Consider the following 109,758-nt stretch of genomic DNA (forward strand, 5'->3'; position numbering starts at 1 on the left):
CAGATCGCAACATAAACTCAACAACGAAAACAACAAAACTACGGAAAAGCAATGAGTTACAAGGGTAGAAAATTCGCGGTCGCCCCGATGATCGATGGGGCATACTTTCGAAATTATCACATATATTTCAGATATTTAATCGCAGTAAGTCGTTGCATGTTACAAATTTGTTATAAGGCCCTTGCCTGAATGCCGGCAAAGAAAAAGGCCCGAAGCGTTTCCGCTCGGGCCTTTAGTGTTGGCAGTGTCGGGCTATTCCTGGCGCTTCTCAACCGCTGCCGCGATTTCAGCGAAGTCCGGCGGCGGCGGATCATTGCCGCCGATGGTCAGCCACAGCGCCATGTAGTCGGCGGCCTCTGCCGGCCATCCTGCATCCTGGAAGCGCTTTTCCCAGACGGCTTTTGAGAAACCGCGAAACAGTTTCAGGGCCCGCTGTTCTTTGCTCATGGTGCACTCTCCCGCCGCCGGCTTGATTACCGTCGTCATAATGTAAGCGCCGGCCTCGTCTCGTGTCCATTCACTGTGTGCCGTCACCTGGGCGCCTATCTCGGCTTCCGCCTGGGCAACAGCTTCTCGAAAACGGCGGCCGGCTTCAAGATATGCGCTGTTGTCGCGCCTCGGCATGCGGAGAAATTCGGAATAATCAGCCGCCATGGGAAAATCCCTTCTCCCACACAGGGAGCCCCACCGCGGTATCGATTACGTGAGCCCATCGGGATTCTCCCCGGGCGGTGGCGGGCATGCAACCTCCTGCTCGGCCCGCTTGATGGCTTCCTGTGCGTCGTCTGAAGCCATAACGAAATCATTCCATCCGCCGGCAGCGTAATAGCTATCTCCTGCGAAGACGAGATATTGTTTGCCTTTGACATTGGTCACTGCGGCCCCTTATCTCCTGCCGTGAAGTTGGTCGCATTCCTTGCGGGCGGCCTCCCGGCGCACGTCAATCCACGCGGCGAGGTCGTTGATATGTATGCCGCGCGCGCCCTTCTGGCTACTCTCGATGCGGAGAAGAGGAATATCAAGACTGCCGTCATCCGCCTTCCGCGTGAACTGGAGCGGGGTTAGATGCTGGAAATAGTCGCGGCAAACCGTCTCCAGGGGGATGACGGCTGCGCCGTTGTACTGCGCCATGAGAAGGAAAGTCGTATTCATCGGGCGGCCTCCTTAAGGTATGTGCCGATATAGTTTCCTGCCAGCCAATTGCCGGCGCGTGCCTTGGCGTCGATGCCGCCAAGCGTGTTCGGTTTCATGGCGAACATCTTGGTTGCGATCTCCTCGCCGGCCTTCAAAATCGCTTCGATCGCGGCCGCCTCTTCTTCGATCGTGGAATAATCCGGCATCGCCTTAAGCGCCGCGTCGGCGACCTTTGCCGCCGCGTGCAGATCCTGCCGAAGCGCCACTAGCTCGAAATCGTCTGGGTCGAGCGGCTTGCCCTCCTCCAGGATCTCGGGGTGGCTCATGCCAAATGTTGCGGTAGTTAGAAGCTCCCGCATCGTTTCGTTCACTGCCCTTTCCATGGTGCGCCGCCAGCGCTCCAGGTTCTCCCAATCCCCGCCGTGGGGAAGCCCGTTCGGATTAAGGGTAAGTTCGAACATTTACGCGCCGGTCCTTATCTGGGCTACCAAGAGCCCTATGCTGCGGTTGAGATATTCACTGCCTCTCAGGCCCGCCCGCCAGTTGTCGACAAGATCGGCGCAACGCACCCGCTCTGCCTCAACTGCCGGGTCTATCGCGGCCTCTACGGCGCTCTGCCATTCCTCGCGCTCTGTCAGGATTGCTTTGGCAATGGCCTTCTCTGTGTCGAAGCCGGCGGAAAGCTGCGCGGCCCTGACGAGAGGTAAAAGCTCCTCGGGGATTTCGTTCACTGAATCCATCCCTTGCGCATGGCGTGGGCGACAAGCGAGGCAGTCGTATCGCCTGCGCCGATCCGTTCGCGGACGCGCTGCATGGAGCTGTGAATGGTGCTGATCGGCGCTCCGGTTTCCCTGGCGATCTGCTTGAGCTGCCGGCCGTTGGCGAGCGCCTGGATGATTTCAACTTCGCTCTTCTTGAGCGGGCAAGCACGCATTTACAAATCCCTTCGGTAGGTAACGCCGTTAATAATGAGTATGTCAGGGGGGGTGATCAAGCTGGAATGGGATTTTATTCCCAATTCTTTGATACATGCGCTGATATGAGGCTCGGAATCCTCATTCTCGACATCCCGGCAGAAGCGAACCCATGGGTTTTCTTTCCTACCGTTCCGCGGCCGCTCGGAGATTTCGAGGCGGCCGTTGTATTCGCGAACGAGAATGACCTTTTCGAGAACATCGCCGGCTGCGAGAGATCCGGCCCAGAAGCGTTGTGCCGCCTTGCGGGCCTGGGTGCCGTCCGTGGGGCGCTCTTTGCGTGGCGGCTTAAAGACGATCGCGCCATTCCTTCGAATGAGCGCGACCGATGCGTAAATGCTTGCCATGGATTATGCGGCCTCTTTCGCGGTCATCTTCTCGACGGCGTCGGCCCATTCGAGGGCGGCATGCTGGCCGTCCGTCGTCTTGTCGTCGTAGAGAACTTCCCGGATTGCGCGGAAGATCTTTGCCGAGAACGAGCCACCGCAATCGTGGGGCGGACGGTCAAGCCACGCGTCCCCAAGCTTGATGTCATCGACCTGAAAAGTCTCGATTTCGTCGCCATTGGGAGCGAGGTCGGCGAAGCCGTAGAAAAGCGCGCCCTCGCCGAATTCGGGGAGCTTCAATTCTTCGAAGTGGTAGCGAACGGAAACATTGGTCATCGGCGTGCGATCTCCTGATTGATTTTGTCTTCGCGAATGACCTGGGCGTTGTACTGGATCGCCGAAAAGGTCATGAGGCCGGCGGCGACAATGGCGCCGACGATGTTGATGAGGGCGCGGCTCATTCGCTGCGCGCCTTGATTTCGGCGATGAAGGTGCGGCCGAACGCCTGGATGGCCTCATTGGAGAGGTTGCCGACGCCCTGGGCGAGATGCAGGGAGAAATGCCCTTCGTCCGCCGTGCCTGCCTGCCCAAGGGCGAGCGCCGCCGCAATGAATGCCTCGCGATAGTTCCGGATCTCGCGCGCTTCACGCTCAACCTGCCGCATATAGTCCGCCGCCTGCTTGTCCAGGCGGGCGCGCTCGATCAAGCCGCGATCGGCGATGCGCTTCTTGACCTCGGCGATGATCGGCGAATTGGTCTTATTGTGGGCGTCAAGGTAGCGGGTTTCAAACCAGCCCTCGGCTTCAAACGGGATGCTGATCGGCGGGTTCTTGTAGAGTGTGCCGTTGACCAGTTCGCCGTTCACGTCCAGCCACACATGAAAGCGGAAATCGCCCTCTTCCCAGGTGGCGAAAAACAGCTCGTTGGTATGCATCTCGACTTTGAAATTATTCAGTTTCATTGCGCTGCCTCCTTGTCGGTTTCGATATCCGGCGATGCGCGACCGTTGCGATCTCAACAGAAATCGCAACACTACAGACGCGCGAAAGCGCCGGATGCCGAAGCCGGCTAGGCTGAAGTCACGTCGTTGACGCTCGATACGACATCTTCCAGGCTGCTTATCACCTCGTCCAGCCCATCAATCGCGACCTGCGCCACGTCGCCCTTGTCGCCGTTCTGGAAGCTCTCGGGCATGTTGTCGTAGTAGTAGTCCTGCTCTTCGTCGCGGCAGGTTTCCAGGATCGATTTTGCTTCTTCGATCATGGCGGCGGCTCTTGCGATTTCCTTGCGGCGTTCTTTGTTCATGGCCTGCGTCTCCTTTGATGCGGTTGGCAGAAGGCCCGAAGGCCCTCGCCCAACCGCGTCAAGACAGCAGGCGGCTGAATGAGTTGTCGGGATACCAGCGATAGCGATCAATGAGCGCATCCTTGTATCCACGAACATTCAGGGTATCGCCGCGGCCGGCCGTGACAGCGATGCGGTTCCGATCGCTAAGAGGCGCATCAGGAGTGGGGCTCAATTCGCCCTTGGATGCGAGATGCTGGCCGAGATGCCAAGCAATGGCGGCCGGGCTTGTTGCGATATACGGGCAATCATTCTTGCCGGAAATGAAGCCTTGATATGCTTCCAAGGTGAGTACTGTTGCCACTTGCAAAACTCCGTTGCGTTGTTGTGATAAAAACAACATAGACCGGCTTATATAAGCCGGTCAACAACAAAGTGTTGCGATACGCAACAATTCTCAATAAGGATCGCAATAGGTCGGAGGATCGAAAAGCGAACCTTCAACGAAGGCTTGCGCGAAAGCGTCAACGCTCTGGAAGCGCTGAAGCTTCCGCTTGTCGCCTGGGCGAAGGTAGACCGTATATATCCGACCGTCCGCGCCCCGAAGTGAACCGCATATGGCGGCGGCGACTGTTGCGTTGCTCTGGATAAGGTGCTTGGCGTTGATGTTGCGATGCAGGCTCAAGAGCGTGCCTCCCAGGCTGCGCAGTCGAGCATGCTATAGCTCTCCATCTGCGAAATACGCATGTCGGCCGTCATCGCGTCAACCCATGCCGGGTCGCCCGGCTCAGGCTTCGGCGTCTTCGCCATAGTGACCGGGTGACCGCAACTCACAAAGTCGCAGCCGGCGATGTTCTGATAGGTGTTGTGCTTGCAAGAGCGGCAATCAGACATTGGCTCGCTCCTCCCTGTTGGTGCCGGCGGAAACCGCCACGCGCATCATGCGCTCACCGTCCCAGACATGCGGCGGCATGCCTGGGTGGCAGATAATGACCTTGCCGCCCCAGCGCACGGCGTCCACGTCGGGCGAGGATCTGACCGGCAAGGTGCCGTGAGCATTCCAGGCCAGCCAAGCGCCGTGCACGCAAGAATCAAGATACCCGCCGTCCTGGTCGCGCTCTAGAATGTCGTCTTCGTCGGCGCGGTGGGCATAGAAGGGCTGAGCGAAAATGAACTGTTCGAAAGTTTCTCTGTTGTGGTCGGTCATAGCTCTTCCCCCTGATTGCCGTCTTCTAAGCGCGGTGCCGCCGAAAGCAGCGTGTTGTAAATGTCCGTGGCGTTGTCGCGGAGAGTGGAGCCGTACTCGACGGGGATTTGCGTCAAGGCGTCCCGCATATCTTCGGTGATGTACTCGGGCACGAGCTGCCAGCCCTGCGGCGGATCCGTCCGGCCGTCCTGCAGGCCGCGTTCATATCCAAGGTTCTCGGCCGCCTCGGCCTGTTGGCTGGCGCGGGTGACGATATTGTAATAGGCGTTCCATCCCTCAGTGCTCTCGTTGTGCATCGCCGATATCGCCGTTTGCGCTTCCGCCTCGGCCCGGCGCAGTGCCTCAAGCATGCTGCCCTCGGCGCCGGCCTTGATCTTGCATGCCGGCTCGCTCGTTTCATCGCAGCCGAAGTGCAGCGCGGCTTGGCGCTTGTCGGTGAATACATCGTCGCAGTGGAAGCAGCGCCATTCCTTCGGGGTTGGCTTGGGCGCAGAATAATAGGCGGTGCAGGCGTACCCGCGATCCCGCCAAATCTGCACCATGTCGTCGTTGGTTTCTATGCGGCCGCTCGACCACTCGCCGGGAGGAGCGGCGCAAAGCCAGACTCGGCCTTCAGTTGGCTTCGCCGCCGGCTTCTCTACTTTCGTGAATCTGCCGGTCATCGCCGATGCCATCTCGGCAATTATCACGCCAGATCCGCCCTCCGTCTGCATGGCAGCAACGGCGGCTTCAGATATTATGATGATCTCTGCTGATGTCAGCGGCCGGACGGCGCCGGTCGCATGCAGAAGAGTGATGACGGTTTCAACCGCCTGTTGGGGATTGTCGGTCAAGGCTTTACTCCTTCACTGAGATGGGCGGCAGGCCAATGGCAGCGCGGCCCGCGTTGGTGATGTTCCCGCTGAAATCCGTCCATCCGTTGCGACGGCAGACGAGATTGGCGCCGCTCCAGCCGCCGGACTCCGATCGGTTTTTCGGGTAGTGGGTGCGGATGCCGGCGGCGTTTTCGAGGATCTTCTTTTGCGTGGGGGTTGGCTTCTTAGTCATGGTTTCTCCTCGCAGAAGATTCCGCACTCAGGAGACACAAGACTTTTCATGGGCCGGCCCTTGGCGTCCGGCGCAAGCTCGTCCAGGAAGATGCGCTTGCGCTTAACGCGAACCAGCTTCACACCCAGCGCCCGCGATAGTGCCGCCCGCTCGGCGAAGGTATCCGGGTACACATTACGCGTGAGGTTCCAATAGGTCGGGCTTTCGGCCTTCACGCAACCTCTGCAATTGGCGTTGTTGAAGCCATCAAGATACGCCTGGGGCAATCGGATGGAGGCATCAACAAGGATCTGAATGCATTTCTCTTTGGTTATGCCGGCGTCGATCAGGATAGGCAGCACATTCGATCTCTCAGTGAGAACGAACCGATCAAACCGCTTCTTTTCATCGGCGGTGAACCCAAGCACATGCCATTCGGCGTGGTGCTGCTTCTCCCAGTGTTGCCGGGCCTGCTTCTTCAGACCACGCGTGCAGGCGGCGCCGTGTATGCCGGACATAAAGCGCTCGGCCTCCCAAACGTCGTGTGCGCTGGAAGTCGGCCACTCCGGGTTTACGACGCTTTCAATTGGATGCTCCAGCCAGTTCGACACGTCGGCGAGAAACCGGCGATTGTCGGGACCTTCCTCTTTCACTGGATTATTGAGAATGCGCACATCGTGGCTGCTTTTGTACTGTTCGAGCGTTAGCTTTGCGGCCACGGCGCTGGCTGCTCCGCACGAAAACCATACGGCGATTATCGGTTTCCTTTCGCTTGCCGTCATACCGCCGCCCTCCTCATGAATAGATCGCCCTGGGCCGGAAGCTCGCCCCACTGGTCGGCCATCGCTTCCGCGATACCAGCAAAGAAGCGGGATCGTTCGTGGCCGGATTTGCCTTGGTGGAAGTAGTATCGGTACGGCTCGCCCGCCCGCGGCCCCGAACGGCGGATGCAGTATTCAGGCTCGGGAAGCGGGACTATCTTTGTGGGCTCAAGGGCCGGAAGGTTCTTCAGCCACAAGCAAATCTTCTTCTGCAGCGGTTCTCCGAACTGCCATGGCGCCACTGTTTGCGCCGGCGGGGCATAGCCATCAATCCGCGCCTTGGCGTGCCGATGCATCACCGGGTTCTCAATGCAGATGCGATCGATAGGCGCATTCCAGAATGCCGAAAACAGGTCGGCCGCGGCATCAAGCTCGCGCCACATCTGTTCGATCGTCTTGCCCTTCGGCGGCGTGCTGAGCCACGATATCCCGCTATTGCAAAGCCGCGTGCACGGTGGATGCGCCACGATCAGCAAATCCCACCCATCATGAAGGATGTCGCGGGCGTCGCCGATAATATGCTTATTGCTCCGATCTTCGGCCGGGATAAGATCGCAAGACCATGCGTCATGCCCCCGTGCCGTGAATGCTCTGCGAACGGTTCCTGAGAACTCGCACGCAACCAAAACTCGCATCTCCATGTTGATCCTCGTTGCTATAATCGCAACAATCACAATACACCACGCAACAACTATTTCCAGCGGAATTTTCACTGATTAGTGAGGGCTAGTGTAGGAATATGCTCCTATTCTATAGGCTAAGTCTTTGATTGTGTTTAAGTGATGCACTTTCCCTATAAAAACCTGTAACAAATTAAAAATGGTCGGTATCCTGGCATTTATATGCCTCTCAATGATGCTTTCTATATATGAGAGTTTTTTAGGCCTCAGTGCGTCACTTAAACACTTTCAAAGGCTTAGGTATGAAATAGCAGCATTTGTGCGTCACCAAGCCCTCACCAATTGGCGCATCAATAGCAACGTTCATCGCAACAACCATCGGGCCGGTATTTATCGCCGAAATAGAGGCGTTAGGGCTATGGACGATTTCACCGCTAATTTGACCGCTAAACAGGCTCGGTTTGTTGAGCAGTATCTTATTGATTTGAATGGAACTCAGGCCGCAATTCGCGCGGGATTTAGGAAGCATACGGCGCATCAAGCAGCTTATGAATTGCTGAGAAAACCTGAGATTATAGCTGCAATTGAAGCCGCCAAGCTCGCCCGCTCAGAACGCACTCAGGTTGACGCGGATTGGGTGCTTAAGCGCCTCGCTGATGAAGCCGACGCCGATATGGCCGATCTGTATGACGATGACGGCGATTTGCTGCCCGTTGAGGATTGGCCGTTGATCTGGCGGCAAGGGCTGGTTGCCGGCGTAGACATTGAAGCGCTCTACGCTGATGGCGAGGAAGGCGAAGGCCGGAAGATTATCGGCCACGTCAAGAAGCTCAAGCTCGTAGACCGAACGCGGCGCCTGGAACTGATCGGCAAGCATGTGAAGGTGAACGCCTTCCAAGAGACTGTCGAGCTGAAGGGATTGAACGCCCTCGCCGATCGCCTGGAACGTGCGCAAAAGCGTCTCGATAGCGAGGAAGCTTAGGCGCCATGGCCGCAACGCCAAACTTTAATGAAAACGCGCTGATCGACCTTGCAGCCTCCTGCCGGTATTCGCCTAAGCGGTGGTCGCGCGTCGCCTGGGATTGGGGCGTGGGCGAGCTGTCCGAATACGACGGGCCGCGCCCCTGGCAGGACGATATCAACGATATCATCGGCGCCCATCTCGCAAATCCCGAGACGCGCTATCAGCCGCTCCGCGTCTCCGTCGCCTCGGGCCATGGTATCGGCAAGTCGGCAGAGATGGGCATGCTGTCCAATTGGGCCATGTCCTGCTTTGCGGATTGCAAGATCGTCACCACGGCGAACACTGAAGGCCAGCTTAGGACGAAGACGGCGCCGGAAATCGGCAAGTGGTTCCGCATGTCGATCACGTCGCATTGGTTCGACGTGCAAACCATGTCGATCAAGTCGCGAGATCCGGAGCGCGGCGAAAGCTGGCGGCAGGACTTCATTCCCTGGAGCGAGCACAATACCGAAGCCTTCGCCGGCCTTCACAACAAGGGCAAGATCATCCTCTTGCTCTTCGATGAAGCGTCGAAGATCCATGACAAAGTCTGGGAAGTGGCCGAAGGCGCGCTTACCGACGAAAACACGGTGATCATCTGGGTTGTCTTCGGCAACCCGACGCGCAACAGCGGCCGCTTTCGCGAGTGCTTCCGCAAGTTCCGCCATCGTTGGGCCGGCCGGCAGATAGACAGCCGAACCGTGCCCGGCACCAACAAGACCTTCCTGCAACAGCTCGTAGACGACAACGGCGAAGATAGCGATATCGTCAAGGTTCGTGTCCGCGGCCAATTCCCGAGTCAATCAGCCATGCAGTTTATCAGCGCCGACGACGTGGACGCGTCTCAGAAAGTCCACCTTCGCAAAGAGCAATACAGCTTCGCGCCCGTCATCATCTCGGTTGATCCGGCATGGACTGGCGACGACAGCCTTGAAATCATGCTGCGGCAAGGCCTCTATTCGAAGTCGCTCGCCACGATGGCGAAGAACGATAACGACGTGCACGTTGCAAACATTATCGCCCGGCTTGAAGACGAGTATCAGGCGGATGCAGTCTTCATCGACGCGGGCTATGGAACGGGCATCTATTCGGCCGGCCAAGTCATGGGCCGATCGTGGCGCCTCATCTGGTTTAGCGGCAAGGCCATCAACCCAGGCTATGTGAACAAGCGCGCCGAAATGTGGGGCACGATGAAGGCATGGCTCAAGGCCGGCGGCGCCATCGATCCGAAGGATGAAGTCCTTTATCAAGACCTGATCGGGCCGGAAACCGTGCCGAAGCTTGACGGCAAGATCCAACTCGAAAGCAAAGAGGACATGAAAGAGCGCGGCATTCCATCGCCGAACCGTGGCGACGCGCTCGCCCTGACGTTCGCCGAACCGGTCGCCAAGAAGGTCCGCGCTATCGGTGCGCTCGGCACGATCTCGCCGCACCATGTTGAAGTCGAGTACGACCCGCTCACCGGCTGACGCGATTTCACAGCAACAACCATTCGTCCGCAACGGTGCTCGCAAGCACTCAACCGGACGAATGGAGCGCCGCCAAATGTACGACGACAGACAGCCGACCTGCAGGCTTTCGACTGACTCGCAGTCGGTCAAGATCGCCCTTCATCAGAACATCGCGACCAACGGCCGCTGGTTCTGCCTCATGCTCTTCCTGATGTGCATCAGGCTCGGGCTTATGCGGCTTGCGCTGCTTTCCGCCCTGCCTGTCGGACTCTCCGTCATCGTTGACCAGCTTCCGGCCGGCGCCCTTCGCAGCTTTCTGAGCGCCGTTGTTTATGGCGTGACCGTTGCCGCCGCGCTCCTCCTCCTGATCGTCCTCATCATCCTGGGATAACCCGCCAATGTGCATGTTCTCTTCTCCGAAAACGTCAACCGCTGAAGTCACGCCGCCCGTCGAGTATGCGCAGCAGAAGACGCCCGACTATGCCGCCGCCGAAGGTACGGCCGCCCGTCGCGCGACCGACAAGGCCAAGGGCGCCACGAATACCGTTCTCACGTCGCCGACCGGAACAGGTGCGCTTGCCCCGACCTCGTCGCCCACGCTGACCGGGGACAAGAAGACGCTGCTTGGAGCCTAAGCCATGTGCACCTTGCAGCGTCAAAACGGCTTCTACTCTGCGATGGCGGGGATGGGTGACAAGAATGGAAACCCGGAATTTGCCAGCGCAGTCCGTAGCAAGATGGTCAATGAGCCCGCGGCTTCATCCGCGGCCGCCGCTCCGGCTCTGGCGCCGGCCGGCCGTCAAGCCAGCAGACAGACAGGAACGTCCAGGCAGAACGCCGGAACTGCGCTCGGCGGCTCGACAATCCTCACATCTGGCGGCGGCCCGGCACTGACCGCCGCCGCCGCTGACAAGAAAACGCTCCTGGGGCAATAGTTCATGGATAATCTTCGGCTCTTAAACGAGACGCAAATCACCTATCACCGTCGCCGGCTGGAAGAGCTGAAGAAGATCCGCCAGCCATGGGAGGCGGAATGGTGCACGCTGGCCGAATATATCGAGCCGACGCGCCTTCGCCTTTCGTCCACGCCGGAAGGTCCGCGCTCTCGGGCGAAGATCATCGACGGCACGGGCACGCATGCTTACGACACGCTGAAATCAGGGATGCATTCGGGCCTCACGTCGCCCGCCCGCCCCTGGTTTCGGCTGACGACGTTCGACGCCGGTCTTAAGAAGGTCGATGCGGTCAAGGTCTATCTCGCTGCCGTGCAAGACAAGATGCGCGAAGTCTTCGCGGCTTCGAACATCTATCGCGCCTTCCATATCGGCTATGGAGATCTCGGGCAGTTCGGCCAATCGTGCGCTATCCTGGTCGAAGACAGAGATACCGTGATCCGGGTGCAGCAGCTCGTTCACGGCCGGTTCTGGATCGCTCGCGACTATAAGGGCCGGGCGACGACGCTTTACCGCGTATTCCGTTGGAGCGTGCAGCGCATAGTTGAGCGCTTCGGATACAACAAGGTTCCGAACCGCGTCCGCCAGCTTTACGACACTTCGAAGTATGGCGAATGCTTCGATATCTATCACGCTATCGAGCCGCGTTACGATCGCGACCCCGACAAGATCGACAAGCGCAATAAGCCGTTTCTCTCGAACTACTGGATGGATGAAGAAAACAGCCAGTTGCTTGAGGAAAGCGGCTTCGACGGCAACCCGATCATTGCGCCGTCCTGGGAGCTTTCCGACGACAATCACTATGCGTTGTCGCCCGGTCAAAAGGCGCTTGGGGATATCAAGATGCTGCAGCTTGAGCAGAAGCGGAAGCTTGAAGCGCTCGATAAGCAGTTGCGCCCACCGATGACCGGGCCAACGTCGATGAAAAATCATCCGGCTTCCCTCCTGCCGGGCAGCATCACCTATGTCGATGATCCGAACCGGATGGGCTATCGGCCGGCAATGGAAGTGCGCTTGAACCTATCCGATCTCCGCGAGGACATCGGCGAAGTGCAGGAGCGCGTCCAGCGGTTTTTCTTCGCGGATCTGTTCTTCGCTATCACCAACATGGAAGGCGTGCAGCCGCGCAACCAGCTTGAGCTTACCAAGCGCGATGAAGAAAAGCTCTTGCAGCTCGGCCCGGTCCTGGAAAACGTCTTCGGCGATCAGCTCGGCCCGACCATCGATCGCACCTTTGACATTCTCGCGGCCCGCGACGAACTGCCGCCACCGCCGCGTGAGCTTCGCGGGCAAGAGCTGAAGGTCGAATATATCTCGACGCTCGCCCAGGCGCAGCAAGCTGTATCCACCGGCACGATTGAGCGCGGCGTTGCCTTCATTGGTCAGTTGGCCGGCGCTGATCCTGAAGCACTCGACAAGCTCGACCGCGACGAAGCGATTGACTTGTACATGGATGCGATCGGCGCCCCGCCGTCCCTCATTCGCGCTGACGACAAGGTCAAGGAACTCCGCGCGTCTCGGGCGCAGCAGATGCAGCAGGCGCAAAGCGCTGAGATGGCAGCCACGATGGCGCCGGCTCTCAACCAAGGCGCCCAGGCGGCCGAACTGCTCGCCAGCGCCAATCAGAACCCCAGCGGTAGCGCCCTCCTTCAGCAACTCGGGATTGGATGATGATGGACGATTTTAACGGACAACTATCCGCCCTGCATACCGTCGAACGTGAAGAAATCACGAAGGCGTTTCGCGAAGTCTTCGCCCTCTCGGCAGGCAAGCGCGTGCTGTTCTGGATGCTGGAACAAGCCGCGATTTACCAAGACGCCTTTTCGGGGGATGCGACGAACGCAACGAACTACGTGCTCGGCCGGCAATCGGCGGGGCGACGGCTCATCGAAATGCTCGATACCGTCGATCCTCGTTTCTACCCGGCCCTGCTCATCGCCATCGCCGATTTGAAATCAACCGATTTGGCAATGGCCGCGAGCCTAGCCAAACGCCAAGAAGGTGAAGAGCATGATGTTGAGGCATAGGCATAGCTGGCTGGTATCGACCGCCGCTTTTCTACTGGCCGCGGATGGCCTCGGTTCCGGTGGTGGCGCCGGCTCCGAAGTTCCGACCACTCCCGAATCCGTTCTGTTTCCGACCGAAACCCAGCAGCCTGCCGGGACCGATGCCGGCGCCGGCAAAGGCGATGAAGTCACGGCGCAGCCCGGTGCCGACTGGAAGGAATACGAAGCCGACCCCTCCAAGAGCGCGGAAGAAAACGCGACTCTCAAGGCCGCGCATGACGCCACGAAGCCGAAGGAAGGCGACGGCAAGAAGGAAGCCGATCCGCTCGATACCGTGCCCGATGACGGCAAGTACGCGCTGACGATGCCCGAAGGCGTCGAGCTGGATAAGGAATTGGTCGATGCGCTCGGCTCCAATTTCAAGGATCTGGGCTTGACCACACGGCAGGCGCAGCAGCTCGCAGACAAGTTCATTGAGGTTCAGACCGCTCGCGGCAAGGCATCGGCCGAAGGCTGGGCAAACCGCGTCCAGGGCTGGGCCGACGACGCAAAGAAAGATTCGGAGATCGGCGGCACGAAATGGGATGGCAGCGTGAGCGCCGCCCATCTTGCCCTCTCCAAGCTCGGGACGCCCGCGTTGAAGGAATATCTCAACGCCAGCGGCGGCGGCAATCACCCCGAACTCATTCGCATTTTCGCAAAAGTCGGATCGATGATCCAGGAGGATAACCCCCCGGCAGGCGGTGCAGGCGGCGACGGCAGGAAGGCCGATCCCGCGCACGTCCTGTTCCCCAACGACACCCCGAAGGGCAAATAAACTATGGCTATCATTGGTAGTAGCGTGCCTACCCTCATCGACGCCCATAAGGCGTCTGCCGAGGGCATTGTTCTCGAACTGCTCGCGCAGAACAACCCCGTCCTCAAGGATGCGATTGCAACACAGTGCAATCTGAAGGGCATTCATCGTCACTCGATCCGCACCGGCCTGCCTACCGCAAGCTGGGGCCGCCTCTACAAGGGCGTGCAGAAGTCGAAGAGCACGATGCAGCAGGTGGACGATACGACGGGCTTCCTGGAAGCGCGTTCGGAAATCGACACCCGCCTGCTGAAACTCGCGCCCGATCCGGCCAAGCAGCGCCTGGTAGACAGCGCGCCGTTCCTGGAAGCGATGAATCAGGAAATGGCGACCGGCATTTTCTACCACAACACCGACACGTCGCCCGAAAAGTTCAAGGGCCTGTCTCCGCGTTTCAGCGCCTACAACACCAACGTTCCCGACCCGACCCGGCCGAACGCGGCCAATCAGGTCATTCACGGCGGCGGCAGCGGCAGCGACAATACGTCGATCTGGTTCGTCACCTGGGCCGATCACGCGACTTCGCTTCTCTATCCCGAAGGCACCAAGGCCGGCGTCGAGGTCATGGACAAGGGCGAAGAGCCGGTCAAGGATGACAACGGTGATACCTTCTACGCGAAGGTGACGGCGTTCGAATGGCATACCGGCGCATTCGTCAAGGACTACCGGTACAATGCCCGTATCGCCAACATCGACGTGTCCGACATGCTCGCCGGCAACGTGGATCTCTGGAAGCTGATGCGGCAGGCCTACTACCGCCTGTTTACCACCTACGGCGTGAACGCCAAGGGCGGCCGCACGGTCTGCTACATGAACCGTCAGGTTATGGAGATTCTGGAAGAGCAGTCCACCGACCGCGGCCTTACCGCGGCTCGCGCGAACACTGTCAGCCTGAAGACGGCGAATGTTGAGGGCGAGGAAGTCACCACCTACCGCAACATGCCGATCCGCATCGCCGACTCGCTTCTGAACACGGAAGCGGCGGTTCCGTCCATCGCCATCTAATCGCCATCCAAAACACCCCGTCGCCATTCACGGCGGCGGGAAGGCTCTTTCAGCAAAGGAAAACCTCGTGATTTTCGACAATCAAAGCATGCTCTCCAATGCCCAGGCGATCACGGCAACGGCGGCATCCAGCAACACGCTCGACCTCGGCCCGATCGCGTCTGGCGTCGTTCGCGACATCGGCAAGGGAAAGCCGATCCCGTTCCGGCTCCAGGTCGTTGAAAGCTTCAACAACCTCACATCGCTCACCATCGAACTCCAGACCGACGACAATTCGGGATTCACCTCGGCGAAAACCGTCTGGACGCAAACGGTGCTCCTGGCAAACCTCACGGCCGGCAAGGTCTTGCTGCCCGAATGGGTGCCGCGAGGCACGGACGAAAAGTACGTTCGCCTCAACTATACCGTCACGGGCACAGCGCCCACGACCGGCAAGATCACTGCCGGCGTAACCATGGGGAACCAGTCGAATGGCTGAAGTTATCGCCAACACCAAAGGCTATTTCGGCGGCACCATTCGCGAAGCCGGAGAACCCTTCTCGGTTCCCGACGATATCTGGGATGACAAAAAGAAGCGCCCGAAGTGGGTTCGTGTCGATCCCGCGTCCGTCTTCGGCGGCAAGGGCGACCATGACGGCGACGGCTCGGTTGGCGGCTCCAAGCCCTCCATTCCTGCCGGTTCCGTCGAAATCCCCGAAGCGTGGGAAGAACTGGCGGCCGCCGACCGAAAGGCGCTCGCCAAGGCACTTTCCGGGCAGGCCGTCGCCAACGCCAAGGGCGCGGACGCGATCATTTCCGCGGAAGTCGAGAAGCGCACCCCGGCGCCCAAGCTGGCCGGCAACGGCGTCCAGGAAGCGCTTGGCGGTCCCGCCCCGGACTGGCTCTTGCCCGGCGCCCAGGCGCCGCAGCCCGTCACCGACTGATAGGCCAGACACAGACAATAGGGCGGCCATCGTGCCGCCCTTCTCTTTTCTCCCTTTCCGAATAGGCAACCATGGCAGAGATCTACAACCAACAGCGCGTGCTTGGCGTCCACATCGTGCCGGACGGAACCACGATGCACAATGGCCAGCGCGTGATAGGCATTCGCGAAGCCGCGGCCGGAGTGATGTTCACCGATATGCGCCGCGTGCTCGGCGTCGAGGTGCTGACGGGCGGTGAAGTCATTTATAACGAGCAAGTCGTTCTCGGCGCCGTGATTATCACGGATAACCGGACGATGTACAACGGGGCGCAAGTTGCGCCTGTCAGCGGCAGCAGCTCACGCCCCGCATGGACACCGGACCCGGATAGGTACATGCCGGCCGCCACTGGCACGCGTTGGCCATCGGGAAGCACAGCAACGCCGTGGACCTACCAGACCGGGCTGAACTATCAGTGCTCCAAACTTTACTTTGGTTCACCTGATTATCCGACCAATGATTTTCTTGTCCCGTTCGTTGGTTTCCAGCTAACGGAAGGCGGCAACGCGCCCCAAGAAACTCAGTCTCCCGCTACCGACATGCTGATTGATGAAGCTTTTTTCATCCATCCGGACGGAACGGAATCCCCGATCTTGTTTGGCGGCAACGCGGCGGCGACTGTCACGGCGGCGACTGGCATTGTTTACGGCCAAGTTACGCTTCCCGCGGCCTTGCCGGCGTGGTCGATATTCGGCATTCGCACGGTTTACCACGGCGCCGTTGGCAATGCCTTTTGCGCTGCCTATCGTTGTCAGCGCCACCGCGGGGAGAAATATTGGGGGGCGGCCGACCTTGCGTCCATTCGTGCCCTGGCGGCAGCAAACGGGCCATCAACGGCGGCGCTCGACAGTGACGCGCTTTACAACACGACCGGCAACGCCACCAATTCGCAACAAATGGCCTACGGTCCGTGCATGGTTCTTGCCAAGGGCTGGGACGGCCGGCCGGTTCCCCTCGTCTTGGCCGACAGCTTGCTTGAGCGTCAAGAGATTGCAGCATCTGCGGATGCGCGACGCAATATGGGTATCGGCCGGCGCTGGCTCGATCAACGCGACCCGGTGCAAGGCAGCCTTATCCCTATCGTCATGGGCGTTCCGGGCTCCAAGTCGGCGCAAGAGTTGGCGACCAATGCCCTCAAGCGCTGGGTGATGATCGACGCCATCGCCACCACCTACAACAGCGGCAAGAATATCTGGACGTTCGTTCTTGACTGGTCGGGCCGCAACGATGTGAACGCGACGGCAGCGACATGGGCCGCGGCCAAAACGGCTCTTCCCGGTACGCGTGTGCGCGGTCGTTATGGAGCCGGCACGCATATTGTCGGCGTGACCATCTGGCCTACCGTAGGCTCTACAGATAGCGGTCGCACCGTGGCTGCTTATACCGTGGCGACGCAATGGGGGGCAACGCTGGCGTCTGCAAATGCCATCGTCCTGGCGAGCGCTGTCTACAATAAAACCATTGATGCGTTTCCGGCTTTCATGTCGGACACAGATCCGACCAAACCGCCGGGTGCCGAAACCTTCCCTCTTGGAAACGTGGTCGGTCATCCCGGCAATCAGGACGGCGTGACGACATGGGACACTATGCGACTGCCGACGACGGTGTTGCAAGGCGCGCGCGTCATGTTTGAGTATTCGCCCGGTCTGTTTACAAACCGCACGCTTGTCGAGAAGAAAACCGACTACGGGGACGGCACGGCAGATTTCAGGGTTGCTGAAGTCCTGGCGACAAACGTACAGGATAACGCCATGCTGATGGGTCATGCTTACACGGCGGCCGACTTCATTCACCCCGCGCTCTACCACGTCTTGCGAACCGTGAGCCGCATCCCTCAATCCGAAAAGTCTAAATTCTATCCGGCCGCTTAGGCCAGCGTAGTTCATGCCGACAACCGTTCGCCTCGTACCCATGGAACAACTCAGGAGGTTGTTCCATGGCTTCGGTTGTCTCGATCTGCAACCTTGCTCTCTCCAATGTAGGCAAGCAGAATATCAGCGATTTGACTGAGGCAAGCGCGGAAGCCCGCGCTTGCAATCAGTTCTATGTGATTTCCCGCGATAGGCTTCTGCAGTCGTTCCATTGGTCGGCAGCAGGAAAATCGGCGTCGCTCGCTGAAGTCACGAACGACAAGCCGGGCGCCTGGAAATACGCTTACACCCGGCCGACTGATTGCCTTCAGATCCGGTGGATCAGGCGGCAGTATGTCGCCGACCCCGCTGACGATTGTGTGCGCTTCGATCTCAGGAGCGAATTTCAATCCCCCTACGAGATCGAGGGCGACAAGCTCTATTGCAACCTGTCGCCCTGCCTTCTTCGGTACACCTTCCGGCTCACCGACCCCACGAAGTTCTCCCCGCTCTTCATTGATGCGCTTTCCTGGCACTTGGCCGCGCGCATCGCCATGCCGCTGACGCGCGATCCTAAGGTTCGCGCTGACGCTCTGGCCGTCGCGAAATCAACCCAGGTTGAGGCCGAGGCCGCCGACGCGGGACAGGTTGCTGCGCGTTACGACGACGTTGAAAGCGAGTTTGTGGCGGTGCGCGATCATGGCTGATTACCGCGCTTATCAGCCCTCGTTCACTGCCGGGGAACTATCGCCGGCCCTTTGGGCTCGCGTCGATCTGACGAAATATGGCAGCGGCTTGCGAGACGCTGTTAACGTATTTGTGCACCCGCATGGCGGCGTGTCCAATCGGGCCGGTACTGAGTTTGTCCATGAGGTAAAGAGTAGCGACAAACTCACCCGGCTCGTCAAATTCCAGTTCAACACCGAACAGACCTATATTTTGGAGTTCGGCAATCACTATATCCGCGTGTTTCGTGACGGTGGCTTGGTACTATCCGGCGGCAGTCCATATGAAGTCGTCACGACTTATTCGGATGCAGAGGCGCAAGATATCGTCTTTGTCCAAGAGGCTGACGTGCTGTATCTCTGCCACGTCAACCACCCGGTGAGGAAGCTGGGGCGCCTCGCCGACAACAATTGGACGCTGACGGCCGTCACTTTCTTGCCCCTGATCAATCCGCCGGCCGGCACGCCGACCGTCACGAAGCCCGGCGATACCAACGGGCAACCTGGATATGTGGCGACGACATACCGATACAAGGTTTCGTCGGTCGCTGACAGCGGAGAAGAAAGCCTCCCGTCCAACTCCGGCAGCGTCGTCAACGATCTGGCAATTCAGGGCGGCAAAAACCGCGTTGCTTTCGCTGCGGTAACTGGCGCCGTCCGGTATATTATCTACCGTGAGGATAACGGCATATACGGTTACATCGGCGGGACAACGGGCCTCACGTTCGATGATGAGAACATTACGCCCGATCTGTCGGATACGCCTCAAACTGGCCGAAACCCTTTCAATGCCGCCGGGAATTACCCGCGGTGCGTGACGTTCATCGAGCAGCGCCTTGCCTTCGCTTCGACCCTCAACGATCCGCAGGCGGTATGGCTAAGCCAAAGTGCGAACTACGAGAATTTCGGCGTGTCGTCGCCGGCAAAGGCAAGCGACGCGGTGACCTTCCGCATTCGTGCCAGACAGGTCAACGAAATTCGCTCGATGATCTCGGTTCGCGGCCTGCTGCTGCTAACCTCTGGATCCGAATGGATCGTTACGGGCGGCTCAACGTCGGACTCAATTTCGCCGTCCGCAATCAAGCTCGACAATCAAGGCTACCGCGGCGCCGCCAAGGTGCAGCCGATCGTTGTTGGGAATACGGTCCTGTTTGCCCAGCGCCAAGGCGGCGTCGTTCGTGACTTCTCGTACGACTACACGCAAGATAGCTATGTCGGCAAAGACCTGACAATCCTTGCCCGTCATCTTTTTGTTGGCAAGGAAATCAAAGCCTGGGATTTTGCCCAGGCTCCCGACTCCGTGGTTTGGGTTGTTCTCGATGACGGGTCGCTTGCCTCCCTCACCTACATGAAAGAGCAGGACGTGTGGGCCTGGACGCGCCACGAAAGCGGGCCGGACAATGACGCCTATTTTGAAGACGTGACGTGCATTGAAGAGAACGGTGAAGACGTTCCCTATTTCGTCGTGCGGCGCACGATCGGCGGACAGGTCAAGCGCTATATCGAGCGCCTGCATAGCCGCGCATTCGATACCGTCGCCGATGCGTTCTTTGTGGATTGCGGCCTGACATACAGCGGTGCGCCGGCAGCGACCATCAGCGGTCTTTCCCATCTGGAGGGACAGCAGGTTGCCGCCCTCTCTGACGGCAACGTGGTTCGGAATATGACCGTGTCCGGCGGTTCCGTGACCTTGCCCAATGCCGGTTCTATCGTTCATGTCGGTTTGCCGATGACAGCGGGAATTCAGACTCTCGCTTTGGATCTCGGGACCGTCCAGGGTCTCGGCACAGTCCAGGGGCGAACGAAGTCAGTCAGCGAAGTGACCTTGCGCATGGAGGATACGCGAGGGATTTTCATCGGCGCAAAGGATGGCGACCGCGATAGCCCAAATCTGGTCGAGTACAAGCAGCGTAGCGGCGAAGATTGGAACGAAGCCATCGGCCTGCATACCGGCGATGTCTCGATTACTCCTATGTGGGATTGGAATACCACCGGCAGCATGTGGGTGAAGCAATTCGACCCGTTGCCCATGACCATCCTCGCGATTATGCCGGACGTGTCCCTTGGCCGTTGATATCAAAATCGTTCCGGCTAAGGCCTCGCATATTCGCCCGATCGCCGACCGCATGCGCAAGGCAGACCGTGAAGAAGTGTTTGCGGCGTCGGGCCGATCGCCGGCCGCCGCCATGACCTATTCCTATCGCAAGTCCTCGCATTGTTGGACGGCGTTTTTCGACGGCCGACCTGAGGTCATGTGGGGCATTGGCGATATCAACATTCTAGCCGGCGTCGGCGCTCCCTGGCTCCTCGGGACGGATGCCGTTGAGGAGAACTTCCGGGCGTTCCTCCGCATCTCCAGCAGTTGGCCCGCTCAACTTTTGCAGCGCTATTCAGTGCTTCGAAACTTTGTCGATGTCCGCAATGAGGTTTCTGTTCGTTGGCTTGAGTGGCTGGGTTTTCGGCTGCTCGATCCGGTCGAATTCCGCGGGTATCAGTTCCGGCTTTTCGAAATGGGGGCGGCCGATGTGTGATCTAGGAATTGCTTTGACGCTCGGCTCTACGCTACTCGGCGCGGTCGGGACCGTGCAGCAAGCCCAAGCGACGAAGAAGGCGAGCGACTATAACGCCCAGGTCGCCGAAATGAATGCGAAGATTTCCGATCGGCAGGCGCGTGATTCAATCGAGCGCGGCAAGCAGGAAGAGCAGCAGAAGCGTTTCCAGACGGCGCAGCTTGAGGGCCGTCAGCGCGCCGCCATGGCTGCAAACGGCGTGGATCTGTCGTTCGGTTCGCCGCTCGACACCATCGTTGACACGGCCGAAATGGGCGAAATTGATGCCCTGAATATCCGCACCAACTCGTACCGCGAAGCCTATGCCAACAAGGTACAGGGCGCAAACCAGCGCGCCAACGCTACGCTTGACCGGATGCGCGGCGACGCTGCGCTAAAGGGCGGATATCTAGACGCGGTCGGCACGGTCTTGGGCGGCGCCAGCAAGGCTTACTCTTCTGCATCCGGCATGGGTTATATTAGGTGAGGGTTTAATGCCTACGGTTCCGCTTTATCAAGACACTCAGCAGCGCGTTGCGCTTCGCCCCGAATATACGGAAGGGTATAACGTCCGCGCCGACGCCGACGCTTTCGGCGCTTCCATCGGTCGCGGCATGCAGTCGGCAGCGAACGGCCTGGGCGCTGCCGCCGACGCCGCTTTGCGCGTTCAGGAGCTTGACGACGTGAACGCGGCCAAGGATGCCGACAACCGCTATGCTGAGTGGTCGCGCAACGCCATGTATGGCGAGAACGGATTTATGAACCTTGAGGGCCGCGCCGCTATCGACGGCCGCGCCGATTTCGAAAAGCAAGCCGACCAAAAGCGAACCGAGTTCGGCAACGGCCTCGCTCCAGGAGCAGCAAAGCATTACAATGACGCCTCGCAAGCGAGAATGAGCAGCTTGCTTGAAAGCTCGATTCAGCACAGTGCGCGCGAGCGAAAGTCATGGTTCAACAACACGTCCAATGCTCGTGTCGAGACATTCGCCAACGATGCGCTGGCCGGCTTTGGCGACCCCTCCAAGGTCAATCAAAGTATCGCTTCAGGCGTCGCGGAACTCCAGCAGCAAGCACATATGCTTGGATGGGATAGCGCCTCTTTCGAGCTGAAAAAGCAGCAGTTCATTTCCGGCGTCACGAAGAATATCGTGTTGCGAATGGCCCAGGATGATCCTCTTGCGGCCGATAAGTATATGAAGGCCAACTCCGAACGGCTGTCCGGATCTGACCAATACGAACTGAAAAACTCGCTGCAAACCGAACTGGAGAACGCCGAGTCTCAGAAGTACGCGGACGATGTGCTGGCGGGTTCCCGCAAGGTTTCCGACTTGCCCGGCGACATCGTCGGCGAGGTCGCTGCCGCTGGCGGCCCCGCAATCGACCGCCCAGGCCCGACGCGGGCGAGATCGTTTTTGTTGAGCAAGTTGGCGGCGGGCCACGGTCCCGAGCACATCGCCGGCTTGAACGAAAGCTTTGCAACCAATCTCGCCGCGATGATTCAAGACGCGCCGCCTGAGGTCCGCAAAGGCTTAGGCATTGTGTCCGGCACGCGGACGCACGAGCGGCAAGTTGAACTATTCGAGGACTCGGACAAGACCGGGCGAACGGTTGCGTTCCCGGCCGGGTACACGAAACCGGACGGCTCCATTGCGAAGGGATCGAAGCATGAGGATGGCGAGGCTGTTGATTTTGGGTGGAACGGTCAACTCCTGAAACCTGGCAATGCGCCGCAAGAAGTCATTGATTGGGTGCACCAAAACGCCAGCAAATACGGCATCTATTTCCCGATGGACTATGAGCCGTGGCATACACAACCGGTATCAGTTCGCGGCTCAACTGCTGTCCAGCGCTCTGCCGGGGTTTCGGTTCGGGCCTCTATGCCATCCTACGATGACATTGAAACCACGCTGTCCGGAATCAGCAACCCGCGCATTCGCGAACTCACCCGCAAGCGTCTTTATGCCGCGATCGAAATGCGGTCGAAGGCCGAAGAAGCAAACACAAATTCGGCAAGGGCGCAGCTTTGGAACTATGTGGATCAGGGGAAAACGCCGGATGAAGTCCCGATGGAGATCCGCCAGCAGGCCGGCATGTCTGCCGTGTCATCGGCCTGGAGCTATCTTGAGACGGCCGCCAAGGGTCGCGATGTCGATAGCGACGAAACGTTACTTTACCAGATGCGCCGTCAAGCTGCGACAAGCCCGACTGAGTTTTCGGGCGTCGATCTGAACGAATACCGCGACCGCCTTAGCAAGGAGGCAATCAAGGAGCTAACCGGCCTGCAAACGAATGCCTTGACCGATGAGCGCAAGGCAAAAGAGGACGGCATGAACGTCAATACGGCGTTCTCCCAGGCTTCGCAGCAGCTTGAAGCCGTGGGGCTGACCACAACCGGAAAGAAAGGATCGGATCGCGAAGACGCGGCCCGCCGCATTGCGATCTTCCAGAATTCCCTTGTCGAGGAAATGCAGTCGTTCAAGCGCCTCAATAAGGATAAGCCCCCAACGCAGCCCGAGATCCAGCAGATGATTAATCGTCTGCTCTTGCCGATCGTGATCAAGACGCCCGGCTCCGTTTTCGGCAACGCCTGGAGCAGCACGAAAGATGGCTTCATGTTTGAGGCGGGGAATCGGCCGGACAATTCTACGGCTGAGCCCGTCGTGAAATATGAAGATGTGCCGATCGATATCCGCCTTAAGCTGTCGACTTACCTTGAATCCAAGTTGGGTCGAAAGCCAAGCCAACAAGAGGTATCGACGGCGTATGTGGATTTCATCCTGTCGCGAAAGTAGTCTTTGGGTGGAATTTCCGGCGGTATCGCCAAACGAAAAAAAGCGCCACGGCGACACCGCCCGGCGCTTGCTTGGCGGCCGCGGTGATGTAGGCGCCCGCGTCCGCGCCAGATCCGTAGGGATTGACATTCCAGATCACGAGCGCCCCGCCGGCAGTCGCCGCGCAAACGACCGCGACAGATATCAGGCACGCCAAAAGGGAGTAGCCGAACCCTTTCGGCAGGGCGGCGCTTGCGGAATATGCCGACAAGAAGGCGAATCCGACAATTATGAGCATCAGCATCGCATAAACCCCCATTCACCTAGACAACTATTGCGGCCGTAAACCTGCCTTCAAATTCTTGATGGAGACAGGCATTGGACATCACTTCTGACTTTGACACTTGGCTTAAGTCCAAGCACGATCAAGACGCCGCTTCCGCCTCTGTTGTTATTGGATCTTCGGCCGAAAATCCAGACGAGGTTGCAGGAAACCTTAATCTCGCCAACGAGTTTGCAAAAACAACGGGCAGCCCGGTTCCTCCTCTCGATCTCGTCAAGGACAATCGAAGCTCGTTTCAGCAGGCCATTGACGACAAGCGGAACGCGACGGTTCTCCAGTCGTCGCCGCGCCTCACGTCCTGGCTGACTGCCAATCCAACGAAAGCCGCCATCGCCAAGGATGATCTGTCTGGCCTGTCGTGGTGGGAATTGCTCGGCAAGAATGCCGCTGAAGTTCCGAAGGGAATTCCCGGCGGCGTTGTCTCGTCTGCCGGTACAGCACTTGAGGGAACTGGGCAGATCCTCACGCCGGTTGATCCTGCCGTCCGTACGCCGCTCACCAATCGCATTGTCCAGGCGCAATCGCTCGCCCCCGACCAGTTGGCGACGCTTCGGCAGGACATTTTCAAGCAGGGCGATATCAATCCGCAGATCGCGCAGACGGTGCTTTCCGGCGTCCTGGCCGGCGATATCCCGCCTGCCGAAGCAATCGAACAACTCGGGCCTATGCTCGGGCCGGCCCTTAAGATCGCCTCGGACGCGCTGCAGAGTGGCGGCGAGGCAACGCAGGATTTCGGCGCCGGCCTGATCCCGGCCGCTCCCGGCATGGAAGAAAGCTTGGGCCGGCAAGTCGGCTCGGGTCTCGGCTCGCTGCTCACCATTATCGGCGCGGCGATGGTCGGCGGCCCATTTGCCGCTGGCGGCGTGGGCGGCGCCATGGGTGCCGGCGAAGCTTCCGGCAACGCTCGGCGGGCTGGGCAGGATGAAGACACGCAGACCATTGCCGCGTTCTGGGGCCTTATTCCTGGCCTTACTGACGCCATCCCTGTTGAGCGCCTTCTCAACAACCATGTCGTCAAGTCGGGCTTTGCCGCCCTGCTGCGCACGGTCGCCAAACAGTTCGCCACGGAAGGCGGGCAAGAGGCCGTCCAGCAGCTTATGCAGAACGCGATTGCCTCCAACCTCTACGCCCCTGACAAGAGCTTGCTTGACGGCGTATTGAACAGCTTCGCGACCGGCGGCTTTGTCGGCGCCATGGTCGAGGCCGGAAAGATCGGCATTGACGCGATGATACCCGGCCGGCTTCGCGGTTCAATGCATCAGGCGCAGCGGGCCGAACAAACTCGCCAGACGGTTCAAGACCTGTCTGCCCAGGCCCAGGCGTCCACGACGCGCGGGCGATCGGCCGATACCTTCCGCGATTTTGCGGCCAAGGCGACGAACGGAACGCCAGTTGAAAATATCTATGTGCCGGCCGATAAGTTCGTTGAGTATTTCCAGGGCGCCGGCTTCGATCCTCACGAGCTTGCCGACACGCTCGACGGCGTGACCTCGGCCGACCTCGACGCCGCCCTTGCCAGCGGTGGCGATCTGAGAATCCCGACCGCGACTTATGCCGCGCGCATGGCCGGCTCTGAGCATGATGCATTCCTTATGGACAACATGCGCTTTGATCCCGAGTCCTTCACCTTCGCGGAAGCCCAGGCATTCAATGAACGCGCCGAAGATCTGCGCGATGAAGCCTATCAGGCGGCCGAAGACGCTCGCCAATCCGCCGAAGCAAACCGATCGGCAGAAGAGCGAATCTATGATGAAATGGTTTCTCGTCTTCGCGTTGCCGGCCGCTCTACCGACGTGGCGACGACTGAGGCTATGCTCTACCCGGCCTTCTATTCGGCCATGGCCCAGCGCAACGGCATGACCACGGAAGAATTCATGCAGCGCTACCCGCTCCCCCAGGTGGCCGGCGATCTTCCCCAGGGCATGCAGTTCAAGAATGTCGATGAACTGAACCGGACGCTCGCAGCCGCGCGCAACCGGAAAGATGTCCGCGACACGCGGCCGACTCTTCTCGATTTCATCGATCAGCACGGCGGTATCAACGATGCCGGCGGCGAACTGAAATCCCGCAATGCTGAAACCGTGAAGCGCGGCAAGGGCAAGAAGACGTTGCGGCTCGCCCGCAAGCAGGGCAAGGCTCAAGGCGACATGCTCGGCGGCAGCAACCTTGATGGCCGTAAGCACGGCGCCGATGCGGTCGCTCAGGCCGCGATTGAAGCCGGGTTCCTGCGCGACGATCCGGCCGCGGTTGAGTATATCGCCGCGGTGAACGAAGGGCGCGAAGTCCCTGATATTACGCGGGCTCTCTACGATTCGATTGACCGCGAGCTGCGCGGTGAACCTCAGTATGCGGAAGCGCCCAGCGCCGAAGCTGAAGAAGCCGCGCGCCTGGATGAAGTCGAGAAATATCTTGCCTCGCTCGGCGTATCGCTGACGGACAGCGACGACAATATCAGGCAGGCAATTGAAGGCGGCCGCCAGTATGGACAGGCGTCAGTCCTGCGCGGCGCAATCCAGTCGCTACTTGATTTCGTTCGCGGCGCTCCAGCCAACGAAACGAAGACGGTAGAGCTTGGACAGGTTTCCCCTGAAGTGGCGGCCGCCGTCAAGGATTCGTCGGGGCTTGATGTTTCCGGTTATACCCATACCGTTGACGCCTTCGCCGTGCGCCACATCTTCAAACGCCACGGCGACGAAAAGGCCGAAACATCGCGCGGGCAGCTCCCGATTACTGAGGCCGATATCCTGGCTATCCCTGACGTGATCACAAACGCGACGCATGTCGTCACTGGCATCGTGGGGCGTCGTGGTCAGCAAATTGTTGGATATCTCGCCCCCGGCCCTGATGGCTCTACGCTCTATGTCGAAGAGGCCCGCGAAGGGAAAAAGCGCCTTGCGGCTGTGTCGATGCGTAAATTCCCCCCGGCGACCAAATCCGAAAGTGTTATTTCCGGCCTCGTCTCTACGTCTGAAACGCCTCCGGGGGGCGAGATAAAAGTAACTGCATTGCCGCAAAATCGCAAGGGCGGTTTTCTTTTTCAGAAGATGGAAGGTGGCGCGCGCGGCTCGATCCAGCTTCCTGCCGGGGGCATCAGGTCGGGCGATACGATCATCCGGCTTTTCGAGAATGCCGACCTCTCAACCCTGGTTCACGAAACCGGGCACTACTTCCTGACGGTTATGCAGGATGCGACCGCCAGCGGCGAAAGCAGTTCAGCCGCCGATTTTGCGACCCTTCAGGATTGGTGGAAGGAAAACGCGAAGGCTGTTGCCGCTGATGGCAAGCGCGTCATGGCAGACGTTGAAATCACCGAAGCCGACGTAATCGCGGCGCTCGAAAACGGCACTACCGGCGACCTGATGAAAGACGCCGCCGTTGATGTCGGCATGCAGGAGCAATTCGCGCGCGCCTTTGAAAGCTATCTGATGGAGGGCAAAGCGCCGTCTATCGAGCTGCGCGGCGCGTTCGAAAAGTTCCGCTCCTGGCTGATCTCGATTTATCGGACGATCGCCGGCCTTCACGTCAAGACCAGCCCGGCAGTGACGGAAGTCTTCAACCGCATGCTCGCCAGTGACAGCCAGATTGAAGCCGCCCAGGCATCGACCGGCGAAACCGGCCCGGTATTTGCGACGGCCGAAGCGATGGGCCTCAAGCAAGAGGAATTCGACCGCTTCATGACTCTGCGCCGGCAGGCCGAAGATGAGGCGAAAGCGACCCTATTGCGCGAGGCAATGGCGCCGATCAAGCGCGAGCAACAGAAGGCTTACAAGGAAGAGAAGGCGGCCGTTCGCGCCGAAGTCGAGAAGGAAGTAAACGCCTTCCGGTATTATCGCGCCATGGAATGGATGGGCAACCGCCGCTGGATTGACGAAGACGGCGTCAAGGAAATGCCGGATATTCGGATGTCCAAAGATATCCTTGTTGAACGCTACGGCGCCGGCATCCTCGAAACCCTACCGCGTGGAAAGCAGACCATGTATGCCGTAGAGGGCGGCCATGATCCCGACGATATCGCCAATTCGTTCGGCTTCGAAAGCGGCGACGAAATGGTTAGGGCGCTGGAGCAAGCCCCGAAGCGCAAAGACGCCATTGCCGCCGAAGTCGAGCGCGTCATGCGTGAACGGCATGGCGACATGTTGAATGATGGCTCTGCGGAAGCAGAAGCCCTTTCGGCCGTCCACAATGACAAGAAGGCCCAATGGATCGCGGCCGAACTGAAGGCGATCGTTGAGGTTGCCGGCGCCGGCCAAGCGCTCACGGCGAAAGAGGCCCGCGCCTCGGCTCGATCGGCAACGGCTCGGATGCGCGTCCGCGACGCTATGGCGAGCGAACGCTTCCTTGCGGCCGAACGCAAGGCGGCCGATGAAGCCGCCCGCCTCGGCGCCCAACTGGCGCGGGAAAAGATTTGGCTCGACGCTGCCCGCCGCAAGATCTCCAGCACCGCTAAAGCCGCAATCCGTGGCGAGGGTTCTCAGGAGGCTGTCGCGGGCGCGATCGACGCGCATAACGGCAAATTCGAAACCACAACATCGACATTTCAAGTTGCCGATCAGCAGCGCGTTTCGAGCAATGGCAAGGCTTTCACCATCCCCGGCGGCGAACGCACGGTGACGAACCACGGCTATAACGATCTGGTTGCCAAGCTCATTGAGGCAAAGCGCCGGCAACTGCTCAACCATGCGCTCTATCAGGAAAGCCGCAAGGTTGCCGACGAAGTCGAGAAGGCGGAAAACTACGTCAAGAAGCTCGGCAAGGCGTCCACGCGAAACAGGATCGCGGGCGCCGGCCGCCGCGAAAACGCCAAGGTCGATTACCTCGGCGCTATTGATGAGCTTCTTGACCGTTACGACTTCACGCGCATGAGTGGCACGGCGGAAGCTCGTAGAGGCTCGCTGAATGCGTTCGTTGAAGCGATGCGGGCGGCAGGCCGTGAAAACGAGCTTGTCATTCCTGACGCCGTTTTAGCCCAGGCTGGCCGCGCTCCTTACAAGACCATTCCCGTTGAAGAGCTTCGCGGCGTGATCGACAGCATCAAGAACCTTGAGCACGTCGCGTTGCGCTGGAATAAGCTGATCGATGCCAAGCATGAGCGGGAGCTTGAGGAAACGGTTTCCGATATCCTCGACGCCTTCAAAAAGAACATGCCGAAGCGCCCGCCCGCTCGTGTCGGCTCTGCCGGTGAAGATCGCCGGAACTCGGTTCGGCAATATCTCGATCTGGTGTTGAACGCCAACACGCTGCTACGCGAAATCGACGGCTTTGAGGATGCCGGCGCGACCCATGCCGCCATCAAGGCGCCGATCGATGATGCCGCCAACCGGCTTGCCGTTCGGAAGGAAAAGGCCGCCGCGGATCTCGAAACGCTTTACGACGTTTATTCGAAGAAGGAACGCCGCGACATGGCGCGGCGCATGCATGTGCCGGAACTCGGCTATGCCCTGTCGAAGTGGGAAAAGATCGCTATCGCGCTCAATACCGGCAATGAGGGAAACCGCCAGCGCCTCACCGATCGCCGCGTTGAAGGCTCATTGACCGACGCCCAGGTTGACGCCGTCCTTGCCTCGCTGGATGCGCGCGACGCGAAGTTTGTTCAATCCGTCTGGGATTTCGTCGGATCGTTCAAGGGCGATATTGCAGCTCGAGAAAAACGGGTGACCGGCGTTGAACCGGATTGGGTCCAATCCTCTCCTGTCACGATCGGCGGCAAGGAACTGGCCGGCGGCTATTATCCGCTGAAGTATGACGCCCGCTTGTCGTCTCTCGCCCGCGACGATGCGGCCCAGGATATCGCGCAATCCCTGATGGCCGGCCGATTCGGAAAGGCGCAGACGCGCAACGGACATACCAAGGAACGCGCCCAGGCGTCGGGCCGGCCCGTTGAGCTGGATATGTCCGTTCTCCATCGGCATATCAACCAAGTGATTTATGACTTGGAATTCAGCGAAGCCGTGTCCAACTCCTGGCGCGTGCTCCAGGATGGCCGTGTTCGCTCGGCCTTCACCAACTCCGGCCGTAGCGCGGATTTCGACGCGCTGGAAACGTGGCTGCTCGATGTCGGCTCTGGCGAACTGCGTTCCGCGGATCTCGTCAGCCGCACGGCGCGGTTTGCGAAAAACAACTTCACCGTTGCCAAGCTCGCGCTCAATCTGGTGACGGCCGCCTCTCAGGTCGCCGGCCTGGCGCAGTCGGTCGTTGTGGTCGGTAAGCGAGACTTTGCGGTTGGCGTGAAGAACTCGTTCCGTCCTGGCGTGCTCGGCGATATTGCCAGCAAGTCGCCTTACATGTCCAAACGGCAAGGCACCTTCAGCAAGGACATCAACGACTTTTATGAAAGCAGCAAATCGAGCGCGGCCGGCTCCAGGTGGAAGGATTTCAAAACCGTCTGGGGCAAGCTGGCGTTCTGGCTGATGGAGAAGCTGCAATATCATCTGGTTGACGTTCCGACGTGGCTCGGCGGCTATAATCAGGGCCTGCGCAAATTCGGCAACGATGAAGCAAAAGCAGTCGCCCACGCTGACGATATCGTCAAGCGCGCTCAATCGTCCGGCCTCTTCCATGATCGCTCGTCATTCGAGCGCGGCACGCTCTCGCGCAACACCCGTCAGAATGACGTGGTGCGGCTCTTCACGGCGCTGGGCTCCTACATGTTCGCCAAGTTCAATATCGCCTACGAGCGGGGCGCCAAGGCCCGCCGCAACGTGATTGACCAGGGCTCGACGCCGGCAGCGTTCGCGAAACAAGGCGTCTCCCTGGCTGTGGACATGGCGATGCTGTTCATGGTTGACGCCGTGTTTGTCGCCGCGATCAAAGGTCAGCTTCCGACCGGCGACGATGATGACGACGGCTGGCCGCTGTTCCTGGCAAAGCAGACCGGGTTTTCCGTCCTGGGCGCCCTGCCATTCATCCGTGATGCTGGCAGCGTGTTCCAAGGGTTCGACGGCGGCGGCGCTTACGGCAGCGTTGTGGGCGATGCGGCCGGCGGCATCAAGTCGCTCGCGGGCGTCGTGGAATCGCTCTTCAAGGGCGAGGAAGTCAAGAATTCGGATATCAAGGCGATCGTCAACGCGACCGGCCTGGGAACCGGGCTTCCGGCGGCGCAAGTCAACCGCATAGTCGATGCGGGAATGAGGCAGGTAGACGGGCAAGAGGTTTCGCCGTTTGAATACCTCCTCGGCAAGTCGAGCAAGTAACCTTCTCGCGCCTATGGTTCAGCGATTTCCATAGGCGCGAAAACATGACCATTTCCAGTGAAGTGAACCGATCTGGCCCTTACCCTGCCAACGGGGTGACGACGGCCTTTGACTACGAATTCAAGATTTACGCCCCCGAACATTTGCAGGTCATCAAAACCGATGCCAGCGGCGTAGATTCCATTCTTGTCCTCGATAGCGACTATACCGTTACGGGGGTCGGAGATGACGGCGGCGGCCAAGCCATCATTGTGCCGGCCCCCGCGACCGGAACGAAAATCACCAACCTGTTGAATGTGCCGTTCACCCAGGATACCGACCTTGAAAATCAGGGTGCCTACTACGCCGAAACGATCGAGCGGGCGCTTGACCTGTTGGTAATGCGCCTGCAGCAGCTCAAGGAACGATCGGCCCGCGCCGTCACCATTCCGCCGTCTGTCGATGACGCGACGATTGACGAGCTGATTTCGAACGTTCTGGCGCTGGGCGACAAGGGCGACGATCTCAGCATTGTTGCATCGGTCGCGCAATACTTGGCGACCGTCGCCGATCTTTCCGACGACATTCCCGGCGTTGCCGGCCTGACTGCGACGACAATCACCAAGGCCGGCGAGGCCGCTGGGTCGGCAACCGCTGCGGCCGGAAGCGCGGTCTTGGCCGGACAGTATGCCAACAACGGTGAAGATGTGGGCATCACTGGCGTTCCCGGTGCCTTCTCCGCCAAACACTTCATGCTCAAGGCGAAGGCGATCTACGATAGCGTAGCCAACACGCTTGCCGGCTGGATACATGCGGCGGCGGCCAAGACCTCGCTCAACGATGATGACGAGCTTGGGATTGCCGACAGCGCCGCCGCCTGGGCGCTGAAGAAAATAAGCCTGTTCAATCTCGTGGTCTATATCGCCAGCCTTACCGGGTATGAGCGGATTTCCGGCTGCGAGACGGTCTTTGTCACCAACACAACAATCCAGATGAAGGCCGGATGGGTTTTTTTCAAGGGCAAGCGAACGACGTTCGGAGCGGCGCTTACCAAGAACCTCGCCGCGACATTCACGGCCGGCGCTGCTGGCGGCCTCCTCGATACCGGCGCGATGGCGGCGAGCAAAACCTATTTCGTCCACGCTGTGCGCAACCTGACCACGGGCGCTGGTGATTGGGTGGCAAGCCTGCAATCTGATCCGGCGCTTGTGAACATGACGAACCTGACCGGGTGGGAAGTGCAGGGCCGCGTTAACGTCGTGCTGACCACGTCGGGCAATCTCATCCGGCCATATACGCAGGACGGCAACGAATACCGGGCCAGCAACACGGTCAGTGAGATTTCTGCAAGCGGTTGGGCGGCGGCAGATTTCCAGCTTACGCAAATCCCGGCCGGGATATCCACCGAAGCATATTTGATGCTTATCAACGGGCAAAATAACAACTCTGCCGGCGTCGTGTTCGCCTGGACGGACAACAATGCCGGCCCGGCTACCGTGCAACTCAGCGTTAACGTTGTCAGCTCGCACGAAGCTCGCATTGGGGCAAAGCTCCGCACGCGGTCAACTGGCGTCATCCGCTCCCAAGCCTCAACGTCGGTAGGCTCCGGAAGCTACGTTGTTCAGTCTGTAGGTTTCAACGACTATCAAGCGCCCCGCAGAAATGGAGCTTCAGCATGAATACGGTTTTTGTTCAACGCGACGGCGACGGCGCGATAGTGTTCTACAGCGCCGGCCCGCAACCGGGCATGGATCTTGAAGAGCTGCCGGAAGATAACGCGGCTGTCGTTGCATTTCTCAACCCTCCCGCGCCTTTCCCTTCCCTCAAGAAATGGCAGCTTTGGCTTGCAGCCCTTGAGCTTGAGCCGCCGATTTTCAAGGCTGATGTCCTGTCCGCCGTCGCCGGCATGTCGGCTCTTTCGGCGGCCGAGAAAGAAACGATGCGCATCATGATTGAGGACGCCCAGGAATACGAACGCGCAGATCCGCGCATCGATATGCTGGCCCAGGTCATGGGCATTCCGCCTGCGCAGATGGACAGCCTTTGGGCCTGGGCTGCTCAGATCCGGTCGATGTGAACGCGGCCAACCTTTCCCGCGTAAAGCTGCCGCCATAGAAAACCGAATGGCGGCAGCACTATGGACGAAATCACCCGTATCGAAATCGAAAAGCTTCACGGCAGGATCAACGACATGAAAGAGCGCGTCGTCACCCTGGAAGCCCAGCAGCCGCATATTAACGCCGCGTTGCTCCGAATCGAGGGCAGCGTTGAAAAGCTGGCCGGCAAGATCGGCAAAGCGATATGGGCGGTTCTCACGCCGACCGTCGTCATTCTCATTGGCCTGTTCATTAAGGCCATCGCGTCGGGCGCGCTCAAGCCCTACGTCTGATTTCAGCGCAACAACCTTCCCCACAACATGATTGCCGCCGTCACCAACTGAGGCAGCAATCATGTCCCTTGTCATTCTTCGCATTCTCTTGCGGTATCTCGCCGCCATCCTCGTCACGCGCGGGCTTCTCGCTCCCGAAATGGGCGATCTGATTTCCAACGATCCCGATATTGCCATGGCTGTCCAGGTCGCAGCCGGCGCCATCGTGGCGGCCGTAGCGGAAGGCTGGTACTTCCTGGCCCATAAATTTGGGTGGGCTCGATGAAGTGGCTTTCTGATTTGCTGCTCGGCGGGATCATCGAAAAATTCACCGGCCCGCTCTTGGCCGCCTATCAGGCGAAGCTTGCCGCCGAAACCGATCAGCAGCGGCTTGCGGCCGAAGAAGCTATCAAGGGAATTGAAGCCGCCCGCGATATCGCCGTGGTCGAGGCTTCCGACCGATGGAGCGCAACGCACGTTGGCCGATTGCTGATCGTCATCCCGTTCGGTCTGTGGTGGGCCGCGATTTACATCGTCCAGATCCTGAACCCCTGGTTCGGCTTTCATCTGGTCGTTGTCGATGTTCCGCCCCACGTCAATGACATGGCGCTTGTCCTGATCCCCGCTATCGTGATCGGCGATGCCGGCGCGCTACTGGCCCGCCGCATCCGGCGATAAAGAAAGGGGCGCAAAATGCGCCCCCATCTCAACATATTGCGATAATCACATGCCGCTAGGCAACGAAAGCCGACACGATCGACACGACGAACGACGCCAGCGTAACAATGAGAATGCCGACAACTCCTGCCTGCGTTTCATCGCCGCCGCTGACAAGCTTCTGATACGCAATTCCTGTGGCCGTGGCCGACGCAATCGAAAACACGCCAGCGACAATTGCAATGATTGCCAAGACAATACTCTGGATCATGCCGCCGCCTTACCCTTCTTGGGCTTGAGGAACGCCGGAACCTCGGCGCCGTCGTCGCCTTCCATCTGGGCGCCGCCCACGGTTCCGGCTGGCTCTCCTTCGCTGCCTGCGTCGTCAACGGCGCCGACCGGCGGCACGCCGTCGAGCATTCCCTTGAGGCCGCTTTCGTCGCCGTCGCCCGCCGTCCCGGATTCCGGCTGCGGGTTCGTCGCCACGATCTCGACGCGCCGCGTTTTCTGCTCGGTCTTGACTTCTTCAACCGAAGCCGCCTTCAGCAGCGCTGTATAGTCGCCGGATGCGTGGGCGTCACGGACAAGGCCAAGCGCGGTGAACTGCTCGTCCAGCGTCTTGCCGGTCGGAAGAAAAGCGCGGATGGTGATTGCGATTCCAGACTGATTTGCCATGTTGATTTCCTCTCTTATGGCTGGTGTTAAGCTGCTTCGCGGATCGTCAGCACCGCTGCCGCCGCATAGTTGATCGCGCCCAGAAGCTCGCGGATGGCCGCTTCCCTCTCGCCGCGCTTGACCATGCCGTTAGCCTCCTGGGCCTTCTTCATGATTTGGTATAGCTGGCCCTCGGGACTGCCGCCCAGGAGCCGCGGAATTTCCATGATGGGCTGTTCGTTGAAGCTGCGGCCGTTGCCGTGGCGCTCGACGCCCTTGCCCGTAGCCGCATGGGCGTGAGCCTCGCGAAGAACCCCGGCAAGCGCCGAATAGTTGGCATCGGCGACGCCGTCGAGCATCGCCAGAATGGCGGCCGCCGGGTCTTCCTGATCATCGCTTCCGCTTTCCAGGTAGGCCGCGTTCACCCGCTGCACCGATGCATGCTCGCGCCATTCAGCGACAATATCTAGGTCGCACGGCATATCATCCCGATAGCGCCCGTTGGGCTGATAGGTGCGCCAAGAGCTTTCACCGGGGAGCCGCGTCCTAAAGAAGTACTGAACCGCGCCCGGCGTCGGCTCCATCGGGCCAATCTTTCGACCGTCGCGGATCTGGTAGAATTTCCCTTCTTCGATCTGCATTAGTTGCCTCTGAGCTTTTGCGATGTCGCCTTGATCGCGTGATGAGCGACGATCACCGCCGTTCCGTCTGGTTGCTCGCGGGCGATTTTCTCCAGCTCGCCCGCGAGCGCTTTAAGTGCCTCGGCCGCCCGCTCCAGATCGGGCTTGCCGTTCGTTCTGATCTCCACACGAGAGAAGCCGGGTATGGTTGGCGCCGTCATCACAGATCGTCTCCGGGCCGCATCTGCATATCGTCCGTGCCGTAGGCCGGGTTTTCGTGGTCGATGATCTGACCGGTTTCGCGGTCGAAGTCCTCTGCCGGCGGCTGTGAAGGCGCCGGGCCGGCCTGGGGCGTCACGTTCTTGAGCGCAGCCGCCGCGCCGCCGCGCTGCTTGGTCGCCGGCCGCGGCGTCGAGATTTCGCCATTCTCGTCCGCGTCGGCGTCAAAGGTGAAATCCTCGTCAATGCGCTCTACGGCGCGCTGGAAGGCGTCGCGGTCGCTGCTGGATGGGATGTACTTGGACAGGCGGCGGAAAACGGTCTTTCGTGCCATTTCCTCCCAATCGGTCGACCAAGGCGTTGACTTAATCTTGTTCTCTGTGAACGCCTTCCATCCGTCCGAACGATTGCGTATCCGGTTGATGGCGGTAACGTCCATGACTTCATGCGCGATCCCCCCATCCATCAGCTCGGCGAGCGCGTAGACGACGAAGATATCGCCGCGCTCGTTTTTGTGGTCGATCTTGTGCTTGACGGGCTCGACAAAATTCGTCGGGTAATGCTCGAAGAAATCCCCCTCCTTCGCGACTTCGACAACGATTGTCTTTACGCTTCCCGAATTGCGCGCGAGCTTGAGAAGGCCTCGCATCATCGGGCGGTATTGCACTTCGCCCTTGTAGTCGATGACAAGCGCGGCCTCGCGGCCGTCGAGGATAAGGCCATCGGCGGCGGCCTTTGAGCATGCGATGAAAAGCGAACGCATGTCCGTCACGCGCTCAATGTTGCGCGTCATGGAGATTGCCGTTTTCGCCGTTCTTACGAAGCGATCGGCCGTGATGTGGCCGGGCAATTCCTTCGCGAATTCCGGCTGCATCTTGTCGAGTTCGCCCTTGATGTGAACGAGAGACAGGGCCTGTCGATTGTCCTGGGGCGGTTGCCGGTTGTCCTGAAACCGCCGGTTATCCTGCTGCGGGCGGGTCTGCATCTGGGCCTGGGCCATTGGAAACCTCTTTCAAAACGGCGGCAGCTCGCTCTTGGAGAATGCCGCTCGAATGGGTGATGACATGGGAAAGGGTTGAGATAATCCGCTCCCGAATTCGGCCTGGATCGCGGCGGAAGAGATAGGCCGCGCTCCAGTACATTTTGTGCAGTTCGTCGCGTGAGGGCATTAAGCGGCCTCTTCCATCCCCTCGGGCGGCGGGGTCAGCTTGTAGGCCCAGCGCTTGAAGCGAAGCTCCTGCACGCCGTCAGCATATGCCGGCCAATGGTTGGCCTTCTTGCATTCGGCGTATGTGTCGAGAGACCGGCGCATGATCGCCCGCCCCTCGTCAACGATGGATGGCGGAAGCTCGTAGACTGCGACCGCGTGCGGGCTGGTCTTCTCCCAGGCGATAAATATGAAACCTTGCACGCCGCCCGGCGCCGCGCCCTTGACTTCGTAATTGGTGTCATCGCCGTCTTCATAGGTGGCGCGGTGTATAATGTCGGCTTGACGCCGAGCCTCAAGGCAGAGGTTCCACCCGTCTGTGTAAAACGCCTCCTGGGCGTGATAGCCGTAATTGAGTGCGCTTCGGGCGAAGGCGTCGGGGTGAGCGCTTTCGGTCGATTTCACATCGACTATAACCCCGATGTCTTCGCGCCACAGATCGGGACGAACGCGGCAGAGTTCTCCGGTTATGGGGTCTATGAAGTATCCAGAAGCTTCAACAACAGGCTTACCCCCTGTGATAATCCCGTTAATCCAGGGGTCGCGGTGAAGAGCATCGCGAATGCGCAAGACGTTGTCGAAGGCATCGGCGACAAGTAGCAGCTTGCCGTCAAGCTCTGCCTCCTCTTCCTTGTCCTTCCATTTGTTGCCGCGGCGATCGTCAGGGCCTTTCATGACGCGCTTATCAAATTCATTCGGCTCAAGGATTGCGGTATGCGCCGCCGTACCGAAAGCTTTGATTGCCTTCGTCTGCGTTGTCTCTTCCTTGTCTGCCGGGAATTTGTAGTGCGCCGGGGTCTTCTCGTAGATCGTCCAGAGGCCAGACTTAGAGATGCCTTCGCCGTTGTGGTATTCCTCATTGGGAATATCAAGATAAATGCCCGGCTGCCGAACGGCCTCAAGGTCAATCATCTTGTCAAAGCGGCTTTCGTCATCGTGCCGAATAATCTGGTTCATCGCGAAACTCCTGTTGTTAATTTGATGCTGACATCAACATAATCGCAACATATCGCAACAGTCAATGCTGAAATCCTGAATTTCTGAAAAACAGGATATTTTTGTTGCGACGATTGACTAATCACAATTCTTGATGCGATAAACGCATCGTCAAGAAAGCGACGGGTTGGGGGCTGATCCTCCCATGACTTGCGAAACTCCAGTCAGCCGGAGCCAAGCGCTTTCTTGATTTTGATTTCGCCCGAATGGGCGTCTGAGGAGGTGGGTTCTTTTCTGGTTGGTTCAGCGCCTTTAATGCGAACGGAACCGGCGTTTGGCATGCGAAAAAGGCCCGTCGATGACGACGTTAAATCAGGACCAATTGACTGCACGTCCATAAACTCTGTCAGTTTCCAAGATGCGGCAGCGAGCGCCCGGCCTAACCGCCGGGCGCTTCGTTTTTGGCGTCACGGAATAAGGGCAATGACCGGCGTTGCCGTCTCAAGAATGGCGTCTTCAATCTTCCCGGCAGGCGAGATAACGCTTGCCTCGCCAGTCTTGCGGGCGCGCTCGACCTTCGCCAGGATCTGCTTGCCGCCGCGGACGCGGCATATCGATAGCGACCCGATGGCGGGCGGCTCTACATAGTCGGTATGGCTGAAGAGCAAAACTGCATCATCCCAGATCGATAGCGGGCCGGATGACGCGCGCACCTGAGCGGCAATGATGCGCTTATCGTAGTTGCTGCCAACGGCAAGCTTCGCTTTGTCGATCACCGATTGCGGCAAAGGCCTGGGCTCCGATAGCCCCTGGAGGGTGCCGTTCTCATCAATGAACGCGGCCAACAGGATGCTGACCGGCACTCCATCTATGTCCTTTATGCCGGCATGCTTCATGACCTCCGATACCGGCACGCCCAGAAATAGGGCGATTTGCATTGCTTCTTCCATTCCCATTCTCCGCTGACCGGAAAATGTGCGGGAGACTGCAGAAGGGTCCAAACTTAGATGAGCGGCAAGCTTGCGAAGAGACTTACCCCTGTCTTTCAACTGATCGTGAAACCATTCGCCGTGCATTTCAGCCATTGCGACACCTCTACAAACTAGCAACGTTCCGCCAGTTTGTTGCAAAAAACGCAACATTAATCAAGCTGCCCACATTAACTATTTTGGGGCAGTCGTGTCCGCTAGCGATTTAAGGGTGTCTTAGGTTAATACAGGCTTGTTTCCACTACATCATATTCGGCCCTGAGCTGTCCCCGCTCATTCCGGTGGAGCCTTCCAAGCCCCAATTCCCATGTACCAACCGTACATAGAGTTAACCCCTATCAACTCTCTACCCCTGATAAATAGGGGCTAAATCTTGCCACCCGATACAAGAATATTTTCCTTGCATGTGACCGGATGCGATTGACGTTGCGATAATAGCAACATTATAATGCGAATCGCAACGCATCACAACGACGCAAGCGGGAATCAAATAGTGTCTCAGATTATGACGCCTTGGCAGAAAGTGATTGCCAAATTCGGACTTCCTCCTGCTCGCCTCGCGGCTGAGTTGCAACGTCACAGGTCCAAAATTTCGCGCGCTGCCAAGGATGATAGCGGCCTCATAAATGGCAGAGATCAAGCCTTGCTATTGCAGGCTGCAAAGCGCCTGGGCGTTCCGCTTGAACCCGCCGACCTGTTGCCAGAGGGCTAACGATGGATCGGCCGCCCCTCTCAATGCTCGCACAATCCCAAATGCTTGATGACCTTGTTGGCCGCTCCATCATGCACGGCGGCGACGCCGCCGGGGAAGTTCTCCTCGTTATCAACAGGGAGACTGTTGACGACCTCGTGCACTTGTCGAGCCGGCTGCTTCGTATGTCGCTCTTTGAAGAGCGCATTCGCAATATCGTGATGGGCAAGAAATGATCAGCCTCTTCCCCGATCAAGATGAGGTTCGCGGAAAGCTGCGCGTTGCGCTGCGCTCTTCTGTTTCGGTTCTGGCGTTTGCGCCGACCGGCTTTGGTAAGACGGTGCTTGCGGCCGCCCTGATTTGGAGCTTGTTCAAGAACAACAAGCGGGTGATCTTCTGCGTTCATCGCGTTGACCTGATTACGCAGACTGCCAAGACGTTTGAGAAGTTCGGCATACCGTTTTCCTACATCGCGTCTGGCTATCACTATAACCCCTATCACCGGGTATTCATCGCCTCGATTTCGACCTTGAAAAATCGCCTGGGCAAGATCCCAGCCGATTACGTCATGGTCGATGAAGCGCATTTGAGCATGGCGACCGGCTGGGCCGCAGTCGCAAATCACTACAAGGAACTGGGCGCAAAGCTGATCGGCTTGACGGGCTCGCCGGAACGCCTCGACGGGAAACCCCTCGGCGACGTGTGGGATACGATGGTTTTTGGGCCGTCGCTGCGCTGGTTGATCGATAACGGCCGGCTCCAGCGCTACCGGGCCTTCAGCCCTGCCGGGCTCGATATCGCAAGCGTTCGCATCAAGGGCGGCCAATACGTCGAGAGCGAGCTTGAGGATTTGATGTCCGGCCGCGCCGTCGTCGCCAATGCCGTCAAGCATTGGAAGAAGTTGGCGAGCGGAAAGCGCACGATCGGCTTCACCACATCCGTTGCGCGCGCAAAACAGTATGCCGAAGAATTCAACCGGGCCGGCGTCCGCGCCGTCGCGCTCGATGCCGAGACGCCCCAGGAAGAGCGGCGCGCAGCGTTCATCAAATTCGCCGATCGTGAAATTGATATCATCTTCAATTGCTCCCTGTTCTGCGAGGGCTTCGACCTGTCAGCCCAGGTTGGCCGGGACGTGACGATTGAATGCGTCTTGGACTGCGCCCCCACAATGTCGCTTGCAAGGTTCCTGCAAAAGCATGGGCGAGGTCTGCGCCGCGACGGCACGGATATCCCGCACATCCTGCTTGATATGGTCGGCGGCTTCGCTCTGCACGGCCTGCCTGATGACGATCGCGAATGGAGCCTTGAAGGCCGCAAGAAAAAGGAAGGTGGCGAAGTCGCCAATATGACTTGCCCCGAGTGCTTCGCCACCCACGCGGCCGCGTTCCGCTGCTCGGAATGCGATTACGAGTACCCTGTGAAAGCCGCCGACAAGCCGGCCTCTGCTGCCCGGCAAATTGAAGAAGTCGAAGTCGAAATGGAAGAAATCGACATCGAAGCTAAGCGCCGCGAGCGCCGCACCGAGCAGGCCAAAGCCGACACGCTCGAAGAACTAATCAAGCTCGCAACCTCACGAAACTACAAGTCGCCCGAGAAATGGGCGGCTCATATCTGGACTCACAGACAGGCAAAACGCCAAGGAGGCAATCAACATGATGTCTGAAAGTAAGTTGCAATCGCTCCGGTCGCCGGCCGCGGCTTTCAGTCGAGCGGACGGTACGCTTGACTCAATCTCAAAGTCGGCGCCTGGCAGTAAGGCCGCGCCCTTCGGCCTCGCGAAACCCCTCGTCTGCCCTTGCTGCAATCAGCAGGTAACGGCGCCCTCTCTTGAGATTGTCGTTGATCACTATGGGATTACGGCGCTGGAAGCGAAAATCCTTTCCGCGGTCTGGCGTGGAAAAGGGCACGCGATCCCGACTGAGAGGATCTTTGACGCCATGTACATTGACGATCCGGACGGCGGCCCGTCGCCGGCCAAGATGTACGCTTCGTTCAAGGTTGCGCTCTGCCACCTGCGGGAAAAGCTCGAGTCGTCCGGTATCGGAATTGAGAACGTCGGCTATCGCCGGGGCTATCGCCTCGTCATGGCAATGCGGGGCTGATCGAACATGGCGGGCTCCCTCAACAAAGTTCAACTCATCGGCAACCTCGGCGCCGATCCCGAAATCCGGCGGACCCAGGACGGCCGGCCGATCGCAAATCTTCGTATCGCCACATCGGAAACGTGGCGGGACAAAACCAGCGGCGAACGTAGGGAAAAAACCGAATGGCATACGGTCGTTTGCTTCAATGAAGGCCTTTGCGGCGTGATTGAGAAGTACGTTTCCAAGGGCGACAAGGTCTATATCGAAGGACAGTTGCAAACGCGCAAATGGCAGGATCAATCCGGGACCGATCGCTACTCTACCGAAATCGTTCTGCAGGCGTTCAACGGCACGCTGACCATGCTCAGCTCTGCCGGCGGCGATCGTGAGGGCGGCGGCGGTGGCGAGCGCGACCGGGGCGCCAACGACGGATATGGGCGCGATCGTGACCGCGGCCGCCAAGATCCGCGGGGGAATTTCCAGCGCGATCTTGATGATGATATCCCGTTCTGAGGTCGGCCATGTCAGAAGCAGATTTGATGCGTCATCTACAGCGGGTTGCGTCCACTCTCGGCGCGCGGCTGTTTCGTCAGCAAACGGGCATGGGCTGGGTCGGCAAGGTGGAGCGCTTCAACATGACGCGCAAGGTCGAAGTTCGCCCCGGTGATGTCGTCATTCGGAATGCTCGCCCGTTCCATGCCGGTCATGAGGGGATGTCTGACCTTGGGGGCTGGAATCCTGTTGTGGTAACGCCTGAAATGGTGGGGTCAACTATCGCCCAATACGCCCAAGCAGAGATCAAGACGGGAACCAAGGCGACGGCTGCGCAGATGGCTTGGATAAATGCTGTGAACAAGGCCGGCGGTCGCGCTGGTGTCGTAAGGACTGAAGAAGACTTGCGCCGCGTTCTCTTCGGGAACGTCTAAAATTTTCACGGCCGGCGCTTGCTTCGCGTCGGCCGTGTTGCGATAAACACAACATAAACAACATGAGTCGCAACATATGTCATCTGATGTCGAACGGCTGCGCCGGGACGTGTCCCTGTCATCGACAGTGGCGCATTACGGCTTCAAGCTTTCCAGGAACGGGGATGAGTTCGAAACATGCTGCCCGTTCCATGCCGAAGACACACCGTCATTTACGATCTTTGTTGGCAAGGATAACGTCGAGCGGTTCCATTGTTTCGGCTGCGGAGAGGCCGGCGACGTTCTGGACTTCGTGCAGAAGGTCAAGGGCGCAAATCTTCCTGAGGCAATTCGCATTCTCGACGGCCGCGACAGCAGCCGGCCGAACGTCGCGCCTCGCCAGATCCAGGCGCGCGACGCCTATGAGGGCATAGCCGCAATCGACCCGCCGGCCAATCCTCTCCAGGCCGGCGCTCGTGTTCGGCTCTATAATCCCAAGCGCAAGGGCACCCGATCGGAATGGGGCGCCTTCGCGCCGTCTATGGTCTTTCCATACCGCCGCGCTGACGGATCGCTCTTCGGCTACGTGCTGCGCCACGAGCTACCAGACGGCGGCAAAGAGACGCCTATGGTCATGTTCACCTGTCTGCCTGACGGCACGGAAACATGGTGCCGATATCCTTTCCCGAAACCGCGGCCGCTCTACGGGCTCGACGGCCTGGGCGAAACCCGGCAAGTGCTGATAGTCGAGGGCGAGAAGTGCCGCGACAAGCTGCGCCGGGCGAGCGGCCGAACCGTCGTATCGTGGGCCGGCGGAACCCAGGGCGTGAAACATGCCGACTGGTCGCCGCTTGCTGGCCGCGATGTGATCATTTGGCCTGACTTCGACGGCCCAGGCATCGCGACGGCGATGGAGATTGCGGCAATCCTGACAAGCCTCGGCGCGCGCGTGCGCTTCGTGGGCTTTGCCAGCGCGGCGGATGCTTCCGACCACGAGCAATACACCTTCGAAGACTGGCAAGCCGGCACGTTCCCATGCGCGGGCTGGGATAGCGCCGACGCTGCAGACGCGGGTTGGACGAAAGATCACATAGACCAGTTCATGAGAGCGACGATGCGGCCGTACACGCCGCCGACACCGCCCGCTGAAGAGAAGCCCAAGGAAGAGCCTGCAGCTCCTGCCGCGGCATCGATGCCTGCGCCGATTGAAAGCCCTGCCAGCACCCCGGCCAAGGTCAAGGCGCCGCCGATCGGCGCCGATGGTGTCGACAATATGCCTGAATGGTTCACCAGCCAGCCGTTCGGCTCCGAAGTTTGGCTTGCGCGCATGTTTCGGGACCGGCTTGAAAAGGAGTGCCAAGGCCGCGTTGTCCGCGCCGATGGTAAATTCTGGGCCTACGGCCCGACCGCGTGGCGCGAAATATCTGACCAGAAAATCCGCCTCGCCATTCACGCGTTTGACGCCGTTGGCGTCGGCCCGAAAGAAACCCCGCTCAAGCTCGGCAAAAAGATGATTGACGGGGTTATCCATGAGCTTGGAACCAAGACCTCGGATGTTGAATTTTTCCATTCGCCGACGATCGGCGTCAACGCGCTCAACGGCACGGTGACGATTGACGAGACGGGCAAGGTGAACATTCTGCCGCACGATGCCAACGACCGGTTCCGGTTCACGATAAATGGCGAATATAATCTTCACACAGACAGCCGCCCGCCGGAAGGATCGCTTTTGCACCGGCTCCTCTATGGGGCGTTTCAGGACGATCGCGACATAGACGACAAGGTCAATCTTATTTCCGAAATGCTCGGCGCCGCCGCCTTCGGCCTGGCAACACGCGTCAAGCAGCCGAAGGCCTTCGTCCTGCTGGGCGAGACGGCGAACAACGGTAAGTCCACAATCGCGGCGCTGTTCCATGCGCTTCTGCCGGAAGGCTCCGTCTCCTCGATCTCGCCGGCATTCTTCGGGGATGAAAAGCGCATCATCAATCTCGCCGGCAAGGCGGCGAACGTCGCCGACGAATTGAGTGGCGCGGCTATCGCGGGGGAAGAGTTCAAGGCCGCCATCACCGGAAACCCGATCGAAGGGCGAAGCCTCTATAAGGACGTTGTGAGCTTCAAACCTCGGGCGATCCATTGCTTTACGACGAACACGCTTCCACGCTTCAACGGCGGCATTGACCGCGGGCTTCGTCGTCGTCTTGTCGTCGTGCAGTTCAATCGAACGATCCCAGACAATGAAATCATTCCCGACATTGTCGAGCGCATTAAGGCGGAAGAGTTGGAAAGCCTGCTTGGCTTTGCCATTGCCGGCGCGATGCGGCTCAAGAAGAGCGGGAACTATACGATTCCGGAAAGCTCCAAGGACGCGCTCAACTCCTGGCTCCTCCTCGACCCGCTCAATGAATGGTTTGAGATCCGCGTGACGCCTGCGGCAAGCGAACCCGTCAACGGGTGGCTGCGCACGAGTAAATTGTTCGAAGACTTCCGGAAGTGGGCTGTTGACCAGGGCTATAAGGAAAGCTTCCTGCCGCCGGTCAACACGTTCTCTCAGCGCCTCAAGGCCATGCCGAACGTGCAGCTCAAGCGCCTGAATTCAGGCATGGTCGCGCAAGGGGTGACGATCAACGGCGTTGTCGATTACGGCGACATATTCTGAAAATAAGAAGGCCGCGAACGGCTCATTCCGTCGCGGCCTCTGCTTATCCCGTTTTACTCGAATTACGCCGCCGAAATGTCATAGCCTGGGCGGGGCGGCGCCCTTTTTTCAAGGGGTGATAAGAGTCATTGCCAATCTTGCGGGTCCGATTGTCAGGAGTCTCCGCCCAGGTGGATGGCAACAACTATTCAGCGGGAAAGGTTGGCGCGTTGTCATCAACCTGGATACCGCGCCATGACGCTGAAGAATTTCCCCGCATGCCTCGCAATCACGCTCGCCTCTGAGGGCGGCTTATCGATGGATAGGGCCGACCCCGGCAACTGGACAGGGGGCGCTGTCGGCAAAGGCACGCTGAAGGGAACCAAGTACGGAATTTCCGCCGCCGCCTTCCCGAATCTCGATATCCGCAACCTCACGCTCGGCGATGTCGAGCCGATCTATAAGGCGAAGTATTGGGACGCCGTTGCCGGCGACAAGCTGCCGGCCGGCTTCGATCTCACCGCCTGGGACTATGCAGTGAATTCTGGCGCCGGCCGCGCGCTCCGGGACGCCCAGGCCGTTGTAGGCGCTCCCGTAGACGGCAGGCTTGGCCCGGTGACGATCGCCAAGGCGGCCAAGGCGGGCGTCAAGGAAATCCAGGCGCTGTGTGCGCGTCGCCTCGGCTATATGCAGTCGCTCAAGATCTGGAAAACCTACAAGAAAGGCTGGTCGGCCCGCGTCGCCAAGATCGAAGCGAAAGCCGTTGCCATGTTCTTGGCAAGCTCGGGCTCGACGGCCGCCGAAACCCGTAAGGCGCTTGCCATCGAAAGCGAGGCGGCCGGAAAGAAAGCCGTGCAGAACACGACGGCGGCAGCGACCGTGGGAACCGGCGGCACGGCCGGCGCCGCGGCGGGAACTGTTTCATGGCTGGCGTTCGGCGTCGGCCTCGCCGCGGTCGCTGTCATCGTCCTGGTGATCTTCGCGGCCTACCGGAAGAACAAGGCCCGCGCCGACGCCTACCGTGAAGCGGCGGCCGAAGTCGAGGAGGTCAATCCAGCGGCAAGCCCCGAGAAACTTTCGACCGCTTCGAAATAGGCCGGCTTCCGGCCCTTGCCGGTTTCGCGACATGGGCCAGCCATTTCCAGCCCGCGTATTTGTCGCCCGATTGCCTGATATGGGAATACCGCTTGAGACTCGACCAAGAGCGGTGTCCCGAAACTGCAGCGGCTTGGGGAATGCCGGCGCCCATTTCAAACAGCCGCGACACGCCGTCGTGGCGCAGATCGTGAAACCTCAAGCACTCTTCGTCCGGCGTTTCGTCTGTGTTGATTCCCAGCAGAGTGCAAGCCTTGGTAAACGAGGCGCTGATTGACGCGGCGTTGTAGGGGAATATCTCTTCCCGAACGCGGGGCATTGCCTTGATGATGTCAATGGCCGGCTGCGGTAGATCGCACCAGACGTCATTGCCCTTCTTCTCGCCTGGGTTCTTCATGTCTCGCACAAGCACGCGCTTGCCGCCTTCGTCAAAGTCATCCCATCTGATGCGCGAAATTTCATCTTGGCGCCGCGTGGAGAACACGGCGAACGGGACGATATAGGTCATTGGCGCCATGTCGGGAACGCGTTTTTCGCGGTCTTCAAAGTGCGTCATGATCGCGTCCATTTCCTCCAGCGTCGGGCGCCGGCTCCGTTCATCGCTTTTCTTGATGTATCCCAAGCGCTTCATTACGGCTGTCGCGTCTTCTATGGCCTGATAATCGAGCGGTATTTTCCAGGCCGGGCGAGCGATGGCGAACACCGCCGCCAAATGCGATATATAGTTTCCGACCGTCTGCGGCTTTATGCCTGTCTTCAAAAGATCCTCACCAAGCCCGACAATGTCTTGGCTCTCGATCTTGTCGGCCGCCTTCTGCGCAATCGGATAGGTCTTGATCGAGTTGAGCACCTGGGCCTTGGATCGTCCGATCTCCTTCAGGCTTGACGAGACGTATTTGTCTATTCCGTCGCCAAGTGTTACATGAATGACGTTGGCGCGCTCGATCGCTCCTGGCTGGTTTAGCTCCTCCTCTCGCTTCACGATCCAGGCGGCGGCGGCCTTCTCGCGATCGAAAGTCTTATTCTCACGATGCACGGCGCCGTCGCGCATGATGCTGATTTTTGCGAGATAGCCGATAGTGCCATTCTTCCGCGGGCGCGGCACGATGGTCCCCATTTTATAACATAGCTCCTGGGCTTATAACTTTGTTATAAATACAGATGAGCAAAGCTCCTGCATATGGCTAAAATCGCAACAATTCTCAACAGATCGCAACATAAACTCAACAACGAAAACAACAAAACTACGGAAAAGCAATGAGTTACAAGGGTAGAAAATTCGCGGTCGCCCCGATGATCGACTGGACGGATCGGCATTGCCGTTATTTCCACCGCCAGATCAGCCGGCAGGCGCTGCTCTATACCGAGATGGTGGTGGCCGATGCGATCATCCACGGTCCGCGCGACCGATTGCTCGGCCATGACGCAGCCGAGCATCCGCTGGCCCTGCAGCTCGGCGGATCGGATCCGGCCAAGCTTGCCGAGGCGGTGAGGATATCGGAAGCCTACGGCTACGACGAGATCAACCTCAATGTCGGCTGCCCCTCCGACCGGGTGCAGTCTGGCACCTTCGGTGCCTGCCTGATGCTGACGCCGGAGACGGTGGCCGAATGCATCGCGGCGATGAAGAGGGTTGCGACCGTGCCGGTGACCGTGAAATGCCGCATCGGCGTCGACGAGCAGGAGCCGGAACAGGCACTGCCGGCGCTCATCACCCGCGTTCTCGATGCCGGCGCCGACGCGATCTGGATCCATGCCCGCAAAGCCTGGCTGAAGGGCCTGAGCCCGAAGGAAAACCGGGAAATCCCGCCGCTCGACTACGAGATCGTCTATCGGATGAAACAGCGCTGGCCGGATGTCTTCATCGGTATCAACGGCGGCATCCGCACGCTTGATGAAGCCGCCACCCACCTCGCCCATGTCGACGGCGTCATGCTGGGCCGCGCCGCCTATCAGAATGCGGCGATTCTTTCCGAAATCGACCAGCGCTTCTTCGGCGCCCCCGCGGGAGAGCCGGACTGGGAAGGCCTGCGCGACCGAATGATGGCCTATGCCGAACGCCATATCGCCAGCGGCGGCCGGCTGCAGCACGTGGCCCGCCACATGGTCGGCCTCTTCACCGGCCTGCCCGGCGCCAGGCGCTACCGTCAGATCCTGTCGACCGATGCAGCCAAAAGCGGCGCCGGGCCGGAGGTGCTGGCGGCGGCCTTTGCCGCTGTGGATTTTTCAGGGACGGAGCAGGAGGCGGTCAGCGCCTGACGGTGCGTGATGTCCCTGTCATGACGTCCGCGCCATCGGCAGCAAGGTCTTCTTCTCGATCCGGCCAGCCACAGAAAACACCAGGATTTCCGTCTCCTGGCCGATCCGGCTGCCATCCATCAATCGGACGATATCGTCGACGCCTCCGACCGGGCTGCCGTCGATGGCGAGGATATAATCGCCCTCCTGCAGCCCGCCCTTTGCCGCCGGCCCTTCCGGCTCGACGCGGCGGATGCGGACGGAGGTCGTCTGCACCGTGCCCGCCGCCAGCGCCACCCGGCGCGGCAGCACGATTGTATCGCCTGATATACCGATAAAGGCACGCCTCACCTGCCCGTAGCGAAGAATCTCCGAAACGACGAAATTGGCGGTATTCGACGCCACGGCGAAGGCGATGCTCTGCGCGCCCTGGATGACGGCGGTATTGACGCCGATGACCTCCCCGCCTGACGACACCAGCGGCCCGCCCGAATTGCCGGGATTGAGTGCCGCGTCGGTCTGGATGACATCCTCCATCAGCCGGCCGCTGGCTGCCCGCATCGACCGGCCGAGCGCCGAGACGATGCCGGCGGTGACAGTCCATTCGAAACCGAGCGGGTTTCCGATCGCTATGGCGATATGACCCCGGCGCAGGCGCTGGGAATCCCCGAGCTTCGCCCAGGCGCCGGTGCCGGTATTGGCGCGAATGAGAGCGATATCGGTATCGATATCGCGGCCGAGCACCCGGCCCTCGGTGACGAAGCCATCGGGCGTGGTGATGCGAACGGCCTTGGCATCGTCGACGACATGGCTGTTGGTGATGATCAGACCGTCAGGGGAAATGGCGAAGCCCGACCCGTGCCCCTGCCGGCCACCCACCCTCTCGATGCGGCTGACCGCCGGCCCGACGATGTCGACTGCTGCTGCGAGCGATTGCGAATAGGCATCGATCAGCGCCCCGTCATTCTGAGGCACTATCTCCTTGTCCATATAACCCATGATCTGGTCCTCAGGCGGCAAACGGCCGTCCCGCCGCCGGCGAAGCGGCCGCGGTTGCGACGGTTCGCCATGGTGATGATGTGTAGTGGGTTAGATGGTTGGGCGATGAACCGCGTTCAAGGGCACGCCGGCGGCGGCGTCTGCCGCGGCGTCCTGTAACGCATCGACCAGGAATGTCCGGCTGTGGCCTGGCCTCATTATAAAATTCTGTTATGTGAATTGAATATAAAGATTAGCTTGATGACGACGTCTGCATATTCCAACCTGGCCGCGCGCAGCGGTGCCTACCGCCTTGCCAATTTTGCCGGCAACGGCACAAACTTCTGACCGCTTTAGCCCAACCCAACCCCATCGAGGAGCCCAGAGATGAGCACAGTCACCACCAAGGACGGCGTCGAGATCTTCTACAAGGATTGGGGGCCGAAGACCGCCCAGCCGATCATGTTCCATCACGGCTGGCCGCTCTGCTCCGACGACTGGGACGCCCAGATGCTGTTCTTCCTCGATAAGGGTTACCGGGTCGTCGCCCATGACAGGCGCGGCCATGGCCGCTCCACCCAGGTGGGCGACGGTCACGACATGGACCATTACGCCGCCGACGCCGCAGCCGTCGTCGAGCATCTCGATCTCAGGAACGCCGTCCATATCGGCCACTCCACCGGCGGTGGTGAAGCGACCCATTATGTCGCCCGCCATGGCCAGCCGCAGGGCCGCGTCGCCAAGCTCGTCATCATCGGCGCCGTGCCGCCGATCATGGTGAAAACGGCTGCTAATCCCGGCGGCCTGCCGATCGAGGTCTTCGATGATCTGCGCAAGCAGCTCGCCGCCAATCGTTCGCAATTCTACCGTGACCTGCCGGCCGGCCCGTTCTACAGCTTCAACCGGCCGGGTGCGAAAGTATCGGAGCCAGTTATCGACAATTGGTGGCGTCAGGGCATGATCGGCGGCGCCAAGGCCCATTACGACGGCATCAAGGCCTTTTCGGAAACCGATTTCACCGAAGACCTGAAGATGATCACCGTGCCGACCTTCGTCATGCACGGGGACGATGATCAGATTGTGCCGATCGCCGACTCCGCCCTGCTCTCGTCCAAGCTGCTGCAGAACGCCACGCTGAAGGTCTACGAGAAATTTCCGCACGGCATGTGCACCACTCATGCCGATATCATCAATCCCGACATCCTCGCCTTCATCAAGGGCTGACCGATCAATCCGCCGGGCGCCGATCAGGTACCCGGCGGCCGGCATGACCACAAGGCGAAATCATCATTCGCCGGCTGCAACAAACGGGCCGCCGCCCGATCAGGCCGATCGATTGATGGCAGGTTACGCATTTTCGCATGAAACCGTTTTCGTCGATTTGCGTTTAGCGGCCATGACAAGAGAACGTGAACCCTCATCAAAGGCTTACCGGCAGGATCGTTTCGAAAACACCGAGCGAGCCGCCAAGGAAACCATCGAGGCGGAGCAGCGGGCCCGCCGGGAGAAAACCAAGCGGCTGAAAGAACTGCGCCTGTCTAAGCAAAGCGGCAAGGATCCCGCACCCGGGTAGACCTCCTCACGCGCGCCGCCCGTCGGGCCGACGCCCCATCGGTCTCATACCCAGCCGCGCCGCCCTCACCCCAATCTTTCCTGGCGTGCGCGCGCGCCCCGAATTGTTTTTGAACATCGGACGTTCGCCCATCTTGCAGAGCAAAGATCGCGAAATTATCTTTTTTTCACTGATAGCGATTCACCGCATCGAAAAGGGCAGATTGCGATGTCAGACAAGCTGTTCAGCACGCGTGACGAACCGCTCGCCTCCGAAGATCTCGACGTGTGCAGGCGTGTCCATGAAGCGCTGTGTAGCGAGCTCCAGATTGATCGATCAGGCGAGCAAGCCGCCCGTCTTGGCGCCCTTATCATCGAGCTTTACCGGCAAGGCGTGCATGACGAGAACCAGCTTCGATTGCTGGCTGGCGGAAGGTGAGGCTGACCGGGCGCGTCAGGCGATGCCCGGCCTCCCCTTCTTCTCCGCGCCCCTGACCTTCCGCGTCACGGTCGGGATAGGGACGGACGTTTTCCAATGATCGGCGCGATCAGAGGCCGGTGGTTTCCGTGCTCGTCGGCGCCGAGGTTTCGGTCGGATCGATGGCCGGCGTGGATTCGGTCGTTCCCGAGACCTCTTCCGTGCTGCCCGTGTCGGCTTCCGGCGTCTCCGCAGTCACCGCAGGATCTGTCGTCTCGCCGCCCTCGGCCGTATCGCCGGTCTCGGTTCCGTCTGCAGGGGTTTCCGCCGCCGGAGCCTGCGCCGCCAAGGCCTCCCGCATCTGGTCAATCGTGCCAACCGCCGGGCCGACGCCCAGCGTATCCTTTGCCCAGCTGAGGGCCTCAGGGCTGACCGTGCCGGTCTTGGTGGCGGTAGCGAGCGCGGCCGCCAGCGCCGCGTCGCCAAGAGCGGGATCGTCGACCGACGGGGCAACGCCGTTGGCCAGTTCGTACTGCGCATAGGCGGTAGCGAATGCCGAGATCGCCGACATGCGCGGATCCGCCGTGTTCATCAGCGCATGGAAGTTGCGTTTGAGCGAATTGAGACCGGCGAGCTCGGCCGCTGGCTTCTTCGCCGGCTTTGCCGCAGGCACCGAGGCGATGGTCGTCTTCTTGGCCGAGCCCTTCGTGCTGACGGTCTGCTTGGCAGACTTCGCCCTGCCGGCCTGGCCGGTCTGGACCGCTTTGCCGGCGCCCTTGGCGCTGCGGCCGTTCTCGGTCTTGCCGCTGGAGTGCGTGCTGCTCTTTCCGCTGCCGCCGCTGTTGCCGCCGCCACCGCCATGGCTTCCGCCGCTGTTGCCGCTGCCGCTGCCGCCGCCATGGCCGCCGCCGTTGCCTCCTCCTCCGCCGCCGCCGTTACCGCCGCCGCCTCCGTTGCCGCCCTTGGCGAACGCCGGCGAGAGATCGGTAGATAGAATGGTGAGAGGTGAAAGCGCCACTGTCGTGGAGAGACAGAGAACGCCGAGAAGCCTGGAGAGCCGCATGATAATCCTTCTGCACTGGAGTGCTGTTGCAGCAGGATTGAACCAGCAGTCTCATAAAGATCTAATTGAGCATCTGCTTTCAATTTGAACTTCCTGCCGAATATTTCGGCGAGAAATGCCTCCACCATTCCCAGAATGAACTAAATCCCTTCCCTTGCGTTATCCGCTCGATACATCCGTTTACCCAAGGTGAGTGAAATGAACAAATTCGCCATCATTGCCCTGTCGATAGCGACGGCCTTCTCGGGAATGCCGGCATCGGCAGGCCCCGTCTTTGTGCCGAGCCCGGCGCAGCAGGCGGCCGCGCAGCCAGTCCCCGGAGGTGGCGAGGCCAGGATCATTACCGTCGGCTGCAATAACTTCACGAACTGCCCTGGCCAGTTTGGTAACAATGACGACTGGTACCGCAAACGCCACCACTACCGCGACCGCAGCTACTATCGGGACCGCGACTACTATCGCGGCGACCGCTACGGCCGGCGCTATGGTCACCGCTACCATCATGACAATACCGGCGCCATCATCGGCGGCCTGGCGGCCGGCGCCCTGATCGGCGGCATCATCGCCTCGCAGCCGCGCGCCTACCGTTCCACCGGCTACAGCTCGCACGCCGAATATTGCTACAGCCGCTATCGGTCGTACCGCGCCTACGACAACACCTACCAGCCGAACTACGGCCCTCGCCGCCAGTGCCGGTAAACTGATCCACCAGCATCAAGCCTCGCACGACGATGCGGGGCTTTTTTGCTGCGTATCAGCGCCACGGTGACCTCCTCAATAGCAAGGACGGACGGAGCAAGGCTCCCGGCCTTTACCCCGTCCGTCCCGTCAGCCCAGGAGTGAAGCACTTTAGGGAGTACTTCACTCCGGCAGTAGTTCGCTGCAGGAGTGAGTCACTCCTGCAATGGTCCACTCCGGGATGAGTCGCTCCCGGAGTGACGGCACCACTCCCTCGGGGTTAGGGCTGAGCGCTCGGTTGATAAACGGCCGCCGGTTTCGGCTTCTTATCGGTCCATTGCGGCGGCGCACCGTATTTGGCGGCCACCGCCCCCATGAATCCGGGCGACCGGCCGAAGGCATCGCAGGCGGCGTATTTCGGTTTTCCGCCGAGCCAGGATTTCATCCGCTGGCCGGAAGGAAGTGATAGATCCAACCCCCTCGGTTCCCTGCCTTTGATCAGCATGCGGGAAAACTCGCTGCTGAATTTCGACGCCAGGCCATAGGCGTCGCCGACTTCGGAAACGCGCGGCTCGTTCTGCAGCGAGTTCGCCCCGCGCGACCAGACGATCGCCGCCCGCTGCACGCCACCGCGGTCGACGGCTTCCGCCTCGACCGCCAACCCGCCGAAGCCTGCCGGCAGGCGCGGCACGCCGACCGGGAGCGCGAAGCCGCTGCCGACGGTCACGACCGTGGAAACGCCGGCCATTGCCTTGTTGGTCGGCACGATGTCGGTGACGACGGAGCGGATCGTCAGGTCGGCGGGCTCGCCCGGCGCCACTATCCGGTATTTATCGCTGAGCGAGATGCAGAGTGCCCGATCGAGCGCATTCGACACCATCGTCCGGTCATCAGGTGATTTGATCCGGGTCGCGGCGCTGAAGGCAAAGGTGGTCGGGGCGATGGCGACCGTCTTCGCCGGCGCAAGACCCGCCCCGTCGACATAGATGCGCGACTTCTGAAGCTTGCCCTTGGGCGGGCCGAGATTGGAATAAGAGGAAAGCGTGCCCGCTTGCTTCAGCGGCACCGTGCTGCACCCTGCTGCAGCCGCCGCAAGCGCCAGCGGCAGGGCAAGGGAAAAAAACTTCGAAATCCGCTTTGAAAAGGATGAAGTGAATGGATTGCTGCGCACTCTGTCTGGCCTCCATCGCCGATAGCGCATAACTCCGAAATCGAGATCGATTTCGGAAAGGATTATGCGCAGTTTAAAGTGCTAGAGCGTCCTTAGCGCGTCTGTCGGACGCGCGGCGCTCTAGTTCAGGCAAAAGTGGCGGTCGAGAATTGCCGCAGCATTACATCCTTTCCCGCGTCATCAAAGCCGGATCGCCACCTCGGTGCCGGCGTCCCCGCTCTCGATGCTGACTTCGCCGCCATGGTTTGCGGCGATCTGCTTGACGAGGCTGAGGCCGAGCCCCGCCCCCGTGCTCTTCGGCGTGACGCGATAGAACGGTTCGAACACCAGCTCGCGGTGCTCGGCCGGAATGCCCGGCCCCTCGTCGGCGACGCTGATCCGACCGCCGCCGGAGGCCGACACGGAGACGGTGATCATGCCGCTCCCGCCGCCATGATCGATGGCATTGCGCACGAGGTTGCTCACCGCCCGCGGCAGCGCCGAGGGGCTGCCCTTGCGCTTCAGGCTCTCGACCTCGCTCTGAAACGAGATCTGGTAGCCGGCGCCAATCGCCAGCGGCGCGAGGTCGGCAACGACGGAGCGGGCAATCTCGACGAGATCGACCATCTCGTGGAGATCGGTCGCCTGGTCGTTGCGCTCGAAATCGAGCAGTTGTTCGGCCGTCTCGGCCAGCCGCGCGACGTCGTCGAGCAATCGCCGGCGGTCCTGCCCTTCCGGCGTTCCGTCGATCCGGGTCTGCATGATTGCGATCGGCGTCCTCAACTCGTGCGCCGCATCGATCAGGAAGTGCTGCCGTTTGCGGTACTCGTTCTCCAGCCTGTCGAGCGCCTCGTTGAAGGCGATCACCAGCGGCGCGACCTCCCTCGGAATGCCGTCGAGCGGCAGGCGCGCATCGTAGCGGCGAAGTTCGATCTCGGATGCCTTGCGGGCGACTTCGCTCACGCTGGCCAGCCCACGCCGGACGATCCTGGGAACGGCGAGAAAAACCGCAGGCAAGGCGATGGCAAACAGCGGGAGGTAGATCGGATAAACGGCGCCCATCAGGGTAAGAACCGGCCAGCCCTTGTCGGCAACGCCGCCGAACAGAACCCTGAGTTCGCCGATCCCGGTCTTCACGCTTTCGACCGACGCGATCTCGTCCGTGCCGGCCGATCCCCTGATATCGGCCCCTTCGAACAGGTAGGTCAGACGCGCAAGCTCGCTGTAGGCTGCAGGAATGGTCCCGTAAGACACGAAAGAACCGTTCGTCGTCGCCGCGACATACCAAAGCCCGTCATACTCCCGCTTGAGTGCATCCAGCTCCGGCGTATCCTTTATATCGAGCCGTCCCTCGGCATCGAGCGCAACGGCCGGAGCCAATGCGGCGGTGACATGGTCCTCCAGCGCGACGTTCGGCGAGAGGATCGTCGCGCCGTAGAAGCAGAGCCCGATGGTAACAGCCGTCACCACGCCGACGAAGACCAGGCTGAGCTGCCAGCTGAGCCGCCACCAGAGCGAAGGGTTGGCCTTGCATTTTTCGCCCATCATTCTTCCTTCAGGAGATAGCCGACGCCGCGGATATTGTGGATCGAAACCTCGGCGCCTGCCTCGGCAAGCCGCCTGCGCAGCCGGGAAATGTGCGCATCGAGCGCGTTCGACTGGATTTCCTCTTCGTAGTTGTAGACGGCCGCCTCGAGCGTCGCGCGCAGCACGGTCTTCTCTTTGCGCTTGGCAAGAGCCGCCAGCACCAGCAGCTCGCGCCGAGGCAGATCGAGCGGCGCGTCATCGACGGTTACGCTGAGATGCAAGGGATCGATCACCATCCGCCCGGCGGTGATCTTGAGTTCGGCAAGGTTCGGCGGCCGCCGCAGCACGGCTCTCAGCCGCGCCATCAGCTCCTCCACCAGAAACGGCTTGCCGAGATAGTCGTCGGAGCCGAGATCGAGCCCTTGCACCCGCTCCTTCGGCTCATTCAGCGCCGTCAGCACGATGATCGGCGTATCCTTGCCCGTCCGCCTCAGCTGCGGAATGAAGCTCAGCCCCTCTCCATCGGGCAGGCGCCGGTCGAGCAGGATCGCGTCATAGAGGTTCTGCCGCGTCAGTTCGACGGCATCGGCCAGATGCATCGTGTGGTCGGTGACGATCCCATGTTTGCCGAGCGCTGCCGACAGCGCCTCGGCCAGCTCCCTCTCATCTTCTATCAACAATATCCGCATTGCCCGCCTGCTCTCTCAACTTTCCCACTCTCCGCCACAAGAGTTGCGGCAGCATTGCGGAGCTTGCAAGGCGCCGGTCATGCTGCCGCAATTGTCGAGGTCCAGCACAAAGAATATCCGCAGCATCTGGAGATCGAGATGATCCGACCTATCCTCCGTTTCCTCAAGAGACACGTCCTCTCCGCCTTCATCCTCGCGGCGCTGCTCGCAGCCCCGCTGGTGATCCTGCACACGCTTGACGGAAAAGCGGTGGTCGAGAGCGGCCTGCTGATGGAGGTCCGATGAGCGGGAAAGCCTCCTAGCCGGCTGCCATGCAATAGGCCGAGAAGGCCTGAAGATAGGCCTGCACCCTGGAACGGTTCTCCGCCGTCTCGACGGCGCGCAACACCTCGGCCGGTTCCAGTTTCATCAGAGGAAGCCGGAGGAAGATATCCTCTGCGAAGCGGTCGGTGATGGTCGCAAGGATCGTGCGCAGACCTGCCAGCATGTCATCGCCCCGATGCGATGCGTGCAGCAGGGCGACGGGCTTGTGGACGATCTGCTCTCCCGACACCAGCCAGTCGATCGCATTTTTTAGGCCGCCGGGGATGGATCGCACATATTCCGGACTGGCAATGATCACCCCGTCATTCCCAGCGATCATTGCGACGAAATCCCGCACCGCCGCCGGCAGAGCTTCCCCCTCGAGATCCGGCGAGAACACCGGCAAACCTCCGACGCCATCGAAGACCGCAATCTCGATCTCACGTGGCGCGACGGCGCTGACAGCCCGCAGCATGGCCGTATTGGTGGAGTTGCGCCGAGCGCTGCCGGATATTGCGAGAATCTTCATGAGCCTAACAGCGATCGATTGATCATGGCTGTCAACGCAAAAGGCTGCGCCGCCGCGCGTCTGTTCAGATAGCAAAGGATGCTGCAGGGCTTTGAATTACGCGATTGAATGATAAGCAAAAGCGACTTTTGCTTGCACTGGCCGAGGCCGGCGTTAGCCTGGGTTCCAATCCTCTCAGCTGCCGAATCGGCGGGAAATACATATGACGGCTTTGATCGAGGCACGGGGCGTCAGCAAGCGCTTCCGGCAGCACAAGAGATTTCCGGGCCTGCTCGGCGCCCTGAAGACGCTGGTGACGAGCGAATATACTGAAGTTGTGGCCGTTTCCGACATTGATTTCGACGTCGCTGCCGGCGAAGCGGTGGGTTATCTCGGCCCCAACGGCGCCGGCAAATCCACGATGATCAAGATGATGACCGGCATCCTGGTGCCGAGCGCCGGCACGCTCTCGGTGCTCGGCCGCACGCCGCATCTCAAGCGGATGGACAATGCACGCGAAATCGGCGTCGTCTTCGGCCAGCGCAGCCAGCTGTGGTGGGATCTGCCGCTGGTCGACAGTTTTACCTTGCACCAGCGCATCTATGATATCCCGCCCGCCCGCTATGCGGACAATCTAAGGCGCTTCAGCGAGTTGCTCGACCTCACGCCTTTTCTCGGCCGCGCGGTGCGCCAGCTCAGCCTCGGCCAGCGCATGCGCGCCGAGATCGTCATGTCGCTGCTGCACGATCCGAAGATCCTGTTCCTGGACGAACCGACGATCGGGCTCGACGTGGTCGCCAAGGATGCCGTGCGGCGGTTTCTCGCCGAGATAAACCGCGAGCGCGGCGTCACCATCATCCTCACCACCCATGACCTGCAGGACATCGAAACCATCTGCCCGCGGCTGATCATGGTAGATCATTCGAGATTGATCTTCGACGGCGAGTTGAGGAGCCTGCGCACGGCTTTGGGCTCGGCCCGGCGGCTGACCCTCGAATTTGCCAGCGACCCCGGGCCGCTGCCGCTGAGCACCGCTTCGCTCGTCAGCGACGAGGGCCTGCGCAAGAATTATCTGATCGAACGCGAAGACGTGTCGCTGGTCAGGATCCTGTCGGAGGTGGGAAGCGACCGCGGCCTCAAGGATGTGGCGCTGCACGAGCCCGACATCGAAGAGGTCATCCGCACCTTCTACCAAGGCCGCAACGCCAGGGCGCGGGCGTCGTGAGCGCTTATTCCGCCTTCGCACGCAGCGCTTTCCATGCCCAGTTGGCCTACCGCAACGAAGTCTGGGCCAACATCTTCGGCAAACTTGTGCAAGTCTTCGCCCGCGTCGCGATTTGGCAGGCAGCCTATGCCGGCATCGGTGCAACGATGGTCGACGGTGTCTCGCTGCAGCAGATGGTGGCCTATGCCTTGCTCGGCGGTGCGGTGATGGGTGCCACCCGCCCCGAAAGGATCATCAGCGAGATCGGCCGGTCGCTGAAGACGGGGGACGTCGCCGTCTGGTTGCTGAAGCCCATCTTCTATCCGCTTTACGTCTTCGCCAATGAATGCGGCAGTTTCGGCTACCGCCTGATGACGCAGGTCATCCCGACCGTCGCCGTCACAGCCATGTTCTACGGCATGCTGCCGCCGGCAAGCCTGTTCGACGGCGCCATGTTCATCGCCTTCTGGGCGCTTTCCTTCATCCTGCTGTCCCTGATGTCGATGTTCTGCGGCCTCATCGCCTTCTGGCTAATGACGAGCTTCTCGCTCGACTGGATCCTCGGCGCCCTGCTGCAATTGTTCTCCGGCCTGCTGGTGCCCTTCTGGTTTTTCCCCGAGCCGCTGGCGACGATCGCCCGCCACCTGCCCTTCGCCTGGGTGGTCTATTACCCCAATGCCGTCTATCTCGGCCGGCTTTCGGCTGCCGACACCTGGTTTCATCTCGGCCTCGGTCTCGGCTGGGCCGGATTGTTCCTCTTCGGCGTCCTTTGGCTCTGGCGCTCAGCCTCGACCCGCATCACCGTGCAGGGAGGCTGACCATGTTGCTTCATCACCTCCGCGTCATTCCGCTGCTGGTGCGCATGTATATCCGGTCGCAGATGGAATATCGCGGCGCCTTCTGGCTCGATCGCCTTGCACAGATCCTCTCCTATGGCAGCGTCTTCGCCACCATCGGCATCCTGCTTGCCCGCTTCGATAGGTTGGGAGGCTGGAGCTGGCCGGAACTGGCGCTGCTCTACAGCTTCCAGCTGCTGGCCTATTCCCTCGGTGCTGCGATGAGCTTCACGCAGCTGCGCGATCTCGAGGAACTGGTGCGTCTCGGCACTTACGATGCGCTGCTGGTCAAGCCGTTCAGTCCCTGGGTCTATCTGATCTTTTCCGGTCTCAATATCGGCTATGCCGGCCACATCATCCTTGCCGTGCCGCTGCTCGGCTGGGCGGTTTTGTCAGTCGATTTCGCCTGGTCGGTCCCTTCAGCTCTCTTCCTCGCCGCCGCACTTTTCAGCGCCACGCTGCTGACCGCCGCCCTGATCACCATGATCGGCGCCACCGCGCTGATCTGGGTGCGCTCCAACCATCTGTTCTCGATCTTCTTCGGCTTCTGGGAGCTGATGCGCTACCCTCTCAACATTTTTCCCGGCAGCATCCAGATCACCCTCCTCACCGCCGTTCCGCTGGCGCTGACCAGTTCGGTTCCCGTCGCCGCGCTGCTCGGCAAACCCGTCCCGATCCTTGGCGACTGGGCCGGCCCGGCGGCTCTGGCGGCCGGCCCGGTCTGGGTGCTGGTCGCAATGGCGTACTGGCGCTACGCCACCGGCAAATACCAGGGTGCCGGCGGCTGAGTTTTCCCGATATCAGGATGCCGGCGCCGACGATTTCGCGCGAACCTCGATGAACGCCGCCGTCAGCTTGGCCAGCACGGCCGAGGTGCGCGTGCCGTTGGCTCCGCCGATCGGATCGACGATATGGATTTGCCGGAGATCCTCCATGAATGCGTCCCAGAGCGGCGGCCCGCCTTCTTCGAGAAGCTGCGCGCGAATGCTCAGTTCCTCGCTGACAGGCAGATGGCGCCGCCCCCAGGCGCCGATCATCGCGAAGACGGGAACGAGCTGGATCGCCGGCTCCGCCAGGCTGTAGATCGCTTTCTGGCTATGGCTCGGATCATCCCGCTTGCTGATGAAATCGAGCGAGAGCAGCCGCTTCAACCTGGCGGCCAGGATGTTGGAGGCGATCCCCTCCTCCGAATGGGTCAGAAGATCGCGGAAATGGCGGCGGTTGCCGAACATGATGTCGCGGATGATAATGAGGCTCCACCGGTCGCCCAGCACCTCCATCGTCAGGTTGATCGGGCAGCCCGAGCGCCGTTCGATATCCACCAAGCATCTCCATCAAAAACTGGTTGCAATATAGGAGCACTTATGCGACAAAGCAACCAGTTTCATTTTGAAATCAGATGGAGGAAAGCATGTCCAAAGTGCGTGTCGCAGGGTTTTCCGTTTCCGTGGATGGTTTCGGCGCGGGTCCGGAACAAAGCATGCAAGATCCGCTCGGCAAGCGGGGGCCGGAGATGTTCCAATGGTTTTTCCATACCCGCACTTTCCGCGCCATGCAGGGAAAGGACGACGGTTCGCAAGGGATCGACGAGGATTATGCCGCCCGCGGCATGGCCAATTTCGGCGCCTTCATTCTCGGGCGCAACATGTTCGGCCCTATCCGCGGCGATTGGCCGGATGATGCCTGGAAGGGCTGGTGGGGGCCGAATCCGCCCTATCACGCGCCAACCTTCATCCTGACGCACTATCCCCGCGAACCGATCGTCATGGAAGGCGGCACGACCTTTCACTTCGTCACCGGCGGTATCGAGGAGGCGCTCGCCAAGGCGAAGGCCGCGGCCGGCGGCAAGGACGTGAAGATCGGCGGCGGGGTCAGCACCGTCCGCCAATATCTGCAGGCCGGCCTGATCGACGAACTGCATTTCGCCCTCTCGCCCGTCGTGCTCGGCCAGGGGGAAGCGTTGTTTGCAGGCATCGACCTGCCGGCCCTCGGCTTCCGCGTCGCCGAGCATGTCGCCACCGAACACGCCACGCATATCGTGCTGGCAAAATAACTCAGCCGCCTGCCGCGGGATGTTGGCGGCGGCAACGGGATGAAGACCGGGAAGCGCGGGCAACCGGGCTTGCGCCGAACCCGGATAAATAGCGGTGGTGTTGCGAGGGAATGAGCGTAAAGTGAATGCCATCGGCCCATCGGCATCGGCACGACCGCTTGAGAGGCCATAGTGCTCTTGCCGCTTTACGGAGGGCGCGACCATGCTATCGCTCATCTCACTCAACGATGATGAAATAACGATCGTCACCGACGCCGTCCGGCAATGGTGCTGCGAGAGGAAGCTCGACATCGACAGCATCGAAGGGCGCCGCGCCGTCACTATTGCCGTCGATCTCGTCCAGCTGAACACGCACCGCGACAGGCTTTTCGCCGAACTGTCGAAGCAGTTGGACCACCAATAAGACCTGACATCGATCCCTCGGAGCCAACGCACCAGCCGCACTTGGCGGCTGCTTCGAGACGTCTTGCGGATCACCATCCCCTCGCCTATGGATGGCAACGTCCCGCAAGGCCTCTCCCCGTGTTCCGTTTTGCTCTTCACATCTTTATGGTTCTCATTCTGACGCTGCTCACGCAGATCGGCGGCGTCGCCTATCTCATCGCCCTCGCCGCGTCCCGCGCCTGGGGCATCCGCCGCTTTCCGGCAAAACTTGCCATCTTGTTGCTTTTTTATGCCGGTGCGACATTTGCCGCGAGCCTCGCAGCCCCGATGTTCGGCCGGGTTCCCCTTTCCTGCATATCAGGCGCCACCGACAGGCTCGTGGTCCGCTCCCCGATCTACTGCCTGCTGAACCGCAACTATGTCACGCCTGACCTGCGCGATCTGGCAAAGGCGCTTGCCGCCCACATGGACGCGAAATTTCCCGGAACCGTCACCGTGGCGCTGGATGCGAATTTCCCCTTCGTGGACGGCTTTCCGCTGCTTCCGCATCTGTCGCATGCGGACGGCAAAAAGCTCGACTTCGCCTATTATTACAAGAATGCCGACGGCGCCTTCCTGAATGGCGCCACCCGCTCCCCGATCGGTTATTTCGCCTTCGAAGAGCCGGCGCCTGGCGACGAACTGCCATGCGAGGGGCGCCACGACTGGCTGACCACGCGCTGGGATTTCGACGCGCTGCAGCCATTGTTTCCGGCCTATGGCATCGAGGAGCAGCGCACATCGGCCGCGGTCGCCTGGCTGACCAGCGAAGGCGTGGCGCGCTTCGGCCTGCAGAAAATCTTCATCGAGCCGCATCTGAAGAACGCGCTTGGCATTACCGACAGCCATGTCCGCTTCCAGGGCTGCCGCGCCGCCCGCCACGACGACCATATCCATATCCAAGTCGAGTGAGCATTAGCTGCAAGGATTGCGAAAACGCTATTGTCAGAAGAGAGTAGGGAGTTGCTCCGTATGAATATCTTCATTCTGCTGATCGGTTTTCCAGGCGTCGGCAAACTCGCGATCGCCAAAGAATTAAGTCTGCTTTTCCCCGCAAAGATTATCGACAATCACTGGTTCAACAACCCGATACTGGGCCTCCTGGATGACGATGGGACGTCTCCCCTCCCGGAAGGAATATGGGAATACACCGGAAGAGTTCGGCAAGCCGTCTTGGATGCGATCGTGGCCTATAGCGCCCCCTCGGCTAACTTCATCTTCACGCATGCCGGCATTGAAGGCGATCAGCGAAGCATCCGCACGTTTCAGCAAATTGCTGCCGCAGCTCAACAGCGCCAGGCCTTGCTCGTCCCCGTCCGGCTGCTCTGCGACGAAGACGAACTGGCACGCCGGATTTCCACCCCGGCACGCCGTGTCCACCTGAAATCCATAGATACAGAAGCTTCGAGGAAACGCAGCCGACAAGCTTGCGTTCTCGATCCCCAGCTTCAAAACACCCTCGTCCTGGATGTCACTTTCGCATCACCACAGGAAAGTGCCGCCGCTATTCGAGATCATGTTTTGAACGCCGCAGGCAGTGCTACAGCTGGCCATAGCTTGAAAGCCGATACCGGCAGCGCTTAGGAGCTACAAGATCGCCGGGCCACATCGCACGCCTCGCCAGCGCCTATATTTACCTCATGGAGAACGACTTCGTGACCAGCAAGACGCTCCATCATGACGGGCAGCGATCGATCTAGACTCCACGGCACGCCCCCTCTCCAGCCTCATCCTGAGGCGCCCCGAAGGGGCCTCGAAGGACGGGGCTGGCCACCCGCGGCATACGCCAAGGCCAGGCGCCCCTACCGAACCGGCAACTCGTAGCTCCTCTTCAGCGTTTCCATCGGCACGTCGGTCTTGACGCTGAGGACGCTCGGAATGCGTGTCAGGTGGTCGGCCTGGAAACGCCAATAGCTGTGAAGATCGGCGGTGACGATGCGCAGCACGGCGTCGCACTCGCCCGTCGTCAGGTAGCACTCCATCACCTCGGGAAACCGCCTGACGGCCTCGGCGAAGCGCAGGGTGACCTCGGCATCCTGGGTCTTGAACCACACGCGAGCAAAAACCGTCAGTCCCGCCCCGACTTTTGCCGGGTCCAGCACGGCAACATAGCGATCGATAATCCCGGCCTCTTCCAGGAGCCGCACGCGGCGCAGACAGGGCGAAGGCGACAGCCCCACCTCCTTTGCCAGTTCGACGTTCGAAATGCGCCCGTCGCGCTGGAGCACACGCAGGATATGGCGATCGATCGCATCGAGGACTACCGGCATTTTATAGCTCCAGCCTACTGCACCGTGGCATAATATGCCAAACATTCGCAATTTTGAGGACGCTTCGCAAGCTCATTGCGCGAGATATGACCTATCGTTCCAAGCATCGATGTGGAGATTGGTTATGACAAGACAGATGGATAAAATCGTGCTCGCTTATTCCGGCGGCTTGGATACCTCGATCATTCTCAAATGGCTGCAGGAGACCTACGGATGCGAGGTCGTGACCTTCACCGCCGACCTCGGCCAGGGCGAGGAGTTGGAGCCGGCGCGGGCGAAGGCGGCAATGTTGGGGGGCAAGGACATCCGTATCGTCGATCTGCGGGAGGAATTTGTCCGCGACTTCGTCTTTCCGATGCTGCGCGCCAACACGCTTTATGAGGGGCAGTATCTGCTTGGCAGTTCCATCGCCCGGCCGCTGATCGCCAAGCATCTGGTTGCCATAGCCCGGCAGGTCGGCGCGGATGCCGTCGCCCATGGCTCCACAGGCAAAGGCAATGACCAGGTCCGCTTCGAGCTCGCCGTCAATGCCCTCGACCCGTCGATCAAGATCATTGCTCCCTGGCGTCAATGGGACATCCGCTCCCGCATGCAGCTTCTCGACTATGCCGAGATGCATGGGATCCCGGTGCCGAAGGACAAGCACGGCGAAGCGCCCTTCTCGATCGACGCCAACCTCCTGCACACCTCCACCGAAGGCAAGATCCTCGAAAATCCGGCCGAGGCCGCGCCCGAATATGTCTATCAGCGCACGGTCGACCCTATCGATGCTCCCGATACGCCCGAGACCGTCACCATCGGCTTCGAAAGCGGTGACCCGGTGTCCCTGAACGGCGAAGCGATGACGCCGGCCACCTTGCTCACCGCGATCAACAGCTTCGGCGGCCGGCACGGCATCGGGCGGCTCGATCTCGTCGAAAACCGCTTCATCGGCATGAAATCGCGAGGAGTCTACGAGACGCCGGGAGGAACGATCCTGCTTGCGGCCCATCGCGGCATTGAATCGATCACGCTCGATCGTGCCGCCGCACATCTGAAGGATGAGATCATGCCCCGTTACGCCGAGCTGATCTATAACGGCTTCTGGTTCTCTCCCGAGCGGGAAATGCTGCAGGCTCTGATCGACCGGAGCCAGGACTTCGTGAGCGGCGAAGTGACGCTCAGGCTCTACAAGGGAAGTGCTACGGTCGTCTCCCGCACCTCGCCCTGCTCACTCTATTCCGCCGACCTCGTCACCTTCGAGGAAAGCGCGATCGCCTATGATCATCACGACGCCGAAGGCTTCATCAGGCTCAACGGATTGCGGCTCAGGAGCTGGGCAGCCCGCAACGGCAGGTAGTGCCCGGCCCCTGCGTCCGCCAGCGCGCCCAACGTGCACAGCGTGGAATCTAATTTCAACCGATTTTAAAAATCGCCGTCCGAGAGTTAATCGATTTTAATTTTATCATTAAAATTTTCTTGTTGCAGCGCAAAAGAATTTAGACATTAATTTCTTCAGATGCACACTGTGTTCTTTGGAGGAACTCGCATGACCGTGACATTCCCGCTCACCGAGAAGCGCGATGCGGAGGCTTTGCTGAAGCACCTGACGATGCACAAGCTCAGCTGTCCGGGAAACTGTGTCGTCTCGCTCAAGGCCGACGTCGCACAGGTCTCATCCTCTCACACGACGGCACTCGGCACTGCATTTACCGCCTGGTAGGGACCGACTGTTCCCCAAGGCGAGACGCGGCCGCGGCGGTTTATAAAAATCATCGAATGCCAGTCGGGCCGTTGCCGCACGTGCAAAAATTCCTATTCTGAGCGCCGCCGGTGGCGATGAAAAACTGAGTCATCCCGGCTATCGCGATAGGAATTTCAGATCACATCATGACCACGCTCAGCCGCCCCGATCTCAGCGATATCAACCATGGCGACTGGGTGGATCGACGATTGCCGGCCGCATGGCGGCCATACACGCGGCTGGCGCGGCTCGATCGCCCGGTCGGAATATGGCTGACGCTCTTCCCCTGCTGGGCCGCCCTCATCCAGGCATCGCACGGTCTGCCGGACCTCGGTGAGCTTGTGATCTTCTCTCTCGGCGCCCTGCTGATGAGAAGCGCCGGCTCCACGGTCAACGACATCGCCGATCGGAAGTTTGACGGCCATGTGGAGCGAACCCGCTTCCGGCCGCTTGCAAGCGGAGAGCTTGGCACGCTGCAAGCCTTCGTCTTTCTGGCCGTGGAACTCATGGCCGCGGCCGCGCTTCTGCTCTTCCTGACACCCTATACGCGCCTGGTGGCGATATCGGTTCTGCCGCTCGTCTTCCTCTATCCGCTCTGCAAGCGCTTCACCCATTGGCCCCAGGCGGTCCTGGGCGCGGCGTTCAATTGGGGGATGCTGATGGCATGGGCCGAGCTTGCAGGCCATATCCCGGCCGGCGCCGTTCTGATGTGGGCCGGGGCGATCGCCTGGCAGATCGGCTATGATACGGTCTATGCCTATGTCGACGTCAGGGACGACACCTGCCTCGGCTTGAAATCCACGGCGATCCTCTTCGGCCGGCGCGGCAAGATGTGGATCGGCTTGTTCTATGCCCTGGCCGTCGGGGCGTGGTCGCTCGGGGGCTGGCTGCTGGAGATGTCGCCGCCTTATGCGATCGGAATGCTGGTGATCGCAGCCCACCTTGCCTGGCAGATCCGGCGGATCGACCTCGCCCGCCCCGACCTGAATTATCGCCTGTTCCTCGCCAATATCCTGACGGGCGTGCTGCTGGCCGGCACGGCTTTGTCAGGCACATGGTGAGCAATTTGAGGTGGGATCGATGACCTATCTGAAACAAGGCGTGCTCGCCGCCGCCATCATGCTGGCGGCAACGATGACATCCCTGCATCAGGCCCATGCCGGGCAATGCGAACAGCAGAGTTTCGAAGAGGCGAAATATGTCATCTGCACGCTGGAAGCGGGAAAAGCCGACCTGCGCCTGTTCTGGAAGGGCGCCGATGGCGCGCCGTACCGGGCTTTTTCAAGCCTTGCCGAAGCTGTCCGCGCCGAGGGGAAGACCCTGGTGCTGGCCGTCAACGCCGGCATGTACCGGGCCGATTTTTCGCCGATGGGTCTGTATGTCGAGAACGCCAGGGAACTGAAACCCGCCAATACCGCAAAGGCCGAAAGCTCCGCCGGCCAGGTGCCGAATTTCTACAAGAAACCGAACGGCGTGTTCTTTCTAGGTGAAACCGGCGCCGGCATCCTTCCCACAGATGAATTTCTGCAGCGTGCGCCGAAGGTGCGGTTCGCCACACAGTCCGGTCCGATGCTCGTCATCGCCGGCAAGCTGAACCCGATCTTCATCCCCGGTTCGACCGATCGAACCCGCCGCAGCGGTGTCGGGGTCTGCGGAGCCGGCACGGTTCGCTTGGCGATCAGCGAAGACGGAGTGAATTTCCACGATTTCGCGCGGCTCTTCCGCGACAATCTGAAATGCCCCGACGCCTTGTTTCTCGACGGTGGAAACGGTGTCGGGCTTTACTACCCGGTCATGGGCCGCAACGACCGCTCCTGGCACGGCGGTTACGGGCCGATCCTCGGGGTGGTCGAGTAGCGGAGGGAACCGGCCTTCATCGAGGCGGCGTTGGTGCTTTTGCCGAGGCTTTCAGACACAATGTCCCGACAACACGATGCCCCTCGACATCAAAGCTTACCGTTTCCTCTGCCGCCATCGCTTCCTCTGAACCTCCCCATCAAAGCCTATCCCTTCCCCGCACGCACCATTTCGGCGCGCATCCAGCTCGAGTCGCCCCAGGTGGAGAGCCAGATCATCAGGTCGGTCAGGGCGCCGATGACGGGCAGGAGCAAGGCGTGGCTGAGGCCCCGTTTCTTCTGACTGTCCTCGGCCTTCCTGAGATGCGCAAGCTCCTGTTCCTGTATCGATGCGATCAGGCTATGAAGCTCGGGATCGCGTTTGGCGAGGAAAGCCAGTTGGTCTTCGAGATGGCGATGGACCGTGCTTTCCACGGCCTCCGTGCAGATCCAGATCATGTTGCGCCCGCCAAGCGCCGTCAGCAGGCCGAGCACGAAACCGCCGAGGCTCCAGAAGGCCATGACGCGGCAGGGCCTGGCGCTCCTTGCAGGCATTGCCCCGCGAAACAGCCGGCAATGGTCGATCTCGTCCTCACGCATCTCTTCAAGCGCCGGAACGATGTCGGGAAACAGCCGCCGGGCCATCAGGATCTGGGCGCCATAGATCCTGATAGCGCCGAACTCGCCCGCATGGTTGACCTTGAGAATGCGACGGATGGTGACATCGGCGTCGCGCATTCCCGAGTTGCTCGACGGATTGATCATGACCACCCTGCCCCGGTTCCCTTCCAGTCAATAGGCAGGATCGCCGCCGTCATCGTCAAGGGGTGCCGGCATGCGCCTTCGCTAGGAATGACCGGCAAATTGTCTCTCCACCGCCGGTCAGTCATGCCCTTGAACGAGGAGCCGTTCAAAAACCACCGGCCTCGCATAGGCTCCCGGCCCAGCAAAACAGGAAAGCCGGATGGACTATATCAACTCACTCGCATTGCTCGTCAGCGTCTATATCACCTCCCTCGTCAGCCCCGGACCGAATTTCATCATCGTCACCAACACAAGCATGACGGTGTCCCGCGCTGCCGGGCTCTTTGCAGGTCTCGGACTTGCGATCGCATCCCTGACCTGGGCCATCATGGCGATGGCGGGGCTCGGTTTTCTGCTGAGCCATTTCGAATGGCTGCATATGTTGTTGCAGGTGGCCGGCGCGCTGTATCTGATGTGGCTGGGCCTGAAGATGATCCGCAACGCGTCCAAGCCCTTGAAGCCGACGGGAGCGAGCGAAGTCACATGGCGCTCCGCCATGCGCCGCGCCTACATCGTCAGCATGACCAATCCGAAATCGGTGGCCTTCTTCGGCAGTATCTTTGCCCTCGTCATTCCGGCGCATGCGCCCGGATGGCTCTATTGCGTCATCGCCCTGACCTGCTTCCTTCTTTCAGCCCTCTGGTATTGCGGCCTGGCCTTTTTCTTTTCGAATCCACGCGTTTCCGCCGGTTTCCTGCGTTTCAAGGCCAGCATCGAGCGCGTGATGGGGGCTGCGCTGATCTTGATCGGCGGCCGTCTGCTCTTGGTTCGCTGACGGCATCTCAGCCAGCGGGCCGTTAGCCATTCCGTCAGGTCGCAGCCGAATCCGGCAATGCTTCATCGATGTCTTCGGGAATGAAGCCGCCGGTCTGGCGTTTCCACAGGCGCGCAAACAGGCCGTCGCCTTCGACCAGCTCGTCCGGCCTGCCCTCCTCCACGATCCGCCCGCGATCGAGCACGACGATCCGGTCCATCCTGGCGATTGTGGAAAGGCGGTGGGCGATGGCGATCACCGTCTTTCCCTCCATGACCAGGTTCAACCGCTCCTGGATGGCAGCTTCGGATTCGCTGTCGAGCGCGGACGTCGCTTCGTCGAGCACCAGGATCGGCGCGTCTTTCAGGAGAACGCGGGCGATCGCCACGCGTTGCCGCTGGCCGCCTGACAGTTTGATGCCGCGGTCGCCGACGAAGGCGTCATAGCCCTTGCGGCCCTCGCTGTCAGTCAGATCGGCGATGAAGGCATCGGCACTCGCCATCTTCGTCACCCGTTCGATTTCATCTCTTGTCGCCTCCGGCCGGCCGTAGCGGATATTGTCGCCGACCGACCGGTGCAGCAGGGCGACATCCTGCGCGATGACCCCGATCGCCCGGCGAAGACTGGACTGGGTGATGGCGCGGATATCCCGTCCGTCGATCAGGATCGCGCCGTCGTTGATATCGTAGAAGCGCAGAAGCAGGTTCGCGAGCGTGGTCTTGCCGGCGCCGGAAAGGCCGACCAGGCCCACCTTCTCGCCGGGCAGGACCGTCAGGGACAGGTCGTCGATGACGGGTTTGCCTGACTTGTAGGCGAAGTGGAGGTTCTCGAAACGTATTTCGCCGCGCTGAACACTGAGCTCAGTCGCATCCGGCCGGTCGGTGATCGTCGGAGGTGTGGTCATGACGGGCATGGCGTCCTTGATCGTGCCGATCGCCTGGAAGATCTGCTGGCCCATCTGGAGGAAGACGAAGATCTGCGACGACAGCCGGTTGAGGATGTAGACCGCGCCCACGAACTCGCCGACCGTGAGGAAGCCTTTGACAAGGCCGGAAAATCCGATCGACAGCATGGTCAGCCACAGCAGCGTGTTGAGAATGACGACAGTCACTTCCGACGAGCGATAGATACGCTGCTCGCTGTGCTGCGTCTGCACGGTCTTCTGGATGATGCGGCGGATGGCGCCGGCCTCGCTGTCTTCGGCCGCAAACTGCTTGATCATCTGCATGTTGGTATAAAGATCGGTGATGGCGCCGGCGACCAGGCTGCGCTGCTTGGCGGTGCGGCGCGAGCGCTCGACGAAAACAGGCACGACCCTGGCCGTGAATGCGATGTTGAGCGCGATCCAGACGACGACAGGCAGGGCAAGCTGCCAGGCAAGCGCGCTCAGCAGGATAACCGAACCCACCAGCTGCATCAGGAAGCGCGGGATGGACTGGAAGCCGGCAAGGATCTGCTGCTGGACGGCGGAGGATACCTGCGAGAGGCGCGAGGCAACCTGGCCGGCATAGAGATCATGGAAGAAGGCAAGGTCTTGCCGCTCCACCGCCTTATGTCCCTGCCATTGAATGGCGGCCGGCATGCCGATGCCTAAAGTGTGCGAGTTCAGCGTGTTCAGCACGAACGACAGGATGGGCATCACAGGAAAGATCAGGAAGCCGAGAACGCTCAACAGCAGCCATTCATTGTGCAGGAAGGCGGCGGCGCCCTGTTGCGTCACGCCATCGACGATGACCGAAAGCCCCCAGACGATCGTCAGGTTGATCAACTCGAACACCATGGAGCAAAGCGCAAGCGCGATCAGCACGCCGCGGAACATCGAGATGAAGTGCAGGAGCACCGTCACCGGACCTTTGGAAGGCAGCGGCCGGTAGGGAATGTCGAGCGGCCGGATCAACGTTTCGAAGGGACGGTAGATCGCATCGGAAATCGACATGGGCCGCTCGGATCAAAATTGGGAGGAAGCGTGGACTCGGGCTACGCCAAGTCGCATCGGATCATCTTTCGGCCGCCATCTCAACTAGAAATTTTATAAATTGACCAAACGGGCTGGCGAGCGGGCGAATCGAGGCGCTTGAAAGCCCCAATTGCGGTCGTCGCGCGATTGGGGCAGGATGCGCCCCTGAAGAGACAGCAGGATTGAAACACTCATGCTGACGGGCTCATGTCATTGCGGCAAGGCAAGCTGGACGCTCGAAGGCGATCCCGGCTCGATCACCGCCTGCAACTGCACCCTCTGCCGCCGCTACGGCACCCTCTGGGCCTATGATTACGAAGGAGAGCGTATGGCGCTCAGCGGAGAGACCGCCTCCTATACCCGCTCCGGCCGGGAGACGTCGTCCCTCGAAATCTTGTTCTGCCCATCCTGCGCCTGCGTCTTGAGCTGGCGCGGCCTGCGGCTTCAAAAGGATGGCCGCCGGCGCATGGCGGTCAACATGCGGCTTGCGCCGCCGGATCTCGTCGCCGATCTGCCCATCGATCAGTTCGACGGCTTGGAGACGTTCGAAGATCTTCCCACCAAAGGGCGCTGCGTGCGCGACCTCTGGTTCTGACAGCCTGATATCTCTTGGCGTCGGACGGGCGCCTCAGCCGCGCCGGGCCGCCTCGATCGCCGCGACATCGATCTTCCTCATCTTCATCATCGCATCGAAAGCACGCTTTGCCTCACCACCGCCTGCCGACAGCGCTTCGGAGAGGACGCGCGGCGTGATCTGCCAGGACAGACCCCATTTGTCCTTGCACCAGCCGCACTCGCTTTCCTGGCCGCCATTGTCGACGATGGCGTTCCAGTACTGGTCGGTTTCCTCCTGATCGTCGGTGGCGATCTGGAACGAGAAAGCCTCGCTGTGTTTGAATGCGGGACCGCCATTCAGGCCGATACAGGCAATACCCGCCACGGTGAATTCAACAACCAGCACGTCGCCCTGCTTGCCATCGGGATAATCTCCCGGTGCCCGAATGACGGCGCCCACGGCACTGTCGGGAAACGTCGCCGCATAAAAGCGGGCCGCCGCCTCGGCGTCTTTGTCGTACCATACGCAGATCGTGTTCTTTGCCATTGCGCGGTCCTTTCGCTCTTCGTTTCGAATTTCCTCCGTGAAATAAGAGGCAAACCGTCTTTCTCCAGCCCACCGAAGCAATTTCCCGGTAGTGATCGCCGCGCGCTGCCGAGTGACCAAAAACGCCGGCAGCAGAAGACAGGGCTCGCATGGATCGCGCCAATTGCGGTCATCATCGATCTGTAGCATGACGGAGCTGCTACAACCGCCCTCTTCGGTCCAGCAGACTCGCTCATTGTTGATTGGCCGGCCTGGAACAACGCTGATGATTTACCTGCTTCGCCACGGCGAGACCATTTGGAACAGCTTGGGCCGCTTCCAAGGCCAGAAAGATTCATCGCTGACGGAGCGCGGTATCGAACAGGCCGACCAGGCCGCGAAGCTTCTGCAAAAGGAAGTTGCAGGCAACGAGCAGTCATTCCAACTCCAGGTCAGCCCGCTGGGCCGTACTCAGGAGACTGCGGCGCGCGTGAAACGGATATTGCCACTGGCGGCCCGCCTGGAACCACGGCTGATGGAGGTGACCATCGGCTGTTGGGATGGCATGACCAAGTTCGAGATCGACAACGAGTTTCCAGGAATGCTGGACGGATCCGACGCTTTTGATTGGTATTTCAAATCTCCCGACGGGGAAGGCTTTGATGCTGCCTGTGCCCGGGCGATGGACTGGCTCGCAGGCTCACATGGACCGACAGTTGCGATTTCTCACGGGCTGTTTGGCAGATTGGTACGCGGTGTCTATTCTGGCCTTTCAAAGCGGGAAATGCTGGAACTGCCCGTTCCCCAAGACGGGTTCTATCGTCTTTGCGATGGTGAGTTCACCCTGGTAACCGCTTCGGCCGATACGATATCCGGCGTGATTGCATAACAAGGTCATGTCCCGGTGACCGTCGTAGTCCACCAAGGTTCATTGCCGGTTTATAGCGCGGCTTAATGTCGGAGATCGACATCCACCACTACATCAGAGCCGCGCACGCCTCACCCTTCCGGCCCCCGCGGGCCGCCTCAAAGTGACCTCTTTTGCCGCCGCATCACCGGCGGCGCGAGCCACCGGTGATGAAATTCTGGTTCGCCGCGACGCGGCTCTAGAACATATCCCGCCCGTCGCTGCGCGGGTCGCCATCGACGCGATGCGGCTCATAGAGGCCGCTCCGCGCTTTGCGCCGCCAGGGACGGGAAAGATCGCCGGGATTGTCGTCGATATCGGCGAGCGTTATCGCGGCCGTTCCATCCGTAGGGCATTGCGCCGCCCATCGGCCGCCAGGCGCGATGATCGCGGCAGAGGCAGGATCAGCCCGACCGGGATGGGCAGGGATCGAGAAACTGACCCAGTAACTATTGCTCGCCGCATGCCCTTGCGCCTCTGCGGCGAAAGACGGTTCAGTAGCCGGTGAACCGCCTGTCGTCGAGAACAGCACGCAATGGACGTCGAGCCGCTCGTATTCGCTGAAAATCTCCGGATAGTGGCATTCCATGCCGAGCGCGCAGCCAAAGCGGATGCCGTCGACCTCGAAGGTCACGGGGATCGACCCGGGCGTGTACATGAAGGAGATTTTGGTGTTGGACAGCAGGCGCTCGTCGTAACGCGTCACCACTTCGCCGCGGTCGGAGACGACATAGAGGCTGTTGTGCGGCCGGTGCGGCGCCGTCAGCGGATGCACCGAGCCGATGACCGCCCAGAGGCCGAGTTCACGCGCCAGCCTGCGTATTGCATCCAGTTCCTCACGAAGCACGCCCCATTCGAACCGTCGCCAATCGGACGGCCCAATCTCTCTCGGCCCGATTTCCGACATGATGCGCTTGTTGGGCGCTGACGTCGCCCCTTCGGGAAAGTGCACCAATCGTGCCCCCGCCTGCCGCGCCTGCCGCATCAAAAGGCGGATCTCCTGGCCGCTGCGGCGAAGCTTGTCGATGTCGCGGGGATCGTCTGCATGAGTGGTCTGCGCCACGGCGAGACGCAGGCGCCTCACCTCGGGCGCTGCGTCTTCCGCCGAGTTGGGCAGCAGATGTATGCGGGCGGCGGTATAGCATTCACCCGTCTTGGCGGCGCGCGCACGTACCCGCCGCTTGAAATTTCCATTCTCAGTCATATCAGGGCCTCTCACGTTCCGGACATCGTTCCCCAGCAACAGGCCCGAAACATCAGGACCAAGGTAACGACCCGAGACAAAAGTCCCTTTGCCTCCGGTTGAAGACCCTGCTGGGGAAGGTCTGGAGAGGTTCGGCGTTAGGCCACGCCGAGTTGAAGATGCCGAGGCGCCCGCGATTCGTCAATTCGGGGGCGGCGAGGATCCTTCGGCGCCGAGGCCCTTAGTTCGGGTCTCCTTGACCCACCCGCCAAGGCGGATCGACGCGGTTCGATCCGGCAAAATAAAGGATGACGCGGTTGCCGCCGGGGTCGAACAGTTCCGCCTCGCGCCAGAGCCAGCTCTTGTCCTCGGGGCCGCTCACGAAGTGAAGGCCAGCCTCGCTAAGGCGGCCGACCGTCTCGTCCAGGCTCTCACACTCGAAATAGACTGTGGTTCCCCCACCGCCGCTTTCGCCCTGATGCAGGGAGAAGGTGCTGTCTCCGTCCGGGCAGACGAAGCGCGCATAGCGCGGACGGGCATCAACGACCGGCCTCAGACCGAGGAGAGTGTAGAAGCTCCAGCCCAGATCGAGGTCAGGCATCGTAACGGTCACCTGGTTCAGGCGCATGATCTATCCTCCTCGGCGGAGTTCGCCCAAAACTGTGCGATGGTTCCGTGGCCGCGACATCCATAAAAACAAAGACCTGAATTCATCGCATGAATCAAATTCTGAGCGGCACGCTTTTTGTGTCCTTGCCACAAAACTCGTGTCAGACTGCAGCAAGCTGCGCATCGCCGACGCGCCGACCGAAAGGGCCGAACCATGCATAAATTCACCGTTACCCTCACCCGGGAGATCGAGGCCGATACCGCCGAGGAGGCAGCGCTGCTCCTCTATCAGGAACTATCAAAGGGACCGGTTCCCGACCGCTACGCGGTCACCGACGAGACAAGGGTGACCACGGAGGTGAAGCTGGATCGGGAAAAGGCGGATGAATTCGCCAGCATCGATCACACCGCCGACCCCGGCAACTGGTAAGGGCGAGACGTTCACGGGGAGGAACGGAGGAGGCCCCCGCTTTGCGCCGGAAGCGGAAGTGCGGTAGTTGCAGATCCCCTTCTTCGGCGCGAACGCCGGATAAGAACAGCCCTACATCGGCAATATCGCAGCAAGGAAAGTCTGTGACATCACCAATTAGAATAGCGGTCGCCGGCGCGAACGGCCGCATGGGTCGCGCCATCCTGCCGCTGCTGGCGGCCGATCCGGTTTTCGCGGTCGTCGGCGGCATCGGTCGTCCCGGCTCCATCGGTGAAGGGCTGATCGAGCGTTCGGCCGCGATCGCGACCGCCGACGTGATCCTGGATTTCACCACGGGACGTGCCGCCGCCGAACTTGCCGGCTTGTGTGCCTCGGCCGGCGGACCGGCCCTGGTGATCGGGGCGACGGGTTTCGAGTCGGATGAACTCGAACGGATATCAGAGGCCGCCCGGACGATTCCGATCCTGCGCTCCGGCAATTTCTCCATCGGCCTCAACATGCTGCTCGGCCTCGTTGCCCAGGCCGCCCGCGCCCTTCCCGCGCAGGGCTGGGATATCGAAATCCTCGAAGCCCACCATAACAGGAAGATCGACGCACCGTCCGGCACGGCGCTGATGCTCGGTGAAGCCGCCGCCGAAGGCCGCGGCGTTTCCCTCGCCTCCGTCGAGCGGCGCGGGCGCGACGGCATCACCGGCGCGCGGCCACCCGGCGAGATCGGCTTCGCCGTCCTGCGCGCAGGCGGGCTCGTCGGAGAACACAGCGTACTGTTTGCCGCCGCCGAAGAAGTCGTGACACTTTCGCATTCGGCTCTCGATCGCGGCATGTTTGCCCGCGGCGCCCTTGCCGCCGCCCGCTGGGTGGCGGGACGCCCGCCCGGCGAATACGGCATGCAGGATGTCCTGGGTCTGGGGTGAACGGACAGTGTGAACAGAGGCTTGAGGCTCGTCCTTGAATCAAATTCTAAGCGCATCTCTGGTTGCGCACGGTCTCCAAGAGAGCCTCATCTGAGGCGCCCCGTGAGGGGCCTCGAAGGACGAGGCGGGTGACAACCAGCATCAAAACAAAGGCTTAAATCCCGCCCTTGATCAAAATCTACGCCGGCATCCCTAACCTATCGAGGATTGCCGAAGCGACGACCACTTCGGTTCCGGCGAGACCGACCGAGCAAAACAGCGTCGTCTCCCCAGATGATCCTCGCCCGGCCGCCTTCCCGGCAATGATGTCGGCAAGATCGGCCATGCGATCGTCTTTGCCGGAGCCGGCGAGGAAAAAGGGCGACGCGTAGGCGCGGGTCTGCTCGGGAGAATCCGTCGCAATCACCGCTGCGGCATCGGCGATATCAAGGCCGAGTTCGTATCCCTGAAGCGTTTTCGGGCCGACGGTGTTGACGTGCACGCCGGGCTTCAGATCACGCGCATGGATGACAGGCGTTTGGCTCGTCGTCGCACAGATGACGATGTCGGCAGCCTCGACGGCTTCGCGGGCACTGCCGACAGGCTCCACCTCCAGCCCCAGGGCAAGCTGCATCTCGCTTGCGAAGGCGGAGCGATTTTTCTCGTCGCGGCTGTAGACGCGGGCGCGATCCAGCTTTCGAACGGCGGCGGCCGCGGCAAGCTGGGTTCGCGCTTGCGCTCCGCTGCCAAGAATTCCGACGATCCTAGCGCTGGGCGCGCTGAGATGGCGGACGGCGAGACCTCCGATGGCACCGGTCCTGAGGTTGCCGAGGCGCTCCCCGAGAATGATGCCCTTGAGCTTGGCGTCATCGGCCGACCACACCGCGACGATCTGCGAATGCTCCGCCCCGTCGAATGTTTCGTACACGCGGAAACCCGCGAGCGGTTTGTCGCCGAGGATACCGCCGACGGTGAAGACGAGATCGCCTCGATTGGAAAAGGACACATGATGCCGGGGCGGAGAGACCAGCCGGTTGCCGGCTCTCGCGAGAAAAGCGGTCTCGAGTGCATCAATCGCCACGCCCATCAACGCACTGCCGACCAGATCCTCGTCTCTCAGAATTTTCGTCACGGCGAACCTCCAGCCTATTCCGGCATGCTGCGACCCCAACCGCGCTTGAGGTCAATAGAGGAGGGAAAGCGGTTGTTCTGAAAGGTCGCGACCCGCTTTAGGTGACCAGACGGCGGGCCATGATAACGTCGTCGATCTCCCTGCCCTCTTCCAGAACCCCGGCCGGAATCCTGCCGACCTCGGAGAAGCCCTGCCGCTGATAAAACCGGATCGCCGCCGGGTTCTCGGCGCTGACGAAGAGTTCCAGCTGCCGGATGCCGATATGGCGCGCATGATCGGAAACAACATCGAGCAGCCTCCCGGCAAGACCGGTGCCGCGCAGGCTCCTTCCGATGTAGACCATGATGATCGTCGCGCGATGGGCCATCTTGCTCGACCGCTGCCGCACCAGGCCCATTATGCCGACGGGCTCATTATCCTGAAACGCAATGAAAACCGGCTCGCTCAGGCGGCTGCGCCACTCCTCGAGGGAAAGAGCCGCCCAGTCTTCGTAGCGACTGGCAAAGCAGGAGGGTTCGGTGCGAAGCGCTTCCAGACGGATGCGCCGGAAAGCCTCCACCTCGCCTGGCTGGATTTGCCTGATCGTCACGCCGATTGCATCCATTCGGGAAACCTCCTGGGATATCTCAGCTATCGTCATTGCAGAGGGCTCCAGCCGATGCAAGCGGCGGTGACAACTTCGATTCCGGCTCTTATTGCGCCACCCGTCACGTCGGCGCCTAAGAGAGCCTCATCGTGAGGCGCCTCGCACAGAGCATTGAAGGACGAGGCGGGTGCGCGGACGGCTGAAGAATGCAGGGGGCAGTGCTGAAGAGTGTCCTTCGACGCTCCGCCCTTTCAGGCCCCGCGATTCAGAATGAGGAGAGGTGCCACACCCAAAATAGCGGGCGCCAGCGCCCATTACTGCGCTGGAGTTCCGACCCGGCCGCCTTTCCGGACGCCCGATTGATCGGACGGTCCGACAGTCGGTTGGTTCGTCGGCCTGAGGTCCCATTGAGCGGGCGGCCGGACGGCTGGTGGGTGGGTCGCCGGGCCAGGGGTCGACCCCACAACCAGGTCATCAGCTTGCTCGCTCGCCCCGGTCGCCGACCAGCCAGGTTGGTCGCTCCGCGTGCCCATCTTGAAGGGTGCAACCTGCTGGACAATGGCGAGAAGAACTATCCCTACCATCATGCACAACAGCGTATAGAGAACGAAATACTTCAGTGCATATCCCTCGCTCATTGGCATAGCGTCCTTGGCAGTAGCGCGATTGATATTTCCCCATCATTGAATGATACTTTCATAAAAGGCAATAGATTTTAAATAAACCCAATAAAATTCAGAAATAAACAACGTCGTATAATGTAGTTATTGGCGAGCTGCAGGAAATATCTCCCGCACCGCTCGATTTATCTTGGATATCCCGGCAAAGGCGAGCCGAGCGTCAACGATGGCTGCCGCGCGCTTCCGACTGGAAATCGTCAATGCGCCGCCGGAGCTCACGCAATTTTACATCGATGCCGCCCTCCCCAGGATCGCCTTGATGGATGCCGGCGCGCGGTCGCAATGCTGCAAGGTTCCGCGGCGCCCAGGATCGATCGTATGTTTCGCTGTCAAGACAGCGTCGGCAATATCGGCTAGACTGCCTGCGCTGACAGCATGCCTCGAGGGGCGTCCAGGGCGAACGGTCGGCGGCAGGGGGATCCGCATGTCGGCAATTGCATCTCTGTTTCAGGAAGCCGCCCGGCTTGCGGCGGAGTTTCGGCAGGTAGCGCCTTCCCGCCATATGCCCACTCACGACTACGCAACCTCGCTTGTCTCCTTTGACGAGCCGCTGCCGGCGATCGGCTCCGATATGCTTGATGTTATCAGGCAGTTGGCGAATGACGCCGAACCCGGGCTGCATGCAACCACCGGCCCACGCTTCTTCGGCTGGGTCATCGGCGGCTCGCATCCCGTCGGTGTTGCAGCCGATTTCCTCACCAGCGCCTGGGGCCAGAATGCCGGAAACCATACCGCCGCCCCGGCCGCAGCCGCCGTCGAGACCGTCGCTGCGAAATGGCTTCTCGATCTCCTGAAGCTTCCGGCCGAATGCTCGGTCGGCTTCGTCACGGGGGCGACGGTCGCGAACTTCACCTGTCTTGCCGCCGCGCGCGGCGAGGTGCTGCGCCAAGCCGGCTGGGATGCCGATGCCAACGGTCTGTTCGGCGCGCCTGAGATCACCGTGCTGATCGGTGACGACGCTCACACCACGGTGTTCTCCGCGCTGCAATTCCTGGGCCTCGGTCATGATCGCGTGCTGCGCGTGCGCACCGATCCGGTGGGACGGATAGACCCGGCCGCGCTGGCGGGCGCGCTCGATACGGTCTCTGGTCCCGTCATCGCCATTCTCCAGGCGGGGCAGATCAATACCGGCGCATTCGACGATTTCGCCGCCATCATTCCGCTGTTGAAGGCGAAGCGCGCCTGGGTGCATATCGACGGTGCTTTCGGCCTCTGGGCGCAGGCGTCGGTGAAGACCAGCCATCTCAGCCGCGGCATCGAAGCCGCCGACAGCTGGGCGACCGACGGCCACAAATGGCTGCAGACGCCCTATGATTGCGGCTATGCGATCGTCCGCAACGAAATCGCTCATCGCCGCGCCATGACGATCGCCGCGAGCTATCTGCCGCTCGCCGGTGAAGGTGAGCGCGATCCTTCCCATTACGTGCCGGAGCTATCCAGAAGGGCGCGCGGCTTTGCCACCTGGGCGATGCTGAAACATCTCGGCCGCGAAGGTGTGGCCGCCCTCATCGACCAGTGCTGCGCCTCGGCGCGGCTGGCAGCCGACCTGCTCGCCCGCGAACCCGGCATCGCCATTCTGAACGAGGTCACACTGAACCAGCTCGTCATCCGCTTCGGGGCCGGCCGCCCGGACGAAGAAGGCGATGCCCTGACCCGAAAGACGATCGAAAAGATCCAGGCGGACGGCCTGATCTTCGCCGGCGGCGCCAAATGGCACGGCCGCGACGTATTGCGCCTCTCCGTCACCAATTTCCAGACGACATCGGATCAGGCAGAACTGGCCGTGGAGAGCATCATCGCGGCATTCCGGAGCGTCAGCGGTAATTTCCGTCCGCACTAACCCGCCCTCCCTCCGCCCTCATCCTGAGGCGCCCCGCAGGGGCCTCGAAGGACGGGGGCGGCCACCATGTTTGTCGCAGAGAAATGCACCCTCACCCCGCCCTCTTCCCATTGCCACACGCCGCGCGTATAGCTCTCTGCCCGTTCCGGTTGCGCAAGGAGGATGAGCCATGAACGCCGATGACGTCGCCGCCCATTGGGAAAGCAATGCCGAGACCTGGACGATTTACAGCCGGGCCGGCTAGGACAAATATCGCGACGCGCTGAACACGCCGGCCTTTCTCGAGATGCTGCCGCCGGTCGCGGGGCTTGCCGGGCTCGACCTCGGCTGCGGCGAAGGCTCGAATACCCGCGCTGTCGCGCGTCTCGGCGCCCGCATGACCGGCCTAGACATCGCGCCGACCTTCATTCGTTATGCCCGCGAGACCGAGATGCAGGCGCCGCTCGGCATCGATTACGTGCTCGGCGACGGCCAGAACATCGATTTCCCGAAAGCGAATTTCGATTTCATCACCGCCTTCATGTCGATGATGGACATGGCCGATCAGCGCCAGGTGCTGAAGGGCATCCACCATGTCCTGAAACCCGGTGGCTTCCTCCAGTTTTCCATCCTGCATCCATGTTTCATGCCGCCGACCCGCCGCAATATCCGCAACGAGGCCGGCGAGCGCGTCGCGGTGGAGATCGCCGATTATTTCGACGAGAGCGACGGCCGGATCGAGCGCTGGATCTTTTCCTCCATACCCCAAGCGGAGCGGGAGATGCTGACGCCCTTTGCCATCCCGCGCTTTCACCGGACGCTGTCGACCTGGGTTTCGATGATCGGCGACGCGGGGCTGACGATCGAGGCCTTCAGGGAGCCGATGGCATCGCTGGAGGTAGCAGAGGCCGAGCCCGTCGTCGCCGACACCCGCATCGCGCCGATCTTCCTGCATATCAGGGCGCGCAAACTTTAAGCTCGCCGCCATCAACGGAAGGACGCTCTTAACGAGTGGTGACGACCTCAGCTTCGCAGCTGACGAGCCGGCATCATCGTCGCACCGCCACGACCGAACTGGCGCGATATCTCGACAGTTGCACCCGGTTGGATTGATTGCCGCCGAACAGGTAGACGAACTGCCGGCGCTGGTCGATGTGATCGAAAAGGCTCACATGAAAGCGCCTGCCGGTGCGGATCACCACGACATCCCCCCGCCTGGCGGCGCGAAAGAACACCGGCTTGCCGAAATTCCTCCAGGACGCCGCCATGTTAGGGTTGGGGGGCGGCTGCCGCGAAGATCGCTTGGCGACAAAGGCCAGGAACGCCCCGCACCACGACACCTTGCGGGGATTTATGCTGAGGAAGGAGATGGAGCGTTCGTGCATGCTCTTGTACTTGGATGCCGTGCCCAGCATGTCCGCCTCACAGGGCACGGCAAGCACCGTGAGGACGATGACGAGAATAACCTTCATAGTTACCCACCATTGTTTGTATAACTCTGAAATTCCGAAATGTGGCGAAGAATAAAACAGGCGCGGCAACGTAGATGCCAATTATGGCGTGATTTAGAAACAACTAATACTGGCATTTTGACGGCGGCAATTTGTCCGAATCGAGGCGCGGATAGACTGCAGGCGCGTCTCCCTTGCGGCCGGACACGACCGTCGAAAATCCCGCAAAACAACGGTTCCGCGGGCCGGAAAGGCTAAGGTTTCACTATCCGAACCGGGTCCTTTCGGAGAAGATGAACCGCACCCGCAAGTGATTGAGCAACAAGATCATTCGCCAAAGAGTTGACATCGGCGCGCGACTCTGGTCATCACCCATACGAGCTATACTTTTGACGACTACAAATAATACTTGGATACGGCGAGAAATACATCGCGCCCGCCCCATCCGCCGACGAAAGCCGATGGCCCACCTCCCTGCCGGTTGCGGATATGAACGCTCCGCGACAGAGGACGGGCCGGTGCGGCGTATCAACCGTATGGTTGTACCGGGTCGGGCTGGCCTGTGATGGCGGCAGGATCAGCGGCAAGAGCCCTGGTGAGCAGAAGTGCGGCGGCGAGAACAGGGACGACCGCCCAGTAGGAAAAGCGGATACCGACGTGTTCGGCAACGAATCCGAGCAGCGGCGGCCCGGCAAAAAACACGAGAAACGTCCTCTGCCCGAGTGCTGCAACGCTGACCGCTGCAGGTCTATCCGTGCGCCGGGCCGCAGCCGAGATGGCAAGCGGATAGACCGATGAGCAGCCGATCCCCGTCACGCCGAAGCCCGTAAGCGCGACAACAGGATGCGTCGCCGTCGCAACCATCACAACACCGATGGCCGTGATTCCAAGGAGGGTTATGGCGACGGGGCGGGGATTGAAGCGGTCGATGACGGGGTCCATGCCGAGCCGCCCGATGGCGATCAGCAAGGAGAAGATGGTCACGCCAAGCCCGCCGACGAACGGTTCGACGGCAAAAACGTCCCGCATATAGATCGCCGACCAATCGACGCTTGCGCCTTCGGCAAGAAGCGGAGCTGCGCCGACGAGGCAGAGGGGCAGCAGCCCGACGGTGGGAAAGGCGATAAGCGGCGCATGTCCGGGGTGAGCATCGCGCCGCTTGGGGGCATTCTCGATCCCGGAGAAAACGATCGATCCGGCAATCAAGACAATGACGAGGATGAGGAAAGTATGCAGTTCGATGGACACGGCAGCCTGCCGCATGCCGGCGGCAACAAGGGCGGTGAGGCAGAAGCCAAGGCTCCACATGCCGTGAGCCCGGCTCATGATGCGGTACCCAAGCAGCGCCTCATGGCGATCGGTTTCGATATTGGCGTTGATCTCGAATGCCCCGGTGAAAATGCCGGCAATGAAGAACAACGGCACTGCCGACGGAGCCGAAGGCATCCAGGGGATCAGTGCCAAAAACAGCGACGCGCCGAAGACAGTGACGAAGGCGGTTCTGCGCGCACCAAGCCTCTCGATGAACTTCACCGAGAAGGTCAGACCGCAGAGAACGCCGAAGGACAACACAGCGAGCAAAAGGCCGAGTTCTCCTTCGGCAAGGCCGAACCTGCGCTGGAGGTCGGGCAGCCGCGAAAGAAACGCACCGACGGAAAGGGCCACGGCAAATTGAATGAAGAAAATGCGATCATGCGGCTTCATCTCGGGACTTGCTCCGATTGGGGCGGGATTGAAGTCCAGGATCCGAGCGGCATAGCCGGATATTCCGACGAAATGGCGACCGGCCCCAAAACCGCGGTTCCCGGTTATATCCCACCGTTGCTGACAGTTCCTGTCAGCACGCTGATCCCCCCGGCCGGTCCACGAGAGGTGGCGGCCACCAGAAGCGTCGCCGGTCCAACCGCTTAAGACGTCACTCGGGGATTCTGCCCTCTTTCCCCGCCTCCACCCCTCACAAAAAATTCGCACCCGCATCAATTTACTTGCCGTTCTGCAATGCGGCATATGTTTGTGTTCATGGCCAGGTGGCATGAGCGGGGAACCATGACGTCAACACATGCAGACAAGACGGGTGAAGGTGCCAGCCGAAAGGGCTTTGTCGGACTGGTCGTCGGCGCGATCGGCGTCGTCTATGGCGATATCGGCACCAGCCCGCTCTATGCCCTTCGTGAGGCACTGAGGCCCTTTGCCGCCGATGGCGTGCACGAGGCCGAGGTCATCGGGCTCATTTCGCTGATGGTCTGGACGCTGACGATCATTGTGACCTTCAAATATGTGCTCTTCCTTCTCAGGGCAGACAATGACGGCGAAGGCGGCACGCTTTCGCTTCTCGCCCTCCTGATGAAGAAGATGGGGCGAAACGTACCCGTGCTCTTCTTCGCCGGCTTGATCGGAGCGGCTCTCTTCATCGGCGATGCGATGATCACGCCTGCCCTGTCGGTGATGTCGGCGCTCGAAGGCCTGAAGCTGGTTACCCCCGCCTTTGCGGACTACGTCCCGCTTGCGTCGGCTGCGATTATGATCGTTCTCTTTGGCGTCCAGTCGCGGGGAACTGCTGCCGTCTCGATGTTTTTCGGGCCGATCACGGTGTTGTGGTTTCTGGCGATGGCGGCGGGCGGTCTGATCCATATCGGTGACGACTGGACGATTCTGGAGGCGCTCAATCCGGTCAATGCATTCCTGTTCCTCACCCATGCCGGCACTATCGGCCTGATCGTGCTCGGCGCCGTCTTTCTGACCGTCACCGGCTGCGAAGCGCTCTATGCCGATCTCGGGCATTTCGGGCGCCGGCCGATCCAGACGGCATGGTTCGTGCTCGTCTTTCCGGCATTGCTCCTCAACTATCTCGGACAAGGCGCGCTCGTTCTCGCCCATCCCGAAACGGCTGCCAATCCGTTCTTTCTGATGTATCCTGATTGGGCCTTGCTGCCGGTGGTTCTGCTGGCGACGATGGCGACGATCATCGCCAGCCAGGCTGTCATAACAGGTGCGTTTTCGCTGGCCCGCTCGGCGGTTCACCTCGGCTTCCTGCCGCGGCTGCGGATCAAGTTCACCTCCGAGACCAACACCGGCCAGATCTACGTGCCGAGCGTCAATCTTCTCCTCCTGGTCGGCGTCTTGATGCTGATCTTTTCCTTCGGCGACTCCGAGTCGCTGGCGACGGCCTACGGTATCTCGGTGACCGGAACCATGGTCATCTCGACCATGCTGGTCTTCCAGTTCCTCCGCGCCGTCTGGGGCTACTCCCTCGTGCTCGCCGCTGCCCTGCTGCTGCCGCTCTTCATCATCGAAGTCCTGTTCCTGGCGGCCAACCTCTTGAAGATCTACGATGGCGGCTGGGTTCCGGTCGCCCTTGCGCTGGCGATCATGATCCTGATGTGGACATGGACCCGCGGGCAGGCCTATCTGAAGAGACTGCGCGCCAACAATGAAATCCCGCTCGATTCCTTCATCAGATCGATCGAGCGAAAGTCGGACCATTCACCGGTCACCGTTCCGGGAACGGCAGTCTTCCTGACCAGCGTCCCGGATCGGACGCCGAATGTTCTGCTCCACAATCTCAAGCACAACCACGTGCTCCACCAACAGAACGTCATCCTGACCGTCTGGACCGAAGACGAACCTTATGTCCCCGACAGCCGCCGCATCAAGATCAGCCAGCTCTCGCCGCGCTTCGTGCGCCTCGATCTCACCTTCGGCTTCATGGACGACCCCGATGTCACCAGGGCGCTGGCGCTCTGCCGGGAGGGAGGCTTCAAGTTCGAGATCATGAAGACCTCCTTCTATCTCGGCCGCCGGAACCTCGTGAGGACGCCGAACACCGGCCTGCCCGGCTGGCAGGAGCGCATATTCATGGTATTGGAAGGCTTGGCGATCGATCCCTCCGATTACTTCAACCTGCCGTCAAACCGCGTCGTCGAACTCGGCGAACAGATCGCCATTTAGAGCGGGATGCCGGAGGCGGAGAATTGCAGTGGCGTGAACGTCAGGCCTTGGCCGAGATCGCGCTCAATTCCTCGAGATCAAGATCCCGTTCCAGCTCGCCCAGCGTCTCGTCATCGATGTCGCCGGCGCGGTGGAGGCGAATGAGTTCACGACGCCCTGTCGCAACCGCTTCGAGAACGACGTCAAAATGAGCATGGAGCAGCGGCACGTAATGCTCGGTTCTCTCGGCATAGTCGACGATCGCTGTCGCCCTGCGCTGATAGCGCTCCAGCAATTGCGGGTGGATGAGCTTTCCCTCTGCGTCATAGGCCAGGTTTTGGACGATCCCGAACTGCACCTGCGCCATGGCGGCTTCGGCCTGGCTCATGGTCAGGCGCGCTCTTTCCGTCTCCGGCGCCAGCCGCACCCAGGCAATCACCCGCCCTAATGTGGTGCCCTGCACGAGCACGGTTCCGAGAATGACGGCAAAGGACGTGGCAAGGATGAAGTCACGGCCCGGGAAACCCTCGGGCAGGCTCAGCGCCAAGGCGAGCGTAACTACCCCACGCACACCTCCCCAGCTTAGAACGGTCGCCCCGCCTGCTCCGAGCGGCCGGGCACGGGTGAACCCCAGCGCGGCACATGACCTCATGACGAGATCGGAGGCAAAGACCCAGGCAAACCGCGCAGCCACGAGTGCCACAATGATTGCCAGCATCGGCAGACCCATTGTCGCGATCACGGTGGTGAAGCCGCCGCCGCGTTCGACGACGTCCCGCAGCGACAGCCCGATCAGTGTGAAGACCGCAGCCTCCATCAGGAAGATCATCACCGTCCAGAACGACGTGCCGCGCATGCGCGTCGCCGCTGAAAAGACCGTGTGCTGATGCCAGGAAGCGATCAGCCCGGTGCTGACGGTGGCGATGACGCCGGAGACATGCAGCAGTTCGCCCAACAGATAGGAAATCCAGCCGAGCAGCACGGTGGCCGCGATGATCAGATAATCGTCGCCGAGATGGCGGATGAGTTTGACCCATGCCAATCCGACCGCGATGCCGACGACGGCGCCGCCCAGCGCCAGCACGAAGAAACTGCCGACGGCTTCAGCTGCGCTGAAAGCGCCTGTCGCGGCAGCGGTAACGGCAAAACGGAAGAGTACCAGGCCGCTCGCATCGTTGAGCAGGCTCTCGCCTTCCAGCAGAATCTGCAGCCGCCGTGGCAATCGTACGCGCTCCAGCACGGCGCGCGCCGAAACCGCGTCCGGCGGCGCAACGATCGCGCCCAGTGCCGCGCAGGCGCCCCAGGGGAGTGACGGAAAGATAAGGTGGGCGACAACGGCCACGACGATGCAGGTGAAGAATACCGCGCCGACGGCAAGCGAAGCGATGCCGATCATATGCCGCCGCAGCCGCGACAGCGCGATCGACCAGGCGCCATCCATCAACAGCGGCGGCAGGAAGATAACCAGCACCAGCTCGGGATCGACCGATATCGCCGGCAGCCCCGGCACGAACGCCAGCAAAGCACCACCGGTCAACAGCGCGACGGACGGCGGCAGGCCGAGCCTATGGGCGGCATATTGCAGCGCGATGATCGCGAGAAACATCGCGATAACGAGCTCGAATAAGTGTGTTGGTTCCATGTGCCCCGCCCTGGCTCAGCAACGAATGTCGGATGGCTGCCGCAAAGAATTACAGCGACCTTACGCATCTGAAAAGACGCTACGCGCTGTAAAGGCTGCATGACCGGGAATGGCGAGTTTTGGAGACTTTGGCTCTCTCTGCCCTCCATCATTGACTGGAATTCATTGGAGTTTCCTGCGCATCCTCCTTACACGCAGTGCCTTCGACAAAGGAAGACTCATGCAAAGGCGAACCCTGGTGCTTGGAGGTGCGACCATCGTCGCCTCGACCGTGGCTGCGGCGGCGATCTGGCCACGGCGGCATATCACCGTTGCCGCCAGGACATTCGACTGGAAGGGGACGGATTTCCTGAGCGGCGGCACAAAGTCGGTCACATTGGAAAAATTGCCTGCGCCGCTCTTCCGCAGCCGTCCGAATTGCATCGTGACATCAGCCCAAACCCTTGGCCCCTGCCATGTCAACAATATTCCGGCCCGCCAGGACGTCTCGGAAGGAAAGGCCGGGCTGCCGTTGCGGCTGGCCGTCCGCATCGTCCATGCCGCCGATTGCCGGCCGGTCGAGAGCGCCGATATCGAAATCTGGCATACCGATCATCGTGGCATCTATTCCGGCCGCGAGGCGGCCGAAATGTGTACGCTCGGCGATGCCGAGGCAATCAGCGGCCTCGCCTTTCGCGGGCGCCAGCTGACGGATGCTGAGGGGCAGGCAAGCTTCCTGACGGCCTATCCCGGATGGTACCAGGGCCGCACGCCACATGTTCACTGCCGCATCCTCGTCGACGGCAAGGAGCTTCTCGTCAGCCAGATCTATTTCGACGATACGCTGAGCGACATCATCTATGGCGAGCACCCGGACTATCTCGGACGCCCTCCCCGCGATACCCGCAACGAAGCGGACGGCATCATCCCGCAAGACGCCGCCGATCACATATTCGACTTCGAGAAGCTCGATGGCGGCGTGCTGTCCGCCACTATCACGATCGGCCTTTCTTCCTGAGCGGATAGCGCAGGAGAAAGCCGCCAGTCACCAGCGCTGGCCCTGCCGGACTTCCTTCATCATCGAGTTTTTAAACGGCGACTTTGCATCCGGCATGAAACCAGATGCAGCATTCCTGCGTACCAACTCTCGACAGCGGAATACAGGCAGCGAGGGTTGATGGCATGGTCAGAAAAGTAGGCGTGGCACACATCGTCCGGCAAATCGCCGAACAGGGGCTGGCCAGGCTGATGATGAGGCTGCCCGCAACGCGGGCAACGATCAGGGCCGCCGCGGCAAGCCAACCCCATCTTTACGAACTCTGCGGAGCCTATGGCGGGGCCTGCGCCGTTCTTGATCGCATGCGCAAGGATAGGTCGGCCGACCCGGCGATCGTCACCGAATACGAGATCATCTGTGCGGAAATCGAAATCGACGTCACCAGGATCCTGCTCGGCGGCCGATGAGTTTGCCGCCGCTATCCCTGTCAGGTCAGCACACCGTCCACATCGATGGAGATGCTCAGCGTATCCGTATCGAAATGATGCGCGGCCCCGTCCGAAATCTTATAATAGAACGTCTCGCTCACATCTCCGCTAAGCCCGGCAAGCTTCGCCGCGTCGAGCGTGTAGCTGTAGTCGCCATGATCGTCGACATGGATGCTGCCGTATTGGCCGGTCAGCGTCAGGCCGTTCTTGCCGACGACTTCGCCGTCGAAGCGGCGCAGCAGCAGGATCCCATTGGCCGAACTGTCGTTTTCAAGGAGATTGCCGTGATGGGCGGCATCCATGTCGGCTGAGATCTTCAAACTGTCATGGGCTGCGACGATTGTCGGGACCGTGTCCGCATGCGCTGTATCGCCGGCAGCGTGACTATCGAGGCTGACAAACAGGGCGTCAGCCTCGTCGAGCGTTGTGTTGTTGCTGACGGGAAAGGTGTTCGCGGCGATGATGGCAGGGGATATGCTGTAGGGCGTGACATCGCTGGCGATGAGATTGTCGTGGAAAGCTCCGGATGCAGGCCTGTCGACCTTCAGCGCCGCCTGCGACAGGTCGTCGAAAACGTTGTTGTGAATATCGATATCTTCACGAACGTAACTGGTGGTGCCGGCAGAGCTGACCACCACGCCCCATACGCCGTCATGGATGTAATTGCCTGAGATATCATAGTCCCTCGTGTCGCCCTGGTCGCCGAGGCCGACGGCGTAGGACCAGCTGTAGCCGCCATATCCCGAAATGTCGTTGTCGTGGATGGCGATATTCGTGCCCGCCTGAGCGCTAACCCCGAAGCCGCCGCCAACCAGCGTATTGTCCTCGATCACCGCATTCACAGGCCGGATGAGCGTCAGCACGCCCTTAGGGCTAATGGCGCCCGTCTGGTCGAGAACATTGCCGCTGATCAGGATGTTGCTGCTGTCGTTCATCTGCACGGCATCTGCCGTGGTGCCGTGGGCGTTGGTGACAGTGTTGTTGAGAAGGGTGACGCCGTTGATCTTCTCGATCCAGACGCCGTCGCCGTTCACGTCGTTGATCGTGCTGTTTTCGATGGTGATGTTCGAGCCCGTCCGAAAGGTGACCGAACCGGACTTGCCTGCCAAGCCGGTGTGATCGACCTCGACATTGCGCACCGTCCAGTTCGAGACATAGCCGCCATAAATGGCGGCACCGCCGGTATCCGAGATCTTGATGTTCTCGATGACGATGTTCGACGCATAAAGGCTGTGAATGCCGTCGCCGGGACTATGAATGACCGGCGCATCGCCGATCCCATAGCTGCCGATGGTAATCGGGGCGCTGACGGTGCCGGAATATTTCAGGTCGAGCTGGTCGTTATACACGCTGCCTGCAGCGAGCAGCACGGTGTCGCCGGGCTGCAGCTTCAAATTTTCCACCGCCCAGAAGGATGCAAAGGGCGCATCCTCGCTCGTGCCAGCGTTGCTGTTGGCGCCTGTCGCCGAGTTCACGTAATAGACTGTCATATCGCCATATGCTCGCATTGTCGCGCAGCCGTGTGGGGATCAGCTGCGATCAGTGGATCGGATGCGGTCGGGGCGAAAGGCCATAAGACAATCTTCTATTGTCATTACGGCGGTAGACAGGCTGTGGCCTGCGATGCTCCCGAGAAGCCTGGCGGTGGCTGCATTCTCGACAATACAACTTAAGAGAAAATAGTCTATAAAATAGCGACCGAAAGGTGAATGAAACGGTAACGGACCGTTTTGCAATTAACGTCAGGGGATGGCCGCCCGCCCTCGCCCTTCAACGCTCCTCACGGGGCGCGCTTCAGGATGAGGGCGGAGGGAGACCGTCCCCTAACCTCAGCTCAGCAAGCCATCCATGTGGATGAAGACGGTCAGCGTATCCGCGTCGCTGTGATGGGAGGTTCCATCGTCTATGCGGTAGCTGAAGGACTCGCTCACATGCCCGCTATGGTCGTCGGGCAGCTTCGTTTCATCGAGCGTGTAGGCATAGTTGCCCTCCCGGTCCACATGGATGGAGCCATAGTCGCCGGTCAGCGTCAGTCCGTGCTTGCCGACGGCTTCGTCGCCGAAGCGGCGAAGCGCCAAGGTGTCGTTGTCCGAGCTGTCGTTTTCCAGGAGATTGCCGCGATGGGCCTCGCCCGTATCGGTGAAGATCTTCAGATTGTCATGGACGGCGACGACCGCCGGGTCGACAGCCGCCTCCGTCGTCGCGGCAGCCTTGGTCTCGGTGCTTGCAAGCGCCGTCTCGACATTTGCGACCGTCTGGTTGTTACTGACGGAAAAGGTGTGCGCGTCGACGATGGCAGGCGATATGCTGGTGGCCTTGACGCCGGTCTCGATGGTATTGTTGTAGAAGGAGCCGGATGCCGGCCTGTCGACCTTCAGCGCCGCCTGCGTGAGGTCGTCGAAGACATTGTCGTGGACCTTGATGCCAGTGAGACTATAGCTGGAGCCGGTGGCGCCACTGACCGCCACGCCCCAGGCGCCATCGTGAATATGGTTGCCCGATATGTCGTAATCGCGCGCACTGCCCTGATCGCCGAGGCCGACGGCGAAGGACCAGCTGTAACCGTGATATCCCGATATGTCGTTGCCGTGGATGGCGACGTTCTTACCTCCAGGCGCGCTGATGCCGAAGCCGCCGCCGGTCAGGACATTGTCCGCGACCACGGCATCGGTGGCCCGCACCAGCGCGATCCCCCCCTTCGGACTGACGGCATGAGTCTGGTCGAGATGATTGCCCTTGATCAGAATATTGCTGCTGTCGTTGAGCTGCATCGCATCGGCCGTCGAGCCATTGGCGCTGGTGACGGTATTGTTGAGAAGTTTGACGCCGCTGACCTTTTCGATCCAGAAGCCGTCGCCTTTGACATCGGAGATCTTGCTGTCTTCGACCGTGACGTTCTTGCTGCTCCTGAAGGTGACGGCACCTGCGTTTTCCGACATTCCGCTCTTGGCAATCTCGACATTGCGGACCGTCCAGTTGGTGACATCGCCGCCATAGATGGCCGCACCGCCGGTGTTCGATATCTTCAGGTTCTCGATGACGATGTTCGAGGCATAAAGACTGTGAATGCCGTCGCCGCCGCTGTGGATGACGGGTGCGGCCCCCGTCCCGTAACTGCCGATCTTGATCGGCGCACTCTCGGTGCCGGAATATTTGATATCGAACTGCTCGTTGAAGACGCTGCCCTTGGCGAGCAGCACGCTGTCGCCCGGTTTCAACGTCAAGGATTCCACTTTGGACAAAGTCGCAAAAGCCGAGTTCTGGCCCGTTCCGCCGTTGCGGTCGGAGCCAGTCGCTGAGTTCACATAGTAGATTGTCATATCGCCATGTTGCCCTGTTCATCGGATCGCTAAGTCGCCGCCCGACCGGCCGGAATCGGCTGATCGGAAACGCGGCGCGGGCAAACGTCCATGGCAAAAAGGCGAGAAGATGTTGTCAATGGGGCAGCGGCGAAGTTCGCGGCTCTTATCCCACAGGCAATGGCGCGAGCTCCGATCATCGCGAGAAAGCTGCAACCCAGCTCCATAAACCGTCGACCCGGAGGCGAATAAATCGCGGTTGTACGCCATCGCACCTTCCCTCCCCTTCGAACGCGCCGCAGATGATTCGCCCCGGGGCTTGCTTCATTTAGAAAGGCCCGCCGCGCCGAGCGCTTCGGCGAATTTCGCCAGCAGATCGGCGGACTGGCGCCCGGCCCGGATGTGTGGACCAGGCGCTGTGCGGCGATCCTCTCGCGCGCCATCGTCGAAAGCAAAATGGGGGCAGCCGCCACAGTCGCCGCGGCACGGACACTTGGCCGGAGTGCCGGCCTCGCCGTTTGGTTTGCACATGGTTCTTCTCCGCAAATTAACAGGCGATGCCACGGGCGGAACCTCGGTCCTCCGCCCGCAACTTCTTCTCAGGCGGCCAGCTTCAGCGCGTCGGCAAGCTTGGCGAAGTCGCCGGCGGAAAGCCCCGGACGGACGGCGAAGTCGATGACCGCCTGAAAAATTTCCGGCGGCGCATCCTTCTTCATGGCGCCGAGCAGTGCCGCCCGCTCCGCCGGATTGATGGCCGGGATCATGATGCGCATGAAGGCCATGCTTTTCTCCGGCGGCAGGGAGCCGATGATGCGCATCTCAATGCCGAATATTTCCTGATCGTCGAAGTTGCGCCACAGCAGCGGGCCGGTCACCGCCTCCTCCTCGTGCATATGCGCGAAGTCGTCGGCGATATAGGCGGCAAAGGCGAGATAAAGCTTGCGGCCGCAGGCTGCCTTGTGCAGCGGCCAGGCTTTTTCCCAGGCGACCACAAGCTCTTCCAGCTCGCGGAACGCGGTGCGGTGGTCGTCGTGCTGCTCGTCGAGCGTGACGGTCGAAACGCCCTTGTCGGCAAGCGCCGTGTGGATGTTGTCGTCCTCGTGCGTGACATGGGAGGCGGCCAGCATCAGGTAATGGCGCAGGTCGCCGATCAGGAGGACCGTCTCCTCGACATTCTGGAAATCGGCCGTGCCGAGGCGTCCGAGCAGGTCGCAGCCGGCCTTGCGCAGCCCCTTGTGGATCGCGCCGTAAATGTCGTAGCGGCCGTTGAGATCGGGAATGCTGGTAAGCGAGAATTCATGGCTCATGATGGTTTTCCTCTCGTTATCAGGCGCCTCTTTTTGTGCGCCGGGTCGATGACGGTGAGATAACCGAGGCCCTTGCGAAGCGCTTCCTAAAACCATCCTAAGCACTTGGAACGATTGCTAAGAATATCCTAAGTAACTATCATCGCCTGACTTGGGGTGGGGAAAAGCATGCTGGGGCCGGAACTCGCAGAATTCATCGAAAGTCCCGTCATGATCCTGTTCGCGACACGCGACGAGGCCGGCCGGCCAATGATTGGCCGCGGCTCCGGCGTGCGCGTCGACCGGCAGAGCGGGCAGCTGCACTTTCTCGCCTCCCGCTGCCAATGGCCGGAAGCCGTCAGCGAGGCGCAGATCGGCCGGCCGATTGCCATGACTTATGTGCGGCCCGCCGACTATAAGGCCTGCCAGGTCAAGGGCCGGATCCTCACGGCAGGGCCGGCCGATGCCGCAGGCCGGGCATGGGGCGAGGCCTATGTCACAGAACAGCTGGCGCTGATGATGGCGCTCGGGGTCACCCGCATGCAGCTCTCCAGCACGCTGTCGGACCAGGACCTCGTCTGCCTGACGATCGAGCCGCAGGAAATCTTCGAGCAGACGCCGGGGCCCGGCGCCGGACGCAGGCTGATGCCGGAAGCCGCCGCATGATTCCGCTGGAGGGGCTGCGGGACAGCTTCGAGGGCATCATTCCCTCCATCATCGCCACCGCCGATGCCGACGGAATGCCCAATATTTCCTATCTCTCGCACGTGCACTACGTCGATGAGAGGCATGTGGCGCTCTCCGACCAGTTCTTCTCCAAGACGGCCGCCAATGTGGCGCGCAACGGACTCGCGACCGTGATGGTGGTCGACGGCTATAGCGGCCAGCAGCACGTGCTCGACCTGGCGTTCGAGCGCTCCGAGACGGAGGGCGAGACATTCGAGCGGATGGCGATCCACCTGGAGATCCTGGAAAGCCGGATGAGCGGGATCATGAAGCTGCGCGCCGTCGACATCTACCGGGTTGAGGACTGCCGGGCCGTGCCGGCGGCCAATCCGCTGGTCGAGCCTCAGCCGCTCTTTCTGCCCGACCTGATGGGCAAGGTGGCGCGGCTGACGGCACGCATGTCGAATTGCAGCGATCCCGAAACGCTGCTCGACGCCACGCTCGAGGGCCTGGGCGAGCTCTTCGGCTACCACAATTCCATGGTGCTGGTGCCGGACGGCGAACGTGGCGGGCTGACGACAATCGGCAGCCGGGGCTACGACCAGTTCGGCTTCGGCGCCGAGGTTCCGGCCGGGCGCGGCATTATCGGACTTGCGGCCGAGCGGCGGCGCAACGTGCGGATCACCGATCTCAGCCGCGGCCTGCGCTACATCAAGGCCGTGCAGGCCATGGCGGGCGTCGAGGATGCGACGCCGATCCCGCTTCCGGCGCTCGAAAAGCCGCTCAGCCAGATCGCGCTGCCGCTTGTCGCGCGGGGAAGGCTCGTCGGCCTGCTGTTTTCGGAATCGACCGAGCGCTTCACCTTCCGCCATCGCGACGAGGAGGCGCTGATCATAATCGCATCCCATCTCGCCACCGCGCTCTCCTTCCTGTCCGAGGAACGCGAGCGGGCGGAGACGAATGGCCGGGAAAAGGCCGAGGCCCCGGCCGACGAGGCCGCCAGCGCGCCCGCCAGCCGGCGCATCGCCGTTCGTTTCTATCCACGCGACGGCTCCCTGTTCGTCGACGACGACTATCTGATCCGTGGTGTGCCGGGGCGGCTACTCCTGCACTTCCTCGAAGACTACGCGCGCACCGGCAAGCGGGATTTTCTGAACCGCGAGATCCGCCGCGACCGTCGCCTGCAACTGCCCGACTTCAAGGACAATCTGGAAACCCGGCTGATCCTCCTGCGCCGGCGGCTGGAGGAGAAGGCCGGCCCGATCACACTCGAACGCGCCGACCGCGGCCGCCTGCGGCTGACGCTTGCCGGGCGGCCGGAGATTGAGGTGGTGGAGGAGTAAAGGGGTGGCCAGGTTTCGCTGCTTGGCGCGTTTCGCTCGCTAAGGCACTGGAAATTGCATGAATTCGCAACGTGTAAGGATAGGGACAGGCAATAGAAGTTTTACCGTGTGCCCCTCATCTGCCTGCCGGCATCTTCTCCCCGCTGGGGAGAGGCATCGCGGTGACGTCTCGCCCTTCTTCAGAGCATCGATTGTGGACGCGAAGTTCTCCCCAGCGGGGGTCCGAAGCACGGGCGAGACCCATGGCTCGCCCAGGCTGATGCCGGGCAGACAGAAGGGGGCTACACGGCACAGTCTTCAACGTAGCCGGAATTGCGTTGCTACCCCCTCGCCTGCAACGCCGCCCTCAGCGGCAGCCGCGCGGCCGCCAGCGCCGGCAGCGCGCCGCCGATCACCCCGACGGCCAGCCCGAGCAAACCCGCCGTCAAAAGCACATCCGGCGTCACCACAAGCTGAAACGCCATCTTGGTGTTGTTGGCGCCCATCGTGCTCGCCTGCCAGCCGTCAAAGGCGAGCCGCGAGGCGATGACGCCGATTGCCGCTCCGAGAGCCGAGAGCAGCACCGCCTCCACCCAGGTGGCGGCGAAGGCCGGCAGGCGGGCAAAGCCGAGGAGGCGCAGTGTGGCGATCTCGATGGCGCGGTCGGAGACCGAGCTCATCATCGTGTTCAGGGCGCCGGCCGTCGCACCCACCGCCATCAGCAGCGCGATCGGCCAGCCGAACAGGCGGATCAGGCTCTCGGTGCGCTCGGCCTGCGCGGCATAGAGATCGGCCTCCGGGATGGCGGTGAGCGACGTGCCCGATATATCGGACAGACACTGGCGCAGCGCCGCCAATGCACGCACGGGATCACCCCCATCGAGCCGCACGCGCAGGCTCTGCACCTGCCCCTGGGGGCCGAAGATCGATTGCACCGCGTCCAGATCCGCCCAGATCTCGGATTCGAAGGCGCTGCCGCCTGAGGTGAAATGGCCGGCGACGGTCCAATCGACCGCGCCGAACCGCACCCTCTGGCCGACGGCAAAGCCGGGGAAAGCGTCTGCGACGCGGGCGCCGACGACGATCTCACGCGCACCCGGCGCAAACAGCCGCCCCTGAGAAAGCCGGGCGCGGCCGCGCAGATGGGGCCCGGTGAGATCCATGCCCCGCAGCGACAGCGTCTGCTCGGCGCCGTCGCTCCCCTTTACGTCGATCGGCACGATGGTCTCGCGCGACAGCGCCAGCCCGCCGGCGCCGTCGCGCACGATGCCGGTGTCGCCGCTGCTGGCGGTCAGACTGCGGATCGCATCTGCCGGCACGTCCGAACCGGTTTCCTGATTGGTGCCGCCGCCGAGGATGACGACGATATCGGGCGAGCCGGCGCCGGCAAGAGCGGCCTCGAAGCCGCGCGCCATCGCCAGAAAGCCTGCCAGCACCGCCACCACGAGGGCGACCGACAGCACCATCGACAGCGAAATCGTGAGCCGCCGCGGCAGGCTGCCGAGATTGACTCTGATCATGAGAAAGGTCTGCTTGAGCGCTGATGACATTGGCTTATCTCGTTTTGAAGGCGTTGACGATCGGCAGACGCATGGCGTTCACCGCAGGCAGCAACCCGGTCAGCAGGCCGAGCCCGGCAATCATCGCGGTGGATTTCAGCAGCACCCCACCGCTGAAGACGAGGCCGAATTCCGGCCCGATCGACAGCGTCGCGAGCTTCGCCAGAATGAGCCCGCCCACCCCGCCGACGGCGAAGATGAACAGCGTCTCGCCGAGAATGAGCGCCACGATCCGCCCGCGGGAAAAGCCGAGCACCTTCATCACGCCGATTTCGAAACGGCGCTCCCGGATGGCAAACAGCATGGTGTTGACCGAGATCATCAGGATGGTCACGAAAGCGGCGCCGACGACGAGGCTGACGATCAGCCCGACATCGGCGAACTGACGCAGAAACGCTTCGAGGAACTGCTTTTCCGATTGCGTCCTGGTCTCGGCTGCCGAATTGGCAAAGAGCGCGTCGATGCGCGCCGCCAGCACGCCCGAGGCGACACCCTCGCGCGGGCGCACCACGAAGGCGTCGACCGTATCCCTGTCCCGCGCGCGGGCTGAATTGACCATGTCGTAGCGGGCGAGCATGAAATAGGTATCGGTGCTGGTATCGGCCCCCTCGAAGATGCCTGCGATGCTGAAGCTCCAGTTCCGGCTGCCATCGGCCTTCATGAGCTGGCTGGTGAGGCCGATGCGCTGGCCAACCGACCAGCCCTGCGCCTCGGCCAATGCCCTGCCGACGAGCACCCGGTCGCGACCCACTTCCAGCGCCGCGATCAGCTCTGGCGTCAGCCCGAGTTCGGCGCCGTTGGCGGCGGCAATCGCCTTTGGATCAACCGCGCTGACGGCCACGACATTCTTCTCGACCTCGACGAAACCCCGCATGCGCGCGGTATAGGCGACGGCCGCGACATCGCGCTGCGCCGCAATCCGGTTGAGATAAGCGATCGGCAGCGGCAGCCCCCGGCCCGATTTGTTGAACACGCCGAGCAGGTTGGCGCTGGCGCCGGCCGCCCCCTGGCTGCCGCTGACGAAACTCCCCGTCAGTCCGTAGATCAGGAAGGCGATACCGACCGAAAACATCAGCAGGATCGCCCGCAGCCGCTTGCGCCAGGCATTGCGCCGCATCAGCTGGAAAAAACTCATCGGCCGTCCCCCTCGACGAATTCGCCCTTGTTGAGATGCAGCGTGCGCCGGGAAAAAGCGGCGGCCTCGGGATCATGCGTGACCATGATGATGGTCTTGCGAAGCTCGCGATTGAGCAAATCCAGCATCTCGAGGATATCATTGGCCGATTTCCGGTCGAGATCGCCGGTCGGCTCGTCGCAGAGAATGAGATCGGGATCGGCGACGATGGCACGGGCAATGCCGACGCGCTGCTGCTGCCCGCCCGACATGCTCGACGGAAACTGCCGCTGCCGCCCGGCAAGCCCGACCAGATCCATGACCGTATCGACGCGCGCCCGCCGCTCCTTGCGCGTCAGCGGCTTCAAGAGCAGCGGCAGCTCGATATTCTCCGCCGCATTCAGCATCGGCAGCAGATTGTAGAACTGGAAGACGATGCCCATGCTGTGCGCCCGCCAGGCCGCCCTCGCCCCTTCGCCCATCTGCTCGAGATGGCTGCGCCCGATGCGGATCTCACCGGCGTCAGCGCTGTCGATGCCGCCCAGCATATTCAACAGCGTCGATTTCCCCGAACCCGACGGCCCCATGACCGCAACGAAATCGCCGCGCGGAATGGAAAGGTCGAGCCCCGAGAAGATCGGTATCGTCTCCGCCCCGATCCGGAACGCCTTCCTGACGCCGGCAAGCGCGATATAGGGATCTTGAGTGTCGGTCATGTTCTGCTCCTTGGTGGTTGGTTGATCTGTGGCCGGTAACCGGTGGCCGCCCTCATCCTGAGGTGTGCAGGCCAAAGGCCGGAGCCTCGAAGGACGAGGGCGGGTGATGGGCACCCACACCCGCCTCCTCCCCCACCACGAGCCGGATGCGCGCCGCCATGGCAGGCCGCATGCCGGCAGGCGGCGACATCAGCGACAGGCGTAGCGTCACCGTCCCCTTCTCCCGCGAAATGACCGGCGCGATCTTTGACACCTCGACTGCAAAGGGTTGGCCGGGAAAGCCGTCCAGCACCGCCTCGCCCAAGAGGCCCGGCCGCATCAGCGCGATATTGGCCTCGGCCACATCGGCATCGATGACCAGGCTCGCCGTATCGGTGATGGCGAGCAGGCTTTGATCCTCCCGCACGCTGTCCTGGCGCGACAGCACCGTGTCGCCGACATGCGCGTCGAGCCGCGTGACAGTGCCGGAGATCGGCGCCCGCACGGTCAGCGCCTCCACCTGCTCACGCGCCTTGTCGATCTCAAGCTCCGCTTTTTTGACATCCTGCCGTGCCTGCAGCGCGGCATTTTCGGCCCTGTCGACAGCCGTTTCGCCTCCTCCAGCGTCTGCACCGACAGGGCATCGCGCCCGGCCAGCCGCTCGGTGCGCGCAAATGACGACCGCGCCTGCGCAAGTTCGATAGTCCTTGCAGCAAGCGCCAACACTGCCGCCCGTCGGGCAATCTCCGCGCTCCGAAGCGAAAAGCGTGCGCTGGCATCCTCCAGCCGCACCAGCACCTGCCCGGCGACGACGCTGTCGCCCGCCTCCACCCCGACCGCGACGATCCGGCCCTCATATTTGGAAAAGACGGTGGCGACGTCGGGGGCAACGACATAGCCGGAGCCGGTGACCTCGCGGGGTGGCGCAGCGGTGCTCTTCGCTCGATCCTCGGTCGGGGCCTGCACTCCCTCAGCAGCGGGACCGCCGCCCTCCATCCTATCGGCTGATATCGCAAGATCGCTGCCCGAAAAACCCGCAAGCGCAGTCTCGATGCGCTGCAGCGTCTCAGCTCCATTGAAGAGAACCGCAGCCAGCGATGCCGTCGCCGCAAGGACGAGCATTGCGCCAGGGATCGTGCGCCGCCGGGCATGAGGCTTCGGCGGCTCCGTCTTCAAGGCCGCGGGTTCGATCGAAAGCGATCTGAGCTTGGCGGCAAGGTTTCGGTCATGTTCTGATGTCGTGTTCATGCCGGCAACATGGCCGCCGACGCCAAAACTGCGACCTCGAACATGTTTCAGGCGGTGCTCGATCGCGATCGAGGACGTGCAATAGCTCTCTGATTGAGGCGCCGACAGCAGCTGAATAAGCCCTGCTTTGTAGTTTGTGCCTGCTTGAAAGCGATTAAGGGTTGCGATTACGTTCTGAAGAACGCTTTCGGCCCGTCGTCGAATGCGATTACTGTGGCTCCACCGTGGTCGGCGCTGAGGGCTGCTGAGATGAAACCGGAAGGGTCTTGATCGGTTCCAGCCCAAGGAAATGGTGATTCTTCGACGGCCTCACCGTTCAAGGAACGAATTGCACTTCTCCTCTGATACCAAACGAGAGCATCGGCAGCCTGCAGTGGCAGAGCTTCTTGATCAGTCACGAATACAGGAGATTCCGGAATGCGATTCGAAACCTCGGGGGGACAGCAAGAACGGAATTCGGTCCAAGCCTCTAAGATCTGACGCATTTGACCGCCCTGCTCATCGAACACAAATTCGATAGGATCAATTTTTCCTTTGCTGGCCGTATAAGAGAGCGTTTCGGTAACTAGCATATAAAGCAAGGCTAGATAGATCGATGGCGGCTGGTGACCCGCTTGCAGGTACCTGTCTCGAAAGACTTTAGGTGAAATCAGTATTGTTCCGTAGATCAGTCTATGATCAGCAATAATTTGCATGAATCGCTTAATCCGCTGATCCTTTTCTTCTATTGAGATCCTGCTGAATTGGCCTCGTCCCGCCTTCGCCTCGCGAAGTTTGAAATAATCAAGTCGAGGTTCGATTTGCAGTTCTTTCTTCCAATCTTCATTAAAACGCCTCCATGTTTCTGCATCAGCGATCCACCCACCAAGGCATGAGACAGGCTCGTGAAAAAGACCGCTATCATCAACGTACATCTTCAAGACCATAGGACCCTCTTTCACCTAAAAGCTAAATCGGCGGCGCGCTTGCGACCACGCTCACTCGAAGACGTCGCCCAACAATCCGTAAGTTTCCAGCAGCATAACGCCTCGCTGCATCATCGGCTATTTTTTGCGCGTGGCCCGCGCCCTCACCCTTTCCTCTGCCGCCACGCAACCGGCGTCATATCCGTCACCCGGCGGAATTCACGGTTGAAATTGGACTTGGTCTGGAAGCCGACCTCGAACATGACCTCGGTCACCGGTTTTTCCGTTCCGGCAAGCAGCCGGCAGGCCTCGCCGATCCTGTAATCATTGACATATTGCGAGACGTTCTTGTCCATCGCCCGGTTGATCGCCGCCGATATCTGGCGGGCGGGGATGCCGGTCTTGCGGGCCAGCCGGTCGAGATTGAGATTGGCATCGCGATAGAGTTTTTTTGCCTCCATCAGCGCATCGACCGTGGCGATCGTCTCCTTGTCCTCGCTCGTCTCCGGCCGCGGCGCCACCTCCAGCATTTCGGCCGGCGCCCGGCTTCGGCTGACGGCGGCCGCCGCGATGCCGAGGATGACGAGGACGGCAAGATTTCCGATACTGATCAGCATCAGCGCACGCGCACTATGGGCCGAGGTGAGGTCGAGGAAGACGAAGGTATCGATCGCGGCCGAGAGACACAGGGCGGCGGCGGTAAAGATGATCGCCCTATAGGCCGGCACCGCCCCTTCGAAAGGCGCCAGCCGCAGCGCATCGGCGCCTGGGCGCATCAGAAGCAGGATGGCCACGGCATATCCGACAAAAACAAGCACCAGCGCGATATCGATCGCATCCCGCCAGACGGTCATCAGCGCCAGGATAAGCGCGGCGGGCATGGCATGCAGGGCCATCCGCGCCGGCAGTGGCCGCCGGCTTGTCCTCACCAGCCGGGAAACCCCGGCATAGGCAAGCGGCGGCACCAACGCCGCGATGACAGGCGCGACCATCCCCACCGTATGCACCCCATATCCCCAACGCAGGCCGGAGAGCACGGATTGCAGCGCGGCAAGCAGGATGAGCGCCAGAAACGGCCGGTTCGGCGCCGCCTCCTCGTCGCGCCTGAGAACGGCGATGAAGAGGATAAGCAGCAGAATAGCGACGGCGAAGGGAAGCGGAATGAACAGCATGGCCTGACAGGATCGGAGCGCGAAAGACGTCCATCATTGCCGAGATCCTCGCCCGAAGCGACCTCCATCACGTTTTAGAACGCGTTTTGGTAGGGATTTTTGGCCCCGCCTCTCCGCGCTCGTCCGGTGCTCATCCGCAATCCAGCCACGGCCGCCGCCTTGCTCCGTTCGGCAAAGGTGACGGCTGTGATCGTCAGCGGTGTATAGGTCACGCCATCCCTTACGAGATGGTGTTGACGAGGCCGCCTTCGGCACGGAGTGCCGCGCCGTTGGTAGCGGACGAACGGGGGCTCGCGAGGTAAGCGACCAGGTTTGCCACTTCCTCGGCCTCCACCATGCGCTGCAGGATCGAGGCGGAGCGTGCGGTTGCGAAGAATTCGGCCTCGATCTGCTTGATCGGCGCGGACGGATCGCTCGCCTGGCCGCGCAGGAAGGCTTCGATCCCGTCGGATCGGGTCGGCCCGGGCAGCACCGAATTGACGGTGACGTTGGTGCCGCGTGTCAATTGTGCCAATCCACGTGCAATCGAAAGCTGCGCCGTCTTGGTGGTGGCGTAATGGATCATATCCTGCGGGATGGCGAGCGCGGATTCGCTCGAGATGAAGATGATCCTGCCCCAGTTCCGCTCCAGCATGGCGGGCAGATAGATGCGTGACAGGCGCACCCCGCTCATCACGTTGACTTCGAAGAGATGGCTCCAGTCGGCATCGCTGATGTCGTTGAATGCTTTGCTTTCATAGATGCCGAGATTGTTGACGAGGACATCGATGGAGGGCGCCGCCTTGGCGATCTCGGCAACCCCCTCACCGGTACCGGCATCGGCCAAAATCCCGCTGACGCCCTTGGCGCCCGATGCCGCTATATCGGCAATGGCAGCGTCGAGTTTACCGCGGTCGCGGCCGGTGATAACGACGCGTGCGCCTTCGGCGGCGAGCGCGCGGGCGATTTCCAGCCCTATGCCGGCGGTGCCGCCGGTGACGAGTGCAGTCCTGTCGGTCAGTTTCAAGTCCATCATCTGGTCTCCAAATTGCGTTCTGGACCAATTTATGATCTGAGAAGACAAAGAACTATTGCCTGAAATGGACATGCACCTGTGAACGAGATTCCTCAATGATGCGCGTTCTGATGGAGCGTTCAGGCGAGATGGAAGTCTTCGCCCGCGTGGTCCAGGAGGGCGGCTTTTCGGCCGCAGCCCGCAGCCTCGAAATCACTCCGTCCGCCGTCAGCAAACTGATTGCCCGGCTGGAAGCGCGGCTCGGAACGCGCCTGTTGCTGCGTACCACGCGCGCCCTGACGCTGACGGAGGAAGGCGAAGCCTATCATCGCGCGGCACTCAGAATCCTGCAGGATCTGAACGACGCCGATCAGGAAGCGGCGGGCGGCGCTGTTCGCGGCCGGCTGCGCGTCAGCGTCACCGTACCTCTCGGAACAATGTTCGTCGCACCCGCCATGCCTGATTTCGTCGCCCGCAACCCCGATCTCATCGTCGAGCTCAGCCTTACCGACGGCATCGTCGATCTGGTCGCTGAGAAAACCGACGTCGCCATTCGCATGGGAAACCTTCCGGATAGCGGCCTGATCGCCCGCAAGCTCGGCCAGTCCCGGCGCGTCGTCTGCGCCTCGCCATCTTATCTTGCGCTGAAGACGCGGCCGCAGATCCCGGCCGATCTCGAACATCACGATTGCCTGACCTTCAGCTTCCGCCGCGCTCGGCCGTCATGGCCCTTCCGCTGCGACGGCAAGGATATCGAGCAGCCGGTATCGGGAAGCCTTGTTGTCAACAATGGCGAGACGATGAAGCAGATGGCCCTTGCCGGCGCTGGCATCGCCCGTCTCGGCCGGTTCCACGTCGCGGCTGAAATTGCCGAGGGAAGCCTTGTCGCCTTGCTGGAGGATTGCAACCCGGGAGACTTGGAACTGATTCACGCCGTCCACGTTGCCGGCGGCCCCGTCCCCCATCGCGTTCGCGCCTTCATCGACCACATGGTCGAGACGCTGAGGGCCTCGCCGCTGCTGCATGCGGATTGATGGGATGAGCGACAGTGTGACGCCGGGATCAGACGCGATCCAGAAACGCGAGCACCCGGGCGGTGAGGAGCGCGGTCGCCTCCGCGTCATAGGACGGCAGCGAACTGTCGGCGAAATAGTGCTGATCGCCGGGATAGAGGAAAAGCTCCGCATCCTCGACCTTCGCCACGATCTCGCGGGCGGCGTCGATATCACCCTCGCCTGCGAAAATCGGATCGTTGTCCATGCCGTGGATCTGGACGGCGACGCCGTCCGGCCAGGGTCCGAAGGCCCATTCGCCGCTGATCGGCAGGCAGGAATAGAAAAGCAGAGCCCCGCGGGCGCCGCGCCGTGTCTGCGCCAGCTTCTGCGCCGGCAGCACGCCAAATGAGAACCCGGCATAAACGAGCTCGACCGGCAATTCGTCGGCGATCCGGACACCGCGCTCCCTGACGGCGTCGAAGCCGACCTCGCCGATATGGGCAAGCCCCTCCTCGATGCTGTTGAAGATGCGCCCGTCGAAAAGATCAGGCGTGTGCACCATGTGGCCGGCTGCCCTGATCTCGTCGGCGAAGGCGCGCACTCCAGGGGTCAGCCCTTGTGCGTGATGGAACAGCAAAATCTCGGCCATAATTGCTCCGGTTGAGATAGTCGCACCTGATGACCGATATCTAAGGCCCAGCCCCAAAGAAAGCCAGCCGGGTGAAGATCGTATAATCCGCTTCCGATACCATCAGTGCCACGAAAACCAGCACCAGCAGCGGCGGCAGCAGGATGGCGTAGACCAGCGCCAGCCGTTCCCAGGCCATGTGCATGAAGATAGCGACGATCAGCCCGGCCTTCAGCATCATGAACAGCAGGATCAGCGTCCACCGGAGATAACCCTGGATGCCGAGATAATCGACCATATAGGAAAAGGCGCTGAGCACGAAGAGCAGGCCCCAGACGAAGAGATAGAGCCGGATCGGATGCTGCTGCCCGTGATCTTGTGCGTGCAGGGCTTGTGCATGCGGGCTTTGCCCATGCGCCGTTGTCTCGCTCATGACGACCTCACCACAGATAGAAAAATGCGAAGATGAAGACCCAGACCAGGTCGACGAAGTGCCAGTAGAGGCCCATGATCTCGACGGCCTCGTAGCGCCCTCTCCGGCTGGTGAAAAAGCCGCGCCGTTCCACGTCGAAATCGCCGCGCCAGACCTTGCGGGCGACGATGATGAGGAAGATGACGCCGATCGTCACGTGGGTTCCGTGAAAGCCGGTGATCATGAAAAAGGTCGAGCCGAATTGTGCGGCCCCCCATGGGTTCTCCCAGGGGCGCACGCCTTCGGTGATCAGCTTGGTCCATTCGAAGGCCTGCATGCCGACGAAGCAGGCTCCGAGAAGTGCCGTCAGCAGCATCAGCATCGCGGTCACGCGGCGGTCGCGGCGATAGCCGAAATTGACCGCCATCGCCATGGTGCCGCTGCTCGAGATCAGCACGAAGGTCATGATCGCGATCAGGATTAGCGGAACGTCTTGTCCGCCGATGTGAAGCGCGAAAACCTCGCTCGGATTGGGCCATGGCACGGGCGTCGACATACGGGCGGTCATGTAGGCGATCAGGAAACAGCCGAAGACGAAGGTGTCGCTCAAGAGAAAGATCCACATCATCGCCTTGCCCCAGGAGGCGGTCTTGAAGGCGCGCTGATCCGAGCTGAAATCGGCGGCGACACCACGCAGGCCGGCCGGCCTCAGACCTGGCTCGCCGTGCGTCTCGATAGTCTGTGCCATCTGCAACCTCCTCTTCAGCCCCTAGTTCAGCAACGTGCGGCAGAGATCGACGAAATCATTCGCCCAGCCGGCAAAAAGCGCAAAGAGCAACAGCCAGACGGCGAGCATGAAATGCGAATAGATGGCGGAGAGATCGACGCTGAGACACAGCTTGTCCGATGCGACCGTGGTTGAGAACGCCCTGACCGTCGTGTGGGTAAGCACGGCGAGCCCGCCGAGAATATGCAATCCGTGCAGGCCGGTCAGCATGTAGAAGAAGCTGTTGGCGGGATTGTCGGTGAGGATGTAGCCGGCCGCCGTCAGTTCCCGCCATACCTGGATCTGTCCGACGAGAAAGAAGACCGCAAGCGCAAGCCCTGTCACAAGCGCCGGCCGCAGGCCTTCCATGCGGCCATGCCGCACTTCTCGTTTGGCCCATTGCAGCGCGGCGCTGCTCAAGGCAAGTGCTGCGCTGTTCACCCAGAGCAGCCGCGGAACCGGCGTGGCCCACCAGTCCGCCGACGCCATGCGCATGAAATAGGCGCTGACGGCAAGGCTGAAGAGCGCGCCGACGACGCCGAGAAACACGAAAAGGCCGATTTTCACCGCCGGCACCGGTGACCGGTCGGCGCCGTCATGAACCGGCAGCTGCATCGACCCGGTTTCCAGCCAGGGCTTCGATGTCAGCCGCTGCCCGGAAAGCCACCAGATGATGACGGCGGCGACTGCGGCAAGGAAGATCAGGGTGACGTTCATGCCGGAATCTCCCGGGTGACGCCGCCGTCTGCCGGCACATTCTGCGGGATGAAATCCTCAGCCGCCCCCGGCACACTGTAATCATAGGCCCAACGGTAGACCACAGGCAGATCCTTGCCCCAGTTGCCATGCGCAGGCGGCGTCTGCGGCGTCTGCCATTCGAGCGTCGTCGCCCGCCACGGATTGCCGCCTGCCTCCCTGCCCCGGAAAAGGCTCCACACCAGATTGAACAGGAAGACCATCTGCCCGGCCCCGACGATCAGCGCCATCACCGTGATGAAGATATTCAGCGAATGGGCCGAAGGCGGAACGAAGGCCGTCTCGCCCATTTCGAAGTAGCGGCGCGGCACGCCGAGCAGGCCGAGATAATGCATCGGAAAAAAGATCGCATAGGTGCCGAGGAAGGTGATCCAGAAGTGGATATGGCCGAGCATGTCGTTCAGCATGCGCCCAGTCACTTTCGGATACCAATGATAGATCGCTCCGAAGATGACCAGGATCGGCGCGACCCCCATGACCATGTGGAAATGCGCCACGACGAACATCGTATCCGACAGCGGCACGTCGACGACGACATTGCCGAGGAAGAGGCCGGTCAGGCCGCCATTGACGAAGGTGACGATGAAGGCGAGGGCAAACAGCATCGGCAGCGTCAGGTGGATGTCGCCGCGCCACAGCGTCAGCACCCAGTTATAGACCTTGATCGCCGTCGGGACGGCGATGATCAGCGTCGTCGTGGCGAAGAAGAAGCCGAAAGCCGGGTTCATGCCGCTGACATACATGTGGTGCGCCCAGACGACGAAGCTTAAGCCCCCGATGATGACGATCGCCCAGACCATCATGCGGTAGCCGAAGATATTCTTGCGCGCATGCGTGCTGATCAGATCCGAGACGATGCCGAAGGCCGGCAGTGCGACGATATAGACCTCGGGATGCCCGAAGAACCAGAACAGGTGCTGGAATAGGATCGGGCTGCCGCCGCCATGTTTCAGCTGCTCGCCCATTTCGACGATGGCCGGCATAAAGAAACTGGTGCCGAGCACGCGGTCGAACAGCATCATGACGCAGGCGACGAAGAGAGCCGGAAAGGCCAAGAGCGCCATCACTGTCGCGGTGAAGATGCCCCAGACGGTGAGCGGCATCCGCATCAGCGTCATCCCCCGCGCCCGTCCCTGCAGCACGGTCACTACATAGTTCAGCCCGCCCATGGTGAAGCCGATGATGAAGACGATCAGCGACGAAAGCATCAGCAGGATGCCCCAGTCCTTGCCGCCTGGGGTGCCGGAGAGAACCGACTGCGGCGGATAAAGCGTCCAGCCGGCCCCGGTCGGGCCGCCGGGGGCGAAAAAGCCGGCGGCGAGGATCAGCACCGCAAGCAGGTAGATCCAGTAGCTCAGCATGTTGGCATAGGGAAACACCATGTCGCGGGCGCCGACCATCAGCGGAATGAGGTAATTGCCGAAGCCGCCGAGGAAGAGCGCGGTCAGCAGATAGATCACCATGATCATGCCATGCATGGTGATGAACTGGTAATAGTGATCGGCATCGATGAAGGCGAAATAGCCGGGAAAGGCGAGCTGTATCCGCATCAGCCATGAGAGCACCAGCGCCACCAGGCCAATCGAAATGGCGGTGATCGAATATTGCACGGCGATGATCTTGGCATCCTGGCTGAACACATATTTCGTCCACCAGCTGTGTGGATGATAAAGTTCGACATCCTCGACTTCGGCGGAGGGAATGCTGCCGGATGGAATCTCGACCATGATCTCTCTTCCCTTTCCCCGCCGGTTCAATTAGCCGGCGGCAGTTCTCCCGATGACGCCGTCAACTGGGTGAATGTCTGCTGCTGCCCGAGCCAGGTCTGGTAGCCGGCCTCATCGTCGACGACGACGGTGCCGCGCATTTGCGGATGGCCGACGCCGCAGAGTTCGGCGCAGAGGATCTCGAAGCTTCCCGTCCGTGTCGGCGTGAACCAGAAATAGGTGATCATGCCGGGGATCATGTCCATCTTGGCGCGGAATTCCGGCACGTAGAAATCGTGGAGCACATCGACGGAGCGCAGCAATATATGCACCGGCTTGCCCACCGGCAGATGCAGCTCGCCGCCCTCGATGATGACGTCGTCGAGGCCGCTTGCGTCGTTCTTGTCGAGGCCGAGCGGGTTTTCGGGGCTGACGTCGCGCGTCTCGGCACGGCCGAGCTTGCCGTCAGCACCCGGCAGGCGGAAGCTCCATAGCCACTGCTGGCTGACGACCTCGACCGATGCGGCATCGGCAGGGACCGTGATGAACTGGTTCCACACGATCAGGCCGGGCGCCAGCATCGCCGCGACGCCGAGCGCCGTTCCCCCTCCGAGCAGCAATTCCAGCCGACGGTTCTCAGGCTCGTAATGCGCCCGGTTTCCCGGCCTGTGCCGGAAGCGGTAGACGCAGTAAGCCATGAACGAAACGACCGCCACGAAGACGATGCCGGTGATCCAGAAAGTGATGACGAGGGTAGTGTCGATATAGGTCCAGTTGGACGCGATCGGCGTCCACCACCAAGGGCTCAGCACATGGAACAGTACGGAGCCGACGACAATCAGGACGAGGATCAGCACGACAGCCATTTCCGCTCCTCCTCGAGCAGGTTGACCCGTGAAACCGCATTCCGCAAAAAGTCTGTGTTTATTATCGCACAGATAGAAAATATCGGCAATTACGGCGATTTAGGCATGCCCCGCCGGCCGCGAACCCGTCATTTGGGGTATTGCCACCACTGGCAATACCCGCCACTGCGAATATTGCCAGTCATTGGGAATATTGTTTGAGATAGGCGATGAGATCGGTGATTTCCTGATCGTCCTTCACGCCGACAAAGGCCATCTTCGTGCCCTTCACCTTGGCTTTCGGATTGTGGAGATAGTCTCGTAACGTCGCCTCATCCCACACGAGACCGCCCTCGCCAGCTTCCTTCATCGAGCTGGAATAGGCGAAGTTGGGATGCGTTCCGGCCTTACGGCCGAACAGCTTGTTCAACGACGGACCGACCTTATTCGTATCGGAATCGGCCACGTGACAGGTCGCGCATTTCTTGAAAACGGTGGCGCCCGCCGTCGGGTCGCCCTCCTGCGCCCC

General features: G+C 60.9%; 121 protein-coding genes and 2 pseudogenes (1 of these 123 only partly in view). 60 read left to right on the forward strand and 63 right to left on the reverse strand.

All coding sequences use genetic code 11. From position 1 onward, the window contains the following. Positions 1-252: 252 nt before the first annotated feature. The 19 genes from BBJ66_RS08420 to BBJ66_RS08500 all read right to left on the reverse strand — a co-directional run bounded on the left by BBJ66_RS08420 (position 253) and on the right by BBJ66_RS08500 (position 7,407). Positions 253-654 (reverse strand): hypothetical protein, encoded by a 402-nt coding sequence (locus BBJ66_RS08420; RefSeq protein WP_071086249.1) that lies wholly within the window; start codon positions 652-654, stop codon positions 253-255. A 45-nt stretch (positions 655-699) separates the two neighbouring features. Continuing rightward, positions 700-876 (reverse strand): hypothetical protein, encoded by a 177-nt coding sequence (locus tag BBJ66_RS34730; protein ID WP_161492669.1) that lies wholly within the window; start codon positions 874-876, stop codon positions 700-702. A 9-nt stretch (positions 877-885) separates the two neighbouring features. Next, on the reverse strand, positions 886-1,152 hold the full coding sequence (locus BBJ66_RS08425; protein ID WP_071086251.1) for a pyocin activator PrtN family protein: 267 nt from the start codon (positions 1,150-1,152) through the stop codon (positions 886-888). After that, on the reverse strand, positions 1,149-1,595 hold the full coding sequence (locus tag BBJ66_RS08430) for a hypothetical protein (RefSeq protein WP_128146169.1): 447 nt from the start codon (positions 1,593-1,595) through the stop codon (positions 1,149-1,151). The genes BBJ66_RS08425 and BBJ66_RS08430 overlap by 4 nt, the downstream gene beginning before the upstream one ends. After that, positions 1,596-1,865: a hypothetical protein gene (locus BBJ66_RS08435; protein ID WP_071086254.1), complete on the reverse strand. Its 270-nt coding sequence runs from the start codon at positions 1,863-1,865 to the stop codon at positions 1,596-1,598. Further along, a complete protein-coding gene (locus tag BBJ66_RS08440) occupies positions 1,862-2,068 on the reverse strand; it encodes a helix-turn-helix transcriptional regulator (protein WP_071086256.1) in 207 nt (68 codons plus the stop codon). The genes BBJ66_RS08435 and BBJ66_RS08440 overlap by 4 nt, the downstream gene beginning before the upstream one ends. Next, the gene (locus tag BBJ66_RS08445) at positions 2,069-2,455 is read right to left on the reverse strand and encodes a hypothetical protein (protein ID WP_071086258.1); all 387 of its coding nucleotides are present in this window, start codon (positions 2,453-2,455) and stop codon (positions 2,069-2,071) included. 3 nt (positions 2,456-2,458) lie between these two features. Next, entirely contained in the window at positions 2,459-2,770 is a 312-nt protein-coding gene (locus BBJ66_RS08450; RefSeq protein WP_071086260.1) for a hypothetical protein, read from the reverse strand. Then, on the reverse strand, positions 2,767-2,895 hold the full coding sequence (locus BBJ66_RS35610) for a hypothetical protein (protein ID WP_274534069.1): 129 nt from the start codon (positions 2,893-2,895) through the stop codon (positions 2,767-2,769). Before BBJ66_RS35610 ends, BBJ66_RS08450 begins: the two co-directional genes overlap by 4 nt. Next, positions 2,892-3,395 carry a hypothetical protein gene (locus BBJ66_RS08455; RefSeq protein ID WP_071086262.1) on the reverse strand — a complete coding sequence of 168 codons (504 nt, stop codon included), beginning with the start codon at positions 3,393-3,395 and terminating at the stop codon, positions 2,892-2,894. The genes BBJ66_RS35610 and BBJ66_RS08455 overlap by 4 nt, the downstream gene beginning before the upstream one ends. 107 nt (positions 3,396-3,502) lie before the next feature. Further along, complete coding sequence (locus BBJ66_RS08460) at positions 3,503-3,739, reverse strand: hypothetical protein (RefSeq protein ID WP_071086264.1); 237 nt, start codon at positions 3,737-3,739, stop codon at positions 3,503-3,505. 58 nt (positions 3,740-3,797) lie between these two features. Beyond that, positions 3,798-4,082 carry a hypothetical protein gene (locus BBJ66_RS08465; protein WP_128146168.1) on the reverse strand — a complete coding sequence of 95 codons (285 nt, stop codon included), beginning with the start codon at positions 4,080-4,082 and terminating at the stop codon, positions 3,798-3,800. Positions 4,083-4,175: 93 nt separating this feature from the next. After that, on the reverse strand, positions 4,176-4,403 hold the full coding sequence (locus BBJ66_RS08470) for a hypothetical protein (RefSeq protein ID WP_071086268.1): 228 nt from the start codon (positions 4,401-4,403) through the stop codon (positions 4,176-4,178). Next, entirely contained in the window at positions 4,400-4,612 is a 213-nt protein-coding gene (locus tag BBJ66_RS08475; RefSeq protein WP_071086270.1) for a hypothetical protein, read from the reverse strand. Before BBJ66_RS08475 ends, BBJ66_RS08470 begins: the two co-directional genes overlap by 4 nt. After that, complete coding sequence (locus BBJ66_RS08480) at positions 4,605-4,925, reverse strand: hypothetical protein (protein WP_071086272.1); 321 nt, start codon at positions 4,923-4,925, stop codon at positions 4,605-4,607. Before BBJ66_RS08480 ends, BBJ66_RS08475 begins: the two co-directional genes overlap by 8 nt. Beyond that, the gene (locus BBJ66_RS08485) at positions 4,922-5,758 is read right to left on the reverse strand and encodes a hypothetical protein (RefSeq protein ID WP_071086274.1); all 837 of its coding nucleotides are present in this window, start codon (positions 5,756-5,758) and stop codon (positions 4,922-4,924) included. Before BBJ66_RS08485 ends, BBJ66_RS08480 begins: the two co-directional genes overlap by 4 nt. A 4-nt stretch (positions 5,759-5,762) precedes the next feature. Next, a complete protein-coding gene (locus BBJ66_RS08490) occupies positions 5,763-5,972 on the reverse strand; it encodes a hypothetical protein (protein ID WP_071086277.1) in 210 nt (69 codons plus the stop codon). Then, complete coding sequence (locus BBJ66_RS08495) at positions 5,969-6,733, reverse strand: hypothetical protein (RefSeq protein ID WP_071086280.1); 765 nt, start codon at positions 6,731-6,733, stop codon at positions 5,969-5,971. The genes BBJ66_RS08490 and BBJ66_RS08495 overlap by 4 nt, the downstream gene beginning before the upstream one ends. Continuing rightward, positions 6,730-7,407 (reverse strand): hypothetical protein, encoded by a 678-nt coding sequence (locus BBJ66_RS08500; protein WP_071086551.1) that lies wholly within the window; start codon positions 7,405-7,407, stop codon positions 6,730-6,732. Before BBJ66_RS08500 ends, BBJ66_RS08495 begins: the two co-directional genes overlap by 4 nt. A gap of 403 nt (positions 7,408-7,810) precedes the next feature. Here BBJ66_RS08500 and BBJ66_RS08505 point away from each other — a divergent pair, with 403 nt between their 5' ends. The 17 genes from BBJ66_RS08505 (at position 7,811) to BBJ66_RS08585 (ending at position 23,544) form a co-directional block, all read left to right on the forward strand. Next, positions 7,811-8,374 carry a terminase small subunit gene (locus BBJ66_RS08505; RefSeq protein ID WP_071086282.1) on the forward strand — a complete coding sequence of 188 codons (564 nt, stop codon included), beginning with the start codon at positions 7,811-7,813 and terminating at the stop codon, positions 8,372-8,374. A 5-nt stretch (positions 8,375-8,379) separates the two neighbouring features. Beyond that, positions 8,380-9,864 carry a terminase gene (locus tag BBJ66_RS08510; RefSeq protein WP_071086283.1) on the forward strand — a complete coding sequence of 495 codons (1,485 nt, stop codon included), beginning with the start codon at positions 8,380-8,382 and terminating at the stop codon, positions 9,862-9,864. 76 nt (positions 9,865-9,940) lie between these two features. Then, positions 9,941-10,237, forward strand: coding sequence for a hypothetical protein (locus tag BBJ66_RS08515; RefSeq protein ID WP_071086286.1), 297 nt, complete (start codon positions 9,941-9,943; stop codon positions 10,235-10,237). A 7-nt stretch (positions 10,238-10,244) separates the two neighbouring features. Further along, positions 10,245-10,481: a hypothetical protein gene (locus BBJ66_RS08520; RefSeq protein WP_071086288.1), complete on the forward strand. Its 237-nt coding sequence runs from the start codon at positions 10,245-10,247 to the stop codon at positions 10,479-10,481. A 3-nt stretch (positions 10,482-10,484) separates the two neighbouring features. Further along, positions 10,485-10,781, forward strand: a complete 297-nt coding sequence (locus BBJ66_RS08525; protein WP_071086290.1) for a hypothetical protein — start codon at positions 10,485-10,487, stop codon at positions 10,779-10,781. Between the two features lie 3 nt (positions 10,782-10,784). Next, a complete protein-coding gene (locus BBJ66_RS08530; RefSeq protein WP_071086292.1) occupies positions 10,785-12,470 on the forward strand; it encodes a portal protein in 1,686 nt (561 codons plus the stop codon). Beyond that, the gene (locus tag BBJ66_RS08535) at positions 12,470-12,826 is read left to right on the forward strand and encodes a hypothetical protein (RefSeq protein WP_244511631.1); all 357 of its coding nucleotides are present in this window, start codon (positions 12,470-12,472) and stop codon (positions 12,824-12,826) included. The genes BBJ66_RS08530 and BBJ66_RS08535 overlap by 1 nt, the downstream gene beginning before the upstream one ends. Next, positions 12,810-13,622 carry a hypothetical protein gene (locus BBJ66_RS08540; RefSeq protein WP_244511632.1) on the forward strand — a complete coding sequence of 271 codons (813 nt, stop codon included), beginning with the start codon at positions 12,810-12,812 and terminating at the stop codon, positions 13,620-13,622. The genes BBJ66_RS08535 and BBJ66_RS08540 overlap by 17 nt, the downstream gene beginning before the upstream one ends. Before the next feature lie 24 nt (positions 13,623-13,646). Further along, entirely contained in the window at positions 13,647-14,666 is a 1,020-nt protein-coding gene (locus tag BBJ66_RS08545) for a major capsid protein (protein ID WP_244511633.1), read from the forward strand. A gap of 67 nt (positions 14,667-14,733) precedes the next feature. Further along, a complete protein-coding gene (locus BBJ66_RS08550) occupies positions 14,734-15,144 on the forward strand; it encodes a Bbp16 family capsid cement protein (RefSeq protein WP_071086301.1) in 411 nt (136 codons plus the stop codon). Continuing rightward, positions 15,137-15,589, forward strand: a complete 453-nt coding sequence (locus BBJ66_RS08555; RefSeq protein ID WP_071086303.1) for a hypothetical protein — start codon at positions 15,137-15,139, stop codon at positions 15,587-15,589. The genes BBJ66_RS08550 and BBJ66_RS08555 overlap by 8 nt, the downstream gene beginning before the upstream one ends. Positions 15,590-15,660: 71 nt before the next feature. Beyond that, positions 15,661-17,499: a hypothetical protein gene (locus BBJ66_RS08560; protein WP_244511634.1), complete on the forward strand. Its 1,839-nt coding sequence runs from the start codon at positions 15,661-15,663 to the stop codon at positions 17,497-17,499. 65 nt (positions 17,500-17,564) lie between these two features. After that, on the forward strand, positions 17,565-18,185 hold the full coding sequence (locus tag BBJ66_RS08565) for a hypothetical protein (RefSeq protein WP_071086305.1): 621 nt from the start codon (positions 17,565-17,567) through the stop codon (positions 18,183-18,185). Next, entirely contained in the window at positions 18,178-20,277 is a 2,100-nt protein-coding gene (locus BBJ66_RS08570) for a hypothetical protein (RefSeq protein ID WP_071086308.1), read from the forward strand. Before BBJ66_RS08565 ends, BBJ66_RS08570 begins: the two co-directional genes overlap by 8 nt. Continuing rightward, entirely contained in the window at positions 20,267-20,734 is a 468-nt protein-coding gene (locus BBJ66_RS08575; protein WP_083335536.1) for a hypothetical protein, read from the forward strand. Before BBJ66_RS08570 ends, BBJ66_RS08575 begins: the two co-directional genes overlap by 11 nt. A 13-nt stretch (positions 20,735-20,747) precedes the next feature. Beyond that, positions 20,748-21,239 carry a virion core protein, T7 gp14 family gene (locus BBJ66_RS08580; RefSeq protein WP_244511635.1) on the forward strand — a complete coding sequence of 164 codons (492 nt, stop codon included), beginning with the start codon at positions 20,748-20,750 and terminating at the stop codon, positions 21,237-21,239. 7 nt (positions 21,240-21,246) lie between these two features. Further along, entirely contained in the window at positions 21,247-23,544 is a 2,298-nt protein-coding gene (locus BBJ66_RS08585; protein ID WP_071086313.1) for a M15 family metallopeptidase, read from the forward strand. Here the strand turns inward: BBJ66_RS08585 and BBJ66_RS08590 are convergent. Beyond that, entirely contained in the window at positions 23,525-23,827 is a 303-nt protein-coding gene (locus BBJ66_RS08590) for a hypothetical protein (RefSeq protein ID WP_128146167.1), read from the reverse strand. The genes BBJ66_RS08585 and BBJ66_RS08590 overlap by 20 nt on opposite strands. A gap of 74 nt (positions 23,828-23,901) precedes the next feature. Here BBJ66_RS08590 and BBJ66_RS08595 point away from each other — a divergent pair, with 74 nt between their 5' ends. The 6 genes from BBJ66_RS08595 to BBJ66_RS08620 all read left to right on the forward strand — a co-directional run bounded on the left by BBJ66_RS08595 (position 23,902) and on the right by BBJ66_RS08620 (position 34,081). Then, the gene (locus BBJ66_RS08595; RefSeq protein ID WP_071086317.1) at positions 23,902-31,056 is read left to right on the forward strand and encodes a PBECR3 domain-containing polyvalent protein; all 7,155 of its coding nucleotides are present in this window, start codon (positions 23,902-23,904) and stop codon (positions 31,054-31,056) included. 44 nt (positions 31,057-31,100) lie between these two features. Continuing rightward, on the forward strand, positions 31,101-32,714 hold the full coding sequence (locus BBJ66_RS08600; RefSeq protein WP_128146166.1) for a hypothetical protein: 1,614 nt from the start codon (positions 31,101-31,103) through the stop codon (positions 32,712-32,714). Continuing rightward, positions 32,711-33,112, forward strand: coding sequence for a hypothetical protein (locus BBJ66_RS08605; RefSeq protein ID WP_071086321.1), 402 nt, complete (start codon positions 32,711-32,713; stop codon positions 33,110-33,112). Before BBJ66_RS08600 ends, BBJ66_RS08605 begins: the two co-directional genes overlap by 4 nt. 60 nt (positions 33,113-33,172) lie before the next feature. After that, complete coding sequence (locus tag BBJ66_RS08610; RefSeq protein ID WP_071086323.1) at positions 33,173-33,424, forward strand: hypothetical protein; 252 nt, start codon at positions 33,173-33,175, stop codon at positions 33,422-33,424. 61 nt (positions 33,425-33,485) lie between these two features. Next, entirely contained in the window at positions 33,486-33,689 is a 204-nt protein-coding gene (locus BBJ66_RS08615; protein ID WP_071086325.1) for a Pam3-gp28 family putative phage holin, read from the forward strand. Next, positions 33,686-34,081, forward strand: coding sequence for a hypothetical protein (locus BBJ66_RS08620; protein WP_071086556.1), 396 nt, complete (start codon positions 33,686-33,688; stop codon positions 34,079-34,081). Before BBJ66_RS08615 ends, BBJ66_RS08620 begins: the two co-directional genes overlap by 4 nt. 55 nt (positions 34,082-34,136) lie before the next feature. Here the strand turns inward: BBJ66_RS08620 and BBJ66_RS08625 are convergent, their stop codons facing one another. The 7 genes from BBJ66_RS08625 to BBJ66_RS08655 all read right to left on the reverse strand — a co-directional run bounded on the left by BBJ66_RS08625 (position 34,137) and on the right by BBJ66_RS08655 (position 38,781). Then, positions 34,137-34,331: a hypothetical protein gene (locus tag BBJ66_RS08625; protein ID WP_071086327.1), complete on the reverse strand. Its 195-nt coding sequence runs from the start codon at positions 34,329-34,331 to the stop codon at positions 34,137-34,139. Continuing rightward, on the reverse strand, positions 34,328-34,735 hold the full coding sequence (locus tag BBJ66_RS08630; protein WP_071086329.1) for a hypothetical protein: 408 nt from the start codon (positions 34,733-34,735) through the stop codon (positions 34,328-34,330). The genes BBJ66_RS08625 and BBJ66_RS08630 overlap by 4 nt, the downstream gene beginning before the upstream one ends. 26 nt (positions 34,736-34,761) lie before the next feature. Further along, a complete protein-coding gene (locus tag BBJ66_RS08635) occupies positions 34,762-35,355 on the reverse strand; it encodes a hypothetical protein (protein WP_071086331.1) in 594 nt (197 codons plus the stop codon). Then, a complete protein-coding gene (locus BBJ66_RS08640; protein ID WP_071086334.1) occupies positions 35,355-35,555 on the reverse strand; it encodes a hypothetical protein in 201 nt (66 codons plus the stop codon). Before BBJ66_RS08640 ends, BBJ66_RS08635 begins: the two co-directional genes overlap by 1 nt. After that, complete coding sequence (locus BBJ66_RS08645) at positions 35,555-36,553, reverse strand: recombinase RecT (protein ID WP_071086336.1); 999 nt, start codon at positions 36,551-36,553, stop codon at positions 35,555-35,557. Before BBJ66_RS08645 ends, BBJ66_RS08640 begins: the two co-directional genes overlap by 1 nt. Before the next feature lie 168 nt (positions 36,554-36,721). After that, positions 36,722-37,717, reverse strand: a complete 996-nt coding sequence (locus BBJ66_RS08650) for a PD-(D/E)XK nuclease-like domain-containing protein (protein WP_071086338.1) — start codon at positions 37,715-37,717, stop codon at positions 36,722-36,724. Between the two features lie 446 nt (positions 37,718-38,163). Continuing rightward, positions 38,164-38,781 (reverse strand): helix-turn-helix domain-containing protein, encoded by a 618-nt coding sequence (locus BBJ66_RS08655; protein WP_071086341.1) that lies wholly within the window; start codon positions 38,779-38,781, stop codon positions 38,164-38,166. A gap of 618 nt (positions 38,782-39,399) precedes the next feature. Here BBJ66_RS08655 and BBJ66_RS34690 point away from each other — a divergent pair. The 7 genes from BBJ66_RS34690 to BBJ66_RS34905 all read left to right on the forward strand — a co-directional run bounded on the left by BBJ66_RS34690 (position 39,400) and on the right by BBJ66_RS34905 (position 46,095). Then, positions 39,400-39,612 carry a hypothetical protein gene (locus BBJ66_RS34690; protein WP_071086343.1) on the forward strand — a complete coding sequence of 71 codons (213 nt, stop codon included), beginning with the start codon at positions 39,400-39,402 and terminating at the stop codon, positions 39,610-39,612. Next, complete coding sequence (locus tag BBJ66_RS08670) at positions 39,609-41,039, forward strand: DEAD/DEAH box helicase (RefSeq protein WP_071086345.1); 1,431 nt, start codon at positions 39,609-39,611, stop codon at positions 41,037-41,039. Before BBJ66_RS34690 ends, BBJ66_RS08670 begins: the two co-directional genes overlap by 4 nt. After that, positions 41,029-41,478, forward strand: coding sequence for a helix-turn-helix domain-containing protein (locus BBJ66_RS08675; protein ID WP_244511636.1), 450 nt, complete (start codon positions 41,029-41,031; stop codon positions 41,476-41,478). The genes BBJ66_RS08670 and BBJ66_RS08675 overlap by 11 nt, the downstream gene beginning before the upstream one ends. A gap of 6 nt (positions 41,479-41,484) precedes the next feature. Beyond that, a complete protein-coding gene (locus BBJ66_RS08680; protein ID WP_071086348.1) occupies positions 41,485-41,973 on the forward strand; it encodes a single-stranded DNA-binding protein in 489 nt (162 codons plus the stop codon). A gap of 8 nt (positions 41,974-41,981) precedes the next feature. Continuing rightward, positions 41,982-42,386, forward strand: coding sequence for a hypothetical protein (locus tag BBJ66_RS08685; RefSeq protein ID WP_071086350.1), 405 nt, complete (start codon positions 41,982-41,984; stop codon positions 42,384-42,386). A 76-nt stretch (positions 42,387-42,462) separates the two neighbouring features. Next, positions 42,463-45,021: a CHC2 zinc finger domain-containing protein gene (locus BBJ66_RS08690; protein ID WP_071086352.1), complete on the forward strand. Its 2,559-nt coding sequence runs from the start codon at positions 42,463-42,465 to the stop codon at positions 45,019-45,021. A gap of 234 nt (positions 45,022-45,255) precedes the next feature. Then, on the forward strand, positions 45,256-46,095 hold the full coding sequence (locus BBJ66_RS34905) for a glycoside hydrolase family 108 protein (protein ID WP_071086354.1): 840 nt from the start codon (positions 45,256-45,258) through the stop codon (positions 46,093-46,095). Here BBJ66_RS34905 and BBJ66_RS08700 read toward each other — a convergent pair. Continuing rightward, positions 46,049-47,212 (reverse strand): site-specific integrase, encoded by a 1,164-nt coding sequence (locus BBJ66_RS08700; RefSeq protein WP_071086356.1) that lies wholly within the window; start codon positions 47,210-47,212, stop codon positions 46,049-46,051. The two genes, BBJ66_RS34905 and BBJ66_RS08700, sit on opposite strands and share 47 nt — an antisense overlap. 140 nt (positions 47,213-47,352) lie before the next feature. Between BBJ66_RS08700 and dusA the strand changes: the two genes are divergently transcribed. Then, positions 47,353-48,354, forward strand: coding sequence for a tRNA dihydrouridine(20/20a) synthase DusA (gene dusA, locus BBJ66_RS08705; RefSeq protein ID WP_071086358.1), 1,002 nt, complete (start codon positions 47,353-47,355; stop codon positions 48,352-48,354). An 18-nt stretch (positions 48,355-48,372) separates the two neighbouring features. Here the strand turns inward: dusA and BBJ66_RS08710 are convergent, their stop codons facing one another. Next, positions 48,373-49,332, reverse strand: a complete 960-nt coding sequence (locus tag BBJ66_RS08710; RefSeq protein WP_071086360.1) for a S1C family serine protease — start codon at positions 49,330-49,332, stop codon at positions 48,373-48,375. 366 nt (positions 49,333-49,698) lie between these two features. Between BBJ66_RS08710 and BBJ66_RS08715 the strand changes: the two genes are divergently transcribed. From BBJ66_RS08715 to BBJ66_RS08725, 3 genes are all read left to right on the forward strand, one after another. Then, positions 49,699-50,535, forward strand: coding sequence for an alpha/beta fold hydrolase (locus BBJ66_RS08715; protein ID WP_071086362.1), 837 nt, complete (start codon positions 49,699-49,701; stop codon positions 50,533-50,535). A 115-nt stretch (positions 50,536-50,650) separates the two neighbouring features. After that, positions 50,651-50,884: a hypothetical protein gene (locus tag BBJ66_RS08720; protein WP_071086561.1), complete on the forward strand. Its 234-nt coding sequence runs from the start codon at positions 50,651-50,653 to the stop codon at positions 50,882-50,884. A 207-nt stretch (positions 50,885-51,091) separates the two neighbouring features. Next, positions 51,092-51,301 (forward strand): hypothetical protein, encoded by a 210-nt coding sequence (locus BBJ66_RS08725; protein ID WP_049731771.1) that lies wholly within the window; start codon positions 51,092-51,094, stop codon positions 51,299-51,301. Positions 51,302-51,410: 109 nt separating this feature from the next. Here the strand turns inward: BBJ66_RS08725 and BBJ66_RS34565 are convergent, their stop codons facing one another. Further along, a complete protein-coding gene (locus BBJ66_RS34565) occupies positions 51,411-52,343 on the reverse strand; it encodes a hypothetical protein (protein ID WP_071086365.1) in 933 nt (310 codons plus the stop codon). Between the two features lie 198 nt (positions 52,344-52,541). Here BBJ66_RS34565 and BBJ66_RS08735 point away from each other — a divergent pair, with 198 nt between their 5' ends. After that, positions 52,542-53,042, forward strand: a complete 501-nt coding sequence (locus BBJ66_RS08735) for a BA14K family protein (RefSeq protein WP_049731769.1) — start codon at positions 52,542-52,544, stop codon at positions 53,040-53,042. Between the two features lie 259 nt (positions 53,043-53,301). On the opposite strand, the gene BBJ66_RS08740 is transcribed toward BBJ66_RS08735, so the two are convergent. The 3 genes from BBJ66_RS08740 to BBJ66_RS08750 form a co-directional block, all read right to left on the reverse strand. Beyond that, on the reverse strand, positions 53,302-54,222 hold the full coding sequence (locus tag BBJ66_RS08740) for a DUF3313 domain-containing protein (protein ID WP_071086367.1): 921 nt from the start codon (positions 54,220-54,222) through the stop codon (positions 53,302-53,304). A 150-nt stretch (positions 54,223-54,372) separates the two neighbouring features. Continuing rightward, entirely contained in the window at positions 54,373-55,716 is a 1,344-nt protein-coding gene (locus tag BBJ66_RS08745) for a sensor histidine kinase (RefSeq protein ID WP_071086369.1), read from the reverse strand. Beyond that, positions 55,716-56,387 carry a response regulator transcription factor gene (locus tag BBJ66_RS08750; protein WP_049731765.1) on the reverse strand — a complete coding sequence of 224 codons (672 nt, stop codon included), beginning with the start codon at positions 56,385-56,387 and terminating at the stop codon, positions 55,716-55,718. Before BBJ66_RS08750 ends, BBJ66_RS08745 begins: the two co-directional genes overlap by 1 nt. A 138-nt stretch (positions 56,388-56,525) precedes the next feature. Between BBJ66_RS08750 and BBJ66_RS34910 the strand changes: the two genes are divergently transcribed. Further along, on the forward strand, positions 56,526-56,672 hold the full coding sequence (locus BBJ66_RS34910) for a hypothetical protein (RefSeq protein ID WP_184343613.1): 147 nt from the start codon (positions 56,526-56,528) through the stop codon (positions 56,670-56,672). 13 nt (positions 56,673-56,685) lie between these two features. On the opposite strand, the gene BBJ66_RS08760 is transcribed toward BBJ66_RS34910, so the two are convergent. Next, positions 56,686-57,219 carry an NADPH-dependent FMN reductase gene (locus BBJ66_RS08760; RefSeq protein WP_071086374.1) on the reverse strand — a complete coding sequence of 178 codons (534 nt, stop codon included), beginning with the start codon at positions 57,217-57,219 and terminating at the stop codon, positions 56,686-56,688. A 202-nt stretch (positions 57,220-57,421) separates the two neighbouring features. Between BBJ66_RS08760 and BBJ66_RS08765 the strand changes: the two genes are divergently transcribed. Genes BBJ66_RS08765 through BBJ66_RS08775 form a run of 3 tightly spaced genes read left to right on the forward strand, consistent with a single transcriptional unit; the run spans position 57,422 to position 60,026 of the window. Next, positions 57,422-58,423: an ABC transporter ATP-binding protein gene (locus BBJ66_RS08765; protein ID WP_071086376.1), complete on the forward strand. Its 1,002-nt coding sequence runs from the start codon at positions 57,422-57,424 to the stop codon at positions 58,421-58,423. Next, positions 58,420-59,220: an ABC transporter permease gene (locus BBJ66_RS08770; RefSeq protein WP_071086378.1), complete on the forward strand. Its 801-nt coding sequence runs from the start codon at positions 58,420-58,422 to the stop codon at positions 59,218-59,220. Before BBJ66_RS08765 ends, BBJ66_RS08770 begins: the two co-directional genes overlap by 4 nt. Before the next feature lie 2 nt (positions 59,221-59,222). Further along, a complete protein-coding gene (locus BBJ66_RS08775) occupies positions 59,223-60,026 on the forward strand; it encodes an ABC transporter permease (protein ID WP_071086380.1) in 804 nt (267 codons plus the stop codon). A 12-nt stretch (positions 60,027-60,038) separates the two neighbouring features. Here BBJ66_RS08775 and BBJ66_RS08780 read toward each other — a convergent pair whose 3' ends face one another. Beyond that, positions 60,039-60,560 carry a winged helix-turn-helix transcriptional regulator gene (locus tag BBJ66_RS08780; protein ID WP_071086382.1) on the reverse strand — a complete coding sequence of 174 codons (522 nt, stop codon included), beginning with the start codon at positions 60,558-60,560 and terminating at the stop codon, positions 60,039-60,041. An 89-nt stretch (positions 60,561-60,649) separates the two neighbouring features. Between BBJ66_RS08780 and BBJ66_RS08785 the strand changes: the two genes are divergently transcribed. From BBJ66_RS08785 to BBJ66_RS08800, 4 genes are all read left to right on the forward strand, one after another. Continuing rightward, entirely contained in the window at positions 60,650-61,291 is a 642-nt protein-coding gene (locus BBJ66_RS08785) for a dihydrofolate reductase family protein (protein ID WP_071086563.1), read from the forward strand. Positions 61,292-61,493: 202 nt separating this feature from the next. Continuing rightward, positions 61,494-61,694: a hypothetical protein gene (locus tag BBJ66_RS08790; protein WP_049731758.1), complete on the forward strand. Its 201-nt coding sequence runs from the start codon at positions 61,494-61,496 to the stop codon at positions 61,692-61,694. Positions 61,695-61,813: 119 nt separating this feature from the next. After that, a complete protein-coding gene (locus BBJ66_RS08795; protein ID WP_071086384.1) occupies positions 61,814-62,626 on the forward strand; it encodes a hypothetical protein in 813 nt (270 codons plus the stop codon). Positions 62,627-62,686: 60 nt separating this feature from the next. Then, positions 62,687-63,298: a chloramphenicol phosphotransferase gene (locus tag BBJ66_RS08800; RefSeq protein WP_071086386.1), complete on the forward strand. Its 612-nt coding sequence runs from the start codon at positions 62,687-62,689 to the stop codon at positions 63,296-63,298. A 218-nt stretch (positions 63,299-63,516) separates the two neighbouring features. Here BBJ66_RS08800 and BBJ66_RS08805 read toward each other — a convergent pair whose 3' ends face one another. Then, complete coding sequence (locus tag BBJ66_RS08805; RefSeq protein ID WP_049731756.1) at positions 63,517-63,984, reverse strand: Lrp/AsnC family transcriptional regulator; 468 nt, start codon at positions 63,982-63,984, stop codon at positions 63,517-63,519. Positions 63,985-64,108: 124 nt separating this feature from the next. On the opposite strand from BBJ66_RS08805, the gene BBJ66_RS08810 reads away from it, so the two are divergent. From BBJ66_RS08810 to BBJ66_RS08820, 4 genes are all read left to right on the forward strand, one after another. Beyond that, positions 64,109-65,323, forward strand: coding sequence for an argininosuccinate synthase (locus BBJ66_RS08810; RefSeq protein WP_071086389.1), 1,215 nt, complete (start codon positions 64,109-64,111; stop codon positions 65,321-65,323). A 189-nt stretch (positions 65,324-65,512) separates the two neighbouring features. After that, positions 65,513-65,686 (forward strand): hypothetical protein, encoded by a 174-nt coding sequence (locus tag BBJ66_RS34915; protein WP_167347732.1) that lies wholly within the window; start codon positions 65,513-65,515, stop codon positions 65,684-65,686. A 167-nt stretch (positions 65,687-65,853) separates the two neighbouring features. Next, on the forward strand, positions 65,854-66,768 hold the full coding sequence (ubiA, locus tag BBJ66_RS08815; protein ID WP_071086391.1) for a 4-hydroxybenzoate octaprenyltransferase: 915 nt from the start codon (positions 65,854-65,856) through the stop codon (positions 66,766-66,768). Positions 66,769-66,787: 19 nt separating this feature from the next. Next, a complete protein-coding gene (locus tag BBJ66_RS08820; protein ID WP_071086393.1) occupies positions 66,788-67,564 on the forward strand; it encodes a phosphodiester glycosidase family protein in 777 nt (258 codons plus the stop codon). Between the two features lie 146 nt (positions 67,565-67,710). Here BBJ66_RS08820 and BBJ66_RS08825 read toward each other — a convergent pair whose 3' ends face one another. Further along, positions 67,711-68,307 carry a demethoxyubiquinone hydroxylase family protein gene (locus tag BBJ66_RS08825; protein WP_071086395.1) on the reverse strand — a complete coding sequence of 199 codons (597 nt, stop codon included), beginning with the start codon at positions 68,305-68,307 and terminating at the stop codon, positions 67,711-67,713. Between the two features lie 199 nt (positions 68,308-68,506). Here BBJ66_RS08825 and BBJ66_RS08830 point away from each other — a divergent pair, with 199 nt between their 5' ends. Beyond that, on the forward strand, positions 68,507-69,121 hold the full coding sequence (locus BBJ66_RS08830; protein ID WP_071086397.1) for a LysE family transporter: 615 nt from the start codon (positions 68,507-68,509) through the stop codon (positions 69,119-69,121). Between the two features lie 34 nt (positions 69,122-69,155). Here the strand turns inward: BBJ66_RS08830 and BBJ66_RS08835 are convergent, their stop codons facing one another. Continuing rightward, complete coding sequence (locus BBJ66_RS08835) at positions 69,156-71,036, reverse strand: ABC transporter ATP-binding protein (protein WP_071086399.1); 1,881 nt, start codon at positions 71,034-71,036, stop codon at positions 69,156-69,158. Positions 71,037-71,250: 214 nt separating this feature from the next. On the opposite strand from BBJ66_RS08835, the gene BBJ66_RS08840 reads away from it, so the two are divergent. Beyond that, positions 71,251-71,652 carry a GFA family protein gene (locus tag BBJ66_RS08840; protein WP_071086402.1) on the forward strand — a complete coding sequence of 134 codons (402 nt, stop codon included), beginning with the start codon at positions 71,251-71,253 and terminating at the stop codon, positions 71,650-71,652. Positions 71,653-71,685: 33 nt separating this feature from the next. Here BBJ66_RS08840 and BBJ66_RS08845 read toward each other — a convergent pair whose 3' ends face one another. Then, positions 71,686-72,159 carry a VOC family protein gene (locus tag BBJ66_RS08845; protein ID WP_071086404.1) on the reverse strand — a complete coding sequence of 158 codons (474 nt, stop codon included), beginning with the start codon at positions 72,157-72,159 and terminating at the stop codon, positions 71,686-71,688. A gap of 265 nt (positions 72,160-72,424) precedes the next feature. On the opposite strand from BBJ66_RS08845, the gene BBJ66_RS08850 reads away from it, so the two are divergent. After that, on the forward strand, positions 72,425-73,027 hold the full coding sequence (locus tag BBJ66_RS08850) for a histidine phosphatase family protein (RefSeq protein WP_049731747.1): 603 nt from the start codon (positions 72,425-72,427) through the stop codon (positions 73,025-73,027). A 217-nt stretch (positions 73,028-73,244) separates the two neighbouring features. Here BBJ66_RS08850 and BBJ66_RS08855 read toward each other — a convergent pair whose 3' ends face one another. After that, a complete protein-coding gene (locus BBJ66_RS08855) occupies positions 73,245-74,249 on the reverse strand; it encodes a carbon-nitrogen hydrolase family protein (protein ID WP_071086406.1) in 1,005 nt (334 codons plus the stop codon). Positions 74,250-74,469: 220 nt separating this feature from the next. Next, positions 74,470-74,856: a VOC family protein gene (locus BBJ66_RS08860; protein ID WP_071086408.1), complete on the reverse strand. Its 387-nt coding sequence runs from the start codon at positions 74,854-74,856 to the stop codon at positions 74,470-74,472. Positions 74,857-75,051: 195 nt separating this feature from the next. Here BBJ66_RS08860 and BBJ66_RS08865 point away from each other — a divergent pair, with 195 nt between their 5' ends. Beyond that, positions 75,052-75,267, forward strand: coding sequence for a hypothetical protein (locus BBJ66_RS08865; protein ID WP_049731744.1), 216 nt, complete (start codon positions 75,052-75,054; stop codon positions 75,265-75,267). A 143-nt stretch (positions 75,268-75,410) separates the two neighbouring features. Further along, complete coding sequence (gene dapB / locus BBJ66_RS08870; protein ID WP_071086410.1) at positions 75,411-76,181, forward strand: 4-hydroxy-tetrahydrodipicolinate reductase; 771 nt, start codon at positions 75,411-75,413, stop codon at positions 76,179-76,181. A 178-nt stretch (positions 76,182-76,359) separates the two neighbouring features. Here the strand turns inward: dapB and BBJ66_RS08875 are convergent, their stop codons facing one another. Together BBJ66_RS08875 and BBJ66_RS08880 are read right to left on the reverse strand one after the other, a co-directional pair. Next, a complete protein-coding gene (locus BBJ66_RS08875; protein WP_071086412.1) occupies positions 76,360-77,292 on the reverse strand; it encodes an ornithine cyclodeaminase family protein in 933 nt (310 codons plus the stop codon). Positions 77,293-77,389: 97 nt separating this feature from the next. Then, positions 77,390-77,896 (reverse strand): GNAT family N-acetyltransferase, encoded by a 507-nt coding sequence (locus tag BBJ66_RS08880; protein WP_049731741.1) that lies wholly within the window; start codon positions 77,894-77,896, stop codon positions 77,390-77,392. 1,086 nt (positions 77,897-78,982) lie between these two features. Here BBJ66_RS08880 and BBJ66_RS08890 point away from each other — a divergent pair. Further along, positions 78,983-80,398 (forward strand): pyridoxal phosphate-dependent decarboxylase family protein, encoded by a 1,416-nt coding sequence (locus BBJ66_RS08890; protein WP_071086565.1) that lies wholly within the window; start codon positions 78,983-78,985, stop codon positions 80,396-80,398. Between the two features lie 169 nt (positions 80,399-80,567). Continuing rightward, a pseudogene (locus tag BBJ66_RS08895) lies at positions 80,568-81,353 on the forward strand (class I SAM-dependent methyltransferase). Positions 81,354-81,426: 73 nt separating this feature from the next. Here the strand turns inward: BBJ66_RS08895 and BBJ66_RS08900 are convergent. Then, positions 81,427-81,849: a TIGR02594 family protein gene (locus BBJ66_RS08900; RefSeq protein WP_049731735.1), complete on the reverse strand. Its 423-nt coding sequence runs from the start codon at positions 81,847-81,849 to the stop codon at positions 81,427-81,429. Positions 81,850-82,356: 507 nt separating this feature from the next. Next, positions 82,357-83,532: an MFS transporter gene (locus BBJ66_RS08905; protein WP_071086416.1), complete on the reverse strand. Its 1,176-nt coding sequence runs from the start codon at positions 83,530-83,532 to the stop codon at positions 82,357-82,359. Between the two features lie 342 nt (positions 83,533-83,874). Here BBJ66_RS08905 and BBJ66_RS08910 point away from each other — a divergent pair, with 342 nt between their 5' ends. Next, positions 83,875-85,776 (forward strand): potassium transporter Kup, encoded by a 1,902-nt coding sequence (locus tag BBJ66_RS08910; protein WP_049731733.1) that lies wholly within the window; start codon positions 83,875-83,877, stop codon positions 85,774-85,776. Between the two features lie 40 nt (positions 85,777-85,816). On the opposite strand, the gene BBJ66_RS08915 is transcribed toward BBJ66_RS08910, so the two are convergent. Next, positions 85,817-87,397, reverse strand: a complete 1,581-nt coding sequence (locus BBJ66_RS08915) for a Na+/H+ antiporter (RefSeq protein ID WP_071086418.1) — start codon at positions 87,395-87,397, stop codon at positions 85,817-85,819. 220 nt (positions 87,398-87,617) lie between these two features. On the opposite strand from BBJ66_RS08915, the gene BBJ66_RS08920 reads away from it, so the two are divergent. Together BBJ66_RS08920 and BBJ66_RS08925 are read left to right on the forward strand one after the other, a co-directional pair. Beyond that, entirely contained in the window at positions 87,618-88,394 is a 777-nt protein-coding gene (locus tag BBJ66_RS08920) for a dioxygenase family protein (RefSeq protein ID WP_071086420.1), read from the forward strand. A gap of 164 nt (positions 88,395-88,558) precedes the next feature. Further along, on the forward strand, positions 88,559-88,840 hold the full coding sequence (locus tag BBJ66_RS08925; RefSeq protein WP_071086422.1) for a nodulation protein: 282 nt from the start codon (positions 88,559-88,561) through the stop codon (positions 88,838-88,840). Between the two features lie 20 nt (positions 88,841-88,860). Here the strand turns inward: BBJ66_RS08925 and BBJ66_RS08930 are convergent, their stop codons facing one another. From BBJ66_RS08930 to BBJ66_RS08945, 3 genes are all read right to left on the reverse strand, one after another. Continuing rightward, positions 88,861-90,351 carry a right-handed parallel beta-helix repeat-containing protein gene (locus tag BBJ66_RS08930; RefSeq protein WP_071086424.1) on the reverse strand — a complete coding sequence of 497 codons (1,491 nt, stop codon included), beginning with the start codon at positions 90,349-90,351 and terminating at the stop codon, positions 88,861-88,863. A gap of 339 nt (positions 90,352-90,690) precedes the next feature. Beyond that, a complete protein-coding gene (locus tag BBJ66_RS08935; RefSeq protein WP_049731728.1) occupies positions 90,691-92,181 on the reverse strand; it encodes a right-handed parallel beta-helix repeat-containing protein in 1,491 nt (496 codons plus the stop codon). Between the two features lie 578 nt (positions 92,182-92,759). Continuing rightward, positions 92,760-93,467 carry a hypothetical protein gene (locus BBJ66_RS08945; RefSeq protein WP_071086426.1) on the reverse strand — a complete coding sequence of 236 codons (708 nt, stop codon included), beginning with the start codon at positions 93,465-93,467 and terminating at the stop codon, positions 92,760-92,762. 168 nt (positions 93,468-93,635) lie between these two features. Here BBJ66_RS08945 and BBJ66_RS08950 point away from each other — a divergent pair, with 168 nt between their 5' ends. Both BBJ66_RS08950 and BBJ66_RS08955 read left to right on the forward strand, forming a co-directional pair. Beyond that, a complete protein-coding gene (locus BBJ66_RS08950) occupies positions 93,636-94,112 on the forward strand; it encodes a hypothetical protein (protein ID WP_049731725.1) in 477 nt (158 codons plus the stop codon). After that, positions 94,109-95,455 (forward strand): GAF domain-containing protein, encoded by a 1,347-nt coding sequence (locus BBJ66_RS08955; RefSeq protein ID WP_071086428.1) that lies wholly within the window; start codon positions 94,109-94,111, stop codon positions 95,453-95,455. The genes BBJ66_RS08950 and BBJ66_RS08955 overlap by 4 nt, the downstream gene beginning before the upstream one ends. A gap of 320 nt (positions 95,456-95,775) precedes the next feature. Here the strand turns inward: BBJ66_RS08955 and BBJ66_RS08960 are convergent, their stop codons facing one another. The 7 genes and pseudogenes from BBJ66_RS08960 to BBJ66_RS08985 form a co-directional block, all read right to left on the reverse strand. After that, complete coding sequence (locus BBJ66_RS08960; RefSeq protein ID WP_071086430.1) at positions 95,776-96,984, reverse strand: ABC transporter permease; 1,209 nt, start codon at positions 96,982-96,984, stop codon at positions 95,776-95,778. Positions 96,985-96,988: 4 nt separating this feature from the next. After that, positions 96,989-98,128: an ABC transporter permease gene (locus tag BBJ66_RS08965; protein ID WP_049731722.1), complete on the reverse strand. Its 1,140-nt coding sequence runs from the start codon at positions 98,126-98,128 to the stop codon at positions 96,989-96,991. Next, positions 98,125-98,823, reverse strand: coding sequence for an ABC transporter ATP-binding protein (locus tag BBJ66_RS08970; RefSeq protein WP_049731721.1), 699 nt, complete (start codon positions 98,821-98,823; stop codon positions 98,125-98,127). Before BBJ66_RS08970 ends, BBJ66_RS08965 begins: the two co-directional genes overlap by 4 nt. Positions 98,824-98,875: 52 nt before the next feature. Continuing rightward, positions 98,876-100,050: pseudogene (locus BBJ66_RS08975) on the reverse strand (efflux RND transporter periplasmic adaptor subunit). A gap of 167 nt (positions 100,051-100,217) precedes the next feature. Then, positions 100,218-100,976, reverse strand: a complete 759-nt coding sequence (locus BBJ66_RS34575) for a DUF3800 domain-containing protein (RefSeq protein ID WP_128146164.1) — start codon at positions 100,974-100,976, stop codon at positions 100,218-100,220. A gap of 143 nt (positions 100,977-101,119) precedes the next feature. Next, entirely contained in the window at positions 101,120-102,127 is a 1,008-nt protein-coding gene (locus tag BBJ66_RS08980; protein ID WP_071086432.1) for a helix-turn-helix domain-containing protein, read from the reverse strand. Between the two features lie 220 nt (positions 102,128-102,347). Continuing rightward, a complete protein-coding gene (locus BBJ66_RS08985) occupies positions 102,348-103,139 on the reverse strand; it encodes an SDR family NAD(P)-dependent oxidoreductase (RefSeq protein ID WP_049732479.1) in 792 nt (263 codons plus the stop codon). Positions 103,140-103,237: 98 nt separating this feature from the next. Here BBJ66_RS08985 and BBJ66_RS08990 point away from each other — a divergent pair, with 98 nt between their 5' ends. Then, positions 103,238-104,155 carry a LysR family transcriptional regulator gene (locus tag BBJ66_RS08990; protein ID WP_071086434.1) on the forward strand — a complete coding sequence of 306 codons (918 nt, stop codon included), beginning with the start codon at positions 103,238-103,240 and terminating at the stop codon, positions 104,153-104,155. A 28-nt stretch (positions 104,156-104,183) separates the two neighbouring features. Here the strand turns inward: BBJ66_RS08990 and BBJ66_RS08995 are convergent, their stop codons facing one another. From BBJ66_RS08995 to BBJ66_RS09025, 7 genes are all read right to left on the reverse strand, one after another. Then, positions 104,184-104,765: a dienelactone hydrolase family protein gene (locus BBJ66_RS08995; RefSeq protein WP_049732481.1), complete on the reverse strand. Its 582-nt coding sequence runs from the start codon at positions 104,763-104,765 to the stop codon at positions 104,184-104,186. 40 nt (positions 104,766-104,805) lie between these two features. Then, the gene (locus BBJ66_RS09000) at positions 104,806-105,177 is read right to left on the reverse strand and encodes a cytochrome C oxidase subunit IV family protein (protein WP_049732482.1); all 372 of its coding nucleotides are present in this window, start codon (positions 105,175-105,177) and stop codon (positions 104,806-104,808) included. A gap of 7 nt (positions 105,178-105,184) precedes the next feature. Further along, the gene (locus tag BBJ66_RS09005; protein ID WP_071086436.1) at positions 105,185-105,904 is read right to left on the reverse strand and encodes a heme-copper oxidase subunit III family protein; all 720 of its coding nucleotides are present in this window, start codon (positions 105,902-105,904) and stop codon (positions 105,185-105,187) included. Between the two features lie 21 nt (positions 105,905-105,925). Then, complete coding sequence (locus tag BBJ66_RS09010) at positions 105,926-106,639, reverse strand: cytochrome c oxidase subunit 3 (RefSeq protein ID WP_071086438.1); 714 nt, start codon at positions 106,637-106,639, stop codon at positions 105,926-105,928. Further along, positions 106,636-108,405 carry a cytochrome c oxidase subunit I gene (gene ctaD, locus BBJ66_RS09015; protein ID WP_049732485.1) on the reverse strand — a complete coding sequence of 590 codons (1,770 nt, stop codon included), beginning with the start codon at positions 108,403-108,405 and terminating at the stop codon, positions 106,636-106,638. The genes BBJ66_RS09010 and ctaD overlap by 4 nt, the downstream gene beginning before the upstream one ends. Positions 108,406-108,431: 26 nt before the next feature. Next, positions 108,432-109,250 carry a cytochrome c oxidase subunit II gene (locus BBJ66_RS09020; protein ID WP_071086440.1) on the reverse strand — a complete coding sequence of 273 codons (819 nt, stop codon included), beginning with the start codon at positions 109,248-109,250 and terminating at the stop codon, positions 108,432-108,434. Between the two features lie 181 nt (positions 109,251-109,431). Further along, positions 109,432-109,758 carry the 3' portion of a c-type cytochrome gene (locus BBJ66_RS09025; RefSeq protein WP_065092403.1) on the reverse strand. It continues 63 nt past the right edge of the window, so 327 of the gene's 390 nt are visible here — the last part of the coding sequence; the start codon falls outside the window, past its right edge; it ends in the stop codon at positions 109,432-109,434.

This window comes from Rhizobium sp. RSm-3, from assembly GCF_001854685.1.
GTDB classification, from domain to species: domain Bacteria; phylum Pseudomonadota; class Alphaproteobacteria; order Rhizobiales; family Rhizobiaceae; genus Rhizobium; species Rhizobium ecuadorense.

Excerpts from the sequence above, each read along its gene's own strand:
- BBJ66_RS08420 (WP_071086249.1), bottom strand. The coding sequence starts at position 654 with ATGGCGGCTGATTATTCCGAATTTCTCCGCATGCCGAGGCGCGACAAC.
- BBJ66_RS08425 (WP_071086251.1), bottom strand. The coding sequence starts at position 1,152 with ATGAATACGACTTTCCTTCTCATGGCGCAGTACAACGGCGCAGCCGTC.
- BBJ66_RS08430 (WP_128146169.1), bottom strand. The coding sequence starts at position 1,595 with ATGTTCGAACTTACCCTTAATCCGAACGGGCTTCCCCACGGCGGGGAT.
- BBJ66_RS08440 (WP_071086256.1), bottom strand. The coding sequence starts at position 2,068 with ATGCGTGCTTGCCCGCTCAAGAAGAGCGAAGTTGAAATCATCCAGGCG.
- BBJ66_RS08445 (WP_071086258.1), bottom strand. The coding sequence starts at position 2,455 with ATGGCAAGCATTTACGCATCGGTCGCGCTCATTCGAAGGAATGGCGCG.
- BBJ66_RS08450 (WP_071086260.1), bottom strand. The coding sequence starts at position 2,770 with ATGACCAATGTTTCCGTTCGCTACCACTTCGAAGAATTGAAGCTCCCC.
- BBJ66_RS35610 (WP_274534069.1), bottom strand. The coding sequence starts at position 2,895 with ATGAGCCGCGCCCTCATCAACATCGTCGGCGCCATTGTCGCCGCCGGC.
- BBJ66_RS08455 (WP_071086262.1), bottom strand. The coding sequence starts at position 3,395 with ATGAAACTGAATAATTTCAAAGTCGAGATGCATACCAACGAGCTGTTT.
- BBJ66_RS08460 (WP_071086264.1), bottom strand. The coding sequence starts at position 3,739 with ATGAACAAAGAACGCCGCAAGGAAATCGCAAGAGCCGCCGCCATGATC.
- BBJ66_RS08475 (WP_071086270.1), bottom strand. The coding sequence starts at position 4,612 with ATGTCTGATTGCCGCTCTTGCAAGCACAACACCTATCAGAACATCGCC.
- BBJ66_RS08480 (WP_071086272.1), bottom strand. The coding sequence starts at position 4,925 with ATGACCGACCACAACAGAGAAACTTTCGAACAGTTCATTTTCGCTCAG.
- BBJ66_RS08490 (WP_071086277.1), bottom strand. The coding sequence starts at position 5,972 with ATGACTAAGAAGCCAACCCCCACGCAAAAGAAGATCCTCGAAAACGCC.
- BBJ66_RS08495 (WP_071086280.1), bottom strand. The coding sequence starts at position 6,733 with ATGACGGCAAGCGAAAGGAAACCGATAATCGCCGTATGGTTTTCGTGC.
- BBJ66_RS08500 (WP_071086551.1), bottom strand. The coding sequence starts at position 7,407 with ATGCGAGTTTTGGTTGCGTGCGAGTTCTCAGGAACCGTTCGCAGAGCA.
- BBJ66_RS08505 (WP_071086282.1), top strand. The coding sequence starts at position 7,811 with ATGGACGATTTCACCGCTAATTTGACCGCTAAACAGGCTCGGTTTGTT.
- BBJ66_RS08510 (WP_071086283.1), top strand. The coding sequence starts at position 8,380 with ATGGCCGCAACGCCAAACTTTAATGAAAACGCGCTGATCGACCTTGCA.
- BBJ66_RS08515 (WP_071086286.1), top strand. The coding sequence starts at position 9,941 with ATGTACGACGACAGACAGCCGACCTGCAGGCTTTCGACTGACTCGCAG.
- BBJ66_RS08520 (WP_071086288.1), top strand. The coding sequence starts at position 10,245 with ATGTGCATGTTCTCTTCTCCGAAAACGTCAACCGCTGAAGTCACGCCG.
- BBJ66_RS08525 (WP_071086290.1), top strand. The coding sequence starts at position 10,485 with ATGTGCACCTTGCAGCGTCAAAACGGCTTCTACTCTGCGATGGCGGGG.
- BBJ66_RS08530 (WP_071086292.1), top strand. The coding sequence starts at position 10,785 with ATGGATAATCTTCGGCTCTTAAACGAGACGCAAATCACCTATCACCGT.
- BBJ66_RS08535 (WP_244511631.1), top strand. The coding sequence starts at position 12,470 with ATGATGGACGATTTTAACGGACAACTATCCGCCCTGCATACCGTCGAA.
- BBJ66_RS08540 (WP_244511632.1), top strand. The coding sequence starts at position 12,810 with ATGATGTTGAGGCATAGGCATAGCTGGCTGGTATCGACCGCCGCTTTT.
- BBJ66_RS08555 (WP_071086303.1), top strand. The coding sequence starts at position 15,137 with ATGGCTGAAGTTATCGCCAACACCAAAGGCTATTTCGGCGGCACCATT.
- BBJ66_RS08560 (WP_244511634.1), top strand. The coding sequence starts at position 15,661 with ATGGCAGAGATCTACAACCAACAGCGCGTGCTTGGCGTCCACATCGTG.
- BBJ66_RS08565 (WP_071086305.1), top strand. The coding sequence starts at position 17,565 with ATGGCTTCGGTTGTCTCGATCTGCAACCTTGCTCTCTCCAATGTAGGC.
- BBJ66_RS08570 (WP_071086308.1), top strand. The coding sequence starts at position 18,178 with ATGGCTGATTACCGCGCTTATCAGCCCTCGTTCACTGCCGGGGAACTA.
- BBJ66_RS08585 (WP_071086313.1), top strand. The coding sequence starts at position 21,247 with ATGCCTACGGTTCCGCTTTATCAAGACACTCAGCAGCGCGTTGCGCTT.
- BBJ66_RS08590 (WP_128146167.1), bottom strand. The coding sequence starts at position 23,827 with ATGCTGATGCTCATAATTGTCGGATTCGCCTTCTTGTCGGCATATTCC.
- BBJ66_RS08600 (WP_128146166.1), top strand. The coding sequence starts at position 31,101 with ATGACCATTTCCAGTGAAGTGAACCGATCTGGCCCTTACCCTGCCAAC.
- BBJ66_RS08605 (WP_071086321.1), top strand. The coding sequence starts at position 32,711 with ATGAATACGGTTTTTGTTCAACGCGACGGCGACGGCGCGATAGTGTTC.
- BBJ66_RS08610 (WP_071086323.1), top strand. The coding sequence starts at position 33,173 with ATGGACGAAATCACCCGTATCGAAATCGAAAAGCTTCACGGCAGGATC.
- BBJ66_RS08615 (WP_071086325.1), top strand. The coding sequence starts at position 33,486 with ATGTCCCTTGTCATTCTTCGCATTCTCTTGCGGTATCTCGCCGCCATC.
- BBJ66_RS08620 (WP_071086556.1), top strand. The coding sequence starts at position 33,686 with ATGAAGTGGCTTTCTGATTTGCTGCTCGGCGGGATCATCGAAAAATTC.
- BBJ66_RS08625 (WP_071086327.1), bottom strand. The coding sequence starts at position 34,331 with ATGATCCAGAGTATTGTCTTGGCAATCATTGCAATTGTCGCTGGCGTG.
- BBJ66_RS08630 (WP_071086329.1), bottom strand. The coding sequence starts at position 34,735 with ATGGCAAATCAGTCTGGAATCGCAATCACCATCCGCGCTTTTCTTCCG.
- BBJ66_RS08635 (WP_071086331.1), bottom strand. The coding sequence starts at position 35,355 with ATGCAGATCGAAGAAGGGAAATTCTACCAGATCCGCGACGGTCGAAAG.
- BBJ66_RS08640 (WP_071086334.1), bottom strand. The coding sequence starts at position 35,555 with ATGACGGCGCCAACCATACCCGGCTTCTCTCGTGTGGAGATCAGAACG.
- BBJ66_RS08645 (WP_071086336.1), bottom strand. The coding sequence starts at position 36,553 with ATGGCCCAGGCCCAGATGCAGACCCGCCCGCAGCAGGATAACCGGCGG.
- BBJ66_RS08650 (WP_071086338.1), bottom strand. The coding sequence starts at position 37,717 with ATGAACCAGATTATTCGGCACGATGACGAAAGCCGCTTTGACAAGATG.
- BBJ66_RS08655 (WP_071086341.1), bottom strand. The coding sequence starts at position 38,781 with ATGGCTGAAATGCACGGCGAATGGTTTCACGATCAGTTGAAAGACAGG.
- BBJ66_RS34690 (WP_071086343.1), top strand. The coding sequence starts at position 39,400 with ATGGATCGGCCGCCCCTCTCAATGCTCGCACAATCCCAAATGCTTGAT.
- BBJ66_RS08670 (WP_071086345.1), top strand. The coding sequence starts at position 39,609 with ATGATCAGCCTCTTCCCCGATCAAGATGAGGTTCGCGGAAAGCTGCGC.
- BBJ66_RS08675 (WP_244511636.1), top strand. The coding sequence starts at position 41,029 with ATGATGTCTGAAAGTAAGTTGCAATCGCTCCGGTCGCCGGCCGCGGCT.
- BBJ66_RS08680 (WP_071086348.1), top strand. The coding sequence starts at position 41,485 with ATGGCGGGCTCCCTCAACAAAGTTCAACTCATCGGCAACCTCGGCGCC.
- BBJ66_RS08685 (WP_071086350.1), top strand. The coding sequence starts at position 41,982 with ATGTCAGAAGCAGATTTGATGCGTCATCTACAGCGGGTTGCGTCCACT.
- BBJ66_RS08690 (WP_071086352.1), top strand. The coding sequence starts at position 42,463 with ATGTCATCTGATGTCGAACGGCTGCGCCGGGACGTGTCCCTGTCATCG.
- BBJ66_RS34905 (WP_071086354.1), top strand. The coding sequence starts at position 45,256 with ATGACGCTGAAGAATTTCCCCGCATGCCTCGCAATCACGCTCGCCTCT.
- BBJ66_RS08700 (WP_071086356.1), bottom strand. The coding sequence starts at position 47,212 with ATGGGGACCATCGTGCCGCGCCCGCGGAAGAATGGCACTATCGGCTAT.
- dusA (WP_071086358.1), top strand. The coding sequence starts at position 47,353 with ATGAGTTACAAGGGTAGAAAATTCGCGGTCGCCCCGATGATCGACTGG.
- BBJ66_RS08710 (WP_071086360.1), bottom strand. The coding sequence starts at position 49,332 with ATGGGTTATATGGACAAGGAGATAGTGCCTCAGAATGACGGGGCGCTG.
- BBJ66_RS08715 (WP_071086362.1), top strand. The coding sequence starts at position 49,699 with ATGAGCACAGTCACCACCAAGGACGGCGTCGAGATCTTCTACAAGGAT.
- BBJ66_RS08720 (WP_071086561.1), top strand. The coding sequence starts at position 50,651 with ATGGCAGGTTACGCATTTTCGCATGAAACCGTTTTCGTCGATTTGCGT.
- BBJ66_RS08725 (WP_049731771.1), top strand. The coding sequence starts at position 51,092 with ATGTCAGACAAGCTGTTCAGCACGCGTGACGAACCGCTCGCCTCCGAA.
- BBJ66_RS34565 (WP_071086365.1), bottom strand. The coding sequence starts at position 52,343 with ATGCGGCTCTCCAGGCTTCTCGGCGTTCTCTGTCTCTCCACGACAGTG.
- BBJ66_RS08735 (WP_049731769.1), top strand. The coding sequence starts at position 52,542 with ATGAACAAATTCGCCATCATTGCCCTGTCGATAGCGACGGCCTTCTCG.
- BBJ66_RS08740 (WP_071086367.1), bottom strand. The coding sequence starts at position 54,222 with ATGCGCTATCGGCGATGGAGGCCAGACAGAGTGCGCAGCAATCCATTC.
- BBJ66_RS08745 (WP_071086369.1), bottom strand. The coding sequence starts at position 55,716 with ATGGGCGAAAAATGCAAGGCCAACCCTTCGCTCTGGTGGCGGCTCAGC.
- BBJ66_RS08750 (WP_049731765.1), bottom strand. The coding sequence starts at position 56,387 with ATGCGGATATTGTTGATAGAAGATGAGAGGGAGCTGGCCGAGGCGCTG.
- BBJ66_RS34910 (WP_184343613.1), top strand. The coding sequence starts at position 56,526 with ATGATCCGACCTATCCTCCGTTTCCTCAAGAGACACGTCCTCTCCGCC.
- BBJ66_RS08760 (WP_071086374.1), bottom strand. The coding sequence starts at position 57,219 with ATGAAGATTCTCGCAATATCCGGCAGCGCTCGGCGCAACTCCACCAAT.
- BBJ66_RS08765 (WP_071086376.1), top strand. The coding sequence starts at position 57,422 with ATGACGGCTTTGATCGAGGCACGGGGCGTCAGCAAGCGCTTCCGGCAG.
- BBJ66_RS08775 (WP_071086380.1), top strand. The coding sequence starts at position 59,223 with ATGTTGCTTCATCACCTCCGCGTCATTCCGCTGCTGGTGCGCATGTAT.
- BBJ66_RS08785 (WP_071086563.1), top strand. The coding sequence starts at position 60,650 with ATGTCCAAAGTGCGTGTCGCAGGGTTTTCCGTTTCCGTGGATGGTTTC.
- BBJ66_RS08790 (WP_049731758.1), top strand. The coding sequence starts at position 61,494 with ATGCTATCGCTCATCTCACTCAACGATGATGAAATAACGATCGTCACC.
- BBJ66_RS08800 (WP_071086386.1), top strand. The coding sequence starts at position 62,687 with ATGAATATCTTCATTCTGCTGATCGGTTTTCCAGGCGTCGGCAAACTC.
- BBJ66_RS08805 (WP_049731756.1), bottom strand. The coding sequence starts at position 63,984 with ATGCCGGTAGTCCTCGATGCGATCGATCGCCATATCCTGCGTGTGCTC.
- BBJ66_RS08810 (WP_071086389.1), top strand. The coding sequence starts at position 64,109 with ATGACAAGACAGATGGATAAAATCGTGCTCGCTTATTCCGGCGGCTTG.
- BBJ66_RS34915 (WP_167347732.1), top strand. The coding sequence starts at position 65,513 with ATGACCGTGACATTCCCGCTCACCGAGAAGCGCGATGCGGAGGCTTTG.
- ubiA (WP_071086391.1), top strand. The coding sequence starts at position 65,854 with ATGACCACGCTCAGCCGCCCCGATCTCAGCGATATCAACCATGGCGAC.
- BBJ66_RS08820 (WP_071086393.1), top strand. The coding sequence starts at position 66,788 with ATGACCTATCTGAAACAAGGCGTGCTCGCCGCCGCCATCATGCTGGCG.
- BBJ66_RS08825 (WP_071086395.1), bottom strand. The coding sequence starts at position 68,307 with ATGATCAATCCGTCGAGCAACTCGGGAATGCGCGACGCCGATGTCACC.
- BBJ66_RS08830 (WP_071086397.1), top strand. The coding sequence starts at position 68,507 with ATGGACTATATCAACTCACTCGCATTGCTCGTCAGCGTCTATATCACC.
- BBJ66_RS08835 (WP_071086399.1), bottom strand. The coding sequence starts at position 71,036 with ATGTCGATTTCCGATGCGATCTACCGTCCCTTCGAAACGTTGATCCGG.
- BBJ66_RS08840 (WP_071086402.1), top strand. The coding sequence starts at position 71,251 with ATGCTGACGGGCTCATGTCATTGCGGCAAGGCAAGCTGGACGCTCGAA.
- BBJ66_RS08845 (WP_071086404.1), bottom strand. The coding sequence starts at position 72,159 with ATGGCAAAGAACACGATCTGCGTATGGTACGACAAAGACGCCGAGGCG.
- BBJ66_RS08850 (WP_049731747.1), top strand. The coding sequence starts at position 72,425 with ATGATTTACCTGCTTCGCCACGGCGAGACCATTTGGAACAGCTTGGGC.
- BBJ66_RS08855 (WP_071086406.1), bottom strand. The coding sequence starts at position 74,249 with ATGACTGAGAATGGAAATTTCAAGCGGCGGGTACGTGCGCGCGCCGCC.
- BBJ66_RS08860 (WP_071086408.1), bottom strand. The coding sequence starts at position 74,856 with ATGCGCCTGAACCAGGTGACCGTTACGATGCCTGACCTCGATCTGGGC.
- BBJ66_RS08865 (WP_049731744.1), top strand. The coding sequence starts at position 75,052 with ATGCATAAATTCACCGTTACCCTCACCCGGGAGATCGAGGCCGATACC.
- BBJ66_RS08880 (WP_049731741.1), bottom strand. The coding sequence starts at position 77,896 with ATGGATGCAATCGGCGTGACGATCAGGCAAATCCAGCCAGGCGAGGTG.
- BBJ66_RS08890 (WP_071086565.1), top strand. The coding sequence starts at position 78,983 with ATGTCGGCAATTGCATCTCTGTTTCAGGAAGCCGCCCGGCTTGCGGCG.
- BBJ66_RS08900 (WP_049731735.1), bottom strand. The coding sequence starts at position 81,849 with ATGAAGGTTATTCTCGTCATCGTCCTCACGGTGCTTGCCGTGCCCTGT.
- BBJ66_RS08905 (WP_071086416.1), bottom strand. The coding sequence starts at position 83,532 with ATGAAGCCGCATGATCGCATTTTCTTCATTCAATTTGCCGTGGCCCTT.
- BBJ66_RS08910 (WP_049731733.1), top strand. The coding sequence starts at position 83,875 with ATGACGTCAACACATGCAGACAAGACGGGTGAAGGTGCCAGCCGAAAG.
- BBJ66_RS08915 (WP_071086418.1), bottom strand. The coding sequence starts at position 87,397 with ATGGAACCAACACACTTATTCGAGCTCGTTATCGCGATGTTTCTCGCG.
- BBJ66_RS08920 (WP_071086420.1), top strand. The coding sequence starts at position 87,618 with ATGCAAAGGCGAACCCTGGTGCTTGGAGGTGCGACCATCGTCGCCTCG.
- BBJ66_RS08925 (WP_071086422.1), top strand. The coding sequence starts at position 88,559 with ATGGTCAGAAAAGTAGGCGTGGCACACATCGTCCGGCAAATCGCCGAA.
- BBJ66_RS08930 (WP_071086424.1), bottom strand. The coding sequence starts at position 90,351 with ATGACAGTCTATTACGTGAACTCGGCGACAGGCGCCAACAGCAACGCT.
- BBJ66_RS08935 (WP_049731728.1), bottom strand. The coding sequence starts at position 92,181 with ATGACAATCTACTATGTGAACTCAGCGACTGGCTCCGACCGCAACGGC.
- BBJ66_RS08945 (WP_071086426.1), bottom strand. The coding sequence starts at position 93,467 with ATGAGCCATGAATTCTCGCTTACCAGCATTCCCGATCTCAACGGCCGC.
- BBJ66_RS08950 (WP_049731725.1), top strand. The coding sequence starts at position 93,636 with ATGCTGGGGCCGGAACTCGCAGAATTCATCGAAAGTCCCGTCATGATC.
- BBJ66_RS08955 (WP_071086428.1), top strand. The coding sequence starts at position 94,109 with ATGATTCCGCTGGAGGGGCTGCGGGACAGCTTCGAGGGCATCATTCCC.
- BBJ66_RS08960 (WP_071086430.1), bottom strand. The coding sequence starts at position 96,984 with ATGTCATCAGCGCTCAAGCAGACCTTTCTCATGATCAGAGTCAATCTC.
- BBJ66_RS08965 (WP_049731722.1), bottom strand. The coding sequence starts at position 98,128 with ATGAGTTTTTTCCAGCTGATGCGGCGCAATGCCTGGCGCAAGCGGCTG.
- BBJ66_RS08970 (WP_049731721.1), bottom strand. The coding sequence starts at position 98,823 with ATGACCGACACTCAAGATCCCTATATCGCGCTTGCCGGCGTCAGGAAG.
- BBJ66_RS34575 (WP_128146164.1), bottom strand. The coding sequence starts at position 100,976 with ATGGTCTTGAAGATGTACGTTGATGATAGCGGTCTTTTTCACGAGCCT.
- BBJ66_RS08980 (WP_071086432.1), bottom strand. The coding sequence starts at position 102,127 with ATGCTGTTCATTCCGCTTCCCTTCGCCGTCGCTATTCTGCTGCTTATC.
- BBJ66_RS08985 (WP_049732479.1), bottom strand. The coding sequence starts at position 103,139 with ATGGACTTGAAACTGACCGACAGGACTGCACTCGTCACCGGCGGCACC.
- BBJ66_RS08990 (WP_071086434.1), top strand. The coding sequence starts at position 103,238 with ATGATGCGCGTTCTGATGGAGCGTTCAGGCGAGATGGAAGTCTTCGCC.
- BBJ66_RS08995 (WP_049732481.1), bottom strand. The coding sequence starts at position 104,765 with ATGGCCGAGATTTTGCTGTTCCATCACGCACAAGGGCTGACCCCTGGA.
- BBJ66_RS09000 (WP_049732482.1), bottom strand. The coding sequence starts at position 105,177 with ATGAGCGAGACAACGGCGCATGGGCAAAGCCCGCATGCACAAGCCCTG.
- BBJ66_RS09005 (WP_071086436.1), bottom strand. The coding sequence starts at position 105,904 with ATGGCACAGACTATCGAGACGCACGGCGAGCCAGGTCTGAGGCCGGCC.
- BBJ66_RS09010 (WP_071086438.1), bottom strand. The coding sequence starts at position 106,639 with ATGAACGTCACCCTGATCTTCCTTGCCGCAGTCGCCGCCGTCATCATC.
- ctaD (WP_049732485.1), bottom strand. The coding sequence starts at position 108,405 with ATGGTCGAGATTCCATCCGGCAGCATTCCCTCCGCCGAAGTCGAGGAT.
- BBJ66_RS09020 (WP_071086440.1), bottom strand. The coding sequence starts at position 109,250 with ATGGCTGTCGTGCTGATCCTCGTCCTGATTGTCGTCGGCTCCGTACTG.